Genomic DNA, 112,869 nt, shown 5'->3' with positions numbered 1-112,869 from the left:
TGCGCGCCTTGTCGCGATCGATCGCCAGGAAGAATTGCGGGCTCGACGCGGAGAACGTGGTGAACACGCCCGTCAGCCCCGGCGTCTTGTTGGCCTTGCCGGCGATTTCGTTGGCAAGCGCCAGGATCTGCCGCATGTCGGCGCTGTTGCGCTCCTGGATCTGCAGCTTGAAGCCGCCGGCATTGCCGACGCCGCGGATCGGCGGCGGCGGCAGTGCGATAATGAAGGCTTCCTTGATGCTTTGCAGACTGCCGAACAGATTGCCGATGACCTGGGTCGCCGACTGGCCGGCTTTCAGTCGCTCGTCAAAGGGCTTGAACCTGGCGAAGATCACGCCCGCGTTGCTGGCGTTGGTGAAGGTCGCGCCGGAGAAGCCGGCGAAGGCGACTGCATAGTCGACGCCTGGCATTTTCTGGATGATCTGCGACGCCTGCTGGATGACCCCATCGGTCCTCGACAGCGAGGCGCCGTCCGGCAACTGGACGACGACGATCGCATAGCCCTGGTCGAGCGACGGAATGAAACCGCGCGGCACCGCCTGCACCATGTAGACCGTGGCGTAGATGAGGGCCGCGAAAACGGCCAGCATGGCGGCGATCGTTATCCACGAGCCGACCAGCACGCGGACGATGCTCGAATACCAGTCGGCGACCCTGTCGAAGCCGCGATTGAAGCCGTCGGCGAGCGCCCGTCCGAACCGCGCCAGGAAAAAGCGCGGCGGCGCCGCCGCGGCGTGGTGCGGCTTGAACAGCAGTGCGGCCAGCGCCGGCGAAAGCGTCAGCGAATTGAATGCCGAGATCGCCGTCGACACCGCGATAGTGATCGCAAACTGCAGGTAGAACTGCCCAGAAATGCCGGGGATGAAGGCTGTCGGTACGAACACGGCTATCAGCACCAGCGAGATCGCGATGACCGCCGTTCCGACTTCGTCCATGGTCAGGTGCGACGCCGGATTGGGCGCCAGCCCTCTGGCGATATTGCGCTCGACGTTCTCGACCACGACGATCGCATCGTCGACGACGATGCCGATCGCCAGAACGAGGCCGAACAGCGTCAGCATGTTGAGCGAGAAGCCGGCGGCGTAAAGCACCGCCAGCGTGCCGATCAGCGACACGGGGATCGCCACGATCGGCACGATCGCCATGCGCCACGATTGCAGGAAGACGATGATGACGATGATGACCAGCAGCATCGCCTCGAGGATCGTCTTGTAGACCTCCTGGATCGACTCGGCGACGAACTCGGTCGGATTGTAGACGATGTCGTAGCTCAACCCCTTCGGGAAGTCGCGGGAAAGCTCCTTCATCTTGTCCTGGATCTCCGCGGCTGCGGCGAGCGCATTGGTGCCCGGCCGCTGGAAGATGGCGAGCGCCACGGCCGGTTTGCCGTTGAGATAGGAGTTGGTGACGTAATCCTTGGCGCCGAGCTCGATGCGCGCCACGTCCTGCAACGAGATCAGGCGACCGTCGTCGGCCGATTTGACGATCACGTATCGGAAGTCGCGTGCGTCGTTGAAGCGGCCTTGCGTGGTGACCGTGTACTGGAACGCCGTGCCGGTGCTGGTCGGCGGCGCGCCGATCGAGCCACCCGACACCTGGACGTTCTGGTCGCGCAGCGCCTGCACCACATCGCCCGAGGTCATCCCCAGGGCGGACAGTTTTTCCGGATCGAGCCAGATGCGCAGCGAATATTCGCGTTCGCCGAAGATGATGAGGTCGCCGACGCCGTCTAACCTGAGCAGTATGTCGCGCACCCGCGAGCGGGCGTAGTTCGAGACGTAGAGCTGGTCGTAGGTATTGTCGGGCGACAGCATGTGCACGACCATCATCAGGTCGGGCGAGGTCTTGGTGGTGGTGATGCCGAGGCGGCGGACTTCTTCGGGCAGGCGCGGCTCGGCGACCGACACGCGGTTCTGTACCAGCACCTGCGCCTGGTCGAGATCGGTGCCCAGCTTGAAGGTGATGGTCAGCGCCATCGCCCCGTCGCCCGACGAATAGGACGACATGTAGAGCATGCCCTCGACGCCGTTGATCTCCTGCTCGATCGGCGTTGCCACCGTCGCTGCGACCGTCTCGGCGTCGGCGCCCGGATACTGCGCGCGAACGACGATGGTCGGCGGCGCGATCTCGGGATATTGCGCGACCGGCAGCTGGGTATAAGCAATCCCGCCGAGGATTAGCAGGACGATCGAAACGACCGATGCGAAGATCGGACGGTCGACGAAGAAATGTGCGAACCTCATTGCTGCAACCCGGCGGTCTCGGCCCTGGGCGGCAACGTCACCATCTCGACCTTCACCTTGGTGCCGGGCCTGGCGTGCATCAGCCCGTTGACGATGATCGTCTCGTCGCCGGTCAGGCCCCCGCGGATCACCCGGTAGCCGTCGAGAAGCGGGCCGGTGCGCACGGGCTTTGCCGACACCGTCCCGGCCTCATCCACCAGGAAGACGATGCGGCGATCCTGATCGGCGCCGATCGCCTCGTCGGGCACCAGCACGCCGCTATGCGGCAGCGACCCCGGCACGTTGATGCGCCCGAACATGCCTGGCTGGAGAATGCCGTCGGCGTTGGGAAACCTTGCACGCACCCGCATGGTGCCGGTCGCGTTGTCGATCCGGTTCTCGGCAAAATCGAGCTTGCCTTTGAATACCGCCTCCGCGCGGTCGGCGACGCGAACCACCACATCGAGCCCGCCGGCGCCTTCCTGCATGCTGCCGCCACGCTCCTTCGCGTCGCGGGCGTAGCTGAAATACAGGCGCTCATCGACGTCGAAATAGAAGTCGATCGGATCGCGCGTAACGATGGTCGTCAGCAAGGTGGAATCCGGCTGCACGAGGTTGCCGACCGACACCAGCCGGCGGTCGATGCGGCCGGACAAGGGCGCCTTGATCTCGGTGAATTCCATGTTCAGGCTGGCCGTCGTCAGCGCAGCCGTCGCGCCCTGCATCTGCGCCTGCGCCGAAAGGTATTCCCGCCGGCGGTCGTCGACCGTCGCGGTTGAGATATTGCCGGTCTTGGCGAGTTCGTCGGCGCGATCCAGCTGCATCTTGGAGAATTCGAGCAGACTCTTGGCGACGTCCACTTGCGATTTGGCGGCATCATAAGCCGCCTGGTACGGACGCTGGTCGATGGTGAAGAGCAGGTCGCCCTTGTTGACCAGTGCGCCGTCCTGGAAGCTGATTTTGTCCAGATAGCCGCTGACGCGCGAACGGATGGCGACCTGGTCGACGGCTTCGAAGCGCCCGACGAACTCGTCGTCTTCGACGATTTCACGGACCACCGGCTTGGCCACCGTCACCACGGGAAGCTGCTGGTCCTGCGCAAACGCAGTGCTGCTGAAAGCCATGCCGAGCAGGAATGCCGCCGACATGGCAGCGCGGGCAAGCCAGCCGGCCGATCGACGGGGTCGCCCGCCCGCGTCGCGATGCAATTGGCCATTATCTGGGGTGTCCATTTGCGTCCTCGCTCGCTGGACCGGAGGTCGGTTGATCCGCTTCTACGCTCAGGCTTCTCGTCGAGATCAGAGCACTGCAGTGTTGTGCATGGCAACATGATCATTTTCCATGTGGGCTGAAATGTCCACCCTTTGGCTGCCCCGCCATTGGGCTAAAGTCAGTCGCGAATTAAGGGATTCAGGATTCCTTTGATGGACGGCTTATGATTCATATTGGTCGAAGGAGATCGATATGGGCATTACCACGCCGGCCGGATTCAAATGGACTGCAACACTGCGGCATCGAGCAGCCGTTGACATATCCCTCCCGCTGCAGCCGTTGTTCCGTCTCGCTCATTGAAGACGATACATCGACATAAAGAACCAAGTTCGAGATCCACCGGCAGGGAGCGTCCTTGTAAGGGCACCTGCTTTTTGCCTGGTTACGGTCGCGAGTTTGGCTTATTCGAAGTGGCCATCGGCGGGCATGGCCATCCATCGATAGGCGCACGTGATTATTCGCGCACCAGGCGTCCGGTCGCCCACCAGATCACCGACACAACAACGATCGATGCGTAGCCGTCCACGGCATAGTGCCAGCCAGTGAACACCGATCCGTACAGGATCAGGGCTGCAAAGGTCCAACCCAGAACGCCAAGCCAGCGATTGATCGATGACAGCAAATAGGCGTTCAATGCGGCAAAGGCGACATGCATGCTTGGCATGGCCGAGATGCCGCCGCCAAGACTTGGCCGGCCGCTCTGGTAAGCCATCAGGAGGTATGCCGCGGGGTCCCGCACCATGTAACTATGGTCCAGTCTGTCCAAGGCCGCATTCAATCCGTGGAAGCGATCCACGCCAACAAAGTGGTGGTAGTAAACCGGTCCGACCGATGCCAGCGCCAGGGCCAAGACCGTTCCGAGGACGCACAACGTCAGCGCTGCTGCGCAGAGATAGCGGATGCGGGCAATCTCGTCCGACCAGAGCGACACGAAAAGGATGGTGCCGAACCACTGGTAAAACCAAATGACTTCATAGCTGTTGAAGACGACGAACGACCAATTGTTGCTGTCGAGCTTATGGACGATCTCCCATGGCGGCATCCCGTGCAGCCATTCATCAGCGTCGGCCAACCAGTTGTCGGCATAGTATGGGACGACGGACGGGATGGCGATCTTGTAGGTAGAGAACGCGGTCAAGCTGGCAAAGAAGAACAGCAGCACCAGCAGACAGCCGCGCCAGCGCCCTTGAACCAAATCCAGTGCGTAGCGAACCGGTTGCCGCCGGCCATGGATTAGCGCGGCACAACAGACGCCACCGATAAACAACACCGGAATGCCAACAAGAAACTTGTGAGAATAGATTAAGGCTGACGTATAGAATACTTCTGGATATAGTGCAGATGCGCCTAATACGTATGTCGCCATGAACAGGGAGAGGCGCAATTGCCATATGGCGGAGGGCCTGTAGCGAGAGGCGTCCGTGGTGAGGGCCAAACCAATTTACCCGTTCTTAAAGTTTCGCCGGAGAGACACATACACCGATAAGGTAAAAACCTTGCCGCCAGGTTTACCTTTTCCCCGGTGGTCGACATTTGCCGGCTCGAGACATGGTCCGGCCGTTCAGAGTAAGGTAGTTGCGGGTCGACCGTCGCCTGGCAAAGGAGTTCAAGGCGATGTCGGCGGAAGCACTCGGCTTACCGCTCGGTAGCGTTCCGCCATTTTCCGACATTTCATTTCTTGTTTCTCCACGGCATGTCCTTTTCCCAATCGCCTGCCATGATCGAGCCGTAGGGATCGACAAAGTCCTGGATGGTCGCCAGGCCATGCTTCTCGATTTGGCCAATGACCTGTTTGGCGCTCTTGTAGGCCGCCGGCAATTCGGACAGGTCTGGTCTTCCCATCCAAAACCGGATGTCCAACCCGCGCGTTTCAGCCTTGAGAACGTCGTCGAGTTCCCGCGAGCCGATCACGTCGCGCAAGTAGCGGGTTCTGCTCATGTTTCGGCCGGCACCATGAGGGGAGAAGCCAAGCGACGCCTTTTTGTCGGTGTGGCCGGTGATCAAGATCGGCTCGCTCATATTCATCGGGATCAGCGTACGGCCAACGTCGTCCGCCGAGAAGCGAGAGAACGAAGGCGTTGCGCCTTTGGCATGATAGAAGAGCCCGTCGTCCCGGCGAAAGACGAAGTTGTGCTCGTTCCAGAACCGATCGACAATATGGTTGCCAAGCACACCCTGAACGCGGTCATGGATGCGGAAATGGTTTTGCTTGGTCCACTCGCGAATGGTTTGCAGTGCTTCCCAGTATGCGCGGCCTTCGTCGGTTTCAGCCTCGATCCATGCCGCCCCAGAAGGCGTTCTTGGCGACACTATTGCCGTATGCTTTTTGGCCAATGCCATGCCGCGTTTGTACAGCATCGCTCCCGGACCGCGTGATCCGTGATGGGTTACTATAGCCGGCTGTCCGGTCGACCTGAGATGACCGACATAGAGGAAATGATTGCCGTCGCCCTGCGTGCCCATGTTGCTGTCGCCGATAGGCACAATGTCGGAAAGGAAGCGGTTCGACTTAAATCGCACGGCAAGTTCCCGCGACATGTCCCAACCACGCCGATCCTTACGCCCGCCGGGCCCGAAATGCGTTGCGTCGAACGCCGCGTCGAGTATCTTCTTCGGATCGTCGTTCCTCTTGAACACCGTGATCGCCATCGAGCAGCAAATATCGGCCGAATGGAAACCAGGGTGGATGGCGTTTCTAGCCGCCACGACACCGCCGACGGGGATGGTTCCTGCCGGACATGCGTCGGGCATGACGACCCCGGCCACGACTGTTGGTGTGCGCAGGAGGGCATCCATGGCCTCGACCACCAGGCCAAGGTTTTCGCGCTCGACATCGTTTTCCGGCTCCAGGAAAACGCTAAACGCCAGCGCATTGGTCCTGGGCATCATCTCGACCGGCATCAGTGTTTGCAGATAGGCGAAGATGTCGTCCTGCGAGCGTCCTTCGCTTTCCATGCGTTGCGCGTCGGCGATAGCAGCCGGAAACCACTTGCCCGGCTTAAAACCCCACTGGATGAGTTCCTTGCCGGTGATCACGGCCGTCTCCTGTCGTCAAAAAGATCAGGCTGATTATCACGCTGCCCGAACGCGCGCACCACCCGAGCCTCGGGGGCCGAACCGGCCGGGTGTTTAAACACCGGTCCACCGCTCCGTCAGTTGACCTATCATAAGTTTTAGCTTATCATAAGTCATGATTTATGATTATGCAGGAATGGTGGCCTTGGCCGACCCGACGCGCCGCAAGGTGTTCGAGCTCATCGCCGATCGGCCACGCTCGGTCATCGATCTGACGCGAGTGCTTCCGGTCTCGCAGCCGGCCGTATCGCAGCACCTCAAGGTCTTGAAGGAGGCCCGGCTGGTCCGCGCAGAGCCCAAGGGTGCCAGCAACATCTATCATCTCGACCCGCATGGGCTCGGCGAGATGCGCGCCTGGCTCGACCGCATGTGGGGCGATGCGCTCGACGCCTTCAAACGGGAAGTCGACAACAGTAAGGAAAAGAGGAAATGACGACCATGATCAAGCCCGCGCCGGTCAGGAAGTCGGTTACGGTGGAGGTGCCGCTCGACAGGGCATTCGATGTGTTCACCACAGGATTCGGACGGTGGTGGCCGGCTTCGCACTCGATCGGCAAAGCCGCCCTGACGACCGCGGTGATCGAACCGAAAGCCGGCGGCCGCTGGTACGAGATCGGCGAGGATGGATCCCAATGCGATTGGGGCGAGGTTCTCGCCTGGGATCCGCCGTCCAGGCTGACGCTCGCCTGGCGCATTGGAGCCGGCTGGCGCTACGATCCGGCATTGCTGACCGAAGTCGAGATTCGCTTTGTCGCGCTCGGCGAGAACGCGACGCGTGTGGAACTCGAGCACAGGCTTCTGGAGAACATGGGCGAAACCGCAGAGGCGATGCGCGAGGCCTTCGAATCGGAGGGTGGCTGGAGCGGTCTCCTGGACCGCTATGCGGCTGAGGCCAAGCGCCACGCCGCCTGATCGGGAATACCAGCGAGGCCGTCGCACTGTCGGCCTCGCCTCATTCCCGGTGCAGCATGTGCCGCTCTGCCCGGCCACTGGGACCAATATTGTTGGGTGAACGATGCCCCAACCGGAACGGCGGGCACACCCACACCAAGCGTTGTCGCAGACCACCCGGCGGTTGGTCCGCGGCGGTACCAGAGCTGGATTACCGGTGCTTCTCGACGAAGGCCTTGCAGGCGGGTGACAACTGCTCGATCATGCTCTGAAGGTCGCATTTGCCGATCGGTGTCATTGGGCAAAGCCGTTTGTAGTCAGGCTTGCATTCCTTGCCCTGAAAAGATTTGAAGGCCTTTGCCTCGGCCGTAATCGGGCTCAAAAGTATTCCCGAACAAACCAACGCGAATCCGTCCATACCCACGCAGGCAGACGCCTATGCGGCGATGGCTCTGTTCTTCTCAATCTCTGGCTCGAACTTGACGACGTTAGAGTATCTGCTCGGCAATGAAGCTTCTGGCGCTGCCGGTGCATTTCGGTATTCAGCCCGGATCCAACCCAAAGCGGCTGTCCAGCCTCGGGCGGCAAGCGTCAGATTTTCACGATCGGCTAGGCGGCTGTGTCTAGATTCGTTTCGGGCGTCGACGTAGCCCGGCCGGCCCGATCTTGCTCGGTATGTTCCCACCAGTCGCCGAGGGCGTCGACAAGCGGCACAAGCTTGAGGCCGGGCTCCGTGAGGTCGTAATCCACGCGTAGCGGATAGCCGGTATGCGCCGTTCGCCGCACGATCCCGGCTTCCTCCAGCTTGCGCAGTTCGAGCGCCAGGATGCGGTGCGACACGGTTGGATTGTCGCGCCTCAGGTCGCTGAAGCGCTTGGTCCCGTCCTTGAGATAGTAGAGAAGCAAGGTGGGCCAGCGACCGCTGAGCACACGCATGGTCTCCTCGATCGGGCAGCGTGAGACGACGTCTTTCATGGCGGGGACCTGGTTACAGAATAGTGCGTAATTTACATGGGGCGACCAGCGTTTAGGGTCAAGTTTCGCTGCGCAGCGTAATCCCTAAATCATGGAAGAGACAAAGAAATGGAACCTATTCTCCTTTACGGCTTCCCGCTGGGAAGTTCGATGGGGCTTGTCGCTGCTTTTGAACGCCTCGGACAGCCCTATCGCCTGTGTCGCGTCGACATGCTCACTGAAATGAAGAACGACGCCTATGCCAGCATCAACGGCCGTCAGGAAACGCCGGTGTTGATCACCGACGAGGGCAGGGTGCTCACCGAGACCATCGCGATTGCCGCCTGGCTCGAAGCCCGCGACACGCAACGCCGTATCAGCTTCGAGCCTCGCTCGCCGGAGGCCGACCGAATGCACCAGCTGATGGCTTTCGTGAACACCGGTTTCACCGCCGCTTTCACCCCACTCTGGGCTGCATATGAAATGGAATCGGCCGAACCGGTGTTGTTGGCAACCTTGCGTGACTTTGGCCGCAAGATCGTTACCAACCGCCATGACCAGCTCGAGGCGATGATCGCCGACACGGACTTTCTGGTCGGCGATCGGCTGACGCTTGCCGATACCACGCTGATTGGCGTGGCGCGCTGGGCGGAGTTCCACAAGGCGGTCGACGGCGCGAGCTACCCCAAGCTGGCCGTGTTGCGCGGCAGGATCGAAGCCGATCCGGCCGCGCGTTACGCACAGGCCATCGAGGATGGCGAAAAGCCGGCGGGTTCGGGTGCCTGTCTTGGCCATGTCCCGCTGGCCGAAGTGATCGATCGTTTCGCTGCCTAGCTTTTGTCACGCAGCTCAGCCGCGCGGCGCCAAAGTGTGGCGCCGCGTGGTGACCGCCCGTGGCTTTGGCCGGGCAGGGCAAACAATCCGTCCACAATCAGTCAGGTGATCAGGTGGGATGCGTTGACACGCATCCAGTCGGCCAGCGAATCCAGCGTGCCACGCAAGGTTCTGCCCAGCGGCGTTATCTCATACTCCACGCGCGGCGGCATCTCGGCATAGACCCTCCGATAGACCAGACCGCGATGTTCGAACAGGCGCAGCTGCCGCGTGAGCTCCTTTTGCGTAATCGGTGCGACGGCCCTCTGGAGCTCGCCGAAGCGGATCGGACAACCGGTGACGATCAGGCGATAAAGAATGGGAATGGCCCATTTTCCCGAAACTAGATTGACGAAATCGATCATCGGGCAACGATCGGTCGCGCCATTTCCGCCTTCGACTGGCGTTACCTCGATGGCTTTTGCCTGCGCCATGAAATTATTTCCTTTAGTACCCATTCGGTGCCTACTATACAAAGCATACTATCATGTCGACAATGCCGTTCTCATCGTCTTTGGGAAGGCAAATAATGGGTCGCCAAATCATGGGTCGCTTGAAAGGCAGATATGCCCTCATTACCGGGGCAACCAGCGGCATCGGCCTCGAAACCGCGCGCCAGTTCCTGGCCGAGGGCGCTACAGTGGCAATCACCGGCAGGAGCCCATCCGGGCTGGAGGCTGCGCAGCGCGAACTGGGCGGATCGGCGCAGGTGATCAGGAATGATGCCGGCAATCTTGCCGATCAGCGCGCGCTTGCCGCCGAACTCGCGCAGTGCTGGCCTCGGCTCGATATACTGAACATCAACGCCGGCGATGTGATGCATCAGCCGCTGCAGGATTGGGACGAGGTGGTCTATGACCGTCTGATGCAGACCAATCTCAAGGGGCCGTTCTTTTTGATCCAAGCCCTGTTGCCGATGTTCTCCAACCCGTCGTCGATCATCCTGTGCGGTTCGGTCAGTGCCCATATCGGCCTGCCCCAGAGCAGCGCCTACGCCGCCAGCAAGGCTGGCCTCCTGTCGTTGGCGCGCACCCTCTCGGGTGAGATGATCGAGCGCGGTATTCGCGTCAATGGCCTCAGCCCCGGGCCGACCGAGACGCCGGCCCTGGGCAAGCTGGGTTTGCCAGAAGCAGAAGAGAAGGCGCTGGGCGATCAGATACGCGCGCTAGTGCCGATCGGCCGGATGGGCAAACCCTGGGAACTCGCCAAGGCGGCGGTGTTTCTAGCATCGGATGAGTCGAGCTTCGTCGTTGGCACGGAACTGCTCGTCGATGGCGGCGTCGGAAACCTCTAGAGCATTTTGCAGCCAAGTGGTTACACTTGGCGTCGCACAAATGCGGCTGAAACAAACAGATAGAGCGGGATGCCCCGTGCAATCCAATGCATCCCGCTCTATCCGGATTTACCATCGCGACCATCGACTTGGCGACAATCACCCCTAAATCGACTACCATAGTGCCTGTTTCTTGAAGTGGCAGCTGCGGGCGGCCATCCTGGCGGTGACCGTCCCGACACACGGGAGAAAGGTTATGGCCGGCTTTCATGTCATGGCGGACGCACGTGGAATGCATGTACAGCCCACGGTGCGCCGCATCAGCACCGAGGATCTGCTCGATGCGCTCCGTCTCGGCGTAGAGGATTTCTGGGCCAAGCCGTCGCATTACGTGTTCCTGTGTCTGATCTATCCGGTGGTCGGCCTTATCCTGACGCAGTGGACATCGGGCTCGAACGCCATCCAACTCATCTATCCGCTGATGTCCGGCTTCGCTTTGGTCGGTCCGTTTGCCGCTATCGGCCTTTACGAAATCAGCCGCCGGCGCGAGTTCGGCATGGATACATCCTGGTGGCATGCGCTCGACGTGCGCCACTCGCCGGCGCTGCCCGCGATTGCAGTCATCGGCATCATGCTGGTGGTACTGTTCCTGCTCTGGCTGTTCACCGCGCAATCGATCTACACCAGCCTGTACGGCAATCAGCCTCCGACCTCTATTGTCGGCTTTATTCGCGAGGTGCTGACGACCAGCAAAGGCTGGACGCTGATCCTGCTCGGCAACCTGGCCGGGTTCGCCTTCGCCGCGGTCGTGCTGGCGACGACCGTCGTCGCCTTTCCGCTGCTGCTCGACCGCGATGTCGGCGCGGTCTCGGCAGTCGAGACGTCGGCGCGCGCGGTCTTGACAAACCCGCTGCAGATGGCGCTGTGGGGCCTGATGGTTGCCGTGCTCCTGGTCATCGGCTCGATCCCGCTATTTGCCGGGCTTGCCGTCGTCATGCCCATCCTTGGCCATGCGACTTGGCATCTCTACCGCAGGGTGGTCGAACCGGAGCGGACAGAGCAGGTCAGGGGGCCGATGTAGGACCGATCAGCGTTGCGCGTCGGTTGCCATCTTGACGGCCAGCGCGGTCAGCACCGTGCCCATCAGCCAGCGCTGGATCACCAGCCATAGCGGCCGCCCGGCTAGGAAGATGGCAATTGAGCCGGCCGTCACCGCGATGATGGCGTTGACGGTCAGGCTGATCGCGACCTGCGTGGCACCGAGCACCAGAAGCTGCGACAGCACATGCCCCTTGCCGGGGCTGATGAATTGCGGCAGCAGCGACAGATAGAGCACTGCCACCTTTGGGTTGAGCAGGTTGGTCATCAGCCCCATGGCGAACAGCTTGCGCGGCCTGTCTTTCGGTAGTTCGCGGATCTGGAACGGCGAGCGCCCGCCGGGCTTCACCGCTTGCCAGGCGAGCCACAGCAAATAGAGCGCGCCGGCAAGGCGCAGCACATCATAGGCAAAGGGCACGGCGAGCAGCAGCGCGGTGATGCCGAACGCCGCCGACAGCACGTAGAACAAGAACCCGAGCGCCACGCCGCCCAGCGAGATCAGCCCGGCCTTCGGCCCTTGCGACAGCGAGCGCGAGATCAGATAGATCATGTTCGGGCCGGGCGTCAGCACCATGCCGAGGCAGACCAGCGCAAAGGCAAGGTGGTTGGCGGGTTCAGGCAAGAGCGCATCTCCGGATGAGGACACTCACCACATGCTTCCATCACCCGCAAGGGCATGAGGGCAGGAGCCTTTGCGCCAGCGCGCCGGGCCCCTGCCTTAGTCGCCAATCCGATCGCCTTCAGCCGACGATGCGCAGGTTCGACAATTCGTTGGCGATTTCCTTGAAATTGTCGGACAGCGTCGCGCCGGTTGCATTCCAGAACAGCTTGGCAGGCTTGCTCGGGTCGGCCGAATCCTTGCGGAAGCGCGAATCCGAGGAACATGCCTTCAGCGCATCGATTGCCTTCTTGTCGCTGGCATCTGTGGGCGACAGGTCGAGCGCCACCGTCATCACCAGAATGTTCGAATTCTTTGCATTGGCGCAGAGCGTTTTCATCTGCTCGTCGAGTGCTGCCGTGTAGTTGGCACCGGTATAGGTGGTCTTGCCGATATCGGTGCTGGTATTCATGAACAGGCGGGTCACGCTTCCAGATCCCGGATAGGTCAGGCCAGTGTAGCCGTAGGCGGCGTAGGTCGACCTGTTGTTGGCGTAGCTGCCGTCGCTGACGGCGCTATAGGTATTAGCTCCGTCGGTCAGCACCACGACCACCTTGTCGTTGCCCCTCTCGCTGTTCGGCCGGCCATCGGTGAACGGTGGGTTGCTCGATACCGTTCGCCAGCCCCAGGCAAGTCCCTCCGGTACGTTGGTGTTGCCGTTCGGCGCCATGGCGTCGATGGCGTCCTTGATCTCCTGCTTCTCGGCGTCCTGGCTGACGTCTTTCAACGGCGTGATCGGGTTTGTGGTGCAGGAGGAGTTCGGGCCATCGCCCGCGGCTGCGGATTGCGAACCGTATGGTTTTAACAGGAAATATTTGCGCATGTCAGACTGGCGCTGGGAAGCGGTAGGACCGGCGACATAGGGCCAATCGGCCCACCAGTTGTTGCCGTAATTGTAGGACGTGCTGATGACGTCGTTGATGCCGTCACGGTTGAAATCGAGCCACAGAGTGCCAGCCTCGTCCGGGGCGAACATCGGCACGAAAAGCGTGGCCGGCGCGGCTGTGTCGGGCGTGGTGTCGTCGACGTTGTAGGGATATGGCCGTGCCTCGACGCAACCTTGCCAGCTCGCATAGCGACTAGTGGTGTAGATATATTCCGGTGCGCTCCAATGGCCGTACTGGCAGGTGCCGTTCTTCTTGTATGTGTCGCAGACATATTGCTTCGAATTGGGTACCTCTTCGCGGCCCGATTCGACCGTCATGTCTGCGTAGAGGCTGAAACGGGTCAGCGGCTGGTCCTTGGTCTCGCCCCAGCCGGCGCCGCGCTTGTACCAGATGCCATTGAGCTTCTCGGCGTATTTGTCCGGATTGTTGGCAGCGCTCATCGTCGTCCAGTCGAAATCCTCGTGCTGGATCGGGGAGATGCCGTCCTGATCCATCCAGCCGTCCTGGTCGTGGGTAGGGCCGACATTGACCGAGGCCGCAAACGGCACGAGAGAAAACTGCACCGGTTTGGTGATCTGCTTCATCTGCTGCGCTTGAAGCGCCAGCGTATCGACAAGCTGCTTTGCGGCCAACTTCAGCAAGTCTATTCGCTTCTCGCCGGTGCCGGAGCCGAGATCGCTCATCGAGCCTGAATTATCCAGCACCAGCGCGACTTCGAGGGTGTTCTTAAGACGGAGTTCCGAACATTCGGTGAAGGTCGTGTCACCTGCCGTGCCGCCGATCAGCAGGCTGGCGGCCGGTAGAAAATAGGGGTGGAAGGTGAGGCCGGCGCAGAGCTTCAAGGTGCCGCCGCCGGCATTGTTGTTGGGCAGCGTGACGGTCAGCGCTGTGTTCGCCGGGTCGATGCGTGCGAGATTGGTTTCGAAAAATGTCTTGGCGTAGGCCTTGACGTCATCGTCGCTGGCGCCGGCGACGATCTGCTGGGCGGCGGCGAGGCCGGCCGCATCAAGTGCGTTCACCGTTTCGTGCTTTTGGCGCAGCAACTCCCCGTAATCGACACTGAGCGCCAGACCGGCCATCAGCGGCACAATGGTGATTGCAGTCATTAAGGAGTAGTTGCCACGTCTGTCGTATCGGAATTTTCCGATTATTGCCTTCAGCATTCCCGCCCGCCCCATTTTTCCGGACGATGCCACGCATGTTTAAATTTCCGATTGCTGAAATGCGTTCAAGGCCGGTACGGTTTTTCAATCCCCGTTAACCACACGTCCGCAATCGGCAATGCTGCTCCGGGCTTCCCGCGGCAAAACCTCTAAAAAAGGGGATAAGGCGCTGGAAAAGAAAAACTTTCACCATCATTTCCTCGTCGGCGTCGCCGGACGACAATCTTGCGGACACAACGAAAGCTGGTGACATGGCGAAGCGCTTCGGTTAATCCGGGCCGGCCGCTACGGACCGTCGGTCGCGGCGCTTGCAAGCATCATGGTACAGGGACAACGGCATGGCGGATTCGCCCGACATCATCGGTTCGCTCGCAGACCTGTCGGGAGCCTATTCAGCCATCCTGTGCGACGTCTGGGGCGTGGTGCACAATGGTGAATGGCATTTCCCCGCGGCGGCTGCCGCGCTGATCACTGCTCGCGCGGCGAAAATACCTGTCGTGCTGATCACCAATTCGCCGCGCCGCAGCGCCGACGTGGTGGCGCAGATGAACGCCATCGGCGTCCCTCCCGCCGCCTACGACCGTGTCGTGACGTCCGGCGACGTTACCCGCGACCTAATCGCCGAAGGGCCGCGAAAGATCTTTCATATTGGCGCCGATCGGGATTTCACGCTCTATGACGGCCTCGACGTCGAACTCGTCGAGGAGTTCGAAGCATCCGGTGTGGTCTGCACCGGCCTGTTCGACGACGAGGTGGAGAAGCCGGAAGATTATGCCGATCTTCTGCAGAGGCTGCGTGCTAGGAACCTGCCCTTCATTTGCGCCAATCCCGACATCGTCGTCGAGCGCGGCGAACGCATGATCTGGTGCGCAGGCGCTTTGGCCCGCGAATACGCACAGCTTGGCGGACGCACGCTGATCGCCGGCAAACCCTACGCGCCGGTCTATGACGTCGCCATGAAGGAGATCGCCGTCATTCTCGGCCGCCCGGTCGAGCGTTCGCAAGTTCTGGCCATCGGCGACGGTATGATGACCGACATCAAGGGCGCGGCCGACAATGGCTTCGACGTGCTCTACGTATCGGGCGGCATCCATGCCCGCGATTACGGTGAAGCGCTGCAGCCGGATCCGGCAAGGCTCGCGGCCTTCCTGGAAAAATACGGCTATAGGCCGGTCGCGGTGATTCCCAGACTGCAATAGGTTCAAGCCATGACGGCAATGTTCGAACGCATTTCCGCAACCGCGCCGCTGCCGGCTCATCTGCGCGGCGGCGTGGTGGCTATCGGCAATTTCGACGGCGTCCACCGCGGCCACCAGGCGGTGCTCGAACGCGCGCGCGCCGAGGCGGAGCGTCGCGGCGTACCCGCCCTGGTGCTGACCTTCGTACCGCATCCGCGAAAGGTGTTCAGGCCGGACATGCCGCTGTTCGTGCTGACGCCGCCGCCGATGAAGGCGCGGCTATTGTCGCACCTGGGCTTTGCGGCGCTGGTCGAGCAGCCGTTCACACGCGAGTTCGCCTCCTTGTCGGCGGAAGCTTTCGTCACCGGCGTGCTCGAGCGCAACCTCGGCATAAGCCACGCCGTCACCGGCTTCGATTTCCATTTCGGCAAGGACCGCCAGGGCGGCCCGGCCTATCTGATGGCTGCCGGCGAGCGCCACGGCTTCGGCGTCACGCTGGTCGATGCGTTTCGCGACGAAAGCGCCGAGGTGGTGTCGTCGAGCCGCATACGCACGCTGCTGTGCGAGGGCAATGTGGCCGAGGCCGCCGGCTTGCTCGGCTATCGTTTCACCGTCGAGGCGGAGGTGATCGGCGGCCAGCAGCTCGGCCGGACGCTTGGCTTTCCGACCGCAAACATGAGGCTTTCGCCGGAAGCCACCCTCAAAGAAGGGATTTATGCCGTCCGCTTCCGCCGCGCCGACGGTTCGCTGCATGATGGCGTCGCCAGCTTCGGCCGCCGGCCGACGGTCGACGACAATGGCGCGCCGCTGCTGGAGACCTTCGTCTTCGACTTTTCCGGCGACCTCTATGGCGAGATTTGTGCCGTGTCCTTCTTCGGCTACCTGCGCTCGGAGGTGAAGTTCGACGGGCTTGACGCGCTAGTCGGCCAGATGAAGCGCGACGAGGCCGAGGCGAAGGCACTGCTCGCCGGCGTCAGGCCGCTTTCCGGGCTGGACGCGGCCATAGCTTTTTAGAGCATGGTCCCGAACTGAAGGTCAGCGAAGCAAAAAGTGGGAACCGGTTTTCCGATTAAGCTCAACCAGAATTTATCTCTTCAGTGCCAGCCCAAGGGCGATGAAGGTCCAGCCCTGGAAGATCAGGTCGACGGCCAGGAACAGGCCGAGCACCCACACGCTGTTGACCGGCCAGCCCATGGCGATGACCAGTCCCGCCAGTGCGCTGATGATGCCGGCCGCGACCACCCAGCCCCAGCCCGGCTGCGGCCGGTGGCTGTAGCCTACCCAGGCCCTGAGCGCGCCTGAGGCAAGCAGTGCGACCGCCAGGAGGAAGGTCAGCACCGTCGAGGCGAGGACCGGATTGTCGAAGGCGAAGAAGCCGGCGACGGCGTAGAGGAGGCCGCTGAGCAGCCAATAGAAGAAGCGGCCCCATGTCTTCACGCCGAAGGCATGGATGATCTCGACAATGCCGGCCATCAGCATCAGCCAGCCCACGACAAAGACGGAGGCGACGGTTGCGATGAACAGATTGCCGAAGGCGATGCCGCCGAAGACAAGCAGCAGCACCCCGAGCGCGACGAACCATCCCCATTTCGACCGCGTCTGGCTGATCGCATCTATCATGGCATCGCTGTGCACGGTCATTGCCCTTCTCCCTCAAGGTCGCCTGGCTTCTTTGTTCCGGAAGGTAGCGCCGATCGCCTTGCCCGTCCAGCGAGCAGGCTGTGAGCGCCACACTCCGGAGCGGTCCGCTAAACCTCCGTTTTTGACCCGAAGCGGCCAAATACCAGATGGAATATTCGATCATGTGCGGGGGTGGGCCGGTGCTAAAGATGACAAGCGGGTTTACGGCGGCGACCCGTCGTCCCGTTGTTGCTGCTGCTGTACGCTGTTTTTCTACGCTTGATGAGGCTAGGGGAGCAAAATGGGCGATGTGGACGAACACCTCGATCTGACAGAGATCAACGCCGTCCGCAGGCTGTTGACCTCAAAGCCTCGAACGGTCCGCTGGGACGAACGCCGGGCACGGCTCGACGAAGTCGGTTCGGTGTGGCCGGTTGCGGAGGACATCCGATGCGAAGATGTGGTTTTCGATGGCCTCGCGGGAGAGTGGTCGCTGGCGCCCGGGAGCGACAGGGACAAGGTTCTGCTGTTTTTCCACGGTGGTGGCTACTGCTCCGGCTCTCTTAAAAGTCATCGTCGAATGGTGACCGAGGCAGGTCGGGCAATGAGAATGCGCACCCTCGCGATCGACTATCGCCGCGCACCGGAACATCCTTTCCCTGCGCAACATGAAGACGCACTTGCCGCATGGCGCTTTCTGAGCCGGCAAGGCATCGCGTCGGATCGTATCGTGGTTGGCGGAGACAGTGCGGGCGGCAACCTCACTCTGTGCCTGGTCAGTATATTGCGCACGGCAGGCGAGCCGTTGCCGCGATGTCTTTGGCTGGTTTCGCCCTGGACGGACCTATCGATGTCCGGCGTGACACTCTCAACCAAGGACGCAATCGACCCTATCATCCACCGGGCGTATTTGGAGGAACTGGCAGCCGCCTATGTTCCCAATGGCGTTGGTCGGCGCGATCCGCTGATCTCGCCTTTGTTCGCCGATCTGAGCGGATTTCCCCCAATGCTGATACAAGCCGGTTCGGCCGAGACGCTGTTGTCGGACGCAACTCGACTCGCCGAAGCCGCTGGCGCGGCTGACGTCAAAGTACGTCTCGAAATTTGGCCGCATATGATTCACGCTTGGCCGGTTTGGAATGCAGGGTTGAGCGCCGGTCGCCGCGCGCTTCACAGCGCAGGCATGTTTGTCCGCGAATGTTTGTAACCCCTGCCGAGGCAACTGCGAGCGTATCCCAGCCATCTTGATCTGGGGCCTTGGTGCGCCAAACAATCGACTGCAATGCAGAACAGGCCGGCCAACGCCGCCGATGTTACGGACATTAAGTCAAATTTTACCGAAACGGCGCCATGGCTTCAGTCAAGGCTGGTTGTATCGGCCAATGCGTTCGACGTATGGAGTAGCGATGCGGTCTGTCCCGACGATCCCGACGGTCTTGGCCGCATTCATGCTCGGCACCTGCGGCCTTGCCAAGGCCGGCGAGGGCACCTTCGGCTGGCTGTCCGGAGACTGGTACCTGACGGTCGGCGCCACCGGCATGGTTGCCCCGAATTTCGAGGGCGGCAAGAAGTACCTGCTCAGCGCCTCGCCGATCATCTCGCTCGGCAAGGCTGGTCCCGCGGCGCGCTTCACCTCGCGCAACGACAATATCTCATTGGCATTGATCGACGATGGCGGCGTCCGCGCCGGCCTGACAGGCAAGTTCCTGTTTTCCCGCGACGGTGGTGACGCCGACGAATTGAAAGGCCTCGACCCGGTGCGCTGGGGCGGCGAGGCCGGCGGCTTCTTCGAGTTCTATCCTTTGGATTGGCTGCGTGCCCGCGCCGAGTTGCGGCACGGCATTCGCGCCCATAATGGCTTTGTCGCCGACATCGCCGCCGACGCCTTTTACGATGTGACGCCCGATGTCAGGATTTCGGGCGGACCGCGCGTTTCGTTCGCCTCATCGGACTATTTCGACGCCTACTACGGCGTTGATGCCAAGGAGTCCCTGGCCTCGGGGCTCAGCGAATATCATCCCGGCGGCGGGGTGAGGTCGGCGGGCCGGGGCGGCGCAGTGACCTGGAAGGTGACCGAGCCGATGACGGCCAGCCTGTTCGGCGAATATTCCCGCCTGATGGGCCCGGCCGCCGATTCCAGCCTGGTCAAGGAGCGCGGCTCCAGGGATCAGTTCATGATCGGCGTGTCGACGACCTATCGCTTCGATTTCTCGATGTGATGTCTACCCCAGCAATCGCGTATCGATGGGATGCGTTGTGACCTCAACGATGTGGATGCCGTCGCGCGTCAGCAAATCTGGGTTGAAGAGATAGTTCCTTGTAAACGGGACGATCACACAAGGGACTTCCATAACCGCGTGCTTGGCTGTGGCGATAAAGTCCGTGCCGAGCCGCTGCGTCGTGGCCGTATCGTCCTTCCAGTCATCAGATAATTCCGGAGATGCAACGGTAACGCTGTCCGGCACTTCGATTTCCAGAAGCTGATAGGTCTGGGGCAGGTCTTCCGCGTCCACATGCACCAGAATTTCGAGAAGCGCTGTAGCTGGATGATCGGCGCAGTAGACGATCGGCGTCCCCATCACGTGCCAACGGCCGGCGCTGACCATGCCACCAGCGCCGGAGAGATCGGCGTAGCTGGAAATGCGCCACAACCGCATATGTTAGGCGAAAATGCCGTAATCGATGCGATGGAGCTCTTCTTCCACCAGGACGGCACCCGTCTCGGACCGCAAGAGGTTGATCGGTATCTCGTTGAGCACTCTGCTGCGCTTGCGTAACCAACGCTGCGCCTTTTCATGACTGCCGAAAACCCGGTCCGCCATCGCTGAAACCCGCTCAAGTCGCTGGACGCGGTCGGATTCGGCGATCGTCAGAGTCTCGTTTCGCTCTTTACGACGCGCCAAGGTCCGTCGCGGGCCAACGATCTTGTAGATTTCATCACTACTGAAGCCCCGTTGACGGAGCCCTTCGACCCTGGTGACATGAACAAGAAACCGTTCTGTCGCGGTATCGGGGATCGCGGTGTCGGCTTCTGGGCGAACCTTGATATGCAGACTAGACATGGGCTGGCTCCGCTGCCACTTGCCCCTAGACATAGGCGCAAGTGGCACATCATGCAAGGAAAACCACGACAACAAACTAGCGACCATGATGCCCCCGACAGGAAACCGCCGAGAGTTCGGGCTTTTCAATATCGCCTGTGTCGGTTAAAAGCCCAGCCATGACGAGCTTTTCGCGCCTTCTCGCGACTGCGATACGAATTACAGGCCCGGTGTTCCGGGCGGCCTGACCGCCGCCGGAGCCGCCGGGAATCTTGCGCGCGGCCTCTCGCGCTTTTTCCAGATCATGATAGTTCAACGCCCGGGCTCTTTCGCCGCCGGGCAACGCATATGGCAGACGAATGACTGATACCGAGACCGCCGAGACGATCGACTATTCCAAAACGCTCTACCTGCCGCAGACGGATTTTCCGATGCGCGCCGGTTTGCCGGAAAAGGAACCGCTGCTGGTCAAGCGCTGGCAGGATATGGACCTTTACCGCAAGCTGCGCGAAGACGCAGCCGGCCGCGAAAAATACGTGCTGCACGACGGCCCGCCCTATGCCAATGGCAACATCCATATCGGCCATGCGCTGAACAAGATCCTCAAGGACGTCATCACCCGCTCATTCCAGATGCGCGGCTATGACTCGAACTATGTACCCGGTTGGGATTGCCACGGCCTGCCGATCGAATGGAAGATCGAGGAGCAGTACCGCGCCAAGGGCAAGAACAAGGACGAGGTGCCGGTCAACGAGTTCCGGCAGGAATGCCGCGAGTTTGCGGCGCACTGGATCAAGGTGCAGGGTTCCGAATTCCAGCGCCTTGGCGTCGTCGGCGACTTCGACAATCCCTATACGACGATGGCTTTCCACGCCGAGGCGCGCATCGCCGGCGAGTTGCTGAAATTCGCCATGTCCGGCCAGCTCTATCGCGGCTCCAAGCCGGTGATGTGGAGCGTCGTCGAGCGCACCGCGCTGGCCGAGGCGGAGGTCGAATACCAGGACTATGAGTCGGACACGATCTGGGCGAAGTTTCCGGTCGTCAGCCTCGCTCGCCAGGTCATCAACATCGAGGAGGGGCAGCCAGCCCTGGATCCCAAGCTGACGCAGACCTCGCTCGATCTGCTTGATGCCAACGTCGTCATCTGGACCACGACGCCGTGGACAATCCCCGGCAATCGCGCCGTCAACTACTCGCCGCGTATCAACTATGGTCTCTACGAGGTTGCGGCGGCCGAGAACGCCTTTGGTCCTCAGCCCGGCGAAAAGCTGATCCTTGCCGAGAAGCTTGCCGACGACGCTGCCGCGAAGGCCAAGGTCACTCTGAATCGGCTTCGCAACGTTGGCGCCGAAGAACTTGAAAACCTTACGCTTTCGCATCCCCTCAAAGGTATGGGCGGCGGCTACGATTTTCCCGTGCCGATGCTCGCCGGCGATCATGTCACCGACGATGCCGGCACCGGTTTCGTCCACACCGCGCCGGGACACGGCCGGGAAGACTTCGACGCCTGGATGGATGCCGCCTCTGATCTTCGCCAGCGTGGCATCGACACCACGATCCCCTTCACCGTCGACGATGCCGGCTTCTTCACCAAGGACGCGCCGGGCTTCGGCCCGGGCCGCGAGGGTGGAGCGGCGCGCGTCATCGACGACAATGGCAAGAAGGGCAACGCCAACCAGGCCGTCATCGACGAGCTGATCAAGCGCAACGCGCTGTTCGCGCGCGGCCGGCTGAAGCACTCCTATCCGCATTCCTGGCGCTCGAAGAAGCCGATCATCTTCCGCAACACGCCGCAATGGTTCGTCTATATGGACAAGGAGCTTGGCGACGGCACGACGCTGCGCAGCCGCGCCCTGAAAGCCATCGACGATACCCGCTTCGTGCCCGCCGCCGGCCAGAACCGCATCCGCGCCATGATCGAGGAGCGCCCGGACTGGGTGCTGTCGCGCCAGCGCGCCTGGGGCGTGCCGATCGCCGTCTTTGCCGATGCCGACGGCAACGTGCTGCGCGACGAGGCAGTCAACCAGCGCATCATGGACGCTTTCGAGAAAGAAGGCGCCGACGCCTGGTTCGCCGCCGGCGCCAAGGAGCGTTTCCTCGGCAATCACGATGCCTCGAAATGGCAGCAGGTCATGGACATCCTCGATGTCTGGTTCGATTCAGGCTCGACGCATGCCTTCACGCTTGAGGACCGGCCCGATCTGAAATGGCCGGCCGACGTCTATCTTGAAGGCTCCGATCAGCATCGCGGCTGGTTCCACTCCTCGCTGCTCGAAAGCTGCGGCACCAGGGGCAGGGCGCCCTACGACACCGTCGTCACCCATGGCTTCACCATGGATGAGGAGGGGCGGAAAATGTCGAAGTCGCTCGGCAACACCGTCGTGCCGCAGGACGTCATCAAACAGTCCGGCGCCGACATCTTGCGGCTGTGGGTGGTGACGACCGATTATTGGGAAGACCAGCGGCTCGGCAAGAACGTGCTGCAGACCAATATCGACGCCTACCGCAAGCTGCGCAACACCATCCGCTGGATGCTGGGCACGCTCGCCCATGACGATGGCGAGGAGGTGCCGCTGGACAAGATGCCGGAGCTGGAGCGGCTGATGCTGCATCGGCTCGCTGAGCTCGATGAAGTCGTACGCTCGGGCTACGACGCCTTCGAATTCAAGCGCATCACCCGCGCGCTGCTCGACTTCATGGTGGTCGAACTGTCGGCCTTCTATTTCGACATCCGCAAGGACGCGCTTTACTGCGAAGCGCCTTCCAGCGTGAAGCGCAAGGCTTCCGTCCAGGTGGTGCGCCATCTCTTCGACTGCCTGGTGAAATGGCTGGCGCCGATGCTGCCCTTCACCATGGAAGAGGCTTGGCTCGACCGTCATCCGGATGCGGTCTCTCTCCATCTCGACCAGTTCCCGGAGATCCCGGCGGACTGGAAGAACGAGGCGCTGTCGGAGAAGTGGCGCAAGGTGCGGCAGGTCCGCCGTGTCGTCACCGGCGCGCTGGAAATCGCCCGTGCGCAGAAGGTCATCGGCTCTTCGCTGGAAGCGGTGCCGGTCGTCACCCTCGACGATACTGCGCTCGAAGCGGCGATCGCCGATGTCGACATGGCCGAGATGGCGATCACCAGCGATCTGGTTATCGTGCACGGCAAGGCGCCGGCGGGCAGCTTTACCCTCGACGATGTCAAGGGCGTCGCCGTGGTCGTCGAGAAGGCGGAGGACCGCGGCCTGGTGAAGTGCGCGCGCTCCTGGCGCTACACCGCCGATGTCGGCTCAGATCCGGAATTCCCGGATGTTTCGGCCCGTGACGCCGCTGTCCTGCATGAGCTGAAGGCTTTGAGCCGCCTTTAAGGCGGTGCACAAATGCCACGGCGGGCGGCCGATCGGCCCCCGCGCGTTGCCCTTAACGAGTGGTTGAGGTAAACACGCGAAACTCCGGACGACAAATTGTCGCCGGAATTCCGTCGGAAGAGCATAGGCGATGGGGACCGGACCTTTCTTTGGCCGGCGGCAATCGAGAGGCTGTCTACAGTGGGACTTTTTGGCATGACCGAGAGAACTTACGCGCGCGTTGCGCTGCTGGCGCCGCTTGTCATATCGGGCCTCGCTTTGTCCGGCTGCATGGGCTCGCCCACTTACGGAACCGACAAGACCGCGGGCGCGCAGCTTGCCGGCGACCTCACCGGGGCTTTTTCGTTCGCACCCAAGCGCAAGGATAGTATCGACTACAAGCCGCGCCCCACGCTGGTGAAGCCGGGGCCGGGGCAGAAGGAAGTCTTGCCGCCGCCGCAGGAAAGCATCGAGACGGCGAGTGCCGAATGGCCCGAATCGCCGGAGCAGCGCCGTGCCCGCCTGCGCGCCGATGCCACCCTGCATCAGGACGACCCGGCCTACCAGGCGCAGGTCATCGATGACGTGCAGACGGATCCGGCGTCGGTCAAGGCCGCGCTGAAGCAGTCGGGCTCGAGCCACCCGCCAGCCTGGACTCCGGCCGATTCGGACAAGGCCCGCTCCGCGGAAGTCATGCGCCGCCGGGCTGAAGGCAAACAGGGCGACCCGACCACCCGTAGATATCTGAGCGAGCCGCCGGTGCAATACCGCGCTGCCGCCGCCACCGCGCCGCAGGGCGACCTCGGCGAGGACGAGTACAAGAAGGAACGACGCCTCAAGAAGGAGGCGGCCGCGAAGAGCAAAAGCAGCGGCATGTTCGACTGGCTGCCCTGGTAGGCTGACGGCGCCAGAGACTTTCTTGCCTGGATTGGCTGACCTGGATCAGCTGACTTGGATTTGGACCGTCTGCCGGACCAGAAAATCAGGATCCGCGTCGCTCGCGAAAAAAGTCCTTCAGCAGCGCTGCTGCAGCGTTCTCGGCGATGCCCGGATAGATGTCGGGCACATGGTGGCAGGTCGGTGACGTGAAGAAGCGAACGCCGTTGACCACTGCGCCGCCCTTCTCGTCGGCAGCGCCGAAATAGAGCCGGCGCAGCCTGGCGAAGGAGATGGCGCCGGCGCACATGGCGCACGGCTCCAGCGTCACATAGAGATCGTGGCCGCTGAGCCGCTCGCTGGAAAGCTTGCGGCAGGCCTCGCGGATCGCCAGCATCTCGGCATGGGCGGTGGGATCGGCGAACTCGCGGGTGCGGTTGCCGGCACTCGCAACGACCGTATCGCCGCCGACGACGACCGCGCCAACCGGCACCTCGCCACGCTGGGCGGCGGCTTCGGCTTCCTTAAGCGCCAGCGCCATGAAATCCTGCCGCTTCACGCGGTTTCCATTCCGATTATCTCCTCGCCACTAGAGCGCGATCCTGTTACTACCCGCGCAAACGAGCAAAGGCCACATGGACGACAAAAACAAGAAATTCCCGCGCAAGGCCGGCCCGAAGCCGGCAGGGCCGCGCGGTCGCGATCGCGCTCCCGGCAAGGGCGGCAAGCCGTCCTTCGGCGCCAAAAAACCCTACACTCCGCGCGGCGATCGGCCGGCGGCGGCCGAAGGCGAACGGCCGAAGCGCGACTTCAAAGGTGGCGACCGGCCGTTCAGCAAAGGGCCGCGTCCGGAAGACAAGCCTTATGAAAAGCGCGAGGGTCCACGCAAGCCTTATGCACCGCGCGGCGACCAGCCAGCAACTGCCGAAGGCGAGCGGCCGAAGCGCGACTTCAAGGGCGGCGACAGGCCGTTCAGCAAAGGGGCGCGTCCGGAGGGCACGCCCTATGAAAAGCGCGAAGGTCCACGCAAGCCTTACGCACCGCGCGGCGACCGGCCAGCAGCTGCCGAAGGCGAGCGCGGCGAGAGGCGCTTCGACCGTCCCAAGCGTGACTTCGGCGGTCGTCCCAAACGTGATTTTGGCGATCGGCCCCATGGGGCACAAAGGGCACCGGCGGCATCGGAAGGCGGCTTCAAGCCGCGCCCGCGTCGCGTCGAGGCAACGGAAGAAGCCGGCGAACGCATTGCCAAGCGGCTGGCGCGTGCCGGCCTGGCCTCGCGCCGCGACGCCGAGGAACTGATTGCGGCCGGCCGCGTCAAGGTCAATGGCAAGGTGCTGTCCTCGCCGGCCTTCAACGTCATGCCCGGCGACATCATCCATCTCGACGGCATGGAGATCCCACCGATCGAGCGCACCAGGCTGTTCCTGTTCCACAAGCCGGCCGGCGTGGTCACGACAAACCGCGATCCCGAAGGCCGCAAGACCGTCTTCGACGTGCTGCCGCCCGGGCTGCCGCGGCTGATGACCATCGGCCGGCTCGACATCAACACCGAAGGCCTGCTGCTGCTCACCAATGATGGCGGCCTGTCGCGCGTGCTCGAACTGCCGGCGACCGGCTGGCTCAGGCGCTACCGCGTGCGCGTCCACGGCAAGGTCGAGGAAAGCGCGCTTGCCGGCCTGCGCGAAGGCATTGCCGTCGACGGCGTCTTTTACGGCGCCATCGAAGCAACGCTCGACCGCGAGCAGGGCTCGAACGCCTGGCTGACACTCGGCCTGCGCGAAGGCAAGAACCGCGAGGTCAGGAACATCCTGGGCGCGCTCGGTCTCGACGTGACGCGGCTGATCCGCATTTCCTACGGGCCGTTCCAGCTCGACGATTTGCCGGAGGGGCATGTGCTGGAGATCAAGGGCCGCGTGCTGCGCGACCAGCTCGGCGAGCGCCTGGTCGAAGAGTCCGGCACCAATTTCGATGCCGATATCGCCAAGCCGTTTTCCAACAAGCCGGTCAGGCGTGAGCGCGAGGAGGAGCCCGAGCGGCCGAAATTCACCCGCGACGGGGAACGCCGGCCGATCGGCGAGGGCGGCCTGATCAAGAACCGCAAGCGGCGCGAGGGCAGCCGCGACGAAGCGCTCGGCAAGCTGTCGACAAGCCCTGACAGGAGCTTTGGGCCGAAAAAGAGCTTTGGCGAGCGTGGCCCCAGACCTGAACGCAGCGACTTCGGGGACAAACACCATGGCGACAAGCCTCGTAGCGGCTTCGGTGGGAAAAAATCCGAACGCGAGCAGCGGCCGATCGAGCCGCCGGGCCAGCGCAAGGCCAATGTCTGGATGGCGCCGGGCGCACGGCCGATCGGCAAGGGCAGGGCGGAGGCAGACGCCGTCAAGGCGGCAGAAAACAAGGCGCGCAAGGCATCGTTCAAGCCGTCTTACGGCAAGCCCGGCGGCAAGCCGCAAGGCGGCGGTGCAAAGCCGTTCGGCAAACCGCGTGGCGAGCGCCCGGATAGTGGTGGCGACCGGCCGCGTGGCGGCCCGAAGGGAAGCAATGCGGATCGTCGGCGGTGAGTTTCGTGGGCGTCCGCTGGCGACGCCCCGCACCTTTGCCATCCGCCCGACCACCGACCGCACGCGTGAGGCGGTGTTCAACGTGCTGGCGCATCGTTTTCCCGAAAGACTGGACGGCGCGCGCGTGCTCGACCTGTTCGCCGGCACCGGCGCGCTCGGCCTCGAAGCGCTGTCGCGCGGCGCCTCCTACGCTGTCTTCATCGAGGAATCCGCCGAAGGGCGTGGCCTGATCCGCACCAATGTCGAGGCTTTCGGCCTCACCGGCCGCACCAAGATATTCCGCCGCGACGCAACGGCCTTGGGCGAGGCAGGCACCATCGCCGCATTCGGCCTGATCTTTGCCGATCCGCCCTATGGCAGGGGCCTTGGCGAACGCGCCTTGCGCTCGGCCAAGGCAGGCGGCTGGCTCGCCCCCAGCGCGCTCTGCGTTGTCGAGGAAGCGGCGGCGGCGCCGTTCGAGACAGGGCCGGGCTTTTCGGTTGTCGACGAGCGCAACTATGGCGAGACGGTTATCCGGTTTATCGAAGCGGCCTGAGTTCGGCTTCCACGATGGCGCCTTCAAAATGACGAACAATTCGCTTTGCCTCGACCAGCAACCCCGCCTATCGTCCCACCACAAACCGGAGCCATCTATGACATTTCAGGCTGAATGGCTGCGCGGAACGCTCCTGGGACTGGCTCTGGTGATGGCCGCGCCGGCTCTGGCGGACAACAATCCTGACGACGGCGTGGTCACCGATTTCCTGCTCGACAACGGCATGGAGGTCGTCGTCATCCCCGATCACCGCGCCCCCATCGTCACCCATATGGTCTGGTACAAGATCGGCAGCGCCGACGAGCCGCCGGGCAAGTCCGGCATTGCCCATTTCTTCGAGCATCTGATGTTCAAGGCGACCAGCAATCATGCGGCGGGCGAGCTCGACCGCGCCGTCGCTGCCATCGGCGGTTCGGACAACGCCTTCACCTCCTACGACTACACCGCCTTTCATGAGACGGTGGTGCCGCAGGCGCTCGGTGAGATGATGGGCTTCGAGGCCGACCGCATGCGCAATCTCATCCTCAACGACGATGTCATCAAGACCGAGCGCGATGTCATCCTCGAGGAGCGCCGGTCGCGCATCGATTCGAATCCGCAGGCGGTGCTCGACGAAGAGATCGACGCCACGCTGTGGCAGAACCAGCCCTACCGCATTCCGGTCATCGGCTGGATGCAGGAGATGGAGAAGCTGAACCGCACCGACGCGATGGCTTTCTACAATAAATATTATACACCCAATAACGCCGTGCTGGTGGTGACCGGCGATGTCGAGCCGGAAACGGTCAAGGCGCTGGCCGAAAAGACCTATGGCAAGATCGCGCGCGGCCCGGATCTGCCGCCGCGCATCCGCCCGATCGAGCCCGAGCAGAACACCAGGCGCACGGTGACGCTGACCGATGGGCGCGTCAGCGTGCCGAGTTTTACCACGCAATGGGTGGTTCCGTCCTATCACACGGCAAAGCCCGGCGAAGCCGAAGCGCTCGACGTGCTGTCCGAAATCCTCGGCGGCGGCAACCGCAGCCGGCTCTACCAGGAGCTTGTCGTCAGGCAAGGCATCGCCGCCGAGGCTGGCGCCTTCTTCCAGGGCACCATGCTCGACGACACTAATTTCACCGTCTATGGCGCGCCGCGCGGCGATGCCAAGCTTGCCGACATCGAAGCCGCGGTCGACGCCGAGATCGCCCGCATCGCGAAAGACGGCGTTACCAGCGACGAGCTGGAAAAATCCAAGGACCGTTTCGTACGCTCGATGATCTTTGCCCGCGACAAGCAGGAGGACATGGCCAACATCTACGGCTCGACGCTCGCCACAGGCGGCAACGTCCAGGACGTTCAGCAATGGCCGGACCGCATCCGCAAGGTCACCGCCGACCAGGTCAAGGAAGTCGCTGCCCGCTATCTCAATCTCGACCACGCAACGACCGGCTATCTTCTGCCGCAAACCCAGGCTGGGAATTGATGTGATGATGAGCCAGCATGGTCCCGCTCTGCCTTCTCCCCTCGTGGGCTCCTTCCCTTCTCCCACAAGGGGAGAAGGGAAGCGCGCGCTCACCGGTCCTCTTCTAGCAACCCTGCTCCTCTCCCTCGTCTTTCTCATCCTGCCGGCGCTTTCCGCTCGTGCGGCCGTGAACATCCAGGAGGTGACCTCGTCGAAGGGCATCACCGCCTGGCTGGTGGAGGATTATTCGGTGCCGATCGTCGCCATCCGCTTCGTTTTCGATGGCGGCGCGACGCAGGATCCGCCCGGCAAGGAAGGGCTTGCCAACCTGATGAGCGGGCTGTTCGACGAAGGCGCCGGCGACCTCGACAGCGAGGCCTTCCAGATCAAGCTCGACGATGTCGGCGCCGAGATGAGCTTCGATGCGCAGCGCGACGGCATCTACGGCTCGATGCGCATGCTGGCCGAGCAGCGCGACGGCGCCTTCGACCTGTTGCGGGTGGCGGTCAACCAGCCGCGCTTCGACCAGGTGCCGATCGACCGCATCCGCGCGCAGATCCTGTCCGGCATCATCGCCAACGAGCGCGATCCCGATACGCTCGCCCAACGCAAATGGCTGGACGCGATCTACGGCCGGCATCCCTATTCGCGGCCCGACCAGGGCACCAGGCAAAGCATCGCGACGATCACGCCGGCCGATCTCAGCGCCTTCCACAAGGCGAATTTCGCCCGCGACGGCCTGCATGTCGCGGTGGTCGGCGCCATCGACGCCGAGACGCTGAGGCAGAAGCTCGATCTGGTGTTCGGCAGCCTGCCGGAAAAGCAGGCGCTTACGCCCGTTCCCGACATTGACCTGAAGCTCGGCCAGCAGCTCGAGGTCGTCTACGACCAGCCGCAGGCCTCGCTGCAACTCGCCTATCCCGGCGTGAAGCGGAATGCGCCGGACTTTTTCGCCGCGGTGCTGATGAACGAGATTCTCGGCGGCGGCACCTTCACCTCGCGGCTGTTCGACGAGGTGCGCGAGAAGCGCGGCCTGGCCTACAGCGTCAGCTCCGACCTCGTCGACCACGAGCACTCCGAGGCGCTGTCCATCACCACCTCGACCCGCGCCGACAGGGCGGCCGAGACGCTGGCCGTGGTGCGCGACGTGGTCAAGCGCATGGCCGAGGAGGGGCCGACCGAAGCCGAGCTGGCGGCGACCAAGAAATACATGATCGGCGCCTATGCCATCAACAATCTGAATTCCTCCGGCGCGATCGCCTCAACGCTGGTCGAGATCCAGCTCGGCAAGCTCGGCATCGACTACATGCAGCGCCGCGCCGCCCTGATAAACGCGGTGACACTGGACCAGGTCAAGGCAGCCGCGAAAAAGCTGCTCTCCGCCGAGCCGGCCGTCATGGTGGTCGGGCCGAAGCTGGGAAGCAAGGGATGAACCGTTGCCCGCGTTTTCCAGGCGCTGGCGCCGCCCCTCACCTGCCTGCCGGCATCCTCTCCCCGTATAGTGACGGGGAGAGGGGCGCTGTCGTCGCCGGTTTCGCTAATTACTGGCGCTGCAATAGAAGCGCCGAGGCTGCGGACAGCTCCCTTCTCCCCGTCACTATACGGGGAGAAGTGCCCGGCAGGGCGATGAGGGGCAGCGCCGACGTCGACGATTGCTGGTTTACCCTGTGGCCAGATGGCACCCAAAATGGCGCCTAGCTTCGGCATCGCCTTTGGCGGCGGCGGCGCGCGTGGGCTGGCGCATATCCATGTCATCGAGGTGCTGGACGAGCTCGGCATAAGGCCAGCGGCAATCGCCGGTTCGTCGATCGGCGCCATCATGGGCGCCGGCATGGCCTCGGGCATGACCGGCAAGGACATCCACGACTATACGCGCTCGATCCTCGGCCGCCGCGCCGAAGTGGCGACGCGCATGTGGCGGGCGAGGCCCGGCACTTTTGCCGAGGCGTTGCAGGGCGGTCTGCGGGTCAGCCAGTTCAATGTCGAGCGCATCCTCAAGGCGTTCCTGCCGGACGCCATTCCCGAGACCTTCGCCGAATTGAAGATACCGCTGAAGGTGACGGCAACGGACTTTTATGGCCACAAGCTCGCGGTGCTCGACGAAGGCGAGCTGCATTCGGCGCTGGCCGCCTCGGCGGCGATCCCGGCGGTGTTCCGCCCGGTGATGCGCGACGGCAGGCTGCTGATCGACGGCGGCATCTACAATCCCGTGCCGTTCGACCTGATCGAGCTCGACGCCGACATCATCATCGCCGTCGACGTGGTCGGCGCGCCGGCCGAGGCGGGCCGCAAATTCCCGACCTCCGTAGACCTGATGTTCGGCGCCACGCAGCTGATGATGCAGTCGATCATCGCCAGCAAGCTAAACCAGAGCCGGCCTGACATATTGATCAGGCCGGCAGTGTCGAAATACCGCGTGCTCGATTTCATGAAGGTCGAGGCGCTGATGGCCGAGACGGTGGCGATCAAGGACGAGCTGAAGCGCGAGATCGAGAAGGCGGTCGAGGCCCGCGCCAAGGCCGAAGCCAGCAAGCGCACCAACCGTCTCGGCGGATGACACCCGTCAGGCGTCCGGCGTTAGCGCCCGCTGGACCATGAGCGTATCCTTCGTAAGTGGCGCGGATCAGCTCGCGATTGGCGCCCTTCTCAGCCCCACTTCATCTCGCCGGTGGCAACCTTGGAGCCGATGTCGAGCGCGACGCCCATGCCGAGGCCGGGGAAGCGGGCTTCCATGGCGCCCTTCAGCGCGGCAGCGTCCTTGGCCTTGGCCAGCTCTTCCTCGAAAGCAATGAGATAGGCCTTGGTGTGCTCCACGCCCGAGAGGTCGGTAGCTGCCTCAGGCGTCATGTGCCCGGGCACGACGATCGCCGGCTTGCGCGCTGCGATCTTTTCGAGATTGGCCAGCCAGGCGGCGCGCAGTTCCCTGGTCGGCGTGTCGGCGGTCCAGACATGCACGCCGGCAAAGATCATCACCCCGCCGAACACCGCATTCAGCGACGGCACGAAGAGATAGCGCCGGTTGGCGAGGCCTTCCGCGGCGACGATCTCGATGCTCTCGCCGTCGACGCTGAGCGTCTTGCCGTCGAAGGCTTCGGGGATGACGACATCGGCCAGCGCCTGCGGGCCATTCTCCTTCAGCTGCGGCCCCCAGACGGCGAGCTTCTTGTCAATATTGCCGTTGATGGCGGCCACCGTCTCGGCGGCGGCGATCACCCGTGCCTGCGGGAACGCCTGCTTGATCGGCTTGAGGCCGAAATAATAGTCCGGGTCGGACTGGCTGACATAGATGGTGGTGAGCGTCTTGCCGGTCGCCTTGATCGCCTCGGCCACGGCCCGGCCATCGGGGTAGGTGAAACCGCCGTCGATCAGCACGGCTTCGGTGGCGCCGGAGACCAGCACCGGCGCGCGGAAGAAGCCGTTTTGCCCGGCGGGAAAATGCTTCCAGGAAAGCCCGCCTGCCGCATGGCCAAGTCCGGCGGGAGCAAAGACGGCGGCGGCGCCGGCGGCGAGGGTGGTTTTCATGATGGCTCTCCGTGTGAACATGGATGTCTCCTGGGAATGGTGGATTCGGTGGCGCGCAGCCTCGATGCCCGCAAGATGGCAAAAGCGGAATGCGTATTGAAGGCCGACAAAATAGACGTAATGTATGCTATTGCCTGACAATGAGACTGCCATGAGCGAAGCATGAACCTGAACCGGCTGGCCTATTTCGCGGCGGTGGTCGACGCCGGCTCGTTCACACGGGCCGCCGAGCGGCTGGGCATCACCAAGGCGGTGGTCAGCCAGCAGGTGGCGCGGCTGGAGCGCGATGTCGGAACGACGCTGCTGATCCGCACGACGCGGCGCGTCCATCCGACCGAGGCCGGCCGGACATTCCATGCCCGCTGCCTGCAAGTCCTGCAGCAGGCCGAGGACGCTTTCGACGAGCTCGCGCAGGCCGCCGCCGAGCCGACCGGCACGCTGCGCATCGCCGCCTCCAACGACTACGGCACGTCGGCGGTGGTGCCGGTGGTCGCCGCCTTCAGCGCGCGCTATCCCGCCTGCCGGGTGGAGCTGACGCTGGGCGACGAGACGATCGACCTGGTTTCCGGCCACATCGACGTGGCGATCCGCATCGGCTGGCTGGCCGATTCCAGCCTGCAGGCGCGGCGCATCGGCACTTTCCGGCAGTTCATGGTGTGCGGCGCCGGCTTTGCAGGCCGGTTCACCGCCGGCGAACCGCAAGACCTTGCCGGGCTGCCCTTCGTCGCCAACATGGCGCTGCGCGAACCGCTGCTATGGCAATTTTCGCGCGGCGACAACGAGCAGCAGGCCGTGCGCATGCAGGCAACGATTGCGATCGACGCGACGCCGGCAGTGCTGGCGGCCGTCCGCGCCGGCGCCGGCCTGTCGGTGCTGCCGGACTTTTTGGTGCGGGACGAGCTGGCCGCCGGGCGGCTGGTGCAAATCCTGCCCGGGTGGCGGCTGCCCGCGGGCGGCATCTACACAGTCTACCCCGCCGCCCGCTTCCGCCCGCCCAAGGTGACGAGGTTTGTCGAGATGCTGATTGCGGCCGTGCAGAAGCTGGAATCAGGCGGGCAGGGGCGCTGATGGCCGAAGCTGCCAATCTCCCCCCTTGAGGGGGAGATGTCGCCGAAGGCGACAGAGGGGGTCGTCTCGCGTGATGCGCCAACCCCCACTGTTGCAAAAGAGGAGCCGCGCCCGGTCAAACCGACCCCCTCTGCCCTGCCGGGCATCTCCCCCTCGAGGGGGGAGATTGGCTGTCACGACCCCATCCCAGCCGCATACTCCAGCGCCACCACGCCGTTGCTGAATTGCGTGGCGGAAATCAGCTCGAGCGGCAATTGCGCGCCGGGCGGGAACAGGAGCTTGCCCTGGCCGACGGCACCGGGGTAGCTGAGCAGCCTGATGCGGTCGACCAGGCCATGGCGCAGCAATTCCTGCGCGACGCTGAGGCTGCCATGCAGATAGATGTTGCCGCCGCTGCCTTGCTTCAGCCCTCTGACCGCGTCCGGCAAGGCGCCCTGCAGCAGCTCGGCCGGCTGCCAGTCGAGCGCCGTCAAGCTCGTCGAAGCGACATATTTCGGCAGCGCATTGAACCGGTCGGCAAAATCTCCGGTTTCATTGGGCCACGAGCCGGCAAATATCTCATAGGTCGTGCGCCCCAAAAGCATGGCGCCGCTGTCGGCCAGCTCGTCGTCCTTGAATTTTTGCATCTCATCGTTCCAGGCGACGCTCGGCAGCTTCTCGACCTCGGCGATCCCGTCGACGCTGATGAATTCGGTGACGATGAGTTTTCGCATGGTGGGGTCCTTTCTGCCGAGCGCGGGTCTTGTGCGAACTGCACCGTCAACTAGCGCGGCGCTTTTTCAGGGGAGACCCTGAGCCGCCCGTCGTTCGGTCATGCCACAACATCCGCGTCGGGTGGGGGGCGGTCTTTTTGCCTGTCCCGATTGGATCTGGTTCGTAATCACGGGCTGCCTACAGCTTGGCAATACCGGCTTTCAGCAGTCCTTCGCGGACGTGCTGCACATCGGACTCCTGGGCATAGTGCAGGGTGGCGATAAATGAATCGAGGTCGAATTGGGGATCGAGCGTTCTGATCTTGCCTAGATGCGCCGCAGCCGCGATTTCGTCGCCGAGCCAGCCGTAGCAGGCAGCGGCGAAAGCGTGCTGAGCCGAGTCCATGGTCGACAGATGCATGAAAGCCTCGATCGCCTCGCCATACTGGCGCGCGGCGAAATGCGCCTTTCCCAGATGGCTCCAGAACCTCTCCGGGTGGTGCGGGTTCAACTGCATTGCCTTGCGGATCCATTCGATTCCCTCTTCCGGCCTCCCCAGCCACGTCAACAACTCGCCTTGCTGCACCACAACGAGATCGTAATTGGGATTGAGGGCCAGCGCCCGCTCTTGATGGTAGCGCGCCGTGGTCAGCTCATTGTTGTTCACGTTCACTGCCGCGAGGATGCGATGGACATCGGCATCGTTGTTGTCCAGCGCCAGCGCCCTGTCCAGCGCTGCCGAAATGTTGTTCCAGATTGCATCCCTGTCTTCGCACCAGTTATGGACCCAGGCCTGGCCAAGAATGCAGGCCCGCCAGGCATGGGCATGGGCATAATCGGGGTCGAGCGTGACGGCCCTTTCTATCAAGGTTTGCGCGCGTTCATTATCCGCACTCGTGCTTCGGTGATGCAGCACCTTGGCGGCAAGCACACATTCATAGGCGGCCATGTTTGCAGGTTTCGCGCGCGCGAGCTGGTCCCGCTGAGCCGCCTCGACACGACCGGGCAGCGTGGCCGCGATCGCCGCGGTCACCTCATCCTGGATCGCGAATATGTCGTCCAGCTTCCGGTCATATTTGTCTGCCCAGATATGAGCGTCATTCGCCGTGTCGATGAGCTGAACCGTCACGCGCACCCTGTCGCCGATCTTGCGGACGCTTCCCTCCACCAGGTATTGGACGGCGAGTTTTTCGGCCACCTCGCGCACATTCACGGCGCGGTTCTTGTAGACGAAGGCGGAATTGCGCGAGATGACGAACAACTCATGGTGGCGAGACAATTCGGTGATGATGTCCTCGGTCAGTCCGTCCGCGAAAAATTCCTGCTCGGGGTCGCCGCTCATGTTGCTGAATGGCAGCACCACTATCGAAGGTTTCGAGATGGATCGCTTTGCCTCGACTTCTGGCAGGGCAGGACTGTCAAACCCAACGCGATAGAGACGAACCGGGCGGCTGATGTTTTTTAACGTCTTCTCGCCCAGGTCCTCCATGGCAATTTCGAGACGGTCGGCAATTTGGGTCGCCACCGCTGCGGTCACGCAGATACCGCCGACGTCGGCGAGTTGCTCGATGCGCGAGGCAATATTGACGCCGTCGCCGAAAATGTCCTCATCGTCGAAAATGATGTCGCCGAGATTTATGCCGATCCTGAATTCGATACGCCGTTCCTGCGGCACATCCGAATTGCGGCGTTTCATGCGCTGTTGGATTTCCACGGCGCATTTCACGGCATCGGTCACGCTCTGGAACTCGACGAGCATGCCGTCTCCGGTGGTCTTGATGATCCGGCCCTTGTTCTTCGCGATGGCGGGATCGACCAGTTCTATGCGATGGGTCCGAAGGCGTGCGAGCGTGCCGGATTCATCGGCCTCCATCAGCCGACTGTAGCCCGCCATATCGGCAGCCAGAATTGCGGCTAGTCTCTGTTCCATCGCTGAACCAAAAACCAAGCCTACGCTTCCTGGGCCGCCAAATCCAGCAATTTGGGCTTGTGGCTGAAACAAGAGGTCCGCAGCAGCAAGATAGGGCGGATCAGAGGAGCTTTTCCCTATTCGCTTCCAAAGACCGATACTGCGGGGAAAAGCTTCTCCGGCCTGGACTAAGCTCCCGAGATCGGATTGGTATGACGTCTGAGGCAGATATCTCCAAAGAACGAATTGTAAAAAAGATCATGGGATTCGGAGTCTTCATTCACCGGTCAGATTCGATCTACGACGACAGTCCTGCTGAGCAATACCAGTTTCCCAGCCAGTATCTGCGCCGCGTTGAAGCATGCGTAGGCGACTGGATCATCTATTATGAGCCCAGCAAGGTAGAAGAGAGCCGCGGCTATTTCGCCGTCGCCAAGGTCCAACAGGTCATCCCCGATCCTGCGAAACCTGACATGTACCTCGCTCTGATTGAGCCCGGGACCTATCTCGACTTCGTCAATCCTGTTCCGTTTAACGGGGCGAATGGCATCGTGGAGAAGAGTGTACTCAACGACGAAGGGCGGATTTCCGGCCGCGCCCAATCTGCCGTCCGCCCAATCGGTCCAAGTGATTTCAATCGCATTATCGATCTTGGCCTGGACAGCAGTGGGGCATTGCTCCCGCGCATTGATGAGATCGGCACATCTGCCGGTTTCCAGGAAGAGCAGGCGCCATTCGAATTCGAGCGGAGCCGTGATCGCGTAAACTACTTCGGGTCACGGATCGTGCGGGACCGAATTTTCCGTCGCATCGTCTTGCGAGCGTATGACGAACGCTGCGCGATTACGGGACTGAAATTGATAAATGGTGGCGGGCGAGCAGAGGTTTCTGCCGCGCATATTCGACCGGTTGAAGCCAACGGACCCGATATCATCAACAATGGAATCGCACTGTCTGGTACAGCGCATTGGATGTTCGATCGCGGATTGATCAGCCTGTCCGACGATCTGGAAATCATGATCTCCCGGCAGGTTAACGACCTCGAGAGCGTGCAGGGGTTCATAAACAAGACCGGTCGAGCACTTGCGCCCCATCGACAATTTGAACGCCCGCATCGTCATTTCTTGCAATGGCACCGCGAGCACTGCTTTAAGCAGTGACGCGGCGAAAGTACCCTCCTTCGCGGCGACAGCCGATTCAGGCGCACGGGCCCGACTTATGCGGTTACTAGTGGTGAAAGTCTAACGCTTGATGCCCAACACGAAAGACCAATTCCGACCCTATCGGACCTTCCTATAGCGACGTCATACGGCAGCCTTGACCCTAAGCGGGCTCTTGTTCGTCGATAGGTGAGTGGCAGCTTTTGTGAAGCCGGCGTCCCCAATGCGCTATTGCCAAGGGTGTGCTACTAATTACTCGCGCAGTGTGATGCTACCCACTGGGGGCGGTCATGGACCGAAAGCTTGCAGCCATTCTTGCCGCGGACGTGGTTGGCTACTCCAAACTGATGGAGCAGGACGAACAGGGCACGTTCGAGCGTGTCAGGGCCGGCCGCAGGGAACTATTCGAACCCGAAATTGCCCGCCACCATGGCCATATCTTCAAGCTCATGGGCGACGGCCTTCTGGCAGAGTTCTCCAGTGTCATGGACGCCGTCGAATGCGCCGTGGCGCTGCAAAAAGGCCTCGCAGAGCGCAATGCGGCCGTTCCCGAGGATCAGCGCTTTCAGGTGCGGATCGGCGTCAATCTCGGCGAGGTGATCGTCGAGGGCGACGACCGCTTTGGCGAAGGGGTCAACATAGCCGCGCGCCTGGAGCAGATCGCGGAGCCTGGCGGCATCTATGTGTCCGGCAAGGTGGCCAACGAGGTAGAGAAGAAGCTTGCCTTCGCTTTCGAGCCCATGGGCGAGCAGCGTGTTAAGAACATCGCAGAGCCCGTGGCGGTCTACCGGGTGAATCTGCATGGGCAGCCACGCCGCCGCCTACTCAAAGCTCGTCGTTTGCGCCGTGGATGGCTTATGCCGGCAGGATTGATGGTTCTCGTGATGGTAGCTGCCGGTGCCGCACTCGGCATCCAAGGCTGGTGGAAATCATCGGGCGCGGCTGTCGATCAGGCCTCGATTGCCGTCCTGCCGTTCGAGAACCTTGGAGATGATCCGAAATGGGAGCGGATCGCTGACGGGATTACCGAGGACATCATCACCGACTTGTCCAAAGCGGACCAGGTTCTCGTGATCGCACGCCACTCGACCAACGTTTACAAGGGCAAGGCTGTCGACGTCCGCCAAGTCGGCGCCGATCTGGGCGTGAGGTATGTTCTTACGGGCAGCCTGCAGGCGAACGGCGGTCGCGTTAGCATCAGGACACAGCTTGTCGACACGGCCACAGGCGCCGACGTCTGGTCCGACCGCTACGATCGATCCGACGAAGACATCTTCGCGGTGGAGAGCGACGTCACCGCAAAGATCGCAAATAGCTTGGCGTCGACCAGCGGTGCGTTTCGTAGATCGCAATTGAAACTCGCCCAGCACAAGCCACCCAACAGTCTGACGGCATATGACACCTATTTGATGGCCGACGCGGTGGCCCTCACTCCAGTCGGCGGTGTCACCAAAGATGGGTTGATTGAAGGGGAGAAGCTATTCCAAAAAGCCATAGAGCTCGATCCGCACATGTCGCGGGCCTATGTTGGCTTGGCCTACGTTTATTACCTGATGGGTGGCAAAGGCTTTGCTGATTTTCATGAGGCAAATTCAAAGATGATGGAGGCCGCCCAAAAAGCGGTGGAGTTCGATCCGAACAACAATCTGGCCCATGCAGCTCTCGGCCAAGCCCTCAACACGCGTGGTGAGGGAGCGAAAGCCCTTGCCGAGTTTAACAAGGCGGAAACCCTTGGGCCAAACGACGCCGATACTCTCATGACGATTGCCACGAGCATTCCTGGACTCGCCGAGGGAGAATCTGCACGAGCAGTGCGACTCGCAGAACGAGCTATTTTGCTGAATCCTTATTATCCAGACTGGTATAATTATAGTCTTTACGTTGCATACTTCTATGGAGAGCAGTTCGATAAGGCACTTAAATATGTAAAACTTATGAAGGGCGCTGGACCAATTGAGAGAGTCTATCTTGCCATGATATATGGTTACCTCAACCAGCCGGACGAGGCGAAGAAAGCTGCTGCGGAGGTGCTCAAAGATGACCCCGGATGGACCGCGGAGAAGTTTCTCACCTTTCTTGGCGGGTTCGCCATGGAGCGCGAGACCGAGCTGCTCGCAGAAGGTGCACGAAAGGCGGGACTTGCGGCCTGCGCAACCGCCGCGGAGCTCAAAGACAACCCCAATCTGATCCACATCAAATCGTGCGATGCAGAACGCGCCAAGGCGGCGTCGGGCTGAAATTGTCTCGTAGTCGGAATGAAGCCGCTCAGCCCAAAGCGCGAGCGGCGCCGCCGGTCCCGGTTCGAGGCAGGTCGGCGAAGGGGCAGAACTGGCGCAAAGCAGTCCGGGCTATGTTATACGCGAGGTGCTTTCTAGCCCCCTCGTCCCGAAAGCCGCCCTTCGGCTTTCGGCCCCCAACCGCGACGATCACGGCCTCCGCGCCAAGCGTCGGCATGTGTGCGCAACACGTCCGTCTCGATAGCCACATTGAGCGGCGGGTTCCGCCTCAAGGGCAGAATTCCGCGTCCGGCACCAAGCGTTAGATTTGCACCACTAGCGATACCTCGTCCTCGGTGCCACTAGTCTCGTCATTTTGTCGGTTGGGCCTAAATAGGCGGCCCATGCTTCGGCGTGCCGGCTGGAGGGAATCGTAGAAGTCATCCGCCGCAAGGCTCAAACATTCTGGTGCCAACGCGTGCTTGACGGCGTCAGCGTCCCATTCCTTATTCAACTGCTTTGCAAGGGCGAACACAACAGCCCTGCCGACTCGAAGGATCATGCTTTTCTCAGCTTGCTGCAACGCAGCCTCCCGCATGGCGTCGACCTCGGCAACCGTGGCGTACGAAGCCTCAAGGGTCTCGCGCATCTCATCAATCGACGGGTACAACATGTTGAGAAACAATTGTCCATTCTCGTAGTAGCGGCCAGCTCGGCTGCGAAGTTGTTTCTCGTCAATCTCCTCCGCCGTTCGCAAGAGTACAAGCTCGGGCGCCCGCTCTCGGTCTTTCCAGAGGTCCGCCGCTTTTGCACCTTGCGGTGCTAGATTGAGGTCGACGTGCTTGGTCTTCGGCTTCGCTCCGCTGGCCAAGCCTTCGCCTTCCCGCGTCGCTTGGGTGCCAGCACCAGAGGAAGAGTCCACCAGCCGGACCCCGGTTGGTGTCGCGCGTGGCAGAACACGACGTACGCGCAGATCGTTGAGTAGCTTCTGAAGTTCGTCGCGAATTTCGTCGTTGGAGGTGCTTTCCGGTGCAGATGAGCGGATGAGGTCGACAACCCACTGCGGACGATGCTGCGCGACTACATCACCGAAGTGTGTAGCCTGGACCGTCTCCTGCTCAACGCCACCAAAGCGGAACAATCCGGCGGCCGGCGGGTTTGTAGGATGAAGGGCGATCTGTTTCGGAGGAAGATTGCGATGAAACGCGTCCTTGCCCACCATGCGGTACGACTGATGCTCGGCGGCGCCTGTCTGCTTACGGTCGTCCAAATTCCCAACCCGATCATGCCGTTGTCGCTTGTGTCCGAGGCAAGGGCTGCCACCGAGATTTCGATCAGCACATTCTACGACGACCTGTCTTCCTATGGTGATTGGGTCTCGTATCACGGAGCGACCGTTTTCGTGCCGGCTGATGTACCTGACGGTTGGCGTCCGTATACCGTTGGACACTGGGCCTATACCGAGCAGTATGGCTGGCTGTGGGTATCCGACGAGCCATTCGGCTGGGCGACGTACCATTACGGCCGGTGGGGCTATGCCGACGATATCGGCTGGTACTGGGTTCCGGGCACTCGTTGGGCGCCGGCTTGGGTGAGTTGGCGTCGTGACAGGCAGCACATGATTTGGGCTCCGCTGCCGCCGCGCCGCGATCCGGATCTGATTTCAATCGAGGTGACCATCGACACGACGCCGGATTATTACTGGGTTGTGGTCCCCACCCGCGAATTCCTTGCTGAGGACGTTTCTACCGTCGTTATCCGTGATGAGCCCGAGTATGTACGCATTGTCGAGGCGGCCGAGCCGGCCGGCGACGTGACGATCCAGAACAATGTGGTGATCAACAAGGTCATTGATGTTGATGTGATCGAGAAGGAGACGAACCAGAAGGTGACTGCCGTAAAGGTCAGCAAGACCGACGCGCCCGAGCAGTCCGGCAAATTGGAGAAGGATACGGTCAAGGTCTTTCAAGGTGAGGTGAAAGCCGATCCCAACGCCAAACCAGCTAAGCTTAAAGACATCGAGGAGGTGAAGCAGGTTCAGGCTGGCCGTAAATCGAAGCCGACCGAAGGCGCTGCAACGACCGAACAGGCCGAGCCGGAAAAGACCGCCAAACCTGAGAAGCCGACGACCAAGGAGCAGCCCGCCGCCGAGCAGCAGCAGGCCGAGCCCGGCAAGGCAGCCAAACCTGAGAAGCCGAAGACCAAGGAGCAGCCGGCCGCCGGGCAGCAGCAGACCGAGCCCGAACAGACGGCCAAGCCTGAGAAGCCGAAGACCAAGAAGCTGCCCGCCGCCGAACAGCAGCAGGCCGAGCCCGAACAGACGGCCAAGCCGGAGAAGCCGAAGTCCAAGAAGCAGCCCACCGCCGAGCAGCAGCAGGCCGAGCCCGAGCAGGCGGCCAAGCCTGGCAAGCCGAAGACCAAGAAGCAGCCCGCCGCCGAGCAACAGCAGGCCGAGCCGGAACAGGCGGCCAAGCCTGAGAAGCCGAAGACCAGGAAGCAGCCCGCCGCCGAACAGCAGCAGGCCGAGCCCGAGCAGGCGGCCAAGCCTGAGAAGCCGAAGGCCAAGGAACAGCCCGCCGAGCAGCAGCAAGCCGAGCCCGAGCAGGCGGCCAAACCCAAGCCGGAGAAGCAGAAAAACAAGCCGTGCGATCCGCAGACTGAGAGCTGCTAGCCGTACGGGTAGACTGCGGCACCGCGATTATTCGATCGCGGTGCCCGCTGAACGGCAATGCGCTGCCAACCCCGCCTCTTTCCGTCGAGGCCGCCCATGGCAGGTCGGGGACCCAGGGCAGACATTCGCAGTTGCCTGCCCGAACATGCCTGTAACCAGGCCATTCCCTCTTGCCATCCCCAAACCCTTCCCCTAATCTCCCCCTTGAGAAAACCTTTTCCCAATCGCCCCGCCCTCGCTGACCTCACCGTTCAGCACCGCGCAGGCCCCTAAGAGAAAAGCTTTTCTCAACCGGGAGGATCGATACAAAAAATCATGGCGTCCGACGTCCAGCCAACGCCTGCCAAGCAGCCCGTCACTCTGCGTGAAGTGGCGGCCATTGCCGGCGTCAGCGTTGCCACGGCGTCGAAGGCGCTGAACGGGCAGGGGCGGATGACGGCCGAGACGCGGACCCGGATTCGCGAGACCGCGCAGCGGCTTGGCTTTCGCCCGAACAGCCTGGCGCAGAGCCTGCTCAGGCGGCGCTCCTTTACCGTCGGGCTGTTGACCAACGACACCTATGGCCGCTTTTCGCTGCCGCTGATGGCCGGCGTTTCCGATGCGCTGGTCGATGCCGGTGTCTCGGTGTTCCTGTGCAATGTCGAGGACGACCCGCGCCTTGCCCAGCTGCATGTAGATGCCATGCTCGACAAGCGCGTCGACGGCATCATCGCCACCGGTAAGCGCATCGACCGCCATTTGCCGGTCGACCTCGCCAATCTCGGCATTCCGGCGATTTACGCTTTTACGGAGCCTGATCCCAACGCCATCGCGTTTGTATCCGATGATGCCGGCGGGGCGCGGCTGGCGGTCGAGCATTTTTGCCGGCTCGGGCGCCGGCGCATCGCCCATGTCAGCGGTCCGGCGAGCTTTGCCGTGGTGCATGCGCGGGCGCAGGCCTATCGCGCGGTGCTGGCCGAGAACGGCCTGCCGGCGATGGAGCCGCTGCTCGGCCCGTGGTCGGAAGCCTGGGGCCACGAGGCGGTAAGAAAGCTGTTCGACGGCGAACATGGCACGCGCGAAAAGCCCGATGCCGTCTTCTGCGGCAACGACCAGATCGCGCGCGGCGTCATCGACGCTTTGCGCGAGCGCGGTATCGGCGTGCCGGACGAGGTCGGCGTCATCGGCTTCGACAATTGGGAGATCGTCGCCGAGGCGACCCGGCCGCCGCTGACCTCGGTCGACATGAATCTCGCAGCACTTGGCCGCGAGGCCGGGCTTGCCTTGCTTTCGCTCGTCGGCGGCGAACCCGCTCTGCCGGGCATCAGAAAACTGCCGTGCCGGCTGGTGGTGCGTCAGTCATGCGGCCGTCCGCCGGACGGCTGAAACGAAACGGGCCGTGTCGATAGCACCCGCCTGGGAGCGCGGCCGAGTTAAAACCATGTGGAGGAGAAGCATGAGAACCACCATTACCGGGCTCGCCATCGCCGCGAGCATTTTGGGCACGCTGGCAACGGTCGGCGCGGCCGCCGCCGACACCGCCAACATCTGGGTTCGCGCCGACGGCTCGAACTTCATGCCGCGCATCGTCGATGCCTTCAACAAAGGGCATCAGAACCAGATCAAGCTCGACATCATCCCCAATGCCGAAATCATCCCGAAATACGGTGCCGCCGCGGCCGGCGGCACGGCACCCGATGCGCTGTCGCTCGACCTGATCTACACGCCGTCCTTCGCCGCCGCCGGCCAGCTGGAGGACATCACCGACTGGGCGAAATCGCTGCCCTATTTCGCCAGCCTGTCGCCGGCGCATGTCAAGACCGGCACCTATAAGGGCCGCATCTACGGGCTGCCGTTCTCGGCCGATAGTTCGGTGCTGATCTGGAACAAGAAGCTGTTCAAGCAGGCCGGCCTCGACCCGGAAAAGGGCCCGACCAACTGGGCGGAGATCGAAGCCGATGCCGAAAAGGTCAACGCGCTCGGCGGCGACATCAAGGGCTTCTACTTCTCCGGCAATTGCGGCGGCTGCAACATCTTCACCTTCACGCCGCTGATCTGGGCCTCGGGCGGCGATATCCTCACCGAGGACGGCTCCAAGGCGACGCTGGACACGCCGCAGATGCGCGGCGCCATCGACCTCTACCGATCGATGGTCAAGAAGGACCTGGTGCCATCAGGCGCGCAGACCGACACCGGCTCCAACTTCTTTGCCGCCTTCGCCACCGGCAATATCGGCATCTCGCCGTCCGGCGCCTTCGCCATCGGCGCGCTCAACACGCAATATCCCGATATCGACTACGGCATCACCTTCCTGCCGGGCAAGGATGGCGGCTGGTCGTCGTTTGCCGGCGGCGACAATTTCGTCGTCACCAAGGGCACCACCAAGGTCGCGGTGGTGAAGGAGTTCCTCGATTTCGCCTATTCGCTCGAAGGCCAGACCATTTTAGCGAAATACGGCAGCCTGCCGGTGCGCGGCGACATCGCCAATGAGGCGCTGAAAGACCTCGACCCGCGCTACAAGGTCGCCGCCGAGGCCATGGCCAAGGGCCGCACGCCCTATTCGGTGGTGTTCAACGACCTGATCAACTCGGCCAACGGTCCGTGGAACCAGATGATGAACGAGGTCTTCTTCGGCGAAGACGTCGACGGCGCCATATCAAACGCACAAGAGACCATGCAGTCGATCATCGATTCGGCGCCGCAGAAGTAAAGCGCCGACGCCCCGGCCGCCCGCCTGTCTCCCTGGGCGGGCGGCCGGGCATCCGTCAATGCAGGGCCGCCTTACATGGAAGCATTAAGACATCGTTCTCTCACCCCTTCCCGCAAGCGGGAGGGTAATTCCAGCTTGGGTTCCTCGCCCCCACGAAGTGGGGGAGAGGTGGCTCGGCGAAGCCGAGACGGAGAGGGGGACTGCGCCCTACGAAAGCCCCCTCTCCGGCCGCTTCGCGGCCACCTCTCCCCCGCCTTCGGCGGAGGCGAGGAACCTAAGTCTTGTGAGGACGCAAGCTCCCCCTTCTCCCCTTGTGGGGTCCGAAGGACGGGGCGAGACCAGTGGCTCGCCCCTGGGCGGTGTCGCCGAAGGCGACGGATGAGGGGTGCTCCAGCTTGGCGCGGACGGCATTCCTTCCAACACCCCTCATCCGTCTCGGCGCTTCGCGCCGATCCACCTTCTCCCACAAGGGGAGAAGGGGAAGGCAAGCCATGACCACCATCACAGCAATCTCTGCCCCGACGCGTCCCCGCAAACTCGTCGGCGCCGGGCGCCGGCAGTGGATCGGCCTGGTCTATGTCGCGCCGGCCGTTGCCCTTGTCGTCGTCTTCTTCATCGTGCCGCTTTGCATGACTGCCTGGATGTCGCTGCACAACTGGCCGCTGATGGGTGCGCATAGCTTTATCGGGCTCGACAATTACTGGGCGATCCTGCGCGACACCCGCTTCTGGAACGCGCTGAAGTTCACCGGCTACTACACGGTGGTGGTGACGATCGCGATCTTCGCCGTCGCCTTTCCGCTGGCGCTGTTCATCGAGCGGCCGCGGCAGCTGACCGGCTTTTACCGCACGTCCTTCTTCATGCCAGCGGTCATCGGTTTTGCCTCGGCCAGCCTTTTGTGGTCGTGGCTGCTCAATGTCGATTCCGGCCTGTTCAGCCCGGCCGCCTTCGAGCTTGGCCTGACCGAGAAGAAATTCAACCTGCTGGCGACCTTCCAGCCGGCCTTCTGGTCGATCATCGCCATGGTGGTGTGGAAGGTGGCGGGCTTCACCATGATCATCCTGATGACCGGCCTGCAATCGATCCCGCCGGATCTGCAGGAAGCGGCGATGATCGACGGGGCAGGGCCATTCGCGCGGTTCCGCGCCATCACCTTGCCGCTGATGCGCCGCACGCTGGCGCTGGCGCTGATCCTGTCGGTCGCCGGCTCGATCCTCGCCTTCGACCAGTTCTACATCATCCTGCGCGGCGGGCCGCGCAACCAGACGCTGACCGCCGTCTACTGGATCTTCAACCAGTCCTTCGTGTCGTTCAAGCTCGGCTATGGCGCGGCCCTTTCGATGGTCCTGCTGGTCATCCTGGTAGCGCTCAGCCTCATCCAGCTGCGGCTGCTGCGCCAGCACGAGGGGGTCGACTGATGGCGCAGGCCCGCAGCCGCAAACGCCGGATCGGCATCCAGATTGCCGAGCACTCGACCGGCATCGTCGCGTCGATCTTGTTCCTGGCGCCGATCGCCTGGACGGTGCTTTCGGCCTTCAAGCCGGCGCAGGAGGCGCGTCAGCCGCCGCTGCCGCCATGGCCGACCAGCGGCATCTCGCTCGAGAACTACGCCACGCTCAACACCTTCGGCGACGGCCTCTGGCTGCCGGCGCAAAACAGCATCTATGTCTCGGTCATGACCGTGGTGCTGTCGGTAATCGTCAGCGTGCTCGCCGGCTACGGTTTCTCGCGCTTCCGCTTTCCGCTGAAGAACCTGCTCTTCGTCGTCATCCTGTCGACGATCATGATCCCGTTCCAGTCGATCCTGACGCCGATCTTCCTGGTGCTGACAAAAATCGGCCTGCACAACACGCTGACCGGGCTGGTCTGCGTCTACGTCACGCTGCAGCTGCCGTTCTCGATCTTCATGATGCGCAACGCCTTCGACGCGGTGCCGCGCGAGATCGAGGAGGCCGCGCGCATGGACGGCGCCAACAACGTCACCATGCTGCTCAGGGTCATGCTGCCACTGGTCTGGCCGGGCATCGTCACCATCGCGCTGTTCGCCTTCCTCGGCGCCTGGAACGAGTTTCTGGCGGCCCTGGTGCTGATGACCGACCAGTCGAAATTCACGCTGCCGATCATGATGACCGCACTGCAGTCCGGCCGCTTCGGCGCCATCGACTGGGGCGCCGTGCAGGCCGGCGTCACCGTGATGATGGTGCCGTGCCTGGTGCTCTTCCTTTTGCTGCAGCGCTTCTACATCCGCGGCCTGATGGCAGGGGCCGTCAAGTGACCAATCGAACCGAACCGGAGTAAATTGATGACCGCATCGCAATCCGCCAGTCAGGGCGCCAAGCCGAAACTCGCCTTCCGGCCGCTTCCGGTGCCGCAGGTCGATGTGCGCGGCTTCTGGGGCGACCGCGTCGATGCCGTCGCCTCAAAAACCGCCGGCATCCTCTACGGCCGCTGCGTCGAGGCGCGCATGCTCGAGCAGATCGATCCGGACCGGCCGTCGCCCGGTGTCGTCATTCCGTTCCACTCACCCTCGCCGGACGAGGCGGCCACCGCCGGCAACGAGTTCACCGGCTCGACGGTGACGACGCAGATGTTCTGGGACTCCGACTGGGGCAAAACCATCGAGACCGCCGCCTATTCGCTCTACCGCCGCCGCAACGACGAGCTCGAAAAGAAGATCGACGCCGTCATCGACATGTACGGCAAGCTGCAGCAGCCCGACGGCTATCTGTCGAGCTGGTACCAGCGCATCCAGCCCGGCCTGCGCTGGACCAATCTGCGCGATTGCCACGAGCTCTATTGCGCCGGCCATTTGATGGAAGGCGCGGTCGCCTATTACCAGGCCACGGGCAAGCGCAAACTGCTCGACATCATGTGCCGCTACGCCGATCATATCGCCGAGACGTTCGGTCCCGAGCCCGGCAAGAGGAAGGGCTATTGCGGCCATGAGGAGATCGAGCTGGCGCTGGTCAAGCTGGCGCGGGTGACCGGCGAGCGCAAATACATGGAGCTAGCCAGATACTTCATCGACCAGCGGGGACTTGAGCCGCATTATTTCGACGAGGAGGCGCGCGCCCGCGGCGCCGACCCGAAGGCCTATCATTTCAAGACTTACGAATACAACCAGTCGCACAAGCCGGTGCGCGAACAGGACAAGGTCGTCGGCCATGCGGTGCGGGCGATGTACCTCTATGCGGGCATGGCCGACATGGCCACCGAATATGGCGACGACACGCTGCGCGTGGCGCTCGACCGGCTGTGGGACGATCTCATGACCAAGAACCTTTACGTCACCGGCGGCCTCGGGCCGTCGTCGCACAATGAGGGTTTCACCGCCGATTACGACCTGCCCAACGACACCGCCTATGCCGAGACCTGCGCTTCGGTCGGCCTGGTGTTCTGGGCAAGCCGCATGCTCGGCATGGGTCCCAACACGCGCTACGCCGACATCATGGAGCGGGCGCTCTACAACGGCTCGATCTCCGGCCTGTCGCTCGACGGTTCGCTGTTCTTCTACGAAAATCCGCTCGAAAGCCGCGGCGCCCACCACCGCTGGAAATGGCACCGCTGCCCGTGCTGCCCGCCCAATGTCGGGCGCATGGTCGCCTCGATCGGCAGCTATTTCTACGGCCTGTCGGACGACGCACTCGCAGTCCATCTCTATGGAAACGGCACGGCTCGTTTCGATATAGCCGGGACGCAAATTGAGCTGACCCAGACCAGCAATTATCCGTGGGACGGCGCGGTCTCGATCTCCGTCGAACCGGAAGCTCCGACCGAGTTCACCTTGCACCTGCGCCTGCCGGGCTGGTGCCGCAAGGCAGCGCTCAAGGTCAACGGCGCCGATGTCGATCTGGCTGCTGTCACCAGCGACGGCTATGCCGCGATCTGCCGCGAATGGCGCAAGGGCGACCGCGCCGAGCTCGACCTCGAAATGGCCGTCGATCGCCTCTACGCCAATCCGCAGGTGCGGCAGGATATCGGCCGCGTCGCACTGGCCCGCGGGCCGCTGATCTATTGCGTCGAGGAGACCGACAATTCCAGCCAGCTGCACCGCATCGCTTTGCCGCGGACGGCCGACATCGAGGCGCATCAGCAGCCGAACCTTCTGGGCGGCGTCGTGACACTTTCGGCGATTGCCAAGAAGGAGGCTTTCGAAAACTGGGAAGAGGGGCTCTACCGCACCGAACCGCCGGCGATCGAGGAAGCAAAAGTCACCGCCGTGCCGTATTTCGCCTGGGACAACCGCGACCCCGGCGAGATGCTGGTCTGGCTCAGGGACGAATAAAGCCCGACGGCGGCGCCCGACCGATCTCCTCGGCCACAAGCTCCTGCAGCTGCCAGAGATTGCGGTCGCGGATGCCGCAGGCGTCGAGATGGCGAATGGTCTCGAATAGATATTCGGCGCCCGAACCCCAATGGCCGACGGCCGTGGCCAGGGTCGCCGCTATCGCTCGCTTTTCGAGCTTGCCGGCATAGCGCGGATTGGCGGGATCGACAACGAAACCAAGCGCTTGGCCCATGCCGTCGCCCGTCCTGACCTGCAGCCAGCGCGGCACGTTGACGGCCGGCAGGATGGTCATCTCGCGGCGCAGCAGCGCCTCGAGATTGGCCGCCACGGGCTCGGCGATCTCGAACACCATGCCCTGGCATTGGCCGCCGCGGTCGAGCGCCATCATCAGGCCGGGCTGCTCGACCGTGCCCCTGAAGCGTTGCACCGTAAAACAAAACGAACGGTGCCAGCCCGTCGCCGCGGCCCGTTCGCCACCGCTGACCTCGCCGGCCGGCTTCCACAGCAGCGAGCCATAGGCGAACAGCTTCACCGGCCCGGCCGGCGCGCCGGCCAGCACCTCGTCGCGAATGCGCGCGTGATCGGCATCGGTCATGTAGACCATGCCCGGCGTCGGCCCGGCGTCCTCGACCGCACGCAAGGTGCGGGCGACCAGCGCCTCGGTCAGCGCCATCGGTGACTTGCGCGGCGCCGACCGACGCCGCGATGCGGCGGAAATGATCTTGCTCATCCTCGTGCTCTCAGCCTTGCCGCCATGTTGCCGAAGGCTGAAGGATTCTCAAGGGCCGAATACACCGGCGCCAAAATACCTGGATCAGAAGCGCGCGATAGCCTGAAAGGCAGCCCGGCCTGGCTCATTGGACGCCTATCGGCGGTCGTCCCTGGAAACTATAGAAAGGTCTCAGTCTGCTGACAGGCGCAGGCACGGCAGCGTCAGAGTACCTCGACCGCGGTCGCCAACACGTAACCGGCGCCACGCTCCGTAACGATGAGCTTGGGCTCGCTCGGGTTGACCTCGAGCTTGCGGCGCAGCCGCAATATCTGCACGTCGATGCTGCGGTCGAACACCTCCTCGTCGTGCACGCGGCTGGCAGCGAGTAGCTGCTCGCGGCTCAGGATCTGCTGTGGCGATTTCAGGAAGGCTGCCAGCAGGTTGAACTCGCCGGCGGTCAGCGGCGTCGCCTCGCCCGCCGGCGACCTCAGGCGCCGCATCCGCATGTCGAGCTCCCAGCCGGCAAAACGATAGCGTATGTGCTTCTTGCCGCGCGGCTGCGGCTGCGCCGACGCCGATCGCCGCAGCACGGCGCGAACACGCGCCAGCAGCTCCCTGAGGCTGAAGGGCTTGGTGATGTAGTCGTCGGCGCCGAGTTCCAGGCCGACGACGCGATCCACCTCGTCGCGCCTGTGGCCGGTGATGATGATGATGGGCGCTTCCGGCGGACTGCCGAGTTGCCGCATGACGTCGAACCCGTCCTCGTCCGCAAGCCTCATATCGAGGATCATCAGGTCCACGGGCTTTTCGTTGAGGACGCGCGACATGGCCCGGCTGTCGGCGACCGCGCTGACCCTAAAGTTTTCGCTCTCCAGGTAATTGGTGAGCATCTCGCGAATTTCGGCGTCGTCGTCGACGACAAGAATATGCCTCGGCGCCGCTGCCTGCTCGATACTGCCTTTCGACTGCTGTTCGTGGCGAATGTTTTGTTCGGCTGACATCTCGCACCGTCCGCAAGCGTGGAACTCATGACCGAGCCGTTGCTTTTATTAAACATCGATTTTCGGCGATTTATTGGTGAGCGCGATGATCTTCGTGATCGCACACCCTGCCACAGGCTCGCTCGATGGCACATCAGCAGATTGGTAAGGTTCGGGCGGGGCTTTTTGTTCCGCTTTGCCTGGCAATGGCGGCACCTTTCGCGTTGGCCCAGAGCAATCAGCCGGCTCCGCCGATGGGCGAGCCGATTGCGCCGATCACGGCCAGCGGTGCTTCCGACCGGGCGAAGATCGCGCTCGGCGAGAGCCTGTTCAACGATGCCCGCCTGTCGCATGGCGATGTCGTGGCCTGCAGTTCCTGTCACAGGCTGGATCTCAGCGGCGACGACGGTCAGGCCCGTTCCGTGGCGGCGGACGGCAAGCCGCTCGAATTCAACACGCCGACCGTCTTCAACGCGGCGCTCGATTTCCGGCTGAACTGGCGCGGCAATTTTCGCACTTTCGAGCAGCAGAACGAGGCAGCCCTGCTCGATGACAGGCTAATGAATACGAGCTGGGAGGAATTGCTGACCAGGCTGCGCTCCGATGCAGACTATTCGCAGCGGTTCGCGAGGGTCTACGGCTCCATTCCCGACCGGACAAACGTGCTCGACGCCTTGGGGATGTTTCAACAGTCGCTGATCACGCCCGATGCCCGTTTCGACCGCTATCTCAAGGGCGAACGCGACGCCATCACGACCGACGAAGAGCACGGCTATCAACTGTTCAAAGCGTATGGCTGCGTCGCCTGCCACCAGGGCGCCAATGTGGGCGGCAATCTGTTTCAGAAATTCGGCATCTTCCAGGATCCCTTCGCACGCCAGAAGACCCTGACCAAGGCGGATCTCGGCCGCTTTGCCATTACCGGCGCCGAGAGTGACCGCCATGTGTTCCGTGTTCCCAGCCTGCGCAACGTCGCGGTGACGGCGCCGTATTTTCACGATGGCCGCACCGCATCGCTCGCAGACGCGGTGAAGATCATGGCGCAGAACCAGCTCGGCCGGGAGCTCGACCAGCGCGATGCCGATCTCATCGTCGAATTCCTCGGGACCTTGACGGGCGAGTATCGCGGCCGGCCGTTGACCAGCGCAGCCGATCGTCTGCAGCAATGAAGTCGCTACGCATCCTGGCGCCGATCGTTGCCTGCCTGCTCATCGTCCTGACCTACCTCCTGGTGCAGGGCACGGCTCCCTATGCGGCGCGCCACGAACGCACGCTCGATGCGCTCAGGACCGTCATCCTCTATAACGCCGCCCTGCAGCGCGATGTGTTGCGGGCACGCGCGGGACTGCTGCGCAGTTACGATCCGCTTGTGCGGTCGATCGAGAACCTGGATGAGGCGACGCAGACGCTGCCGGCTGCCCGCGACGTCGCAAGCGGCGAAACACGGGTGGATATCGACAAGCGGATCGCCGGGGTCATCGCCGCGGTCCGCGACGAGGAAGCGCTTGTCGAGAGGTTCAAGTCCGACAACGCGCTGCTGCAGAATTCGCTGAACTTTTTCAACTATATGAGCGGTCGCCTCACGAGCGAGGGTGACGGCCTTCGAGCGGTCGAGATAGGAGCCCTGATGGTCGCGATGTCGCGGTTTATCAGCGATCCCCAGCCGGACGCGGCAAAGGCAGTAACCGCCGCACTCGACCGGCTGGCCAGGCCCTCGGTCGATGCCGTGCCTGCAAGCGATGTGCTCTCGCTCGTCTCCCACGGCCGGCTTATCGTCGCCAGGCTTCCGGCGGTCGACGGTCTCGTCGCCCGCCTGCAGACCGCGCCGACGAGCGAGCCGGCTCGCGCGCTGCAGGACGTCTATCTCGGTGCGCATGGGCGGGCCGCGGCCAGGGCCGAACTGTTCCAGACGCTGCTTTATGTCGCCGCGCTGGGACTCGTCGGCTATGTCGCCTACCTGTTCGCCCGCCTGCGCCGCAATGCGCGGATCCTGCGCGAGCGGCTGGAATTCGAGGGCCTGATCGCCTCGATCTCCACGCAGTTCATCAATCTGCCGCGCGACCACATCCGCGCCGGCATCAGCAAGGGCCTCGCGCGCCTGGTCGACCATGCCGGGCTCGACGGCGCCCAGATTTTCGTCAGCCACATCGCCGGTCCTTCCGGCGGCTACTTCTATCGCCGTCTGGGCGCGAGCAGGCCGGCCCCCCTGCCGAATGACGTGATCGAGCTTGCTTCACGCTGGACGCTTGCCGACCACGAGCGGCAAGGCTGCATCGACGTTCCCAGCGTCGACGAGCTTCCCGAGGGGCGGGAGAAGGCATCCCTTCAGGCGCACCAGTTTCGATCGTGGCTGTGCATACCGATGTGGCATGCCGGCGAACGATTGGGTTTTCTGACTCTCGATACCGTCACGCACGAAAAGCATTGGACCGACGACGACATTGCGCTGCTGCGCACCGCCGCCGAGATTTTTGCCAATGCCATCGCGCGCGAGCATAGCGAACGCGAGCGTGAGGCGCTGCAGGCGCGGCTCAATCAGTCGCAACGGCTGGAAGCGATCGGGACGCTCGCCGGCGGCATAGCGCACGAGTTCAACAACATCCTCGGTGCCGTCCTCGGCTACAGCGAGATGGCGCTGGCGGTGCTGCTGAAGGAGTCGCGCGCGCGGCGCTACGTCCAGCAGATCATGCAGGCCGGCAGGCGGGCGCAGGACGTTACCGAGCAGATCCTCGCCTTCGGCCGTCGCCACGAGCGGCAGCATCACGCGCTGCGGGCGGAAGCCGTGGTTGCCGAAGCGGTCGACCTGCTGCGCGCCTCGTTCCCCGCCACGCTTTCGGTGCAGACGCATCTTGCAGCCGCGGATGCGGCGATGATGGGCGATCCGACCGAACTACAGCAGGTGGTGATGAACCTCGGCACCAACGCGGCGCAGGCGATGAACAACCGCGGCGCATTGGAAATCGGCCTCGACACGACGGAATTCGTTGAGGCGCGGATGCTGTCGCACGGCAACCTGCCTGCCGGCCGCTATCTCCGCCTTGCCGTCAGGGACACCGGCAGCGGCATGGACCAGGCGACGCTCGAGCGCATCTTCGAGCCGTTCTTCACGACCAAGCCGGCAGGGCAAGGCACCGGGCTCGGCCTGTCGACGGTGCACGGCATCGTCATGACGCACAGAGGCGCCGTCGACGTGAAGAGCAAGCCCGGCGAAGGCACGACCTTCGAGATCTATTTTCCGCAGATCGAGGCCGCCGCAGCAACCCAGGACGAGGACGAGAGCGACGCCGCCGAGGTGCCGGTCCAGCATGGCAACGGCGAGACGATCCTCGTCGTCGACGACGACACGCCGCTGATGCAGCTTGCGGAGGAGATGCTCGCCGCGCTCGGCTACGAGCCGGTCGGGTTCGACCGCAGCCCCACGGCTCTCAGCGCATTCCGCACCGATCCGGAACGCTTCGACCTGGTGCTGACGGACGAGGTCATGCCCGACATGACAGGGATCGAATTCTCGGGCCAGTTGCACAAGATCCGGCCCGACCTTCCGATCGTGCTGATGACCGGTTACGGCCGCCCGCTGCGGTCGTGTCAACTGACGGCGGCCGGCATAACCGAAGTCATCAAGAAGCCGCTGCTGTCGGCCGCCGTCGCACAATGCCTTGCCCGCCATCTGCATTCAGGCTGATCACGGCCGGCCGGATTTCTTCGTTACAACTGTAACCAAAATCCCACCTGGCTGAAATCGACCCGTAGCCGCGCTGGTCGATGGTCCTCCCGCGCTCAGACCGTGATCCAGAAAACCGGAACCGATTTTCGGAAAGGTCACGGTCTCTTGAGCAAGGAGGAATCTTATGGACGCAAACATCACCGAGGTAACGAAACAGGCGAAGGACGTCGCGGAACTGTCGCCCGAAAACCTTATGCAACTCGGCCTCGGCTTCTGGGCATCGAAGACGTTGCTGAGCGCCGTCGAACTTGACCTTTTCACGGAGTTGGCGGCTGGACCTCTCGAAGGTGAAACACTGCGAAACCGGCTCGGACTGCATGAGCGGGGAGCGCAGGATTTCTTCGACGCGCTGGTTGCGCTGAACATGCTTGAGCGCGAGGGCAACGTCTACTGCAACACGCCCGTGACTGACCGCTACCTTGACCGCAACAAGTCGACCTATGTCGGCGGGATGCTCGCCAGGGCCGGTCAGCTGCTTTACGCGAACTGGGGCTCGCTCACCGACGCGCTCAGGACGGGCAAACCGCAAAACGGCACCGAGGACGGCGAAGATCTGTTCGACATGCTGTTTTCGGACCCGGACAAGATGGCGATGTTCGCGCAGGCGATGACCGGCGGCAGCCTCCAGGTGGCGGAGGCGCTCGCCCGGCATTTTCCCTGGGCGGACTATCGCACCTTCATCGATATCGGCACAGCCGAAGGCAGGCTTCCGGTCGAGATAGGACGCGCCCATCCGCATCTCACCGGCGGCGGTTTCGACCTGCCGCCGATGCGGCCGGTATTCGAGGCCTATGTGGAGCGGTACGCGCTTGCAGACCGGCTTCGGTTTTATCCCGGCGACTTCCTCGCCGAGCCGCTGCCGTCCGCCGACGTGCTGGTGATGGGTCATGTCCTGCACGACTGGAACCTGGAGGTGAAGCTCGCGCTGCTGGCAAAGGCCCATTCCGCACTGCCGAAGCAAGGCGTGCTCATCGTCTACGACCAGATCATCGATGACGAGCGACGGGAGAACGCCGCGGGTCTGCTGATGAGCCTCAACATGCTGGTCAACACCAATGGCGGGTTCGACTACACACGCGCCGACGGCATTGGCTGGATGCGGAAGGCGGGCTTTGCGGAGGTCCGCTGCGAGCATCTCACCGGGCCTCACTCGATGATCGTCGGCGTCAAATAGCAGCGGAGAAGCTAGAGGAGCTGATGACACGAAGAGCTCTCATCGCAATTGCCGCCCTTGGCCTGGCCGCAGTATTCACCGCCGCAACGCTCAACCAGGTTGAGGTGGGCGCGGCGTCCGCGGCCGCTTCGATCGAGCACGGTCGATATCTTGTGAAAATCGGCGGCTGCAACGACTGCCACACGCCAGGGTACCTGGAGAAGGCCGGCAACGTCCCGCAGGATCGATGGCTGATCGGTGACTCGCTCGGCTTCAACGGGCCGTGGGGTACGACTTACCCAACCAATCTTCGCCGGTTTTTGCGAACCATGGACGAGGACGACTGGGTACAGTTCGCGCGCACGATCGAGACGCGCCCGCCCATGCCATGGTTCAACCTGCGTGCCATGAGCGAGGCCGACCTGCGCGCCATCCACCGATATGTGCTTTCGCTCCCGGCAGACGATACGCCGGTTCCGGACTATGTGCCGCCCGGTCGTCCGCCGAAGACGCCGCATATCGTGTTCGTTCCGCGGGCGCCGAAATCATAGTGGCGTCCGAACGGTCCGGCCGTGGGCGGTCATCAGGCTGCCCAGCGGTCAAATCGAGACAAATCGATCCGCGATAAATCGATCATGGAGTCAAACATGTACAATCTGCTTGCCGAACATGCGCCGAAGACCGACCGTGATCAGAGCACCATGGATCCGCGTCCCTATGCGTTGGGTTACACGCAAAGCGAATTCAAGCGCCTGGAGCTGCAGGGAGCGCTCATTCACGACCTTACTGAGCATGTCCTGCGCAGTGCGGGCATAGGACCCGGCATGCGCGTGCTCGACATTGGCTGCGGCGTAGGCGATGTCTCGTTGCTGGCCGGAAGGCTGGTCGGACCGGCGGGAAGGGTGCTTGGTGTCGATCGCTCGGCAGAGGCTGTGGACATCGCCGAGCGGCGCGCCACTGAATCCGGCCAGTGTTACTGGACACGTTTCACGACGGCCGAGCTTGATACATTCTCGCCCGACGGGGACTTCGATGCGGTGATCGGCAGGCTTGTCCTGATGTATCTGCCCGACCCGGCCGCAACCCTGCGCAGGCTTGCCGGTTTCCTGCGGCCTGGCGGCATCGTCGCCGTCCAGGAACTGGCGATGCCGCTCACCCGCAGTTTTCCAGAGGCGCCGCTGTTCGGCAAATGCCGCGGCTGGATCATCGACACGATCGAGCGGGCGGGTTTCGAGGTCGACATGGGTGGCAGGCTGCCCATGGTGTTCGCCGGCGCAGGGCTGCCGGCGCCGCGGATGAACTCCGCCGGCCTCGCCGGCAGCGGACCCGAATCGCCGATCTACGACTACATTGCCGGCACGTTGCGCAGCCTGTTGCCGATGGCCGAGGCAGTCGGTACCGCGACCGCCGCCGAGGTGGACGTCGATACCCTCGCCGAGCGGCTGCGCAACGAGGCTGTCGAGCAGCAGACGTGCATCATGCTGCCGCCCTTCGTCGGCGCATGGGTGAATACGCCGGGATAACGAACCGAAGGGAGGACACACGATGCTCGATACTGCCATCGGCGAGCGCGCGGGACATCTCGTCGACCTGCACAACGTCGATTTCGCCTAGGACAACCGCGACCCGGCGAGATGCTGGTCTGGCTCAGAAGCGCCGGATAGCGGTATCGCCATTTGAGCCGCGTTGCATACCTTGAATTCGCCGGGGCGCGCGTCATCTAGCTTTGAGTGGCGCCTGCCACTTGAACGGGTGGAGGCAGATTTTGGCGCTCGAAGCTGTCGCGCGTCCGAACGCCGGTCGCCGCTTTATCGCGGTAGCCGTCGTGGCGGTGCCGTTGGCGTTCGTCGTCAGTGGACTGGCCATCCGCTATGCCGCATTTGCTTCGGTTTCGGCAGAACCCGGCTTCGCGGCCTATACCCAGGCGCTCTGCCGCTGGGATTGCGCGTGGTATGTCGGCATTTCCGAACACGGCTATGAAAGCTTTCCCATTCCAGGCCAGAGCAATGTCGGACGCTGGGGCTTCTTCCCGCTCTATCCGATGCTGGTGGCGGCCATCCGGTCTGTTTTCCCTTTCCCGACCATTCTGGTCGCATCGATCACATCGATTGCGTGCAGCTATGCCGCCTGCCTGGTGGCGTGGCCGCTGCTCGAGAAGAACATGCGCGCCTATGTGCTGTATTGCGCCTTTCTGCTCAGCGGCCCGTTCTCCTATCACTTCACGACTTTCCTGACCGAACCTCTTTTCGTGCTGCTGACGTCGTGCGTTTTTCTGGCGCTCAAACGCTCCAGCTACCTGGCCGCGGGGCTGTCGTCGGCTCTCCTGTCGGCAACCAGGCTCGTCGGGGTGCTTGTTGTATTCGCGACCGTCATTCAGATGTTCAAGGATTACCGCGCCAAGGGCGGGTCGGCGCTGTCGTTCCCGCGTTGGCTGCTTGGCCGACCGGACCTGCTCGTCGCAATTCTCATCTCGCCGGCCGGTCTGTTCGCCTACATCCTGTTCCTCTATCTGACGGTTGGCGACGGCTTTGCCTTCCTGCACGTGCAGCGCGCGTTTGGACGGGTGCCCGGCAATCCGCTCGCCTTCATATGGGACGGACTCTCGGCCGTTCCGGCGGCTGGATGGCTGCCTACGGCGCCGCAATGGAGCGCGCTCACCGCACTCATAGGACTGGCACTATCCGCGGTTCTGGCGGTTCGCAGGCAATATGGCGCTGCATTGTTCTGCGCCTGCTGCATCATCCTGCCGCTGGTCACGAACCTGGCCTCGATGGTCAGATACGTCGTTGGGCTTGCACCTCTGACAATGTTGCTGGCCATGCTGTTGTCGGCGTCGAAGCTGACTTTTCTTGCGGCTCTGGTTCTCTTCCTGGGCGCCTGTTATTTCATGACTGTGGCATGGATCGGGGGCTATCTTGCCCTGGTCTGACATTGCGAGCCCATATCGGCGCTCCGCCTCGTTCGGCGGTTACGCGCTCGCGGCGGTTCTGGCCGGGTCCGAGATCGTCATCCTTACGCTTGCTCTCAATCCGAACGTCAACGCCGATTACCGCGCCTACTACATTGATCGGACAACGACCTGTCTCAATCGCGATGCGGTCGGCAGCTACACACTTGGCGAGACGGTATCGTTCCGGTCCGACGGAGCCAAAAAGACAGCCGGCATGATGGTCTGCGGCTGGTCGGGGCCGGTTGCCGACGGCACCCATTCGCTGGGCGAGACCTCGCGGCTTCGCCTGAAGATACCGTCGCTGCGCGACAGCCTGACGGCCACGCTGCAAATGGCCGCCGTCATTCGCCCGCCGCAGGTCACGCAGCGGGTTATGATTTCGGTGAATGGCGTTCGGGCGCATGCGGTGACGCTGTCCGGTAAAGAGCCGCGAACGGTGTCGTTCGTCATCCCACCAGCGGCTCTCGCCGATGCCAAGACACTCGACATCGCTTTCGACTACCTCGACGGCATTCCGCAGACTCCGGCCGCCAGCAACATCTACAAACGCTCCATCAAATTGCTGTCGTTACGGCTCGATCCCAGTGAGGCGGGTTAGGGCGGGCGATCACGCTGCTGGCTGCGTCTTCGCTGCTGAAAAACCCAGCGGTCGAGCATGAGAAGATTGACCGCTGGGACAAGCAAGCATGTAACCAAAACGGCGATGATCGGCGGCAGGCCGAGTTTGGCCGTCAGAAGCGCCGGCGCCGCGTAGGCGACGGCGAAGCCTGTCGCCGTCAGCAAGAAAAAACGCGGAGCTTCCGTTCGATGCGATCCGCTCGACGCGAAGGTTACGAACTTATGCGCGAGGTAAGAAAACAGGGCGGCTACCGTGTAAGCCGCGAGCGAGGCACCGACCGGCGAGAAGCCGAACTGCTTCCATTCTGCCAAAGCGGTGGCCATCATGGCATAGAGGATCGTTGCAGCAATGCCGACCGACCCGAAACGCGCCAGTAGCCTCAGCCCGGCGTTGCTGGTCGAACGGCGCTCAGACATGCGCACTGCACGCATACTGCGCTCCAAGCGGCAGCGACGCGAGCGCGCGCTCGATTCTTCTGGCAAAGGGCCTTGCCGACGGCAGCAGCAGGAAATGTTCGGATCGGATGTCCCTGAAGCCGGTCTGCTGAAAGAGATACGCAGCTTTGGCGGCGCCGAGCAGGACCGCGTCCTGGTCGAACGGGCACCGGAACACCGCTAGACGCGTCATCGGATTGTAGGGGTTGTGCTCGATGACACAGGCGACGCCGCCTGGCCGCACGACGCGTCGCATTTCCACAAAGAAATCGAGCCAGGAGGAGGGCGGAACGTGATGGACGACGCAACTGGCGAAAGCCAGATCGAACGCGCCATCCTCGTAGGGCAGGTTCGGCGTGGTGCAGGCCCTGTAGGTCACACCTGGATTGTCCTGGCCGGCGCGCGAAATCGATTCTTGCGAGACGTCGCAGCCATCGAGGCTGTCGAAAGCGCCGTCGAGGTAGGGGTGGAGCGAACCGACGCCGCAGCCGACATCCAGCGCCCTGACAGCCGAACCACCCTGCCGGAGCTTTCGCTCGACCACCAGACGCCGCAGCAGGTCCGCCTTGGCGACAAGGAAGAAGTCGTGCCCGAGCCCGGAAAACCGGATGGACCCTTCGACCGCCTCGCCATAGTTGGATTTATAGCTGTCGAAGAGTTCGGCCATTGGCGGGGACTCCACTCCTCGGCTTGTGAAACGATCGGCGGCGCTCACCGGAGCCGGCACGCATCGCCTCGTCGAAGCCGGTGAGCCGATCGATCACATAAAGCGGGCGGCGTTTCACCTCGGCGTGGATGCTGCCGACATAGAGCCCGACCACGCCGGTCATGAAAAGATTGATGCCGCACAGGAGCGACACGATCACTACGGTTGATGTCCAGCCGGCAATGATGCCGGCTTCAAAAAACCAGGCAAAGATGGCGTAAGCGCCAAAGACCACCGCAAGCGCCGAAATGGCCAATCCGCCCCAGAGCGCCAGGCGCAACGGCTTCTCGGAAAAACTGACGATGCCGTGAACCGCAAGGTGCATCATTTTCCAGAACGGGTATTTGGTCTGGCCCAGGGTTCGCGCGTGGCGCTCAAACGGCACTGCCGTCTGCTTGAAGCCCATCCAGCCGAACATGCCCCTGACGAAGCGGTCATGTTCGGGCATACGCTTGAACGTTTCCAGTGCCTTGCGGCCGACCAGGCGGAAGTCACCGACGTCGCGCGGAATATCGACCGACGTCATTTTCTCCAGCAGGCGATAGAAAAGACTTGCCGTGAAACGCTTGAACCAGGATTCGCCGTCGCGCTTGACCCGGCGGGCATAGACGATCTCGAAGCCTTCCTTCCACTTAGCCACCAGATCGAGAACGACTTCCGGCGGGTCCTGCAGGTCGGCATCCATGACGATGACGGCATCGCCCGCAGCGGCGTCCATGCCGGCGGTAATCGCTACCTGGTGGCCGAAATTGCGAGAAAATTCGATCAGTCGAAAGCGCGGCTCGGCAGCGACCACCTTTTGAAGGTATTCGACGCTTCCATCGAGGCTGCCGTCATCGACGAAGATGGCCTCGGCTTCGCCGTCCAACCGGCCGAACAGCGAACTGATCCGCTCGATCAGCCGAGGCAGCACCTGTTCTTCATTGTATATGGGCAGGACCAGCGAGTAGCGCGGCGGTGACCTGTTCACCGTCATTCCCGGGCCTTGGACCACAGACTCTCGCATGCGGTTGAAAATGGAACGCAAGCTACAAAGTTCCAAAGGCAGTTAAGAAACTGCTGATTTAGCTAGTTCTGAAGGGGGTACCGATCATCGAGGAGGTCTGAAGGGTGTCGTCCGTGACGTCGGACGTCTGCATCGAAGCGTGGAATTATCGGTAGGCTGCCGGCGCGATCGGCCTGAAGAGAAGCAGCCGCTGAGGCATAACCCTTTGACCGCATTGCCTGCTTGCTGCATGTCAGACATGGCTCATGTAACATGGTCGCCGAGCCCGGCCGAGTATCGCGCTTGCAAGGCCGGCGAGCGTCCGGACCGGCAACCTATCGTCCCGGCCGAGCCTTAGCTGGGCCGGCCGGTACGATACAAAACTTGCCAGCCTGACGAGGACCGCCGTCAAGCAGCCGGCCGGATGTTCTGGTTCACCCGGAAGAGGTTGTTCGGGTCGTATTTCTTCTTCAGCGAGGCCAGGCGCTCGTAGTTATCGCCATAAGCGGCCTTGATTCTTGCATCGCCCTCGTCATCCATCATGAAGTTCAGGTAGGCGCCACCCAGATCGAATGGATGCACGGCCTCCCAGTAGGCCTTCGTCCAGCGCGTCACCGGGCCCGCTTTCTGTGGGTCCGGGTCGATCCCGGCGATGACCATCGACCAGGTCGCATCACGGTAATTCCAGGGTGTCTCGTCTTTGCCGACGCGATGGACCGCACCGTCGATCGGATAGAGATGCATGAGCGATAGCTCGCTCGGTGTTTTCGCTGCCTGCTCGAGATGAGCGTCGATCGCCTCGTCGGACAGCGTCTTGACGAAATCGCCCCGCCAGTACCATTGCATCCCTTTCGGGTAGAGCCCATCGAACATGCTCTGCACGGCGGGATAGGGCATCGTTCCCATCCAGTTGAACCAGGGCGCGGGCAACGCATCGAGCAGCGGGGCCAGCGCCTCTCTGCCTTTTTCCTCCGGGCCGTTATAGCAGCACATCAGCAGACACATCCGCTTTCCCCAAAACTCTTCCGGGAACGGTGCGCTCGAGAGGATGGTCTTGAGCCCGAGAAAGATCCCGAGTTCTTCGGGCGCGTTCGGCAGGAACTCGCGATAATGCTGCATGATGGTGCGGGCGTGGCGCTGATCCCATGCGATCGGCCCCGCAAAGACCATGCTGACCCGGTGAAGCTGGAACACAAAGCTGGTGACGATGCCGAAATTGCCGCCGCCGCCGCGAAGCGCCCAGAACAGGTTGGGGTTCCGCTCCTTGCTGGCGGTGACGAAGCTTCCGTCGGCAAGCACGACATCGGCCTCGACGAGATTGTCGATGGTCAGGCCATATTTGCGCGTCAGATAGCCATGGCCGCCGCTCAGCGTCAGTCCGGCGACCCCGGTGGTCGAGATGATGCCCGCCGGTACGGCCAGGCCAAAGGCATGGGTGGCGTGGTCGAGGTCGCCCTGAGTGCAGCCCGGACCCACCCGCGCCGTACGGGCGTCCGGATCGACGCGCACGCCCTTCATCGCCGACAGGTCGATCACCAGACCGTCGTCGCAGCTCCCCAATCCTGGTCCGTTATGGCCGCCGCCCCGTACCGCAACCAGCAAATTGTTGTCGCGGCCGAAATTCACCGCTGTAATCACGTCGGCGACATCCATACAGCGGGCGATGATCAGCGGCCGCTTGTCGATCATGCCGTTGTAGAGCTTGCGGGCCTCGTCATAGCTGGCGTCGCCGGCGCGGATGACTTCGCCCCGCAGGCTTGCTGCGAATTTGGTGATGTCTTCATCGTGCATGACATTCCTCCCTGTTATTGGACCTGTCGGCCGGTCGATCAAACGCTAGTCCCGTCCGTTGTTCGCGCAAATGTCACTTCGTCCATTTCTGTTGCCCGATCGTTCAGGGGAGGATCAGCCATATGTGCGCTTGCTCATATGGCCATATTGCGCTCTTCAACCGCCGTCCCGGACGATTGCGAGCGCAATGTTCCCGCCAAGTTTCATGAAACCGCTGCGGTGTCGCAAGGCGGTCTCATGCAACTTCCTGACGCTCAGTCGGCAATGCCCGACGCAACTGCCGCACTTGGCCCAAATCCTTAGTCGACGCGTACGCGGCGCGTCACTTGGCCATTGCTTTCCCAATATGTGTGTTTCTTGGCGATCCACGGATCGCTCATCGCCGGCTGGATGTTGCCGCCCATGTCGATCGCGCGCGAGGTCACGGTGTGCTCCCCGGGCGAAGGTTTAGGCCAGTCGAGAGACCACATCTTCCAGGCGAATTCCGCCTCGTCGCTGCCGTCGATGGTCGCCGGCATCCACGGCCCATCGTCGATCTTCACCTCGACCCGGTCGATCGGCGCGCCCCAGGCGGCTCCGACGATCCGGTAATCGTTGCCGATATGGGTGACCCGGGCCGGCGCCGATTTGAGGCGCGCCCGTCCGACGGACGTTTCTACCCACACGGTCTCGCCGTTATGGTCTTCCTCGCGGAGCGTGACGTAGTCGCGTCCCATGAACCGGTTCTCGAAGCGCTGGTCGCGCACGTCGATGCGCTTGAGCCATTTCACGTTGGCGACCCCGTACCAGCCCGGCGCTATCAGCCGCAGCGGGAAGCCGTTATCGGCCGGTAGGGCAGCCCCGTTCATCTCGTAGCAAAGGATATTCTTTGGGTTCATGGCGTCGGCGAGCGACATGCTGCGCGCGAAATTCTGCTTGAACTTGACGTCGTCGGTCCGCTTGATCTCGCCTTCGTCGGCGGCCCAGAAGACCACTTCGATGCCGCTGTCGAGGACGCCGGCCTCCTTTAGGATCGGGGCGAGCGGCGTACCCGCCCAGTGCGCATTGCCGATGCCGCCATTGAAAAACGGAAGGCCGGTATTGCCCGAACATTCGATCGTGAACGTGACTTCCTGGCGCGGCCGTGCCTTGATATCGGCAAGCGTCAGGGTCGTCGGCTTTTTGACCAGGCCGCCGATTTCGAGCTTCCACGTGCTCGCGTCGATGACTGGCCGGTTGAAATGCGCGATTGAAAAGAACTTGTCATTGGGCGTTACCCAGGAATCGAGATCCTCCCAAACGAGCTGATTCTTGATGACCTCCGGAACCGGGTTCGGTGGCAGTTGGTCGAGCCATTTGACGACTTTCTCGCCGGGCCGGCTTGGAAAGGCATAGGCGTGTTGGCTCGCGAAGAATGCCGCTAGGCCCGCCAGCGCCGCGCTGCCCTTTGTGATGAATTCTCGACGCGGAATCCGCAGGCTTGCTGCGGATTTGGTGATGTCTTGATCGTGCATGGTATTCCTCCCCGTTATTGGACCTGTCGGCCGGTCGATGAAACGCTAGTCCCGTCCGTTGTTCCCGCAAATGTCACATCGTCCATTTCTGTTGCCCGATCGTTCAGGGGAGGATTAGACCGGATGGGTAGTTGCTCGGGCGGCTGTATTGCCGGATAGTTCGAGATGCCTGGCCGAAAAAGCGTTGTCAAAGGGAGCAGCCGATCGTTTCCGGAGGTGTAGTGCATGGATGTCCTTTCCGATGTGCTCCGAGCCGTTCGCCTCACCGGTGCGATCTATTTCGACGTCGACGCCAGCTCTCCCTGGGTTGGCGAGTCGCCGGGCACGGCCGACATTGCCGCCGCCGTCATGCCGGAGGCAGAGCACATCATTTCTTTTCATGCCGTGATGTCGGGCTCGTGCTGGGCCGCGCTGGCAGACGATTCCGTCCCCCCGGTGCTCGTAAACGCCGGTGATGTCGTTGTCTTCCCCGGTGGTGTTCCGAACGTCTTGAGCTCCTCGCCCGGGGCGCGAGGCGAACCCAATATGGCGATGTATTATCGGCCGATAGACGAGAGCCTGCCGTTCGCGGTGATCCATGGTGGCGGCGGAGACGAGCGGACCCGGTTCATTTGCGGGTATCTTGGCTGCGATGCACGCCCCTTCAATCCTCTGCTGGCCGCATTGCCGGCCATCCTGTGTGCCCGCAAGCCCGCCGATGGAAGCAGCTGGGTTATCGACCTTTTTCGGCTGGCGCTGGCCGAAGGTGGCAGTGGGCGGGCGGGCTGTGAAACGATCCTCGCCAAGCTGAGCGAGCTGATGTTTGTCGAGATCATCCGCCGGCATCTCGAGACCCTGCCCGACGATTCGCGCGGCTGGCTGTCAGGCCTGCGGGATCCACATGTCGGCGAGGCCCTCCGGCTCATCCACGCTCGCCCCAGGGAGGAATGGACATTGGACCGGCTCGCCCGCGAAGTAGGGCTCTCGCGCACGGCGTTTGCGAGCCGCTTTACCCACTATGTCGAGGTCTCGCCCATGCACTATCTTGCTCGCTGGCGTCTGCAACTGGCAGGACGCTTGCTTGAACGGCCTGAAATGAGCATCGCGCAAGCGGGTGCCGAGGTCGGCTACGAGTCGGAAGCCGCCTTCAATCGCGCCTTCAAAAAGTTCGTCGGGATTCCACCTGGCACCTGGCGAAAGGGACGGTCGGCGTTGCTCGAGGCTCAGAGATTGCCCGCTGGCGTCGTGCAATAGGAAAGAACTGGCAGGGCGTTGACGCTTCGGTCTGCGTGCAGCGTCCCAATGCTCGAAAGCCCCTGGCACAAAGCGGTAGACGATGACCGGCAGCCTCGACGTTTTCGGCGAGGCGTGTCAGGCTTCGCGCCTCAATCCTTCGCGCGCTCGACATAGGCGCCATCGGCGGTCATCACCACCACGCGGGTGCCGGCGCTGATGTGTGGCGGCACCAGGGTACGCACGCCGTTGGACAGCGTTGCCGGCTTGTAGGACGACGATGCCGTCTGGCCCTTGGTCACCGGCTCGGTCTCGACCACCTCGAAGGTGGCGCGCTGCGGCAGCACCAGCGAGATGGCGATGTTGTTGTACTGCGAGATCTGCACCGGCATGCCTTCCACCAGATAAGGCGCCATGTCGCCGACCACGCTTTCCGGCACCGCGACCTGGTCGTAGGTCTCGGGGTTCATGAAGTGAAAGCCTTCGCCGTCGCGGTAGAGGAACGTGTGCTCGCGCTCCTCGACATAGGCGCGCTCGACCTGCTCGGTGGTGCGGTAACGCTCCGAAACCTTTACCCCGTCGGAGATACGCCGCATGTCGAGCTGGGTGACCGGCGTACCCTTGCCAGGATGAATGTTTTCGGCAAAGAGGATCACATAAAGCTTGCCGTCCTTTTCGACGACGTTGCCCTTGCGTAAGGAGCTGGCGATGACCTTCACGGGTTTCCATCCTGATAAAATTTGTTGGCGCAAATCGGCTGGAGAGGCCGTTGCGTGCGGCCTAGCGCATCTTGGCCGCAATCGCCAGCCCTCTGTGCAATTCCCCTGAAGCCGATGACCGCCGCCTCGCCGTGGTGGACGCCGCATGTCCATGCCGACCGCCGGCCGCGGCTGATCCTGCGCAATGCCATTGCCGCCGGCATGCGCGATTGGTTCGCCCGCCGCGACTTCGTCGAGGTGGAGACATCGGCGCTGCAGGTCTCGCCCGGCAATGAAGCGCACCTGTCGGCCTTTGCCACCGAGGCGATCGGGCCGGATGGCACCCGCCAGCCGCTCTACCTCCACACGTCGCCGGAATTCGCCTGCAAGAAGCTGCTTGCCGCCGGCGAGGAGCGCATCTTCAGCCTCGGGGCCGTCTGGCGCAACCGCGAGCGCGGCCCCTTGCACCATCCGGAGTTCACCATGCTCGAATGGTACCGCGTCGGCGAGACCTATGAGAGCCTGATGCGCGATTGCGCCGAGCTCGTCGCGCTGGCGGCCGAACGGGCCGGAGCGAAGCGTTTTAGCTTCCGCGGCCGCGAGGCCGACCCGTTTGCCGCGCTGGAACGGTTGAGCGTCGCCGACGCTTTCATGCGCCATGCCGGCATCGATTTGCTGGCGACTGTTGCAGCCGACGGCAGCACCGACCGCGCGGGGTTGCATGCCGCCCTGGCCCAGGCCGGATTGCGGACCGCGCCCGACGACAATTGGGCCGACCTGTTCAGCCGGGTGATGGTCGAAAAAATCGAGCCGGCGCTGGGGCAGGGGCGCGCCACAATTCTCTTCGGGTATCCAATCTCGGAGGCGGCATTGGCCCGGCCGAGCGCCGACGATCCGCGCACCGCCGAGCGCTTCGAGCTCTACTGCTGCGGCGTCGAACTCGCCAACGCCTTTGGCGAGTTGACCGACCCGGCCGAGCAGCGCCGGCGTTTTGCCGCCGAAATGGACGAAAAGCAGCGTGTCTATGGCGAACGCTACCCGATCGACGAGGATTTCCTCGCCGCGCTCGCCATCATGCCGCAGGCGAGCGGCGCGGCGCTCGGCTTTGACCGGCTGGTGATGCTCGCCACCGGCGCGCTCAGGATCGACGACGTGATCTGGACGCCGGTGGCCGCTCCCTGAGGGATTGTCGATCTCGGCTCGCCGCTCATTCGCCCAGCGCCTGCGGCCCTGTTTGGGCGCTTGATGCACCCGGGTTGCGCCTTCTCCCATTGCAGAAGCTGCACCGGGACAATAGATGGTGCAGCAGCGGCTGCCCTTCAGCCAGCCGCAAATAGCAGGATTATGCGCATGACCGATACGCTCGACGCAGCGAAACTGACCGACCGCGTCGCGGCCCTGGTCGAGGCTGCCAAACGGGCCGGCGCCGATGCCGCCGATGCGGTTGCGGTGCGCGGCCGTTCGACCGGCGTCTCGGTGCGGCTCGGCAAGGTCGAAGGCACAGAAGCGTCCGAGAGCGAAGACGTCTCGCTGCGTGTCTTCGTCGGCAAGCGGGTAGCGAGCGTTTCGGCAACGGCGGCATCCGACCCCAAGATGCTGGCCGAGCGCGCCGTCGCCATGGCCAAGGTGTCGCCCGAAGATCCCTATCAGGGCCTCGCTGACCCGGCCTTGCTGGTCAAGAAGCCGCGCGACCTCGATCTGTTCGACGCTACTCAGGTGTCGGCGGACCAGCTGAAGGAGGCAGCGCTTGCCGCCGAAGCGGCGGCGCTTGCCGTCAAGGGCGTCACCAATTCGGCCGGCAGCGGCGCCAGTGCCGGGCTCGGCGGCCTGGTGCTCGCCACCTCGCACGGCTTCGTCGGCCATTACGTCGCCTCGCGTTTTTCGCGCTCGACCAGCGTGATCGCCGGCGAGGGCACCGGCATGGAGCGCGACTACGAATTCTCCTCGCGCCAGCATTTTTCCGATCTCGACGCGCCGGAAGACATCGGCCGCAAGGCCGGTGAGCGCGCTGTCCGCCGCATTGGCGCGCGCAAGGCTGCGACCGGGCCGGTCGACGTGGTGTTCGATCCGCGCGTCGCGCGCGGCATTGCCGGCCATCTCGCCGGTGCCATCAATGGCGCCGCGGTGGCCCGCAAGACCAGCTTTCTGCGTGACATGATGGGCAAGAAGGTGGCTTCGGCCGCAATCACCGTCACCGACGAGCCGCTCCGGCGCCGCGGACAGGCCTCGCGCCCGTTCGACGGCGAAGGCGTCGAGGGCGAGAAACTGTTCATGGTCGACAGGGGCGTGCTCAACCACTGGTTCCTGTCGACCTCGGCGGCTCGGGAACTCGGACTCGTCACCAATGGGCGCGGCTCGCGCAGCGGCTCGTCGGTCTCGCCATCGTCGACAAATCTCGCGATCGAGCCCGGGGAAAATACGCCGGAAGAGCTGATCAAGTCGCTCAAGACCGGCTTCTACGTCACCGAAGTGTTCGGCCAGGGCGTCGACATGGTGACGGGCGAATATAGCCGCGGCGCGTCCGGCTTCTGGATCGAAAACGGCGAGCTGGCCTATCCCGTCGCCGAGGTGACCATCGCCTCCAATTTGAAGACGATGTTCCTCAACATGGTTCCGGCGAGTGATCTCGACCGCAATTTCGGCACCGCCGCGCCCACGCTTTTGATCGAAGGAATGACCCTTGCCGGAGCTTGACCCGGCCGTCTCGGCCGGCGCTACTGAAGACCTGCAGCTGTTGCGCGACGCCGCCCGCGAGGCGGGGCTCATTGCCATGCAGTATTTCAACAATAATCCGCAAGTGTGGATGAAGGGCGGCACCTCGCCGGTCAGCGAAGCCGATCACGCCGCCGACAAATATCTGCGCGAGACCTTGCTGGCGGCCCGGCCTGACTATGGCTGGCTATCGGAGGAAACCGTAGACGACCCGGTAAGGCTTGTCGCGCGCCGCACCTTCGTCGTCGATCCGATCGACGGCACGCGCGGCTTCCTCGAGGGCCTGCCCACATGGTGCGTCAGCGTCGCTGTGGTCGAGAACGGCCGCACGCTTGCCGGCGTGCTCGACTGCCCGGCGAAGGGCGAAATCTATTGGGCGCTGCCGGGCGAGGGCGCATTCCTGAACGGCAAGCGCATCAGCGTGCGTCCGCCGTCGGAAACGGCCGAAATCGCCGGACCGAAGCCGATGATCGACCTGCTGCCGGCGAAATGGCACAAGCGGCTGAAGCGCGTGCCCTATATTCCTTCGCTCGCCTACCGGTTGGCGATGATCGCCGGCGGCCAGCTCGATGCCACCTTCGTCAAGGCCAATGCGCATGACTGGGACATCGCCGCGGCCGATCTCATCCTGCGCGAGGCAGGCGGCGCCTTGCTCGATCGGCACGGCCGCGCGCCGCTCTATGCCGGCGAAGTGATCCGTCACGGACCGCTCGCCGCCGGCAGCGGCGAACTCCTCGCCGTGCTCGCCGGCGTCATCGCCGGGCTGGACAATTGACCACTATCAATAGTTCCAAAGTCGGCGGCTTTGGTCTAGACCTGTCCCAAACTCACGATATGTGAAGGATCGACATGGCCGCTGAAGACGGAAAGAAACAGCTTTTGCACTTGGTGTTCGGCGGCGAACTCAAGAAGCTGGGCGGCACCGAATTCCGCGATCTCGACGCGCTGGACATCGTCGGCATCTATCCGGACTACCAATCGGCACACGCCGTCTGGAAGGCCAAGGCACAAGCCAGCGTCGACAATGCCCATATGCGCTATTTCGTCGTTCACCTGCACCGTCTGCTCGACCCCGAAAACAAGGCTGTCGGTTGACATCGATGAACCATGAAGCGGTCAAGCGATCAGCCCCGCGGCCGGCGGTCAGACGTCGCAAGCCGAAGACGTTCTGGCGCAAGATCCGCGAACCGCTGGCGCAGTCGCGATTCGTCAAGAACGCGCTTGCCGCGCTGTTTGCGTATTTCGTCCGCCTTGTCCGCGTGACCAACCGCCTGGTCGAAGGATCGGCGAAGTTTTCCGGCGGCGCCTATGCGCAGCTCGAGCCTGGCATCATCGCGCTCTGGCACGGCCAGCACCTGCTGACCCCGGCCTACTATCCCAAGGGACGGCCGCTGGTCGCCATGGTGTCGCGCAGCGCCGATGCCGAGCTCAACGCGCTGATGGTCGAGAAATTCGGCATCGAGGCGGTGCGCGGCTCTGGCGGGCGCGAAAGCGCAAGGCATCTCGACAAGGGCGGGGCCAAGGCGCTCATCGCCCTCAAAAAGTCGCTCGCCACCGGCAAGAATGTCGCCATGATTGCTGATATTCCCCACGGCACGCCGCGCGATGCGGGGCTCGGTGTCGTCCTCCTGGCGCGGCTGTCCGGCCGGCCGATCCTGCCTGCCGCGATAGCCACCAGCCGCCGCAAGGTGATCGAGGGCAGCTGGGACAAGACGACGATCAACTTGCCCTTCGGCCGCTCCTCGATCGTCGTCGGCACGCCCGTCTTCGTGCCGGCCAACGCCGACGCCGCGGAAATGGAACGCAAGCGCCAGGAGGTCACGGCCTCGCTCAATGCCGCGACCGCCGAGGCCTATCGCCTTGTGGACGGTTCGAAATGAGTATGCGCTGGGCGCGCGCCTTCCTGACGGCATACCGCTTCGCCGGGGCCGCTGCCTACCCGCTGGTCGGAACTTACGTCGCCTGGCGCACGTCCAGAGGCAAGGAGGACCGCATTCGCCGGCGCGAGCGCTACGGCGTCGCCGGACGCGAGCGGCCCGAGGGCCCGGTGATCTGGATCCATGCAGCCAGCGTCGGCGAGACCATCGCCGTCGTGCCGCTGGTCGAGAGCATTCTCGATTACGGCGTCAACATCGTGCTGACGACAGGCACCGTCACCTCGGCGCAGGTCGCCGAAGAACGGCTGGGCGACCGCATCATCCACCAATATGTGCCGCTCGACCTCAAGCCGGCGGTCAGCCGCTTCCTCGACCATTGGCAACCGGACCTGGCGATCATCGCCGAATCGGAGATCTGGCCGATGACCATCCTGGAACTCGGCGCCCGCCGCGTGCCGCAGGTTCTGGTCAACGGCAGGCTGTCCGACCGCTCCTTCAAGTCCTGGAAGAAGCGCGCCAACATTGCCGAAGCATTGTTCGAAAATCTCGCCCATGTCGTCGCCCAGTCCGATCTCGATGGCGAGCGCTTCCTTTCGCTCGGCGCCCGGCCGGTCACCGTATCCGGCAATCTCAAGGTCGACACCGCGCCGCCGCCGGCCGACGAGCGGGCACTGGCGGCGCTGAAACGCCAGATCGGCGGTCGCCCGACCTGGGCGGCGACCTCGACCCATGACGGCGAAGAGGCGGTTGCCGCCGAAGTTCACGCCATGCTGCACAAGCGCCACCACGGGCTTCTGACCATCATCGTGCCGCGCCATCCCGATCGCGCCGGGCAGCTGGCCGCCCAGATTTCCGGCATGGGCCTGAAGCTGGCGCAGCGCAGCAAGGGCGACAGGATCACCGCCGATACCGATATTCTCCTCGGCGACACGATCGGCGAGATGGGGCTTTATCTGAGGCTGACGGAAATCGCCTTTGTCGGCCGTTCGCTGACTTCCGAGGGCGGCCAGAACCCGCTGGAACCGGCCATGCTGGAGACGGCGGTGCTTGCCGGCCGCAACGTCCAGAATTTTCGCGAGGCTTATCAGCGCCTGCTCGACAGTGGCGGCGCCAAGCTGGTGCGCGACCGCGATATGCTGGCCGGCGCCGTCAATTTCCTTTTGACCAACGAGGCGGCCCGCCATGAGATGATGGCGGCGGGTGCGGCGACCGTCGACGAGATGCGCGGTGCGCTGGCACATACGCTCAGGTCGCTCGAGCCCTATATCCAGCCGCTGGTCGTCAAGTCGCGCCTGAAGGGCGCGAATGGGCGCTGACGTGACCTCGGAAGCGCCACCCTTCTGGTGGGAAGAGCCGGACTGGCGGGTCACGGCGCTGTCGCCGCTTTCCGCCGTCTACGCGCTTGTCGCCGGTCGCCGCATGCGGCACGCGCCGCGCGAAAAAGTCGAGGCGCCGGTGCTCTGCGTCGGCAACTTCACCGTCGGCGGTACCGGCAAGACGCCGGTGGCGATCGCGCTGGCCGAGCAGGCCCGGCGTATGCAGCTCAATCCGGGTTTCCTGTCGCGCGGCCATGGTGGCTCCTTCGCGCAGCCGCATATCGTCGATCCGCACCACGATGCCGCCAAGCACGTCGGCGACGAGCCGCTGCTTCTGGCCGAGCACGCGCCGGTCGCGGTGACGCCGAACCGGGCCGCCGGCGCCAGGCTTCTGCTGGAGAAGCTCGGCTGCGATTTCCTGATCATGGATGACGGTTTTCAGAGCGCGCGCATCCACATCGACTATGCGCTGGTCGTCGTCGACGCGCGCCATGGCATCGGCAATGGCCGCGTCATCCCCGGCGGGCCGCTGCGGGCAAAGATCGTCGACCAACTGGTCTTCACCAGCGCCTTGCTGAAGATGGGCGAGGGCACCGCAGCCGACACGGTCGTGCGCCAGGCAGCGCGCGCCGGCAGGCCGATCTTCGAGGCGCACACTGCCCCGAGCAGCAAGGTGACGCTGGCTGGCAGGCGGTTCCTGGCGTTCGCCGGCATCGGCCATCCCGACAAGTTTTTCGACACCGTGAGCGAGGCCGGAGGCGAGCTTGCGCTGACCAGACCGTTCCCTGACCATCATTTCTACAGTGCGGACGAGCTTGCCGAATTGGCGGCGACAGCACGTAAAGCCGGGCTTGGCCTCATTACCACCGCCAAGGACGCTGCTCGCCTGCGTCACGGCGCAGCACCGCCGGAATTCCTCAACGGGCTCGATGTGCTGGAGATCGACACCGTCTTCGAGCTCGACCATGTGCCGCAACGCATCATCGACGAGACGCTGGATGCCTGGCGGCAGCGCCGGCTTAAAGGCTGACCAGCAGCTTGAGACCGAGGCGATGGGGAATTTGCAGCTTTCCGCCGGTTGAGCGTTATTTTGTTCTTGCTTTGTGCCGGCAGCTATGCTACTAATTTGCGTATGGTGATGATTCACCGGTGACCCGCCCTCGAGGCGGGTTTTTATTTCCGGATAACCTAAGGTTTTGGTGTTGCCGGCCTGACGCCGAGGCAGGGGCGGGAGCGAAGCGTCGCAACGGGGCGGCTTCCATTTGCGCTGGACTAGCGTCGGCGGCGCAGTTCCGGATGCGCTTCGATTTCGCGGCGCAGCGAGGCGGCGGCATTCACATAGGGTTCCTGCCTGGCGACACTCCAGTATTTGAGCTCGTCGAGCGGGATGCTCTCGCCGGTCACCGCGCAGCGCACGAAGGCGCCGGGGCTGGTCACCTGGAAGTCGCCGTCGAGATAGCGGATGCGGGCTTCCTTGCCGCCGGGGCCTTCGAAACGGTTCATCATGGGGTGGTGCCGAAATTCATGACGATGTCATCGCCACAAATTGCGGCGAGGTCAAGCTGGAACGAGATGAAGCAGGGCAGCGAACTCGGGTTGACGCCTTTTCCCGGCGACGGATTGGCCGATCTGTTGCGAGCGCACGGATTGGATGGCACCTGGACAGAGGGCCGTGATACATGAGCCCGGGGTAATCACTTTAGGCTTGCGCTGCCCCTCATTGTCCTGCCGGACATTTCTCCCCGTGTAGTGACGGGGAGAAAGGACACCTGCACTGAAGCTTTCGCCAATCGCGAACGCTGCAGAAAAGGCGCCGAGGGTCGCGGCCAGCCCCTTCTCCCCGTCACTATACGGGGAGAAGGTGCCGGCAGGCGGATGAGGGGCAGCACCGACATCGGCAATAGGTCATTACAACACGGTCGGGCAGTTAAACCGCATCTTTGTTTTTGCTTGTGCCGACTAGGCGGGCTTTTAATTCTCAGCCTCGCTGCCATCCTTCAAGCCGGCAAAGTGGACGCCCGGCATCTCATTCCTCGGCGATGATAAACTCTTCGATCTTCTCCGCTGGCAGCCCGGCCTGGACGGCGATGCGCCGGGCGAGTTCGGCGGCGGCTGCGCGCGGGCGCCCCAGCGGCCGGTCGAGCCAGTATGATATCGGGCTCAGCGCACGGCGTTCGTCTACGGCGACGATGCGGCCCGATTTCAATTGGTCCACCGTCAACGGCGGACGCGCCAGCGCAATGCCGAGCCCATGCGCGGCGGCGTCGAGCACGAGGTTGTAATCTTCGAAACGCCGGTCGTGCGGCCGCGGCCGATAGTCCATCTCCTGCGCCGCAAACCAGGCGCGCCAGGCCGAAGCGTCGGAATCATTGATCACCGGATAGTTGAGCAGCCGGGCGGGGTCTCCGCGGCCGATCTCCCTGGCCAATTCCGGCGAGGCGACCGGGAACACATATTCTTCGAAAAGCTGCACCGAGATCCGGCCCGGAATGTGGCCGCGCCCGCAGCGGATCGACAGGTCGATGCCTTCGTCGGCAAGATCGCCCTGGCGGATGTCGACGTCGAGCACGATGCGCAGCTTGGACGGGTGGTTCTCCAGCGCCGCCATGCGCGGCATCAGCCACAGCCCGCTGACCGAGGGGATCGAGGTCAGCCGCACCACCGCCGTACCGCGCGGCTCGACCCAGCGGTCCGCATTGCTGGCGATCAGGGCAAAGGCTTCCGTGGTGCGCAGATGCAGGCGGTTGCCTTCGACGGTCAGCGAGACGCCGCGCGCGCCGCGATCGAAGACTTTGAGGCCGAGCCAGTTCTCGAGCTTGGCGATCTGCCGGCTGACGGCGCCATGGGTGATGTTGAGCTTCTCGGCCGCCGCCGAAAAGCTGCCGGTGCGTGCCGCGGCGTCGAAGGCGCGCAGCGTTTCAAGCGGCAGCATCGGGTCTAAGCTGTGATCCATAGTCACAGGTGATCCTCGATTTGTTCGTTTGTCAACCGGCCCGCAATAGCGTTTCTCTACTTCATGGCATTGGATCGCGAGGACACCCAGATGAGCGCTTACACCGGCACGTTGAATACGACACAGCGCATGGATGCCACGGCGGCCGTCGCGGTGGCGCTGACGGTGGTCGGCTGGGCCTCGGCCTTTCCGGCGATCCGCGCCGGCCTTGCCGCCTTCGGGCCGCTGGAACTTGGCGCGCTGCGCTTTGCCATAGCCGCGGTTCCGGCGGCGATCTTCCTCGCGGTCAAGCGGCCGGCTCTGCCCAGGCTCGATGAACTCTGGCGCTTTGCCTTCGGTGGTGCCGTTTTCGTCGCGCTCTACACGGTGATGCTCAATTTCGGCGAGCTGACCGTTTCGGCCGGTGCGGCCGGCTTCATCATCAATGTCAGCCCGATCTTCACCGCCATCATGGCCATGGCGCTGCTCGGCGAACGCTTCTCGGGCCTGGCCTGGGCCGGCACGTTCCTGTCCTTCGCCGGCATCGGCATCATCGCCATAGGCGAGGGGCAAGGGCTGCATTTCAACAATGGTGCGCTGCTTGTCCTCGGCTCGGCGCTGTGCTCGGCCGTCAACACCATTGTCCAGAAGCCGCTGTTTGCCCGCCACCACCCGCTGACCATCTCGGCCTCCAACATGGTGCTTGGCGCGCTCTGCCTGTCGCCGTTCCTGCCGAGCGGCCTAGCGCAGGCGGCGGTTGCCGATACCGCCGGGCTCGGCGCCGTCATCTTTCTCGGCATTGTGCCCAGCCTGATCGCCTATGCCGCCTGGGCAACAGCACTTTCCCGGCTGCCCGCCGCGCGTGCTTCCAATTTCCTCTATTTGGTTTCGCCGGTGGCGACGCTGATCGGCTTCTTCTGGCTGGGCGAAGTGCCGACGCTGCTCGGCATAATCGGCGGCGCACTGGCGCTGGGCGGCGTCATCGTGGTGAATTTGAAGAGATGAATCAGAGGGTTGGGGCTGTCTCTTGACTCGAAAAGAGCCGCTATTAAGCGGCTCTTTTCGTACCGCCACCCCGCTGCTTCGCAGCGACCCTCCCCACAAGGGGGAGGGTAAGCTCCTCGCGAGGCGTCGGCGGCTAGGCTCCCTACCTCCCCCTGTGGGGAGGTTGGACCGAAGGTCCGGGTCGGGGCTGCGCCCTGCGAGTTGCTTATCGCCGCCCAAACAGCCGCTCGATATCGGCAAGCTTCAGCTCGATGTAGGTCGGGCGGCCGTGGTTGCAGGTGCCGGAGCCCGGCGTCGCCTCCATCTGCCGCAGCAGCGCGTTCATCTCTTCCGGTTTGAGCAGCCGGCCGGAGCGCACCGAGCCGTGGCAGGCCATGGTCGCGGCTATTCTGTCCAGCCGCTCCTTCAGCGTGTCGATCGTGTCATTGTCGGCGATCTCGTCGGCGAGGTCGCGAACCAGCTGCTGGACGTTGGTCTCGCCGAGCATCGACGGCGTCTCGCGCACCGCGACGGCACCGGGGCCGAAGCGCTCGATGCCGAGGCCGAAGCGGGCCAGCGTCTCGGAGTGCATGGCAAGCCGTTCGGCGTCTTCCTCCGGCAGATCGACAATCTCGGGCAGCAGCAACATCTGCGACGGCACCGCGCGTGAGTGGAGGGCGTTCTTCAAGGCCTCGTAGACCAGCCGCTCATGCGCCGCGTGCTGGTCGACGATGACAAGCGAATCCCTGGTCTGGGCAACGATGTAGTTCTCATGCACTTGCGCGCGCGCGGCGCCCAGCGCCGTGCCGAGCAGCGTCTCCGCCGCTTCGTTTTGCCCGGCGCGCGCGTCGGCGCTGTGCAGCGGCCCGGCGTCGAAGGCCGCCTGCTCGTCCTCGCCGAAGCCGCCGCCCATATCGAGCGGCCGCTGTGGCGAGCGGCCAGGATCGAACCCGGCAAAGCCTGAGGCCCGGTAAGCGGCCTCGTAGCTGCGGTGACCGTTGGCCGGGCCGCCATGCGCATAGGATGCCGCGCCTGGCCGGAACGCCGCCATCATGCCGGCGGCCCCGGTGGTGGCGGGGCGGATGCCAGCATTGGCCAGCGCTTCGCGGATGGCGCCGACGATCAGCCCGCGCACCAGCCCCGGATCGCGGAAGCGCACGTCTGCCTTGGCCGGGTGGACGTTGACGTCGACGATCGCCGGGTCGAGCGTCAAGAACAGCACGGTGACGGCATGGCGGTCGCGCGGCAGCACGTCAGCGAAGGCGCCGCGGATGGCGCCGGCGATCAATTTGTCACGCACCGGGCGACCGTTGACATAGGCGTATTGCTGCAGCGCGTTGGCGCGGGTGAAGGAGGGGACCGAGACATGGCCGGCGAGATGCACGCCGTCCCGCACCGCGTCGATGGCGATCGCATTGTCGGGAAAGTCGGCGCCCATCACCTGCGCCACCCGGCGCAGCCGGCCTTCCGGGCTGTCGTCGGTCGCCGGCAGTTCCAGCGTCGAGCGGTCCGGGCCGGCCAGGGTGAAGCGCACGGCGGGGAAGGCGATGGCGATGCGCTTGACCACGTCGCCGATGGCCGAGCTTTCGGCGCGCTCGCCCTTCATGAATTTGAGCCTGGCGGGTGTGGCGAAGAACAGGTCGCGCACCTCGACCGTGGTGCCGCGATTGGCCGCCGCCGGCCTGACGGGGGAGACGCGGCCGCCGTCGATACCGATCTCGGCGGCGTTTTCACTGGACGCGGTGCGCGAGCGGATCGACAACCGCGCCACCGAGCCGATCGACGGCAAAGCTTCGCCGCGAAAGCCGAGTGAGCGGATGTCGTGGATGTCGTCGGCTAGCTTGGAGGTGCAATGGCGTGCAATCGCCAGCGCCAGTTCCTTTTCCGGAATGCCCGAGCCGTCGTCGCTGACGCGGATCAGGTTCAGCCCGCCGCCGGCGGTGACGATCTCGACACGGCTTGCGCCGGCGTCAAGCGCGTTCTCGACCAGTTCCTTGACCACGCTTGCCGGACGCTCGATGACTTCGCCGGCGGCGATCTGGTTGATCATCGTTTCGGAAAGCTGGCGGATGGGCATGGCAGCACTATAGGCGGATTCGTGGACGATGCGGGAGGGCGCAATTGAGGAAATCCACGCAGCCGACCGCGACCGTGCCTTCAACTCATGAGCTTGGGCAGCGCTGCCGCCAGTGCATCGACGGCAAGGCGGACTTTCATCGGCAGATGAGGCGTCTGCAACCAAAGGGCATGAACGTCGTAGAGAAACCGGGATTGTTCCGGCAACAGCGGAACAAGTGCGCCCGCCTGAATGCGCTGGCGAACAAGCCAATATGGCAGCCAGGCGAGCCCCATGCCGGCCGCCGCCGCATCGGCGATGGCATCGAGGTCGTCGAGCCGCAATCTGCTGACGGGCCTGACCTCAATCGCGGGGTGGCCATCGCGCGGAAACAGCCATGGCTGAACGGCACGCCCTGAACGGCGGTAGATGATCGCATGATGCCTGCCGAGGTCATCTATCGCCTGCGGCTGGCCGTGCCGGTCGAGATAGGACGGCGACGCGCAGACGACCATGTGCTGGCGCGCGATGCGGCGCGCGATCACCCCGGTCTGGTCCTCCAGATCGCCGGTTCGGATGGCAAGGTCGCAGCCGTCCTCTGCGAGGTCGGCGAGGGCATCGCTGAACGACAGGTCCAGTTCCAGCGCCGGATAGTGCTGCGCAAGCCCGAACAGGACTGGGGCAACGCAGCGCCGGCCGAAATGCACCGGCATGAGCACGCGCAGCTTTCCGCGCGGTTCGGCAAGCTGGTCGGCGGCGAGTGCATCCGCGGCCTCCGCTTCGGCAAGCACCAGCCGGCAGCGTTCATAATAGGCGCGCCCGAAATCGGTCAGGCTTTGGCGGCGCGTAGTCCGGTTGATGAGGCGCACGCCCAGGCGCTCCTCGAGAAACCGGACATGCTTGCCGACCATCGGCCCGGACAGATCGAGAGCCGCGGCCGCGGCCGCGAACGAGCCCAGGTCGACGGCTTTGACGAACACGGCCATGCTCGTAAGGCGATCCATATTCAAAACCTACAGTTTCTACTGCTCTACTCGAGCAGCTATTTATCCGCCTGACCGCGGCTGGCATAGCACATTCAATTCAAATCTTTTGGAGTTGTGACCGATGGCACGTGTTGTTCGCTTTCATGAGCTCGGTGGTCCCGAGGTTCTGCGCATCGAGAATGTCGATATTCCTGCGCCCGCGCGGGGCGAGGTCCAGATCCTCGTCAAGGCGTTGGGTCTCAACCGGGCCGAGGCGCTGCTGCGTTCGGGGACCTACATCCAGACCGCGCCGTTGCCTTCCGGTCTTGGGCTCGAGGCGGCGGGTATCGTCGAGATGGTCGGCGAAGGCGTGGACGGGTTTGCGCCGGGCGATGCCGTCAGCATCGTGCCGCCATTGTCGATGGTCCGCTGGCCTGCCTATGGTGAGATTGCCACATATCCCGCCGAGCTCGTCGTCAGGCATCCACCATCACTGAGCTGGGAAGAGGCCGCCGCAGCATGGATGCAATATCTCACGGCCTACGGTGCGCTGATCGACATTGCCCAACTTGGCAGGCAGGACTTTGTCGTCATCACTGCGGCATCGAGCAGCGTCGGACTTGCGGCGATCCAGATCGCCAACATGATTGGCGCGACCCCGATCGCGGTCACACGGACATCTGCCAAGAAGCGGGCTCTGCTTGAGTTCGGCGCGACCCACGTCATCGCCTCGGCAGAGGAGGATCTGGAAGCCAGGCTGAAGGAAATCGCCGGCCCGGACGGCGTGCGCGTGGTGTTCGATGCCGTCGGCGGGCCGATCTTCGAGCCTCTGACCGCAGCGATGGCACCGGGTGGCATTCTCATCGAATATGGCGGCTTGAGCCCTGACCCGACACCCTTTCCGCTATCTGCAGTGCTGGCCAAGACGCTGACGCTGCGCGGTTATCTCGTCCATGAGATCGTGCGCGATCCGGTCCGGCTGCAGGCCGCCAAGGCGTTCATCCTTGACGGACTGAGCTCGGGCTCGCTGAAGCCGGCAATCGCCAGAACCTTTCCGTTCGACCGGATCGTCGAGGCGCACCGCTATCTCGAATCGAACGAACAGTTCGGCAAGATCGTCGTGACGGTTTGACCGGGCATTTATCGGCCTCACGCCTGCGCCGCCAGCCAGTCCCGCACCTTGCGGGCGTTGTCGCTGAGCTCGCGGTTCCTCGACCAGATGACATGAAAGCCCTTGCCGGTCGTCATCGTGTGGCCGGTGACGCGCACCAGCAGCCCTGATGCCAGCAGCCGCTCGGCGAGGTGACCCCAGCCGAGCGCGATGCCTTGCCCTTCCATGACCGCCTGGATCACCAGCGCATAGTCGTTGATACGCAAGCCACGTCCGGCATCGGCGATGTCGACCCCGGCCGAGGCGAACCACTCGTCCCAGCTCGCGGCCTCGCGAAACGGCTCTTCGAGATGGATGAGGCGGTGCGATTGAAGGTCCGCGACATGCTCCGGCAGCCCGAACCGTGCCACGTAGCTAACGCCGGCGACGGGGAATATCACTTCGTCTGCCAGCGGCAGCGAATGATAATCAGGCCATTCCCTGGGCTCGCCGCCGCGGACGCCGAGCGGGATGTCCTCGGCGATGATGTCGAGATCGCGGTCGGCGGTCTGGATGCGCAGGTCGATGCCCGGCAATTCGTCGCGAAACTGCTGCAGGCGCGGCATCATCCAGAACGAGGCGAAGGCCGTCGAGGCGGCGAGCGTCACATGAGCGCCGACGGCGATCTGGCGCAGATCCTCCGCCGACTTGCGGATGTGCGACAGGCCGAGCGAGACGTCAGCATGAAAGCGGTCGCCGGCTTCGGTCAGGCTGACTTGCCGGTGGCGGCGCTGGAAGAGTTTCGCGCCGAGCTGCTCTTCGAGCCCACGGATCGCATAGGAGACGGCAGCCTGCGTCATGCCGAGCTCGCGCCCGGCGGCGGTAAAGCTCGACAGCCGCCCGGCGGCCTCGAAGACGATCAGGCTGCCGGCCGACGGCAGCAGGTGGCGTAAGTTTCGCATAAGCTGAGCTTATACAAGAGATCAGGATTTTCCAGCGTCACAGCTGCATTTTGTCTGGCTAGATTGGTCACCAACAGGAATATGGAGCCTCTATGAACGCACCGGCCGTTGAAGTGAGCGAACACACCAACCGCCGCAGCGGCGGCCGCCTGGGGCGCAAGGCGCTGCGGGGCGCTCCCGTGGCGTCATTTCCGACCCTGGTTCGCAAGATTCCGGTGTATCAGATGGTCCCGGACGAGGCGGTGGAGCTGATCCACCAGGAGTCGCTCTCCATCCTCGAAGAGGTGGGATGCGAGTTCCGCGACGACGAGGCTATCGCAATGTGGAAGGCGGCGGGCGCCGATGTCTCGGAGACAAGGGTCCGCATAGACCGCGCCCTGCTGATGGACCTCGTATCGAAGGTCCCGTCAGAGTTCACGCTCAATGCGAGGAATCCCCAGCGTTCCGTACGTGTGGGTGGAAACAACTCCATCTTCGTGCCGATGTACGGGGCGCCTTACGTGCGCGACCTCGACAACAACAGGCGCTACGGCACACTCGCCGACCTCAACAATTTCCACAAGCTCGCCTACATGGCGCCGGCGCTGCATTCGTCGAGCTCGATCATTTGCGAGCCGATGGAAATCGCGGTGCCGAAGCGTCACCTCCACATCATCCATTCGGCGCTGAAGCACTCCGACAAGCCGTTCATGGGCATCGTCACTTCCAAGGATCGGGCCGAAGACACGATGGCGATGGCAGGTATCGTGTTCGGCGAGGACTATGTCCGCGACAACCCGGTCCTGGTGGCGATCACCAACTGCAATTCGCCGCTGGTCTGGGATGCCACCATGCTGGACGCGATGAAAGTTTATGCGCGCCATAACCAGCCGCTGATTCTCGCCCCCTTCGCGTTGTGCGGCGCCTCGACTTCGGCCTCTGCTGTCGGAGCGGTCGCACAGGTCAATGCCGAAGCACTGGCGGGTGTCGCGTTCACACAGCTCCTGCGTCCGGGTTCGCCGCAGATCTACGGACAGTTCATGGTGACGGTCGACATGAAGACCGGCGCTCCCATGGGCGGCACGCCGGAGGCGGCCCAGATGATGTATCTCATGGGCGCGCTGGCGCGGAAGTATCGGCTGCCGTGGCGCACATCCGGTTTCCATGTCGGCTCGAAGCTGAACGACGCCCAGGCGGGCTACGAGGCGAACATGCTGATGCATGCCGCCATCCTTGCCGGCGCCAACTACATCTGGCACTCCGCGGGTTGGCTCGAGGCCGGCCTGACCTGCGGCTATTCGAAATTTGCGACCGACTGCGAGCAGCTTGTCGGCTGGTACAAATATGCTGGCGGGCTGCCGTTCGACGATTTCAAGGAGGCTATGGCGGCTATCCGCGAGGTCGGACCACAGGGCCATTTCCTCGGCACCCAGCACACGCTCGAACATTTCGAGTCCGCCTTCTTCATACCGAGCATCATGGACTTCAATTCGTTCGAACAGTGGAAGGCGGAAGGAGCAAAGGACCACGACACCCGCGGCCGCGAGAAAGCGCGCAACATGCTCGCCGACTATGAGGAGCCGAAGCTCGATGAGGGCGTCGCCGATGGTCTCATAGATTTGATTGCGCGGCGCGAGGAGAAACTGCCGGACAGCGTTAGTTGATAACGGGCGAAGACCCGATGCGAACCATAAGGGAGGAAAAAATGACACTCTTCAGAAGCAACGGCGATCGCATACCGAGCGCCATCGAAGCGATGGCCAGCGAGGCGCGTGCAGGTCGTGTCGACCGGCGCGAGTTTCTGGCGCTGGCAAGCGCTTTCGGCGCATCGACGGCCCTTGCCTACGGCATGATCGGCCTTGCCGTGCCGCAGCGGGCTTTGGCTGAAGAGCCGAAGAAAGGCGGAACGCTGCACGTTTCGATGTCGGTGAAGGCGCAAAAGGACCCGCGCACCTACGACTGGGTGGAACTGGCGAACATTTCGCGCTGCTGGCTGGAGCCGCTTGTCCGCTATACGCGCCAGTTCACTTTCGAGCCGGTTCTGCTCGAAAGCTGGGAGGTCAATGACGACGCCACCGAATACGTTCTGCATGTGCGCAAGGGCATAACCTGGAACAACGGCGATGCTTTCGGCGCCGATGACGTGGTCTACAACCTGACGCGCTGGTGCGAGAAGGCTGCCGCCGGCAACTCCATGGCCGCGCGCGTCGGTGCGCTGATCGATGCAAAGACCGGCAAGGCCAGGGAAGGGGCGATCACCAAGGTCGACGACAACACGGTGAAGCTGAAGCTGAACGAGCCGGACATCTCGCTGATCCCGAACTTCACCGACTATCCGGCGCTCGTGGTCCATCGCAACTTCGACGCCGACGGCGCCAATCCGATCGAGAAGCCGATTGGCACCGGGCCGTTCGAACTGGTGTCTTATGCTGTTGGCCAGAAAGCGGTCGTCAAGCGTCGTGAGACTGGCAAGTGGTGGGGCGGTGAAGCGCTTCTCGACGGCGTCGAATTCATCGACTACGGAACCGATTTCAACGCCTCGATAAATGCATTCGACTCCGGCGAAATCGATCTCAACTTCGAGACGCCGGCCGACTTTATAGACATTCTCGACAAGATGGGGCTGGTCAAATCTGAGGTCGCGACAGCGACCACGCTCGTCGCCCGGACCAACATCACGAACAAGCCCTATGACGACAAGCGGGTTCGCAACGCCCTCCAGATGGCCGTCGACAACAAAGCGGTGCTCGAACTTGGCTACGCCGGGCGAGGCACTGTTGGTGAAAACCACCACGTCAGCCCGATTCATCCGGAATACTACGCGCTGCCCAAGAAGACACGCGACGCCGCGGGGGCCAGGAAGCTTATGGCCGAGGCCGGGCAGGCCGACTTCGAGCATGAACTGATCACCGTCGAGGACGATTGGCAAAAGAACACCGGCGACGCTATTGCCGGCCAGTTGCGCGATGCCGGGATCAAGGTGAAGCGCACCGTGCTGCCGGGTTCGACCTTCTGGAACGACTGGACGAAATACCCCTATTCGATGACCATCTGGTACATGCGCCCGCTTGGCGTCCAGGTGCTGGCGCTCGGCTATCGCACCGGCGAGGCCTGGAACGAAACCGGCTACTCGAACCCTGATTTCGATGCCAAGCTCAAGCAGGCTCTCTCGCTGATCGACGTCGAGAAGCGCCGCGAGGTCATGAAGGATATCGAGCAGATCCTGCAGGATTCGGGCGTCATCATTCAGCCGTTTTGGCAGAAGCTGTTCAGCCACATGAACGAGAAGGTGAAGAACTACGGTGTCCACCAAACCTTCGAGATGGATCTCCAGAACGTCTGGCTGAACGCCTGAGTTGCCAGCAGAGGAGGCGTTGCAGGATTTCATGGACCGCAAGAAAGCCGACGGGCAAGATGCGTGGTACTGATAGCTTCCGTCAGTGAACAATCGGGGACACGCATGAAACTGCCACTTTTTGTTGCCGCGCTTTCGATGGCCTTGCCGGCGGCCGCGTTTGCCGGCCCGGCTGCCAACGCCGTGAAGTTCTTTTATGTCCCGTCGGTCAAATTCGAGGCCGATGCGCAATATCGCGACCGCTTCACCGCGCCGGTGACGAAACTGTTCGAACTGAACGACAACGCGGCAAAGAACCATCCGGATGAAGTTCCCTGCATCGACTTCGCCCCTGGTCTCGATGCGCAGGACTATGACGAGAAGACCGTGGCCAAGACGCTGACCTTGGGTGAAACGCTCAATGGCGACAGCGCCGAGGTGACGGCGACGTTCAACCTTTTCCCGGAAGGCGATGATTCCAAACGCGAAATGGTCTGGTCGTTGAAGAAGATCGACGGCCAGTGGAAGGTCGCCGACATTACCTCGAAGACCAGCGGCTGGACGCTGAGTGCGCTCGAATGCCTGGCCGGGCAGCCGCCGGAGTGATGCCGTGGCTTGCTGCCGTCCCTGGGTTCTGGCCACTGCGTGCATGCTGGCCGGATTGAGCAGCGCCGCCGCTCAGGGCCTGTTGGGCGCGCCGCCCGCAAACGCGCCGGCCGACAGTGCGGCACCTCCGCCGGCAATTTTGCCGCCGGCAGAAATCGCGCCGGCCGCACCCGTGCAGCCGGGCTCGCCGACGGCGGTGGTGAAGCCGTTCTACGAGCATGCCGGGCTCGAGGTCGATCCGGCTCAGCGGGGCCATTTCACCGACCCGGCAAAGTCGGTGCTGGACAAGAGCGACGCGCTGCGGAAGTCGGGGCAGGGCGAGTGCCTCGATCCCAACATGGCGCTCGACAATTCCGAATACGATAAGGCGGAGATCGACAAGAGCCTGAAGACCATTGAAGCGGTCAACGGCGACGAGGCCAAAGTCGTCGTCGCTTTTGTCGTCTCCGGTAACCCGCATCGGCTGGAATGGAAGTTCAAAAAGGTCGACGGCGACTGGAAAATATCGGACCTGCTCTCGGTGACCGGCGAATGGGCGCTAAGCCAATACCAGTGTGAATGATCAGCCGATGAGGTCGCTTCGAGGTGATCGTCAATGAGAGTTCGCCTTTTTCTCGCGATAGGCTTGGCTGGACTTTGCGTCTTAACCTGCCTGGTCATCTGGCACACCGGGACGATGCTGATTGCCCGCCAACCCCGGCAGAACTTGGCGGCGGTTGGCGACCTGCCCGTCGAGCGTGTCGTGCTCATTCAGGCCGACGCCCCCGAACTTGTCGGCTGGGTGGCCAACCGGCCTGGCAGTTGCGGCGCAATCGTGCTGTTGCACGGGCGCGGGGCCAACAGGCTCGCAATGGTTGGAAGGGCGAGACTGCTGTTCGAGGCGGGTTATTCTGTTGCCCTGTTCGATCTCTCGGGAAACGGCGAGAGCGGCGGCACCGTTCGAGGGTTTGGCTATACCGAAGGACAGGATGCTGCTCGCATTCTGGCCTTTGCAAGGCAACGCTTCCCCGGGAGGAAACTCGGCGCTCTCGGCTCATCGTTGGGCGCCGCATCCCTCGTCTTTGCTGCGCCGCAGGCGCCTGCCGATGCCTATGTGTTGGAGCAGCTCTACGCAACCTTGCGGGAGACCACGGCTGGGCGCATGCCCTTCCACGTCTTGCGCGACCTTCAAGCGGATATCTTGTTGGCGCAAATGCCGCTTCGTCTCGGGTTCAGCGCCGACGATGTCAGGCCGGTCGATCGCCTCGGCAAGATCGGCAAGCCATTGATGCTGCTTGCCGGCAGCATCGATCCTTTCATCGATCGCGGACAGGTACTGGCCTTGCAAAACGCCGCCGCTGGCTCGGAGCTGGTCTGGTTCGAGGGTGCCCGCCATGTCGATCTGCTGCGATACGACCGGCCGCGCTATCGTGATGCGGTCCTTCCGTTCTTTACAACAAACCTCTGCCGGACCGGTGCCGACCATGTCTGACGGCCATTCAGCCCGTTTAACCGCGCCCGCGATAGGGGGCGACGCCGGTGTCGGGCAGCCACACACCTTCCGGCGGTGCGCCGGTTTGCCAGAACACGTCGATCGGAATGCCGCCGCGCGGATACCAGTAGCCGCCAATGCGCAACCACAATGGCTTGGTCGCGGCGATGATGCGGCGGCCGATCATGACGGTGCATTCTTCGTGGAAGGCGCCATGGTTGCGAAACGAGGTCATAAACAGCTTGAGCGACTTCGATTCCACCAGCAGCGTATCGGGTGCGTAGTCGATGACGATATGGGCGAAGTCCGGCTGGCCGGTGACCGGGCAGAGCGAAGTGAATTCCGGGCAGGTGAAGCGAACGATGGCGGGCGGGCCATCGCCGCGCGAAAACGGCACGGTTTCCAGGACTGCCGCTTCGGGGCTCTGTGGCGCCTCGACGTTGGTGCCGAGCTGGGTGAGGTTTTTCGTATCGGTCATGAGCAGGTTCCTTGCTGCATGCCACCCAAAACTGCGCAGCGATTTTGGGATAGCGACATGCGTAAAAACAAAAATTTGCCGCTTATTAGCACAATTTGAAACAGCAGGAAGACGATGACTAGCAACGACCCGCTCCTCCAGCCCTATCAGCTCAAGCATCTGACGCTGAAGAATCGGGTGATGTCGACCAGCCATGAGCCAGCCTATTCCGAGGACGGCATGCCAAAGGAGCGGTACCGGCTCTACCATGCCGAAAAGGCCAAGGGCGGCATGGCGCTGACCATGACCGCCGGTTCGGCGATCGTCTCGCGCGACAGCCCGGCCGCTTTTGGCAATCTGCATGTCTATGACGACCGCATCGTGCCATGGCTCGCCGAGCTTACGGATGCCTGCCACGAGCACGATTGCAAGGTGATGATACAGATCACCCATCTCGGCCGCCGCACCGGTTGGAACAAGGCCGACTGGCTGCCGGTGCTGTCGGCTTCGCCGGTGCGCGAACCGGCCCATCGCGCCTTTCCCAAGACTATCGAGGACTGGGATATCGAGCGCATCGTCGCCGACTATGCGGCGGCCGCGCAGCGCTGCCAGGCTGCCGGCCTCGACGGCATCGAATTCGAGGCCTACGGCCATCTGATGGACGGTTTCTGGTCGCCGGCCACCAACCAGCGCGACGACGATTTCGGCGGCTCGCTCGACAACCGGCTGCGCTTCACCGGAATGGTGCTCGACGCAGTGCGTGCCGCGGTCGGCGAAAAGTTCGTCGTCGGCATTCGCATGGTCGCCGACGAGGATTTCGAGAAAGGCCTGTCGAAACAGGAGGGCGTCGAAATCGCCAGGCGGCTGGCCGGCTCCGGCAAGGTCGATTTCCTCAACATCATCCGTGGCTCGATCGAGACCGACGCCGCTCTGACAAAAGTCATCCCGGTGACCGGCATGCGGTCGTCGCCGCATCTCGACTTCGCCGGGGAGGTGAGGGCGGCGACGAAATTCCCGACCTTCCATGCGGCGCGGATTTCCGACGTCGCCACCGCGCGTCACGCAATCGCCGCCGGCAAGCTCGACATGGTTGGCATGACGCGTGCCCACATTGCCGACCCGCACATCGTCAGGAAGGTGATGGAGGGCCGCGAGCACGAGATCCGCCCTTGCGTCGGCGCCACCTATTGCCTCGACCGCATCTATGAGGGCGGCGAGGCGCTGTGCATCCACAATGCGGCGACGGGCCGCGAGGCTGATATCCCGCATATCATCCCGAGAACCGAGGGTCCGAAGCGGAAGGTGGTGGTCGTCGGCGCCGGCGCCGGCGGGCTGGAGGCAGCGCGCGTCGCCGCCGAACGCGGGCACCAGGTGACGGTGCTGGAAGCATCGAGCCAGGCCGGCGGCCAGGTGCGGCTGGCAACGCAGAACCCGCGCCGCAAGGAATTGATCGGCATCATCGACTGGCGCCTGGCCGAACTCGACCGGCTTGGTGTCGAGATCCGCTACGATACCTGGGCGGAGAAGGACGACGTGCTGGCGCTGTCGCCGGACGTGGTGGTGATCGCCACCGGCGGCCTGCCGCAGAACCCGCCTCTGACGGCCGGCGACGATCTCGTCACCTCGAGCTGGGACATCATGGCCGGCAGCGTCAAGCCGGCCGAGAATGTACTGCTCTATGACGACAATGGCGGCCATCAGGGCATGGGTGCTGCCGAACTGATCGCCAACAGCGGCGCCAGGCTGGAGCTGGTTTCACCAGAGCGCTTCTTCGCCCCGGAAATGGGCGGCATGAACCATGTGCCCTACATGCGCGCCTTCCAGGAAAAGGGTGTCACGGTGACCATCAACACACGGCTGCGTTCGGTGCGGCGCGAGGGCAATCAGCTGATCGCCGAGCTCGCTTCCGACTTCGCCGATGGCTGGCGCGGCGAGCGGCGGGTCGACCAGGTGGTGGTCGAGCACGGCACGCTGCCGCTCGACGATCTCTATCTGGCGCTGAAGCCGCTGTCGAAGAACGCCGGCGCGGTCGACTACGAAAAGCTGGTCAATGGCGGCGACATCTTTCCGGTGCGCAATCCGCAGAGTGGCTTCGTGCTCTTCCGCATCGGCGATGCAGTCGCCTCGCGCAACATCCACGCCGCCATCTATGACGGCATCAGGTTCGGCTTGCGGATCTGAGAAATATTTTGGATTGATTGGTGGCGCGCAGCCGAACCTCCGTACGGAGAGCCACCATGGTACTTTGGTCCGGTCTGCGCGCCGCGCACGCCGCCGGCCATCGCCGGGCACCGTACGATCTTGCGATTGCGGCAGGACGCTCAAAACATCCTGGCGGTGGCCATGCAGAACACGGTGATGACCAGCAGTCCGCCGGCGATGCGCTCGCCTTTTGTCATCTTCGCGCGCAACTGGGTTTGCTTCGCGGCATCAGCGCCAGCCAGCTGCCTGCTGGCGGAACCCACCAGCGCGCCCTGAACCCCGGCGGCGATCAACGCCGTCAAGATGCCCAGCGCCAGGACTTTCTCCATGGAACCGAAAGAGCCGTTGTGGAAGAAATACCACAGCAGCAAACCCGTGAGGAAAACCACGCCGGCCGCGCCCATTTGCGGCCGGAAGAAACGTTCCGCCCTGATCTCCGGTTCGCGGGCAACCGCGATGGTGGTGCCGGCCCAGAACACACCCGCCATGACGTGAAGGCCGAGGACGATGATGTAGACATATTGCATGACCGCATTTCCTCTCTTGCCCACCGCTAACCATATTGATAGATATCAAATGATTAGATGTCAATGCATAAGCTCGAGCCGTTCCATAGGCTTTGCCCTTGTTCTAGTGTTGGACCATGACGCCGTTTGACCGCCCGCCGATCGGGATGAATCTCGCCCGCACCGCCAAGCTGGTCGCGCAGGCTTTCGACGCTACCTTGGTCGAGGCCGGCGGCACGCTGCCGGTCTGGGTCACTTTGCTGTCAGTCAAGTCGCGGGAGCTGGCCAACCAACGCGAGCTCGCCGGCATGATCGGCATCCGGGGCGCAACGCTGACCCACCACCTCAACGCCATGGAGACGCAAGGCCTGCTGATGCGGCGCCGCGATCCCGAGAACCGCCGGGTTCACCAGGTGGAGCTGACCCAAGCCGGAGAAGCGCTGTTCCTGAAATTGCGCACCGCCGCGTTAGCCTTCGACAAACGGCTGCGGAAGGGATTGTCCGACGACAGGTTGGCGGAATTTGCAGCGGTGCTGGCCGCGCTGCGGGCCAATGTCGAGAGCTAGAAATTTACGCTAGGAAAACGCCATGCGCGAAATTTCACTGAAGGATGCCAGGGCCACACTCTCGGCGCTGCTCGATCAGGTCATCACGGGAGAACCGGCCCTCATTACCCGGCGTGGCCGCAAGCAGGCGGTCATTCTGTCGTTCCAAGACTACGAAAAACTGGCGCGTATGCCCAGCTTTGGACAATTGCTGGCAGCATTTCCCGGCGATGAGGATGACCTTCCGCCTCGGCTCATCAGGTCGGTTCGCAAGGCCGGACCATGACGGATCTACGCCCGGCTGCCCTGCAGCACCGTCAGCCTGGCCTTCTTCGGTGTCCGCGCCGCCAACCATTCGCGCACGCTGTCCGGCGGCATCGGGAAAGCGATGGAATAGCCTTGCACCTGGTCGCAGCCGATCGCCATCAGCGAGTCGAGCTCGGCTTCGGTTTCAGCGCCCTCGGCAACGATCGAGATGCCGAGACCGCGGGCGAGTTCTGTGAGGGCACGCACGATCTTGGTGTTGCCGCTGTTCTCGTTGATGTTCTGGACGAAGCGGCGATCGATCTTCAGCCGGTCGATCTCGTTTGGATTGACATGGCTGAGCGATGCATAGCCGGTGCCAAAATCATCGAGCTCAAGATGGATGCCGGCGGCGCGGATGTGCCGCAGCTTTGCCGCGATACCGGTCTTCTCGTCGTCGAGAATGACGGATTCGACGATCTCCAGCGATAGTTTGTGCGCTGGCAGGCCAGCCCTTTCCACCGTATCGAACAGGAAGACTTCAAAATCTGCCTCGCGCAGCTCCGAACCGGACACGTTGACGGCGATCCGTCCGAAGGCGATGCCCGCGCGGTTCCATTCGGCTGCTTCGTCGATCGCCTTGGCAATGACGATCCGGCCAATCTCGGACATCAAGCCGCATTTTTCTGCGATTGGAATGAACTCGCCCGGCGCGATCATGCCGCGCTCGGCATGCCTCCAGCCAACCAAAGCCTCGATGCCACTGATGGCGCCGTCCGACAGCGAGACCTGCGGCTGAAAGTAGACTTCGAACGCCTTCTCCGAGATAGCGACCCTGACGTCGAGCTCGAGTTGCTTGCGATAATCGAGTTCGCGCCTCAGCTCATCGGAGAAGAACGACAAGCTGTCGCCGCCCTGCTTCTTGGCGGAATAGAGCGCCAGATCGGCATGGACGAGCAGGTCCTGCGCATTGTCGGCGTCGACGGGGTAGACCGCAATCCCGGCACTTACGCCCGGATGGATCGTCGTGCCTCGGAATATGACCGGCTCATTGAGTTTGGCCAGCATGCGCCTGGCGACGATATCGATGTTCTCGGTGCTGCCGGCGTCGTTGAGGACGACGACGAATTCATCGCCGCCGAGACGCACGTTGAGGTCCGACGTCCGGCAGGAATCGCGCACACGCTGCGCGGTCACCACCAGCACATAATCGCCGGCGGCATGGCCGAGCGCGTCGTTGATCTGCTTGAACCGGTCGAGATCGAACTGCACCACGGCAACCCGTTCACGCCTTCGCTGCGCGCCACTGATGAACGTATCGAAATGGTCGGTCAGGAAGGTACGGTTGTGCAGGCCGGTCAGCCCGTCATGCACGGCAATAAAGGCCATGGAATTGCGCGCATCGACCAGCTCGCGCGTCCGGCGCAGGATGGCGTTCGACATCGGCCGGAAAATGAAAAGTGCCACCAGCAGGATGACGCCGATGGTCGAGTAAAACAATGTGCGATGAAGATCGAGGAGCCTTTCGGAGCGCTGGTCCGCGTAGGCGCTGATCCGCTGGCCGAGTGCTGCGTAGCCCGACAATGTTGCGTTGGCAACGGAAGCGTCCAGGTTGACGCGCTCCTCTCCGCCCTTGTAGCCGCCGCTGCCGGTCGTGTTGAGCCGCGATTCGAATGAAGAGATCAGGCGCTCGCCGTTGGCGATGAGCCCGACCGAGAAATAGTCGAGATGGTACGGCTTGGCGAAAAGCACGCTCTCGATCGATTTCGGGTCGAACCTTGCCGGCGACACCGGATCGGCGGCGGTCCGCTCGAGCAGCAGATCGTAATTCTTCTCGAACTCCACCGTCGCTTGCTTGAGCGCGGTAACCAGGGCGCGCTGTTGATCGCGCTGAGCGCTGCCTGTCGCGCCGGCAAGGAAGACGATGCGCTGCGACAGGGCTTTTTGTGTGCTGACGATACCGAGCAGCGCCTGATTGTGCCGTTGGGTCGCCATCACCTGTTGCAGCAGGATGAAAGAGGCCATGACCATGGCGGCTATGATCAGCAGAGCCAGCCAGTAGCCGGATTTGATCAGGAGTATGAGCCTGCCCGAAACGGCGTGCACCGGCTGCTGCGACATTTTCTGAGGCGGCCTCTCGCCAACGAATTCTTGTGCGACAACCTTTGGCTTCAAAGTGTTAACAGGTTTGGGACGGCAGCAGGCCGGCGGCGGGGACCGTGGCGGGAAACCCGCAAAGTGGTTATTGCAATCTTTCGCGGTACCTCCGCATTTGAACATCGTGGCCTCTGCCGTGCCATTGCCGCCACCGAAGCGGTCGCTTTTGCGATGGATTTTTCGTCCGCGCGGCGCGACAGTCCTCATCGATCTCAACAGGGCCTGATCATGACCGAAGCATTCCTTTCCCACATCGACAGCGAGCTTGAAGGACTGAAATCGGCAGGCCTCTATAAATCCGAGCGGGTGATAACCTCGACCCAATCGGCCGAGATCGAGGTGGGCGGCGAGAAGGTGCTGAATTTCTGCGCCAATAATTATCTCGGCCTCGCCGACAGCGCCGAACTGCGGGAAGCGGCCAGGCAGGCGCTCGACCGCTACGGCTACGGCATGGCGTCGGTGCGCTTCATCTGCGGCACGCAGGAGGAACACAAGCAGCTCGAGGCGACCATTTCTGATTTCCTCGGCATGGAGGACACCATCCTCTACGGCTCCTGCTTCGACGCCAATGGCGGCCTGTTCGAGACGCTGCTCGGCGAGGAGGATGCGGTCATTTCCGATGCGCTGAACCACGCCTCGATCATCGATGGCGTGCGGCTGTCGAAGGCAAAGCGCTTCCGCTACGCCAACAACGACATGGCCGATCTCGAAGCGCGGTTGAAAGAGGCGCGCGACTGCCGGTTCCGGCTGATCGCCACCGATGGCGTGTTCTCGATGGATGGCATCATCGCCAATCTGAAGGGGGTCTGCGACCTCGCCGACAAATACGATGCGATGGTCATGGTCGACGACAGCCATGCAGTTGGTTTCGTCGGCAGGAATGGCCGTGGCTCGGCCGAACATTGCGGCGTCGAGGGCAGGGTGGACATCATCACCGGCACGCTCGGCAAGGCATTGGGTGGCGCGTCCGGCGGCTACACGTCGGGCAGGAAGCAGGTGGTCGACTGGCTGCGCCAGCGCTCGCGCCCCTATCTGTTCTCCAACACGCTGATGCCGGCGATCGCCGGCGCCTCGATCCGGGTGTTCGAACTGGTCCGCAATGGCGATGCGTTGCGTCAGCGCCTATATGCCAACGCAGCGCGGTTTCGCTCCGAGATGGGCAGGCTCGGCTTTACACTGGCCGGCGCCGACCATCCAATCATCCCGGTGATGCTGGGCGACGCGACGCTGGCGCAGGAGATGGCGGCGCGGATGCTGAGGCGCGGTATCTATGTCATCGGCTTCTCCTTCCCGGTGGTGCCGAAGGGCCAGGCGCGCATTCGCACGCAGATGTCGGCCGCCCATTCCAACGCCGACATCGATCGTGCGGTTGAGGCGTTCGCCGCAGTCGGTCGCGAACTCGGCGTGATTTCCTGAACGGCCGGGACCGAAAAGCGATTCCGGATCAAGAAATTCAAGCGACAAAGGTTCTGGGGACAAAAGAATGTCGAACATGATGAAGGCGCTGGTCAAGGCCAAGGCCGAGCCGGGCATCTGGATGGAAGAGGTGCCGGTGCCGGAGATCGGCCCCAACGACGTGCTCATCAAGGTCAGGAAGACCGCGATCTGCGGCACCGACGTGCACATCTACAATTGGGACCAGTGGGCGCAAAAGACCGTGCCGGTGCCGATGGTGACCGGCCACGAATTCGTCGGCACCGTCGCCGATTTCGGCGCGGCCGTCACCGAGTACAAGGTCGGCCAGCGTGTTTCGGGCGAAGGCCATATCGTCTGCGGCCATTGCCGCAACTGCCGGGCGGGCCGGGGGCATCTGTGCCGCAACACGCTTGGCGTCGGCGTCAACCGGCCGGGCGCCTTTGGCGAATACCTGGCGATCCCGCAGCACAATGTCGTGCCGATCCCCGACGACGTGCCGGACGAGATCGCGGCGATCTTCGATCCCCTGGGCAATGCGGTTCACACCGCATTGTCCTTTGATCTCGTCGGCGAGGATGTGCTGGTCACCGGCGCCGGACCGATCGGCATCATGGGCGCGCTCGTCGCGCAGTGCGTCGGGGCGCGAAAAGTTGTTATCACCGATATCAACCCGGTGCGCCTGGCACTGGCGAAAAAGCTCGGCGTCCAGCATGTCGTCGATGCCTCGAAGGAGAAGTTGCGCGATGTCATGCCGGCGCTCGGCATGACCGAGGGTTTCGACGTCGGCCTCGAAATGTCGGGCGCTGCGCCTGCCTTCCGCGACATGATCGACACCATGAATAATGGCGGCAAGATCGCCATTCTCGGCATCGCGCCGACCGGCTTCGAGATCGACTGGAACAAAGTGATCTTCAAGATGCTGCATCTGAAGGGCATCTACGGCCGCGAGATGTTCGAGACCTGGTACAAGATGATCGCGCTGGTGCAGGGTCCTCTCGATGTCAGTGGCCTGATCACCCACCGCATCGGCATCGACGACTACATCTCCGGCTTCGAGGCAATGAAGAGCGGCAATTCCGGCAAGGTGGTTATGGACTGGTGACGTCTTTATCTTTCCGACACCTGAACCCGGATTGGAATGCGGAGCCCAACGCTCCCGATACAGAGCTGACCGTTGAAGGTAAAACGATTCAGCTTACCTTTCTGCTGAACTCATGGGCCTATGACGCCCGCAAGGGAGAGACAGGAACCATTCGTTTCATCGGTTGCAGTCGTTGGCGATGGGACTCCACAAATGATCACGCCTGGTTTTCAGGTAAAGGCCTTTACAGCAGGCAGGCTCCCAAATGGGGCGAGTTCTACGAGGTGATCGGCGATAGCCGGCCAATCGGCGAAAACGATTGGGAAATTCTATCGCAAGATGGACCTAACTCGCGGCAGTTCCTGTTTTATTTTCGCGACGACACGATCGAAGTTGTTGCTGAAGACTGGTCGCTTACTCGACAAATGCCAAGCGCTGGCTAGCCCCTTCGTTCAAGACGATTGGCTTCGGCCCCAACCTCGGCTCGTCCCAAACGACCCTCCAGGGCGGCTAACGCTGCCTCAATTCCCGCGCGGTCACTATTCCTCAGTTTCGCCAGCAACTCCCGCTCGAACGCTTTCGCCAGCGGCACCATCTCGCGATAGGCGGCAACGCCAGCCTTGGTCAGTGTCAGATGCTCGATACGGCGGTCCTTTTCGTCCGGAGTCCGGACGAGCCAGCGGCGCCGTTCGAGCTCGGCTACCGCGCGCGAAACCTTGGTCTTGTGCATGGCCGATTGGTCGCCGAGCGCCGTCGCCGTCATCGTGCCGTGCTGTCCAAGTCCCGCAAGCGTGCGCCATTCGGGCCGGGTCAGGCCGTGGCGGTCCTTGTAGACCCTTGCGAATTCGCGACTTACGGCATCGGCAAGACGGTAGAGCCGATAAGGCAGGAAGGATTCGAGTTCGAGGATTTCCGGTTCCATTTTGGCCTTGACTGAGCAGGCTGGCGCCCCATGCCGAAATCACCATTGATGGTTACATTTTCAATGGTTACAAATGAAACCAGTTTGGTCAACTCGGAGCGTCCTTCAGACGCTCCGAGACTATGAATTCGGGAGGATTCCATGGCCTATTCCTACATGCCGGGTTTCGGCAACGACTTCGAGACCGAGACTTTGCCGGGCGCGCTGCCGCAAGGGCGAAACTCGCCGCAGCGGCCGGCCTACGGCCTCTACGCCGAGCAGCTTTCGGGCTCTCCTTTCACCGCGCCGCGCGGCACCAATGAGCGCTCCTGGCTTTATCGGATAAGGCCGAGCGTCAGGCACACCGGCCGCTTCAAAGCGGCGAATTATCCGCTTTGGAAAAGCGCGCCGAACGTCGGCGACCACCAGCTCGCGCTCGGCCAGTATCGCTGGAGCCCCGTGCCCATGCCGAAGGAACCGACGGACTTCATCGCCGGCATGCGCTCGATCACCACCGCCGGCGACGTGCTCGGCCAGACCGGCATGGCGGCACATGTCTATGTCGCCAACCGTTCGATGGCCGACGACCATTTCTTCAACGCCGACGGCGAGTTGCTGGTCGTGCCCCAGGTTGGAGCCTTGCGCTTCGTCACCGAGATGGGTGTTATCGAACTCAGGCCGGGCGAGATTGCCGTGCTGCCGCGTGGTCTGGTGTTCAAGGTCGAACTGGTGGATCCGCAAGTGCGCGGCTATGTCTGCGAGAATTACGGCGCCAAGCTGACGCTGCCGGATCGCGGCCCGATCGGCGCCAATTGCCTGGCCAATCCGCGCGATTTCAAGACGCCCTGCGCCTGGTTCGAGGACAAGGAGACACCGTGCCGGCTGATCGCGAAATGGTGTGGTCAGTTCCATGTCACCGAGATCGACCATTCGCCGCTGGATGTGGTGGCGTGGCACGGCAATTATTCGCCCTACAAATATGATCTTGCGACCTTTTCGCCGGTCGGCGCGATCCTGTTCGACCACCCCGATCCGTCGATCTTCACCGTGCTGACCGCGCCGAGCGGCGAGGAAGGCACCGCCAATATCGACTTCGTCATCTTCCCGCCGCGCTGGCTTGTGGCGGAAAACACCTTCCGGCCGCCCTGGTACCACCGCAACATCATGAGCGAGTTCATGGGCCTGATCCACGGCCAGTACGACGCCAAGGAAGAGGGCTTCGTGCCCGGCGGCATCAGCCTGCACAACATGATGCTGGCGCATGGGCCTGATGCGTCTGGCTTCGAAAAAGCCTCGCGCGCGGAGCTGAAACCGGTCAAGCTCGACAACACCATGGCCTTCATGTTCGAGACCCGCTTTCCGCAGATGGTGACCCGCTATGGCGCCGAGCTCGAAACCCGGCAGGACAATTACATCGACTGCTGGGCCGATCTGAAGAAACGCTTCAACGGCACGCCCGAGGGCGACTGGTCTTGAGCGCCGTCACATGACGGATCGTCTGGTGCTTCTCGGCTCGAAGGGTGGCCCGGCGCTCCGGCCGGGCGGACCGTGGCCGAGTTCGTCGCTGCTGGAGATTGGCGGCCGCACCCTCGTCGTCGATTGCGGGCTGGGCGTAACGCGCGGGTTGACCGACGCCGGCGTCAGTCTGAAGGCGCTCGACCTGATCTTCATCACGCATTTGCACTCCGACCATGTGCTGGAACTCGGACCTCTCATCCACACCGCCTGGACGGCCGGCCTGGCGGCGCCCGTCACTTTGTTCGGCCCGCCCGGCATCGGCCATTATTGGCAGCGCTTTTGCCAGGCAATGGAATTCGACATCGAGATCCGCATCGCCGATGAAGGCAGGCCGGATCTCCGCGACCTGGTGTCGATCGTCGAGTTTGCTGAAGGCCAAGTGGCCGAAGAGCGCGGTCTCAAAATATCGGCCTTGCGCGTCGACCACCCGCCGGTGACCGACTGCTTTGCGCTGCGCTTCGAGCAAGCCGGGAAAGGCGTCGTCTTTTCGTCGGATACGGCGTTCTTTCCGCCATTGGCGGGTTTCGCCGAGGGCGCCGACGTTCTGGTCCACGAGGCCGTGCTGGAAGTGGGTATCGAGCGGCTGGTTGCTAAGACCGGCAACGGTGCAAGACTGAGAGAACACCTGCTTGCCAGCCATAGTTTTGCCGAAGAGGCAGGCCGCATCGCCAGCGATGCCAAGGTGAAGCGACTCGTCCTCAACCACCTCATTCCCGCCGACGATCCCGAGATCGGCGAGGCCGACTGGATTGCCGCCGTCAGGAAAACATGGGCCGGCGACTTGACGATCGCCCGCGACGGCCTTGTTGTGGGGCTTGGGAGTGAGACGTGACCAACGACAAGCTTTGGGAAGAGGTGCAGAAATCCGAGGAGACATCCTGGGCGCAGCTCTCCTTGTTTCTCGATAGGGTGGAAGACTTGCCGTCTTTCGTCCGGTTCCTCGATGCGCTGCGAAACGACCGTGAGGACGCCGACCGCAAGGAGGCATTGCGGTCGGCAGGACCTGACATCAGCTGGAATGGCTGGGAAAACAATTCGTTAGCCACTTTTCTTGAATCGGCTGTCGCTTGGGCCGTCACCTGGACCGATGGTAGTCGGCGCGGCGACCTGGCATTGCTGGCAAATGAAAATCCCTGGAGAGCCGCAGCCAGAATTATCTATGCGGGCAAATATTACGAATAAACGCCTTGGGAGGACGCATGAAGCTTGCCACATTGAAGGACGGGACGCGCGACGGAAAGCTCGTCGTTGTGTCGCGCGACCTGACGCGGTTTACCGACGCTTCGTTCCTGGTGCGGACGCTGCAGGCCGCGCTCGACGACTGGCATCGGATCGCGCCGCATCTCGCTGCGATGGCCGAATCTCTGGAGAATAATGCAGTGCCGTCGGCCCGCTTTCACGAGCATGACGCCCATTCGCCGCTGCCGCGCGCCTACCAATGGGCCGACGGCTCGGCCTATGTGAACCACGTCGAGCTGGTGCGGAAGGCGCGCGGCGCCGAGATGCCGGCAAGCTTCTGGACCGATCCGCTGATCTACCAGGGCGGCTCGGACGCTTTCCTCGCACCGCGCGACCCAATCCGCACGATCGACGAGACCCTTGGCATTGACATGGAAGGCGAGGTTGCCGTTGTTGTCGACGACGTGCCGATGGGTGCAGGCCTCGATGAGGCGCGGGCAGCGATCCGGCTGGTCATGCTGGTCAACGACGTGACGCTGCGCGGCCTGACCGGACCCGAACTCGCCAAGGGGTTCGGCTTCTACCAGTCGAAACCGTCATCAGCCTTTTCGCCGGTGGCGGTAACGCCGGACGAACTCGGCGATGCCTGGGACGGCGGCAAGGTCAGCCTGCCGCTGTTGGTCGATGTCAACGGCAAACCGTTCGGCCGGGCGAACGCCGGCATCGACATGACCTTCGACTTTCCGGCGTTGATTGTTCATGCCGCAAAAGCGCGGCCGCTGGCTGCCGGCACCATTGTCGGTTCGGGCACCGTCTCCAACAAGCTCGATGGCGGGCCGGGCAAGCCTGTCTCGGCAGGCGGCGCCGGCTATTCCTGTATCGCCGAGTTGCGTATGATCGAGACCATCGAAGCCGGCGAACCGAAAACGCCGTTCTTGCGTTTTGGTGATACCGTGCGCATCGAGATGAAGGACAGGGGCGGGCATTCGATCTTCGGCGCCATCGAGCAGAAGGTCGAGAAATACGAGGGGGCAAGAGAGTGACGGGCGAGACATTCTATCTGCTGTGCGGTGTCTGGGCACTTGCCATGCTGGCGATCTTCATCCTGGCGATCCGGCTGAGCTATCGCATCGAGGCGCGCTCGCCCGGCCTGACCAACCGCAGCGGCTTTCCGCGCAAGGCGATGATGTTCCACACCGTCACCAACACGAACGTCGCAGGCGACGAGGAAACGCAAGCCATGCGGCGGCGCATGATCGGGCTGCTGCTGATTGTTCTCGCTGGATTTGCTCTCATGTGGGCAGGTGTGTCTTTGGTCCAGTTACCGGCGTGAAGTCATGGACCTGCTCGGTCATTTCCGCCGCATGGCGCGCAACAATCTGTGGTCCAACGACCGGCTCTATCGTGCCGTGCTGCAGCTTGAGCCCGGCGAATTCGAGGCTGAAAGGATAAGCTTCTTCCCATCGATCAAGGCAACGCTCAATCACATCCTGGCGGTCGATTATCTCTATCTCGATTTTCTCGAAGAGGGCGGCGTCGGCGCCGCGGCCTATGATGAGTTCTTGCTCTTCGACGAAGCGGACGCGCTCTTTGGCAAGCGGACGGAGGCCGACCGGCGGCTGATTGCCTTTTGTGATTGCTTGTCGGAGGAGGATCTCGAGCGCCGCGTCGTCACCGACCGGCGCGAGAACGGCATGATACCGGAACGGATCGGCGATTTGCTCGCCCATCTCTTCATCCACGACATCCATCATCGCGGCCAGGTGCACGCGATGCTGTCCGGCACCTCGGTCGCGCCGCCGCAACTCGACGAGTTCTTCCTCGATTACGATGTGAAGCTGAGGAAAGCCGAAGTCGAGCGGCTGGAGCTGGATGATCAGACCAACGCGACGTCGTAGGCTGAGAAATGTCGATCCGCAGTGACCACCGTCAGACCTTCAATTTGAGCCTGTGCGATGAGCAGACGGTCGAAGGGATCGCGATGATGGAACGGCAGATGCTCAAGCCTCGCTGCGTGTAGTTCATTCACACTGAGGATCGGAATGCCGTTCGATCGCAAGATTTCCACGATGTTGCCTGTGAGCGTGACTTTGCCGAGCGATTTCTTAATGGCGATCTCTGCTACCGAGACGACGCTGACGACCACATCCTCGCCCGCAAGAAAGATGTCGCGATGGTGATCCGAAAGGCGTGAATCCGCGTTGAGCACCCAAAGCAGAATATGAGTATCCACCAGATATTGGCGGCTCATTTGATGTACTCGTCCCATTCGGGACCGAGTTCATCAAAATCATTCGATATCCGAATTTGGCCTTTCAGGGCTCCAAAAAGGCCTTTGCTCCCGCCGGCCCGGGTGGGCGCGCTTAAGGTCGCCACCACCTCTCCATGCCGCGTCAGATGGATCTCTTCGCCGGCTTGGGCACGTTTCACCAACTCGGAGAGTTGAGCCTTCGCTTTTGCCATCGGAACATTCATGGTCAGACCTCTTATGACCAGAATTTAGGTCATAACTGATCAAACCACAAGCCATCTCGGCCGAGCTGGCTACGCTGCCTTGCCGTCCACCTTCAGCACGCCGCGCTTGATCTGGTCCTGCTCGATCGATTCGAACAGAGCGCGGAAATTGCCCTCGCCAAAACCTTCGTCGCCCTTCCTCTGGATGAACTCGAAGAAGATCGGGCCGATCACGGTTCTCGAAAAAATCTGCAGCAGGATCTTGGTCGTGCCGCCGTCGACGACGCCTTCGCCGTCGATCAGGATGCCGTGCTTTTTCATGCGCTCGATCGGCTCTTCATGGCCGTTCACGCGGGCAAAGGACATGTCATAGTAGGTCTCGGGCGGGCCAGGCATGAACTTCAAGCCGTTGGCGGCCAGCCTATCGGTGGCGCCGTAAATATCGTCGGTGCCGACGGCGATGTGCTGGATGCCCTCGCCATTGTACTTTTTCAGATATTCGGCGATCTGGCTGGTCTCGTCCTTGGACTCGTTCAGCGGGATGCGGATTTTGCCGCAGGGCGAGGTGATGGCGCGGCTGACCAGACCGGTGATCTTGCCGTCGATGTCGAAGAAATGGATCTGCTTGAAGCCGAACAGGTCGCGGTAGAAATCCCACCACTTGTCCATCTGGCCGCGATAGACATTGTGGGTGAGGTGGTCGAGATAGTAGAAGCCGACGCCTTCAGGCTTGGGATCGCGCTCGCCCAGCCAGTCGAACTCGGCGTCGTAAGCCGAGCCCTTCTCGCCGTAGGTTTCGATGAAATAGAGCACCGAGCCGCCGATGCCGACGATCGCCGGCACATCGAGCGTCTTGTCGGCGCCTTCATAGGGCGTCGCGCCCTTGGCTACCGCGTGATCGAAGGCATGCCTGGCATCGACCACACGCCAGGCCATCGAGGCCGCGCAAGGGCCGTGCTTATCGACGAATTTCATCGCATGCGAGCCCGGCTCGGCATTGACGACATAGTTGATGTCGCCCTGCCGCCAGACGGTGATGTCCTTGCTGCGGTGCTTGGCCACCGGCACATAGCCCATGCGGGTGAACAGCTCGGCGAGCTTTTCCGGCTCGGCATGCGCGAATTCGACGAATTCGAAGCCGTCGGTACCGGCGGGATTGGTTTTGCTGATCTTGGCGGGCGGTGCGTCGTGCGGGAAGGGACCCATGGCATTGCTCCGAAATCTGGCCCGAAATCTGGCATTGGCCGCATTCGGCCATATCTGAGCCCAATCATAGCGCGGAGCGGATGCAAATTGCTTGCATTCAAACGCTTGAAATGGTCTGATCATGCGCGAGTTGTGCACTGTGGAGCCGAAATTCATGGATGAGGCGCGCATCGACCAGTTTGACCGCAAGATAATGGCTCTGCTGCAGGGCGATGCACGGCTGACCAACAACGATTTGTCGGAACGGGTGAACCTGTCAGCGTCGCAATGCTCGCGCCGTCGCCAGCGGCTCGAGGAGGACGGTTATATCAAGGGCTACCGGGCGGTGCTCGACCGCGACAAGCTCGGCTTTTCCCTGGTCAACGTCATTTCGGTGACGCTCGCCACCCATAACCGCGACAATGCGCGGCGTTTCGGCGAATTGGTCGCGCGGCTGCCGCAGGTGCAGGAAGCGCACGCGCTGACCGGCGAGATGGATTATATATTGAAAGTGGTGACGCCGGACCTGAAGTCGCTGTCGGAATTCGTCAACAGCGTGCTGCTGCCGCACGAATCGGTGCAGCACGTGAAGACGGCGATCGTGCTGGAGACGCTAAAGGAAACCGGCGCGCTGCCGATTTAGTGTGAACCATGTCGAACTTTCAGCTCGCCGGCTTCATCGTCTTCTGTGTTGGGCTGGTGCCGTTCACAATCGGCGGGCTCATCTTTCTGCGTTCCAGCTATGATAGCTGGAACGCAGAGCTTTTGCGCGATCCAAGCTGGTCATGGTGGGATCGAAAGATTGGTTTCGGGGGCATCCTGTCTCAACCGAAATCGCGCTGGTGGTGCGGCATCGGTTTTGCGATCTGCCTCGCGGGCTTCCTCCTGCTATTGGTCAGCACGGTCTCGCTCAGTGGTCTCGCCCTATACACCGCTTTGTTTGGAGCCTTCTTCGGCCTGCATGCACTCATGGCAAGGCGACGTCGCTAGCCAGCTGACGGACGGATTCCAGGACCGGAGTTACGTCACCCCTTCTGCTGCTGGATCAGCCCATAGAGATTGGTGCAGCGGGCGCCGGACCGGCAATAGGCGAAGACCGGGCCTTCGAGTTCGTCGAGCGCCTCGGCCTGGTCCTCGACATTCTCGGCCGTGATCTGGCCGCTGATGACGGGGATGTAGCGGAAGGCGAGCCCGGCGCCCTCGACCGCCGCCTTGACGGTGTCGGCGGATGGCTGGCCCGGTTGCTCGTTGTCCGGCCGGTTGCAAATCACGCTCTTGAAGCCGGCATCCTTGATGGCGGCGACATCCTCGGGCTGGATCTGGCCCGAGACCGAATAGTCCTCGCTGATCTGACGGTATTCCATGGCTGGGGTCCTCGCAATCTGGTTAGCGGCAGTCTTGCCACTCCCTGACCCGGTCGGCAATCCGCGCGAAAAGAAATCCATCCGCGCAGATAGAGATTTCGACGGCAGAAATCCAGCCGGGCTAACGCCGCATGTCGCCAGGACGCATCATGCGCCAGCCCGGCTGGATGAACCGGATCGGTCGGCTCAGCTGCCGAGGATCGCGCCTTTGATCTGGGCGATGTTGTTGTGCATCAGGTCGATATAGGTCGCCGCCGGGCCGTCGGGCTGCGACAGCGCATCGGAATAGAGCGTGCCGCCCACCTTGATGCCGGTCTCGCTGGCGATCTGCTCGATCAGCCGCGGGTTGGTGATGTTCTCGACGAAGATCGCCGCCGCCTTGTCCTGTTTCACCTGGCTGACCAGCTTGGCGACGTCGGCGGCGGAGGGCTCCGACTCGGTCGACACGCCTTCCGGGGCCAGGAACGTCAAGCCGTAGGCCTTTTCGAAATAGCCGAAGGCGTCGTGTGAGGTGATGACGACGCGCTTCTCTTGCGGGATCGACTGGATCGCCGCCTGCACTTCGCCCTCAAGTGCATCGAGCTTTTGCGTATAGGCGGCTGCATTGGCCTTATAGCTGTCGCAACCCGCAGCGTCGGCCGTGCAAAAGGCGTCGGCGATGTTCTTCACATAGATCCTGGCATTGGCGATCGACTGGAAGGCATGCGGATCGGTCGCCGTTTTGCCGTCGGTATTCGCGCCTTCGGCATCGGCCTCGGCGAATTCGGGTTTGAAATTGATCGGCGTTACCCCCTTGGTCAGCACGGCAATCGAAGCCTTGGTGGCGCTCGCGTCGACCAGGCGCTGCAGAAAACCTTCGAAATGCAGGCCGTTGACCAGCACGATGTCGGCCTTGGCCATCGCCACCGCATCGGCCGGGCTCGGCTCGTAGACATGGGCGTCGCCGTCCGGCCCGACGATGGTGGTCAGATCGATCCTGTCGCCGCCGACATTTTTGGCGAAATCGGCGATGATGGTGAAACTGGCGACCACCTTCAACGGCTCCGCGAACGCCGACGACGCGCCAAGGGCGGTTAATGTTATAACGCTCACGGCCAAAGCGGCGCGGATCGATTTCAGCATGGACAGGTCTCCTGGTTGGGGATCGGGTGGGATCAGGCGGTTCTGTGGCGGTGATGGACGATGCGGGCGCGCAGGATGCCGCGCGTGCCGAACAGGATCGAGGCGAAATAGACGACGCCGGCGGACAGGATGATGGCCGGGCCGGAGGGCAGCGATGCATGGTAGGATAACAGCAGTCCGGCAATGCAGGAGGCAAAGCCGATCACTGTGGCCAGCACGCACATAGGCTCGACGCGCGAGGTCCAGAAGCGGGCCGCCGCTGCCGGCAGCATCATCAGCCCGACCGACAGCAAGGTGCCGAGCGCCTGGAAGCCGCCGACGAGGTTGAGCACGACGAGGCCGAGAAAGATGAAATGCACCGGGCTGCCCATCCGGCTGACCGAGCGTAGGAACAAAGGGTCGAGGCATTCGGCGACCAGCGCCCGCCAGAAGATGGCGAGGCTGACCAGCGTCACCACGACGATGCCGCCGATCAGCGTCAGCGCCTCGTTGTTGAGCGCCAGCACGGTGCCGAACAGCACATGCATGAGATCGACGCTGGAGCCGCGGACCGACACCATGAGCACGCCGATAGCCAGCGAAATCAGATAGAAGGCCGCCATCGAGGCGTCCTCGCGCTGGATGGTGAAGCGCGAGACGGCGCCGGCGCCGAGCGCCACGATGATGCCGGCGATCAGTCCGCCGATCGTCATCGGCAGGATTTCCAGGCCATAGAACAGGAAGCCCGCGGCAGCTCCGGGCAGGATGGCATGCGCCATGGCGTCGCCTGACAGGCTCATGCGCCGCAGCATCAGGAACACGCCGACCGGGCAAGCGCCGAGCGATAACATCATCGAACCAGCGAGCGCCCGCTGCATGAAGGCGTAGTCGGCGAAAGGAGCGACGAAAAGACCATAAAGCACGTCCATCATGCCGCCCTCGGGCCGGAGCCGTGATGATGGTCGTGGCTGTGCTCGTGGCTGCCGTGCTCGTGATCATGCTCGCCGGGCTCACACCAAGGCGCGTTGTCTTCCCAGGCTTCGTGGAAGCGGCGCGCGCGCAACAGATTCTCCGGCCGCAGCGTCTCTTTGGTCTCGCCCCAGGCGACCGGCTGGCGCGCCAGGAGCAGCGTTTCGGGGAAATTCTGCCGCACCAGATCGAGATCGTGAACGACGACCATGATCGTGCGCTCCTCGCCATGCCAGCGCTTGATCAGCGCGATCAGGTCGCCGACGGTCTTGCTGTCGACGGCATTGAACGGCTCGTCGAGCAGGATGAGCTCGGCATCCTGCAACAGCACGCGGGCGAAAAGCGTGCGCTGCAGCTGGCCGCCCGACAGTGTGTCGATCGGGCGCTTCTCGAAACCGCCGAGCCCGACGGCCATCAGCGCCTTGCTGACCGAGTCGCGATCTTCCTTTGTATAGCGGCCGAGCATGCCGCGCCGCGGCCACAGGCCAAGCGAAACCAGGTCGACGACCCGGGCCGGAAAGGAGCGGTCGAGCTCCGATTGCTGCGGCAGATAGGCGGCACGTACGCCGGGCGCCCGGATCACTGCGCCGGCCATCGGCTTCAGGACGCCCACAATGCCCTTCATCAGCGTCGACTTGCCGGAGCCGTTGGCGCCGACGAGCGCCGTCAACGATCCCTTGCGGATCGTACCATCGAGGTGGTGGATCGCCGGGTGGCTGTTATAGCCCAGCGTCAGGTCGCGGAAGGTCAGGCAGGTTTGGCTCATGTGACGATCCATGGGGCGACGATCGGTGCTGCAGGGGTGGATTCGATATGTGATGTTATTACATTAGTCAACAAGCCAATCGGGCGGAATTGCGGCCGGGCCGTCATGTTGTGTGCGTTGGCTTGGCTCAAGAGGTTCCGCTCGAGCGGCCTTGCCCCCGGCGAACCCGGCCCCTAAACAGGCGCAGCTGACAAGAGGAGAAGGAATATCCAATGAGCATTCGTCGCGTCGATGTGGGCCCGCGCATGAGCCAGATCGTCATCCACGGCAACACCGTCTATCTGGCCGGTCAGGTCGGCAAGCCGGGCGGAAACGTCGGCGCCCAGACAAGGGACATTCTGGCGGCGATCGACGAATTGCTGGCGAAGGCCGGCACCGACAAGACCAAGATCCTGCAGGCGATCATCTGGCTGGCCGACATGAGCACCTTTGCCGAGATGAACGCCGAATGGGACAAATGGGTACCACAGGGCAACACGCCGGCCCGCGCCACCGGCGAAGCGAAACTTGCCGGACCGGAATATCTGGTCGAGATTATTGTTACTGCGGCGATTTGAGATTGCGGCTCTAACCCTCCCCCTCGAGGGGAGGGTCGGCGAGTAGTCGAAGCGAAGCGGAGACTGCGAGACGGGGTGGGGTCGGCGAGGTTGCTCCGACCCCACCCCGCGTCACAAAATGCCGCCGTGCTGCAATTTGCTCCGCGACCCTCCCCTCAAGGGGGAGGGTTAGGAGCTCACCCCTGCGACGGCGTGAACCGCGCCACCAGCGTGTGGTTCTCTGCCGCATAGGTGAACCGGACATGGGTGACGGGGTGCTCGGCGCTCCATGTCCGTCGCTCGATCACCAGGCACGGCGCGCCGGTCTCGATGTCGAGTGCCGCCGCGATGTGCTTTTCGGCGGCAACCGCGCGAATGCGATGCTCGGCGGCACTCCACGGGACGCGCCCGATCAGCCACGGACCGGGCGCGGTGTCGAAAAACGCCTCTTCGGCGGCCTCCGGCACGGCAGCCAGGTTGATCAGCCGCTGCTCGTGGGCAAATGGCCGCTTGCCGGCGAAATGCTGGCACTCCAGGGCCAGCACCGGCCCGGCGACGTCGAGTTCCAGCAGGGCGCGGTCGTCGGCGCTGCTGCGCCTTCTGTTTCGCGCCATACGCTCATAGCGGTAGGGCAGGCCAAGCGCCTCGACCTCGATCCGGATGTCGTGGATTTCGAGAACGGCTGCCTGCGATTGCGGCCGGCGGACAAAACTGCCGGAGCGACGCCGGCGCTCGATCAGCCCGGCCTTGGCCAGTTGCGACAGCGCCTTGTTCACTGTCATGCGCGAACAATTGTATTCGGCCGTCAGTTCATGCTCGAACGGAATGCGGTGGCCGGGCGCCCAGGCACCCGACAGGATACGTTCGCTGATGTCGGACAGGATGCGCTGGTGCAGCGAAAGAACCTCGCCGCCGTCCGCGCTTCCAGAATCCGCGCTTATTGTCCCGATCATGCTCATGCCGAAAGCGCCGTCATGACCTTGCGGAACCGCTCGGCGATAGCATCGCGCTTCGCATACCTGCCGTCGCTGACCAGTTTCCTGCCATGCACCCAGACGCAATCGACCTTGGTGCCGCTGGCAAAAATCCAGGCGTCAAGGATTGCATCGCCCGTCTTGCCGGCCAGCGATGGATGCTTGCCGTCGAGCGAGACGAAATCGGCCGAGGCACCTGCGGCGATCTGCGAGGGGCCGGCGCCCAGCGCGGCACTGCCGCCATCGAGCGCCGCATCGAACAGCGCGCGACCGGTCGAGCCGCCGGCCACCGCCAGAACGTTGCGGGCGCGGTGGGCGAGGCGTTGCGAATATTCGAGTTGCCGCAACTCGTCCGGCAGGCCGATCAGTACGTTTGAATCCGAGCCGATGCCGAAGCGGCCGCCATGCTGCATGAACAGCGACGCGGCAAAGGTGCCGTCGCCGAGATTGGCCTCGGTGATCGGGCAGAGACCGGCAACGGCGCCGCTTTTGGCCATTTGCACCGTCTCGGTGTCGGTCATGTGGGTGGCGTGGATCAGGCACCAGCGCTGGTCGACCTTGGCGTTGGCAAGCAGCCATTCGACCGGCCGCGCCCCTGACCAGGCAAGGCAGTCCTCCACCTCCTTTATCTGCTCGGCGACGTGGATGTGGATCGGCCCCTCCGGCGCCATCGCTGTGATGTTTTCCAGTTCCTCCGGTGTCACGGCACGCAGGCTGTGCGGGGCGACGCCGACGACGCCTTGATTCAAAGTGCGAACCGATTCGCGGCATGTCTCAACAAGCCGCGAGAACTGGTTCACATCGTTGATGAACCGCCGCTGGCCTTCATTTGCCGCAGCGCCGCCGAAAGAGGAATGCGCGTAGAACACCGGCAGCAAAGTCAGCCCGATGCCTGTCTCGGACGCTGCAGCAACGATCCGCTCCGCCATCTCGGCTATGTTGGCATAGAGCCGGCCGTCGCGGTCGTGGTGGAGATAATGAAACTCGCCGACGCGGGAAAAGCCCGCCTCCAGCATCTCGACATAGAGCTGGGCCGCGACCGCCTCGACCTGGTCCGGCGTCATCGACAGCGCGAAACGGTACATCACCTCGCGCCAGCTCCAGAAACTGTCGGCGGAAGGGCCGCGCAATTCGGCAAGGCCGGCCATGCCGCGCTGGAAGGCGTGGCTGTGCAGGTTCGGCATGCCGGACAAAAGGATGGCATGGCGCTCGTCGCCAGGCAGGGGCGAGATATTCGCCTCGACCGCGGCGATCTTGCCGTCGGAGATGACAGTCCGCACATTGCTGTGCCAGCCGTCGGGCAGAAGCGCCTGTTCCGCAAAGATTGCCGTCACGTTTTTCTCCAAATCCCGGTTGGCCGTGCGATGATAGCGCTTGCAGTGCTTTTGATATGTATATACATAATCGTCACCGATTGAAACGGAAAAGATGATGGCTGCACAGAGCAAAAGCCGGGCAGGGGAGGTTCGCCTCTGGCGCAATGCGCGCCTCGCGACCATGGCCGAAAGCAGCGCCGGGTCAGGCATCATCGAGCACGGTGCAATCGCCGCGCGCAACGGCCGGATCGTCTATGCCGGGCCGGAAGCCGACATGCCGGCAGCACTCCGCCCCAGAGCACTTGGCAAAGACGCCGAGGCGACCGACTGCGAAGGCCGGTGGATCACGCCCGGCCTGATCGACTGCCACACCCATCTGGTCCACGCCGGCAACCGTGCCAATGAATTCGAGATGCGGCTGGCTGGCGCCAGCTATGAGGAGGTTGCCAAGGCCGGCGGCGGCATCGTTTCCTCGGTCAAGGCACTGCGCGCAGCGAGCGAGGATGAACTGGTCGCCCAGTCGCTGCCGCGCCTCGATGCGCTGATCGCCGAGGGCGTCACCACCGTCGAGATCAAATCCGGCTACGGTCTCGACCTCGAAAACGAGAAGAAGTCGCTGCGCGCCGCGCGACGACTTGGCGGTGAGCGGCCGGTGACGGTCAGGACCACTTTCCTCGGCGCTCATGCACTGCCACCCGAAGCAAAAGGTGACAAGGACGCCTTTGTCGATCTTGTCGCCAACGAGATTTTGCCAGCCGTCGCTGCCGAGGGCCTGGCCGATGCCGTCGACGGCTTTTGCGAAGGCATTGCCTTTTGGCCCGAGCAGATCGCCCACGTGTTCGATGCGGCCAAGGCGGCGGGCCTGCCGGTCAAGCTTCATGCGGACCAGCTGTCCAATCTGCACGGCGCCGAACTTGCGGCACGCTATGGTGCGCTATCGGCCGACCACCTCGAATATACCGACGAGGCAGGTGCGGCGGCGATGGCGAAGGCCGGAACCGTGGCGACCATCCTGCCCGGCGCCTACTACTTCATCCGCGAGACCAAGAAGCCGCCGATCGCCTTGTTTCGCCAGCATGGTGTCAGGATGGCCGTTGCCACCGACAACAATCCCGGCACGTCGCCGCTGACCTCGCTGCTGCTGACCATGAACATGGCCGCGACGTTGTTTGGGCTGACCGTCGATGAATGCCTTGCCGGCGTCACCCGCGAGGCTGCCCGCGCGCTCGGCCTGCTTGGACAGACCGGCACGCTGGAGGCCGGAAAATCCGCCGATCTGGCGATCTGGGACGTCGAACGCCCGGCCGAACTCGTCTACCGCATGGGCTTCAACCCGCTGCATGCCCGCATCTGGAGGGGACAATGACCGAACTCAAGCTAAGGCCAGGCAATGCCACGCTGGCCGATTGGCGCGCTATCTATCGTGGCGCCGCACTGAGGCTCGACGATGCCTGCCGGCCGAAGATCAAGGCCAGCGCCGAGGCCGTCGCCAGGATCGTTGCCAAGGGCGAGCCGGTCTATGGCATCAATACCGGCTTCGGCAAGCTGGCCAGCGTCCGCATCCCCGCCGCCGATCTGGAAACGTTGCAGCGAAACATCGTGCTGTCGCATGCCGCCGGCGTCGGCGAGCCGATGCCCGTCGCAATTTGCCGGCTGATGATGGCGCTGAAGCTGGCCAGCCTGGCACAGGGCGCCTCCGGCGTGCTGCCGCGGACGATCGAACTGCTCGAAGCGATGCTGGCCAACGACGTTATCCCCGTGGTGCCGGCGCAAGGCTCGGTCGGCGCTTCCGGCGACCTTGCGCCGCTGTCGCACATGACCGCCGTGATGATCGGCGTCGGCGAGTGCTTTACCCCGCATGGCCGCTTTCCCGCCAAGGTCGCCTTCGTTTCGCACGGCCTGGAGCCGGTGACACTGGGCGCCAAGGAAGGCCTGGCGCTGCTCAACGGCACACAGTTTTCGACCGCCTATGCGCTTGCGGCTTTGTTCGAAGCAGAAGTGCTCTACCAGTCGGCACTGGTCGCCGGCGCGCTGTCGACCGATGCCGCCAAGGGCTCTGACGCGCCGTTCGATCCCCGCATCCATCTGCTCCGGAAGCATCGCGGCCAGATCGAGACGGCCGAGGCGTTGCGCAATTTGATGGCTGGCAGCGCCATCCGTGAATCGCACCGCGTCGGCGACGAGCGCGTGCAGGATCCCTACTGCCTGCGCTGCCAGCCGCAAGTGATGGGCGCAGCGCTCGACGTGCTCCGCAAGGCCGCCGACACGCTCGGCACCGAGGCCAACGGCGTCACCGACAATCCGCTGATCTTTGCCGAGGACGACTCAGCGCTTTCGGGCGGCAATTTCCACGCTGAGCCGGTCGCCTTCGCCGCCGACATGATCGCGCTTGCCGTCTGCGAGATCGGCTCGTTGTCGGAAAGGCGTATCGCCATGCTGGTCGACCCGGCGCTGTCCGGCATGCCGGCCTTTCTGACACCCAAGCCGGGTCTGAATTCCGGTTTCATGATCCCTCAGGTGACGGCCGCGGCACTGGTTTCTGAAAACAAGCAAAAAGCCTATCCGGCCAGCGTCGATTCGATCCCGACCTCGGCCAACCAGGAAGACCACGTCTCGATGGCGGCGCATGGCGCGCGTCGGCTCATCGGCATGGTCGAGAATGCGACGGCCGTCATCGGCATCGAATTGCTGGCCGCCGCACAAGGCTGCGATTTCCACGCACCGCTGGCCTCGAGCGCGGCACTGGAGGCGGTGCGCCGGCTTGTCAGGGCAGAGGTGCCGCATCTCGACAACGACCGGCACTTCCACCCCGACATGGAGAAGGCCATCGCCATGGTACGCAGCGGCGCGGCGGTGGAAGCGGCAAGCGCGGTAAAGCTGCCGGGGGTGACGTCGTGAAGCCGTCGTCGCTGCGTTACGCCGGCATGGGGCGTGTTCCGTCGCGCCCCCCTCTGTCCTGCCGGACATCTCCCCCACGAGGGGGGAGATTGGCTGCCACACTGGCTTTCGCCAATCTCCAACGTTGCAGGATTGAACGAGGCGCCGCAGCTGCCGATCTCCCCCCTTGTGGGGGAGATGTCCGGCAGGACAGAGGGGG

At 63.0% G+C, this 112,869-nt stretch carries 108 protein-coding genes (1 of these 108 only partly in view); 64 read left to right on the top strand and 44 right to left on the bottom strand.

Features of this window, described 5'->3' with window-relative positions; all coding sequences use genetic code 11:
• The 5 genes from NKI19_RS22265 to NKI19_RS22245 all read right to left on the bottom strand — a co-directional run.
• Positions 1–2,242, bottom strand: the 5' portion of a protein-coding gene (locus NKI19_RS22265) for an efflux RND transporter permease subunit (RefSeq protein ID WP_352566390.1). It extends 962 nt beyond the left edge of the window; the window shows 2,242 of its 3,204 coding nt (coding positions 1–2,242); it begins with the start codon at positions 2,240–2,242; its stop codon lies off the left edge, out of view.
• Positions 2,239–3,345, bottom strand: coding sequence for an efflux RND transporter periplasmic adaptor subunit (locus tag NKI19_RS22260; protein WP_473560248.1), 1,107 nt, complete (start codon positions 3,343–3,345; stop codon positions 2,239–2,241). The genes NKI19_RS22265 and NKI19_RS22260 overlap by 4 nt, the downstream gene beginning before the upstream one ends.
• A 316-nt stretch (positions 3,346–3,661) precedes the next feature.
• Entirely contained in the window at positions 3,662–3,931 is a 270-nt protein-coding gene (locus NKI19_RS22255) for a DUF1194 domain-containing protein (protein ID WP_352490230.1), read from the bottom strand.
• 16 nt (positions 3,932–3,947) lie between these two features.
• Entirely contained in the window at positions 3,948–4,928 is a 981-nt protein-coding gene (locus NKI19_RS22250; protein WP_352490229.1) for a phosphatase PAP2 family protein, read from the bottom strand.
• A 236-nt stretch (positions 4,929–5,164) separates the two neighbouring features.
• Complete coding sequence (locus tag NKI19_RS22245; RefSeq protein ID WP_352490228.1) at positions 5,165–6,529, bottom strand: RtcB family protein; 1,365 nt, start codon at positions 6,527–6,529, stop codon at positions 5,165–5,167.
• A gap of 154 nt (positions 6,530–6,683) precedes the next feature.
• Between NKI19_RS22245 and NKI19_RS22240 the strand changes: the two genes are divergently transcribed.
• Together NKI19_RS22240 and NKI19_RS22235 are read left to right on the top strand one after the other, a co-directional pair.
• On the top strand, positions 6,684–7,001 hold the full coding sequence (locus tag NKI19_RS22240) for an ArsR/SmtB family transcription factor (protein ID WP_023676569.1): 318 nt from the start codon (positions 6,684–6,686) through the stop codon (positions 6,999–7,001).
• Positions 6,998–7,480 (top strand): SRPBCC family protein, encoded by a 483-nt coding sequence (locus NKI19_RS22235; RefSeq protein ID WP_352490227.1) that lies wholly within the window; start codon positions 6,998–7,000, stop codon positions 7,478–7,480. The genes NKI19_RS22240 and NKI19_RS22235 overlap by 4 nt, the downstream gene beginning before the upstream one ends.
• A gap of 588 nt (positions 7,481–8,068) precedes the next feature.
• Here the strand turns inward: NKI19_RS22235 and NKI19_RS22230 are convergent.
• Positions 8,069–8,434 carry a winged helix-turn-helix transcriptional regulator gene (locus NKI19_RS22230; RefSeq protein ID WP_352490226.1) on the bottom strand — a complete coding sequence of 122 codons (366 nt, stop codon included), beginning with the start codon at positions 8,432–8,434 and terminating at the stop codon, positions 8,069–8,071.
• Positions 8,435–8,542: 108 nt separating this feature from the next.
• Here NKI19_RS22230 and NKI19_RS22225 point away from each other — a divergent pair, with 108 nt between their 5' ends.
• Positions 8,543–9,247, top strand: coding sequence for a glutathione S-transferase family protein (locus NKI19_RS22225; RefSeq protein WP_352490225.1), 705 nt, complete (start codon positions 8,543–8,545; stop codon positions 9,245–9,247).
• 101 nt (positions 9,248–9,348) lie between these two features.
• Here NKI19_RS22225 and NKI19_RS22220 read toward each other — a convergent pair whose 3' ends face one another.
• Positions 9,349–9,720: a winged helix-turn-helix transcriptional regulator gene (locus NKI19_RS22220; RefSeq protein ID WP_352490224.1), complete on the bottom strand. Its 372-nt coding sequence runs from the start codon at positions 9,718–9,720 to the stop codon at positions 9,349–9,351.
• Between the two features lie 110 nt (positions 9,721–9,830).
• Here NKI19_RS22220 and NKI19_RS22215 point away from each other — a divergent pair, with 110 nt between their 5' ends.
• Together NKI19_RS22215 and NKI19_RS22210 are read left to right on the top strand one after the other, a co-directional pair.
• Positions 9,831–10,580 carry an SDR family oxidoreductase gene (locus tag NKI19_RS22215; protein ID WP_352490358.1) on the top strand — a complete coding sequence of 250 codons (750 nt, stop codon included), beginning with the start codon at positions 9,831–9,833 and terminating at the stop codon, positions 10,578–10,580.
• Positions 10,581–10,815: 235 nt separating this feature from the next.
• Entirely contained in the window at positions 10,816–11,640 is an 825-nt protein-coding gene (locus NKI19_RS22210; protein ID WP_352566391.1) for a DUF2189 domain-containing protein, read from the top strand.
• Positions 11,641–11,646: 6 nt separating this feature from the next.
• Here NKI19_RS22210 and NKI19_RS22205 read toward each other — a convergent pair whose 3' ends face one another.
• Both NKI19_RS22205 and NKI19_RS22200 read right to left on the bottom strand, forming a co-directional pair.
• Positions 11,647–12,279 carry a LysE family translocator gene (locus tag NKI19_RS22205; RefSeq protein WP_352490222.1) on the bottom strand — a complete coding sequence of 211 codons (633 nt, stop codon included), beginning with the start codon at positions 12,277–12,279 and terminating at the stop codon, positions 11,647–11,649.
• 118 nt (positions 12,280–12,397) lie between these two features.
• Positions 12,398–14,365: a pilus assembly protein TadG-related protein gene (locus tag NKI19_RS22200; protein ID WP_502899324.1), complete on the bottom strand. Its 1,968-nt coding sequence runs from the start codon at positions 14,363–14,365 to the stop codon at positions 12,398–12,400.
• 338 nt (positions 14,366–14,703) lie between these two features.
• Between NKI19_RS22200 and NKI19_RS22195 the strand changes: the two genes are divergently transcribed.
• A complete protein-coding gene (locus NKI19_RS22195; RefSeq protein ID WP_352490221.1) occupies positions 14,704–15,564 on the top strand; it encodes a TIGR01459 family HAD-type hydrolase in 861 nt (286 codons plus the stop codon).
• A 9-nt stretch (positions 15,565–15,573) separates the two neighbouring features.
• Positions 15,574–16,557: a bifunctional riboflavin kinase/FAD synthetase gene (locus tag NKI19_RS22190; protein ID WP_352490220.1), complete on the top strand. Its 984-nt coding sequence runs from the start codon at positions 15,574–15,576 to the stop codon at positions 16,555–16,557.
• Between the two features lie 72 nt (positions 16,558–16,629).
• On the opposite strand, the gene NKI19_RS22185 is transcribed toward NKI19_RS22190, so the two are convergent.
• Positions 16,630–17,184, bottom strand: coding sequence for an HdeD family acid-resistance protein (locus tag NKI19_RS22185; protein WP_352490219.1), 555 nt, complete (start codon positions 17,182–17,184; stop codon positions 16,630–16,632).
• A 280-nt stretch (positions 17,185–17,464) separates the two neighbouring features.
• On the opposite strand from NKI19_RS22185, the gene NKI19_RS22180 reads away from it, so the two are divergent.
• A complete protein-coding gene (locus NKI19_RS22180) occupies positions 17,465–18,370 on the top strand; it encodes an alpha/beta hydrolase (RefSeq protein ID WP_352490218.1) in 906 nt (301 codons plus the stop codon).
• A gap of 199 nt (positions 18,371–18,569) precedes the next feature.
• Positions 18,570–19,382, top strand: a complete 813-nt coding sequence (locus tag NKI19_RS22175) for a MipA/OmpV family protein (RefSeq protein ID WP_352566393.1) — start codon at positions 18,570–18,572, stop codon at positions 19,380–19,382.
• Between the two features lie 3 nt (positions 19,383–19,385).
• Here the strand turns inward: NKI19_RS22175 and NKI19_RS22170 are convergent, their stop codons facing one another.
• From NKI19_RS22170 to NKI19_RS22160, 3 genes are all read right to left on the bottom strand, one after another.
• Complete coding sequence (locus NKI19_RS22170; protein WP_352490216.1) at positions 19,386–19,820, bottom strand: RES family NAD+ phosphorylase; 435 nt, start codon at positions 19,818–19,820, stop codon at positions 19,386–19,388.
• Between the two features lie 3 nt (positions 19,821–19,823).
• The gene (locus NKI19_RS22165; protein WP_352490215.1) at positions 19,824–20,225 is read right to left on the bottom strand and encodes an Xre family toxin-antitoxin system antitoxin; all 402 of its coding nucleotides are present in this window, start codon (positions 20,223–20,225) and stop codon (positions 19,824–19,826) included.
• Between the two features lie 76 nt (positions 20,226–20,301).
• Positions 20,302–20,520: a hypothetical protein gene (locus NKI19_RS22160; RefSeq protein ID WP_352490214.1), complete on the bottom strand. Its 219-nt coding sequence runs from the start codon at positions 20,518–20,520 to the stop codon at positions 20,302–20,304.
• Between the two features lie 43 nt (positions 20,521–20,563).
• Between NKI19_RS22160 and ileS the strand changes: the two genes are divergently transcribed.
• Both ileS and NKI19_RS22150 read left to right on the top strand, forming a co-directional pair.
• Entirely contained in the window at positions 20,564–23,554 is a 2,991-nt protein-coding gene (gene ileS, locus NKI19_RS22155; protein WP_352490213.1) for an isoleucine--tRNA ligase, read from the top strand.
• Positions 23,555–23,749: 195 nt separating this feature from the next.
• The gene (locus tag NKI19_RS22150; RefSeq protein ID WP_352566395.1) at positions 23,750–24,430 is read left to right on the top strand and encodes a hypothetical protein; all 681 of its coding nucleotides are present in this window, start codon (positions 23,750–23,752) and stop codon (positions 24,428–24,430) included.
• Between the two features lie 85 nt (positions 24,431–24,515).
• Here NKI19_RS22150 and NKI19_RS22145 read toward each other — a convergent pair whose 3' ends face one another.
• Positions 24,516–24,968, bottom strand: coding sequence for a nucleoside deaminase (locus NKI19_RS22145; protein ID WP_352490211.1), 453 nt, complete (start codon positions 24,966–24,968; stop codon positions 24,516–24,518).
• Between the two features lie 76 nt (positions 24,969–25,044).
• Between NKI19_RS22145 and NKI19_RS22140 the strand changes: the two genes are divergently transcribed.
• The 5 genes from NKI19_RS22140 (at position 25,045) to NKI19_RS22120 (ending at position 31,503) form a co-directional block, all read left to right on the top strand.
• Positions 25,045–26,970, top strand: coding sequence for a pseudouridine synthase (locus NKI19_RS22140; protein WP_352566397.1), 1,926 nt, complete (start codon positions 25,045–25,047; stop codon positions 26,968–26,970).
• Positions 26,951–27,505 carry a 16S rRNA (guanine(966)-N(2))-methyltransferase RsmD gene (gene rsmD / locus NKI19_RS22135; RefSeq protein ID WP_352490209.1) on the top strand — a complete coding sequence of 185 codons (555 nt, stop codon included), beginning with the start codon at positions 26,951–26,953 and terminating at the stop codon, positions 27,503–27,505. The genes NKI19_RS22140 and rsmD overlap by 20 nt, the downstream gene beginning before the upstream one ends.
• Positions 27,506–27,602: 97 nt before the next feature.
• A complete protein-coding gene (locus NKI19_RS22130; protein WP_352490208.1) occupies positions 27,603–28,967 on the top strand; it encodes a M16 family metallopeptidase in 1,365 nt (454 codons plus the stop codon).
• A 166-nt stretch (positions 28,968–29,133) separates the two neighbouring features.
• Positions 29,134–30,378, top strand: a complete 1,245-nt coding sequence (locus NKI19_RS22125) for a M16 family metallopeptidase (RefSeq protein ID WP_502899322.1) — start codon at positions 29,134–29,136, stop codon at positions 30,376–30,378.
• A gap of 255 nt (positions 30,379–30,633) precedes the next feature.
• Entirely contained in the window at positions 30,634–31,503 is an 870-nt protein-coding gene (locus NKI19_RS22120) for a patatin-like phospholipase family protein (protein ID WP_352490206.1), read from the top strand.
• Between the two features lie 89 nt (positions 31,504–31,592).
• Here NKI19_RS22120 and NKI19_RS22115 read toward each other — a convergent pair whose 3' ends face one another.
• The gene (locus NKI19_RS22115; RefSeq protein WP_352566399.1) at positions 31,593–32,489 is read right to left on the bottom strand and encodes an MBL fold metallo-hydrolase; all 897 of its coding nucleotides are present in this window, start codon (positions 32,487–32,489) and stop codon (positions 31,593–31,595) included.
• A 141-nt stretch (positions 32,490–32,630) separates the two neighbouring features.
• On the opposite strand from NKI19_RS22115, the gene NKI19_RS22110 reads away from it, so the two are divergent.
• The gene (locus NKI19_RS22110) at positions 32,631–33,536 is read left to right on the top strand and encodes a LysR family transcriptional regulator (protein WP_352490204.1); all 906 of its coding nucleotides are present in this window, start codon (positions 32,631–32,633) and stop codon (positions 33,534–33,536) included.
• A 173-nt stretch (positions 33,537–33,709) separates the two neighbouring features.
• Here NKI19_RS22110 and NKI19_RS22105 read toward each other — a convergent pair whose 3' ends face one another.
• Complete coding sequence (locus tag NKI19_RS22105) at positions 33,710–34,249, bottom strand: dihydrofolate reductase family protein (protein WP_352490203.1); 540 nt, start codon at positions 34,247–34,249, stop codon at positions 33,710–33,712.
• 178 nt (positions 34,250–34,427) lie between these two features.
• Positions 34,428–36,158: an adenylate/guanylate cyclase domain-containing protein gene (locus tag NKI19_RS22100; RefSeq protein ID WP_352490356.1), complete on the bottom strand. Its 1,731-nt coding sequence runs from the start codon at positions 36,156–36,158 to the stop codon at positions 34,428–34,430.
• Between the two features lie 239 nt (positions 36,159–36,397).
• On the opposite strand from NKI19_RS22100, the gene NKI19_RS22095 reads away from it, so the two are divergent.
• Positions 36,398–37,297 (top strand): HNH endonuclease, encoded by a 900-nt coding sequence (locus NKI19_RS22095; protein WP_352490355.1) that lies wholly within the window; start codon positions 36,398–36,400, stop codon positions 37,295–37,297.
• A gap of 290 nt (positions 37,298–37,587) precedes the next feature.
• Positions 37,588–39,534, top strand: coding sequence for an adenylate/guanylate cyclase domain-containing protein (locus NKI19_RS22090; protein ID WP_352566401.1), 1,947 nt, complete (start codon positions 37,588–37,590; stop codon positions 39,532–39,534).
• Positions 39,535–39,835: 301 nt separating this feature from the next.
• Here NKI19_RS22090 and NKI19_RS22085 read toward each other — a convergent pair whose 3' ends face one another.
• Positions 39,836–40,783, bottom strand: coding sequence for a hypothetical protein (locus NKI19_RS22085; protein ID WP_352490201.1), 948 nt, complete (start codon positions 40,781–40,783; stop codon positions 39,836–39,838).
• Here NKI19_RS22085 and NKI19_RS22080 point away from each other — a divergent pair.
• The 6 genes from NKI19_RS22080 to NKI19_RS22055 all read left to right on the top strand — a co-directional run bounded on the left by NKI19_RS22080 (position 40,748) and on the right by NKI19_RS22055 (position 49,158).
• Positions 40,748–42,184, top strand: a complete 1,437-nt coding sequence (locus tag NKI19_RS22080; protein WP_352490200.1) for a DUF6600 domain-containing protein — start codon at positions 40,748–40,750, stop codon at positions 42,182–42,184. The two genes, NKI19_RS22085 and NKI19_RS22080, sit on opposite strands and share 36 nt — an antisense overlap.
• Before the next feature lie 315 nt (positions 42,185–42,499).
• Positions 42,500–43,549: a LacI family DNA-binding transcriptional regulator gene (locus NKI19_RS22075; RefSeq protein WP_352490199.1), complete on the top strand. Its 1,050-nt coding sequence runs from the start codon at positions 42,500–42,502 to the stop codon at positions 43,547–43,549.
• Positions 43,550–43,619: 70 nt separating this feature from the next.
• Complete coding sequence (locus tag NKI19_RS22070; protein ID WP_352490198.1) at positions 43,620–44,873, top strand: ABC transporter substrate-binding protein; 1,254 nt, start codon at positions 43,620–43,622, stop codon at positions 44,871–44,873.
• Positions 44,874–45,364: 491 nt separating this feature from the next.
• Complete coding sequence (locus NKI19_RS22065; protein ID WP_352490197.1) at positions 45,365–46,291, top strand: carbohydrate ABC transporter permease; 927 nt, start codon at positions 45,365–45,367, stop codon at positions 46,289–46,291.
• Positions 46,291–47,148, top strand: a complete 858-nt coding sequence (locus tag NKI19_RS22060; RefSeq protein WP_352490196.1) for a carbohydrate ABC transporter permease — start codon at positions 46,291–46,293, stop codon at positions 47,146–47,148. Before NKI19_RS22065 ends, NKI19_RS22060 begins: the two co-directional genes overlap by 1 nt.
• A gap of 27 nt (positions 47,149–47,175) precedes the next feature.
• Positions 47,176–49,158: a glycoside hydrolase family 127 protein gene (locus NKI19_RS22055; protein ID WP_352566267.1), complete on the top strand. Its 1,983-nt coding sequence runs from the start codon at positions 47,176–47,178 to the stop codon at positions 49,156–49,158.
• Here NKI19_RS22055 and NKI19_RS22050 read toward each other — a convergent pair.
• Positions 49,145–49,891, bottom strand: coding sequence for a gamma-glutamylcyclotransferase (locus NKI19_RS22050; protein WP_352566269.1), 747 nt, complete (start codon positions 49,889–49,891; stop codon positions 49,145–49,147). The two genes, NKI19_RS22055 and NKI19_RS22050, sit on opposite strands and share 14 nt — an antisense overlap.
• 203 nt (positions 49,892–50,094) lie before the next feature.
• Positions 50,095–50,874, bottom strand: a complete 780-nt coding sequence (locus NKI19_RS22045; protein WP_352490193.1) for a response regulator — start codon at positions 50,872–50,874, stop codon at positions 50,095–50,097.
• A 233-nt stretch (positions 50,875–51,107) separates the two neighbouring features.
• Here NKI19_RS22045 and NKI19_RS22040 point away from each other — a divergent pair, with 233 nt between their 5' ends.
• The 7 genes from NKI19_RS22040 (at position 51,108) to NKI19_RS22010 (ending at position 59,278) form a co-directional block, all read left to right on the top strand.
• The gene (locus tag NKI19_RS22040; RefSeq protein ID WP_352490192.1) at positions 51,108–52,022 is read left to right on the top strand and encodes a cytochrome-c peroxidase; all 915 of its coding nucleotides are present in this window, start codon (positions 51,108–51,110) and stop codon (positions 52,020–52,022) included.
• Entirely contained in the window at positions 52,019–54,535 is a 2,517-nt protein-coding gene (locus tag NKI19_RS22035) for a two-component system VirA-like sensor kinase (protein WP_352566271.1), read from the top strand. Before NKI19_RS22040 ends, NKI19_RS22035 begins: the two co-directional genes overlap by 4 nt.
• Before the next feature lie 166 nt (positions 54,536–54,701).
• On the top strand, positions 54,702–55,751 hold the full coding sequence (locus NKI19_RS22030; protein WP_352566273.1) for a methyltransferase: 1,050 nt from the start codon (positions 54,702–54,704) through the stop codon (positions 55,749–55,751).
• 23 nt (positions 55,752–55,774) lie between these two features.
• Positions 55,775–56,281 (top strand): cytochrome c, encoded by a 507-nt coding sequence (locus NKI19_RS22025; RefSeq protein ID WP_352490189.1) that lies wholly within the window; start codon positions 55,775–55,777, stop codon positions 56,279–56,281.
• A 96-nt stretch (positions 56,282–56,377) separates the two neighbouring features.
• Positions 56,378–57,253: a class I SAM-dependent methyltransferase gene (locus NKI19_RS22020; protein WP_352490188.1), complete on the top strand. Its 876-nt coding sequence runs from the start codon at positions 56,378–56,380 to the stop codon at positions 57,251–57,253.
• A gap of 242 nt (positions 57,254–57,495) precedes the next feature.
• On the top strand, positions 57,496–58,659 hold the full coding sequence (locus tag NKI19_RS22015) for a putative hexosyltransferase (protein ID WP_352490187.1): 1,164 nt from the start codon (positions 57,496–57,498) through the stop codon (positions 58,657–58,659).
• On the top strand, positions 58,646–59,278 hold the full coding sequence (locus tag NKI19_RS22010) for a hypothetical protein (protein ID WP_352490186.1): 633 nt from the start codon (positions 58,646–58,648) through the stop codon (positions 59,276–59,278). Before NKI19_RS22015 ends, NKI19_RS22010 begins: the two co-directional genes overlap by 14 nt.
• On the opposite strand, the gene NKI19_RS22005 is transcribed toward NKI19_RS22010, so the two are convergent.
• From NKI19_RS22005 to NKI19_RS21985, 5 genes are all read right to left on the bottom strand, one after another.
• Entirely contained in the window at positions 59,275–59,730 is a 456-nt protein-coding gene (locus NKI19_RS22005) for a GtrA family protein (RefSeq protein ID WP_352490185.1), read from the bottom strand. The two genes, NKI19_RS22010 and NKI19_RS22005, sit on opposite strands and share 4 nt — an antisense overlap.
• Positions 59,708–60,400, bottom strand: coding sequence for a class I SAM-dependent methyltransferase (locus NKI19_RS22000; protein WP_352490184.1), 693 nt, complete (start codon positions 60,398–60,400; stop codon positions 59,708–59,710). Before NKI19_RS22000 ends, NKI19_RS22005 begins: the two co-directional genes overlap by 23 nt.
• On the bottom strand, positions 60,375–61,415 hold the full coding sequence (locus NKI19_RS21995) for a glycosyltransferase family 2 protein (RefSeq protein ID WP_352490182.1): 1,041 nt from the start codon (positions 61,413–61,415) through the stop codon (positions 60,375–60,377). The genes NKI19_RS22000 and NKI19_RS21995 overlap by 26 nt, the downstream gene beginning before the upstream one ends.
• 417 nt (positions 61,416–61,832) lie before the next feature.
• Entirely contained in the window at positions 61,833–63,215 is a 1,383-nt protein-coding gene (locus tag NKI19_RS21990; protein WP_352490180.1) for an FAD-binding oxidoreductase, read from the bottom strand.
• A gap of 299 nt (positions 63,216–63,514) precedes the next feature.
• A complete protein-coding gene (locus NKI19_RS21985) occupies positions 63,515–64,708 on the bottom strand; it encodes a sulfite oxidase (protein WP_352490178.1) in 1,194 nt (397 codons plus the stop codon).
• 225 nt (positions 64,709–64,933) lie between these two features.
• Here NKI19_RS21985 and NKI19_RS21980 point away from each other — a divergent pair, with 225 nt between their 5' ends.
• Positions 64,934–65,941 (top strand): AraC family transcriptional regulator, encoded by a 1,008-nt coding sequence (locus NKI19_RS21980; protein WP_352490177.1) that lies wholly within the window; start codon positions 64,934–64,936, stop codon positions 65,939–65,941.
• Between the two features lie 131 nt (positions 65,942–66,072).
• Here NKI19_RS21980 and efp read toward each other — a convergent pair whose 3' ends face one another.
• Positions 66,073–66,639: an elongation factor P gene (efp, locus tag NKI19_RS21975; RefSeq protein WP_023674374.1), complete on the bottom strand. Its 567-nt coding sequence runs from the start codon at positions 66,637–66,639 to the stop codon at positions 66,073–66,075.
• A 114-nt stretch (positions 66,640–66,753) separates the two neighbouring features.
• Between efp and epmA the strand changes: the two genes are divergently transcribed.
• The 7 genes from epmA to lpxK all read left to right on the top strand — a co-directional run bounded on the left by epmA (position 66,754) and on the right by lpxK (position 73,553).
• The gene (epmA, locus tag NKI19_RS21970) at positions 66,754–67,800 is read left to right on the top strand and encodes an EF-P lysine aminoacylase EpmA (RefSeq protein WP_352490176.1); all 1,047 of its coding nucleotides are present in this window, start codon (positions 66,754–66,756) and stop codon (positions 67,798–67,800) included.
• Positions 67,801–67,968: 168 nt separating this feature from the next.
• The gene (locus NKI19_RS21965) at positions 67,969–69,312 is read left to right on the top strand and encodes a TldD/PmbA family protein (protein ID WP_352490174.1); all 1,344 of its coding nucleotides are present in this window, start codon (positions 67,969–67,971) and stop codon (positions 69,310–69,312) included.
• Positions 69,299–70,105, top strand: a complete 807-nt coding sequence (locus NKI19_RS21960) for a 3'(2'),5'-bisphosphate nucleotidase CysQ (RefSeq protein WP_352490172.1) — start codon at positions 69,299–69,301, stop codon at positions 70,103–70,105. Before NKI19_RS21965 ends, NKI19_RS21960 begins: the two co-directional genes overlap by 14 nt.
• 74 nt (positions 70,106–70,179) lie before the next feature.
• Entirely contained in the window at positions 70,180–70,425 is a 246-nt protein-coding gene (locus NKI19_RS21955; protein ID WP_023674378.1) for a DUF4170 domain-containing protein, read from the top strand.
• A gap of 5 nt (positions 70,426–70,430) precedes the next feature.
• Positions 70,431–71,210, top strand: coding sequence for a lysophospholipid acyltransferase family protein (locus NKI19_RS21950; RefSeq protein WP_352490171.1), 780 nt, complete (start codon positions 70,431–70,433; stop codon positions 71,208–71,210).
• The gene (waaA, locus tag NKI19_RS21945; protein WP_352490169.1) at positions 71,207–72,523 is read left to right on the top strand and encodes a lipid IV(A) 3-deoxy-D-manno-octulosonic acid transferase; all 1,317 of its coding nucleotides are present in this window, start codon (positions 71,207–71,209) and stop codon (positions 72,521–72,523) included. The genes NKI19_RS21950 and waaA overlap by 4 nt, the downstream gene beginning before the upstream one ends.
• A gap of 1 nt (position 72,524) precedes the next feature.
• Positions 72,525–73,553, top strand: coding sequence for a tetraacyldisaccharide 4'-kinase (lpxK, locus tag NKI19_RS21940; RefSeq protein WP_352490354.1), 1,029 nt, complete (start codon positions 72,525–72,527; stop codon positions 73,551–73,553).
• 242 nt (positions 73,554–73,795) lie between these two features.
• On the opposite strand, the gene NKI19_RS21935 is transcribed toward lpxK, so the two are convergent.
• Both NKI19_RS21935 and NKI19_RS21930 read right to left on the bottom strand, forming a co-directional pair.
• Positions 73,796–74,029: a DUF2093 domain-containing protein gene (locus NKI19_RS21935; RefSeq protein ID WP_031211156.1), complete on the bottom strand. Its 234-nt coding sequence runs from the start codon at positions 74,027–74,029 to the stop codon at positions 73,796–73,798.
• A 520-nt stretch (positions 74,030–74,549) separates the two neighbouring features.
• Positions 74,550–75,476 carry a LysR family transcriptional regulator gene (locus tag NKI19_RS21930; protein ID WP_352490168.1) on the bottom strand — a complete coding sequence of 309 codons (927 nt, stop codon included), beginning with the start codon at positions 75,474–75,476 and terminating at the stop codon, positions 74,550–74,552.
• 90 nt (positions 75,477–75,566) lie between these two features.
• Here NKI19_RS21930 and NKI19_RS21925 point away from each other — a divergent pair, with 90 nt between their 5' ends.
• Positions 75,567–76,460 carry a DMT family transporter gene (locus NKI19_RS21925; RefSeq protein ID WP_352490167.1) on the top strand — a complete coding sequence of 298 codons (894 nt, stop codon included), beginning with the start codon at positions 75,567–75,569 and terminating at the stop codon, positions 76,458–76,460.
• Between the two features lie 205 nt (positions 76,461–76,665).
• Here the strand turns inward: NKI19_RS21925 and mutL are convergent, their stop codons facing one another.
• Together mutL and NKI19_RS21915 are read right to left on the bottom strand one after the other, a co-directional pair.
• Positions 76,666–78,516: a DNA mismatch repair endonuclease MutL gene (gene mutL, locus NKI19_RS21920; protein ID WP_352490166.1), complete on the bottom strand. Its 1,851-nt coding sequence runs from the start codon at positions 78,514–78,516 to the stop codon at positions 76,666–76,668.
• 80 nt (positions 78,517–78,596) lie between these two features.
• On the bottom strand, positions 78,597–79,499 hold the full coding sequence (locus tag NKI19_RS21915) for a LysR family transcriptional regulator (RefSeq protein ID WP_352490165.1): 903 nt from the start codon (positions 79,497–79,499) through the stop codon (positions 78,597–78,599).
• 103 nt (positions 79,500–79,602) lie between these two features.
• Between NKI19_RS21915 and NKI19_RS21910 the strand changes: the two genes are divergently transcribed.
• Positions 79,603–80,592 carry a zinc-dependent alcohol dehydrogenase family protein gene (locus NKI19_RS21910; protein ID WP_352490164.1) on the top strand — a complete coding sequence of 330 codons (990 nt, stop codon included), beginning with the start codon at positions 79,603–79,605 and terminating at the stop codon, positions 80,590–80,592.
• Positions 80,593–80,609: 17 nt separating this feature from the next.
• On the opposite strand, the gene NKI19_RS21905 is transcribed toward NKI19_RS21910, so the two are convergent.
• Positions 80,610–81,512, bottom strand: coding sequence for a LysR substrate-binding domain-containing protein (locus NKI19_RS21905; RefSeq protein WP_352490163.1), 903 nt, complete (start codon positions 81,510–81,512; stop codon positions 80,610–80,612).
• A gap of 92 nt (positions 81,513–81,604) precedes the next feature.
• Between NKI19_RS21905 and NKI19_RS21900 the strand changes: the two genes are divergently transcribed.
• The 5 genes from NKI19_RS21900 to NKI19_RS21880 all read left to right on the top strand — a co-directional run bounded on the left by NKI19_RS21900 (position 81,605) and on the right by NKI19_RS21880 (position 86,902).
• Positions 81,605–83,155 carry a trimethylamine methyltransferase family protein gene (locus NKI19_RS21900; protein WP_352490162.1) on the top strand — a complete coding sequence of 517 codons (1,551 nt, stop codon included), beginning with the start codon at positions 81,605–81,607 and terminating at the stop codon, positions 83,153–83,155.
• Positions 83,156–83,196: 41 nt separating this feature from the next.
• On the top strand, positions 83,197–84,846 hold the full coding sequence (locus tag NKI19_RS21895) for an ABC transporter substrate-binding protein (protein WP_352490161.1): 1,650 nt from the start codon (positions 83,197–83,199) through the stop codon (positions 84,844–84,846).
• Positions 84,847–84,951: 105 nt separating this feature from the next.
• Complete coding sequence (locus NKI19_RS21890) at positions 84,952–85,431, top strand: DUF3828 domain-containing protein (RefSeq protein WP_352490160.1); 480 nt, start codon at positions 84,952–84,954, stop codon at positions 85,429–85,431.
• Positions 85,432–85,474: 43 nt separating this feature from the next.
• Positions 85,475–85,993 carry a hypothetical protein gene (locus NKI19_RS21885; RefSeq protein WP_352490159.1) on the top strand — a complete coding sequence of 173 codons (519 nt, stop codon included), beginning with the start codon at positions 85,475–85,477 and terminating at the stop codon, positions 85,991–85,993.
• 33 nt (positions 85,994–86,026) lie between these two features.
• A complete protein-coding gene (locus tag NKI19_RS21880) occupies positions 86,027–86,902 on the top strand; it encodes an alpha/beta hydrolase (RefSeq protein WP_352490158.1) in 876 nt (291 codons plus the stop codon).
• A gap of 16 nt (positions 86,903–86,918) precedes the next feature.
• Here the strand turns inward: NKI19_RS21880 and queF are convergent, their stop codons facing one another.
• On the bottom strand, positions 86,919–87,380 hold the full coding sequence (gene queF / locus NKI19_RS21875; RefSeq protein ID WP_352490157.1) for a preQ(1) synthase: 462 nt from the start codon (positions 87,378–87,380) through the stop codon (positions 86,919–86,921).
• A gap of 114 nt (positions 87,381–87,494) precedes the next feature.
• On the opposite strand from queF, the gene NKI19_RS21870 reads away from it, so the two are divergent.
• On the top strand, positions 87,495–89,540 hold the full coding sequence (locus NKI19_RS21870; RefSeq protein ID WP_352490156.1) for an oxidoreductase: 2,046 nt from the start codon (positions 87,495–87,497) through the stop codon (positions 89,538–89,540).
• 140 nt (positions 89,541–89,680) lie between these two features.
• Here NKI19_RS21870 and NKI19_RS21865 read toward each other — a convergent pair whose 3' ends face one another.
• Complete coding sequence (locus NKI19_RS21865) at positions 89,681–90,088, bottom strand: hypothetical protein (RefSeq protein WP_023674396.1); 408 nt, start codon at positions 90,086–90,088, stop codon at positions 89,681–89,683.
• Between the two features lie 116 nt (positions 90,089–90,204).
• On the opposite strand from NKI19_RS21865, the gene NKI19_RS21860 reads away from it, so the two are divergent.
• Positions 90,205–90,633, top strand: coding sequence for a MarR family winged helix-turn-helix transcriptional regulator (locus NKI19_RS21860; RefSeq protein ID WP_352490155.1), 429 nt, complete (start codon positions 90,205–90,207; stop codon positions 90,631–90,633).
• A gap of 22 nt (positions 90,634–90,655) precedes the next feature.
• Positions 90,656–90,898: a type II toxin-antitoxin system Phd/YefM family antitoxin gene (locus tag NKI19_RS21855; protein ID WP_352490154.1), complete on the top strand. Its 243-nt coding sequence runs from the start codon at positions 90,656–90,658 to the stop codon at positions 90,896–90,898.
• 5 nt (positions 90,899–90,903) lie between these two features.
• Here NKI19_RS21855 and NKI19_RS21850 read toward each other — a convergent pair whose 3' ends face one another.
• Positions 90,904–92,976 (bottom strand): putative bifunctional diguanylate cyclase/phosphodiesterase, encoded by a 2,073-nt coding sequence (locus NKI19_RS21850; protein WP_352566275.1) that lies wholly within the window; start codon positions 92,974–92,976, stop codon positions 90,904–90,906.
• Between the two features lie 264 nt (positions 92,977–93,240).
• Here NKI19_RS21850 and NKI19_RS21845 point away from each other — a divergent pair, with 264 nt between their 5' ends.
• From NKI19_RS21845 to NKI19_RS21835, 3 genes are all read left to right on the top strand, one after another.
• Positions 93,241–94,428, top strand: coding sequence for a glycine C-acetyltransferase (locus tag NKI19_RS21845; protein ID WP_352490152.1), 1,188 nt, complete (start codon positions 93,241–93,243; stop codon positions 94,426–94,428).
• 67 nt (positions 94,429–94,495) lie between these two features.
• Entirely contained in the window at positions 94,496–95,530 is a 1,035-nt protein-coding gene (tdh, locus tag NKI19_RS21840; protein WP_263785148.1) for an L-threonine 3-dehydrogenase, read from the top strand.
• Positions 95,527–95,952, top strand: coding sequence for a hypothetical protein (locus NKI19_RS21835; RefSeq protein ID WP_352490151.1), 426 nt, complete (start codon positions 95,527–95,529; stop codon positions 95,950–95,952). The genes tdh and NKI19_RS21835 overlap by 4 nt, the downstream gene beginning before the upstream one ends.
• On the opposite strand, the gene NKI19_RS21830 is transcribed toward NKI19_RS21835, so the two are convergent.
• Entirely contained in the window at positions 95,949–96,431 is a 483-nt protein-coding gene (locus NKI19_RS21830; RefSeq protein WP_352490150.1) for a MarR family winged helix-turn-helix transcriptional regulator, read from the bottom strand. The genes NKI19_RS21835 and NKI19_RS21830 overlap by 4 nt on opposite strands.
• Before the next feature lie 141 nt (positions 96,432–96,572).
• On the opposite strand from NKI19_RS21830, the gene hmgA reads away from it, so the two are divergent.
• The 6 genes from hmgA to NKI19_RS21800 are packed head-to-tail and all read left to right on the top strand — an operon-like array spanning position 96,573 to position 101,005.
• Positions 96,573–97,886, top strand: a complete 1,314-nt coding sequence (gene hmgA / locus NKI19_RS21825) for a homogentisate 1,2-dioxygenase (protein WP_352490148.1) — start codon at positions 96,573–96,575, stop codon at positions 97,884–97,886.
• 10 nt (positions 97,887–97,896) lie between these two features.
• Positions 97,897–98,760 carry an MBL fold metallo-hydrolase gene (locus NKI19_RS21820; RefSeq protein ID WP_352490147.1) on the top strand — a complete coding sequence of 288 codons (864 nt, stop codon included), beginning with the start codon at positions 97,897–97,899 and terminating at the stop codon, positions 98,758–98,760.
• The gene (locus tag NKI19_RS21815) at positions 98,757–99,110 is read left to right on the top strand and encodes a DUF7660 family protein (protein ID WP_352490146.1); all 354 of its coding nucleotides are present in this window, start codon (positions 98,757–98,759) and stop codon (positions 99,108–99,110) included. The genes NKI19_RS21820 and NKI19_RS21815 overlap by 4 nt, the downstream gene beginning before the upstream one ends.
• A gap of 17 nt (positions 99,111–99,127) precedes the next feature.
• Positions 99,128–100,150, top strand: coding sequence for a fumarylacetoacetate hydrolase family protein (locus NKI19_RS21810; protein ID WP_352490145.1), 1,023 nt, complete (start codon positions 99,128–99,130; stop codon positions 100,148–100,150).
• Positions 100,147–100,440 (top strand): hypothetical protein, encoded by a 294-nt coding sequence (locus tag NKI19_RS21805; protein ID WP_352490144.1) that lies wholly within the window; start codon positions 100,147–100,149, stop codon positions 100,438–100,440. Before NKI19_RS21810 ends, NKI19_RS21805 begins: the two co-directional genes overlap by 4 nt.
• 4 nt (positions 100,441–100,444) lie before the next feature.
• Positions 100,445–101,005 carry a DinB family protein gene (locus tag NKI19_RS21800; RefSeq protein ID WP_352490143.1) on the top strand — a complete coding sequence of 187 codons (561 nt, stop codon included), beginning with the start codon at positions 100,445–100,447 and terminating at the stop codon, positions 101,003–101,005.
• Here NKI19_RS21800 and NKI19_RS21795 read toward each other — a convergent pair.
• The 3 genes from NKI19_RS21795 to hppD form a co-directional block, all read right to left on the bottom strand.
• On the bottom strand, positions 100,984–101,358 hold the full coding sequence (locus tag NKI19_RS21795) for a type II toxin-antitoxin system VapC family toxin (RefSeq protein WP_352490142.1): 375 nt from the start codon (positions 101,356–101,358) through the stop codon (positions 100,984–100,986). The two genes, NKI19_RS21800 and NKI19_RS21795, sit on opposite strands and share 22 nt — an antisense overlap.
• Complete coding sequence (locus NKI19_RS21790; protein WP_352490141.1) at positions 101,355–101,582, bottom strand: type II toxin-antitoxin system Phd/YefM family antitoxin; 228 nt, start codon at positions 101,580–101,582, stop codon at positions 101,355–101,357. Before NKI19_RS21790 ends, NKI19_RS21795 begins: the two co-directional genes overlap by 4 nt.
• A gap of 69 nt (positions 101,583–101,651) precedes the next feature.
• Entirely contained in the window at positions 101,652–102,767 is a 1,116-nt protein-coding gene (hppD, locus tag NKI19_RS21785; RefSeq protein WP_352490139.1) for a 4-hydroxyphenylpyruvate dioxygenase, read from the bottom strand.
• Positions 102,768–102,921: 154 nt separating this feature from the next.
• On the opposite strand from hppD, the gene NKI19_RS21780 reads away from it, so the two are divergent.
• Positions 102,922–103,389, top strand: a complete 468-nt coding sequence (locus NKI19_RS21780; protein ID WP_254817488.1) for an Lrp/AsnC family transcriptional regulator — start codon at positions 102,922–102,924, stop codon at positions 103,387–103,389.
• 8 nt (positions 103,390–103,397) lie between these two features.
• Positions 103,398–103,736: a hypothetical protein gene (locus NKI19_RS21775; protein WP_352490138.1), complete on the top strand. Its 339-nt coding sequence runs from the start codon at positions 103,398–103,400 to the stop codon at positions 103,734–103,736.
• Between the two features lie 35 nt (positions 103,737–103,771).
• Here the strand turns inward: NKI19_RS21775 and NKI19_RS21770 are convergent, their stop codons facing one another.
• The 4 genes from NKI19_RS21770 to aztA all read right to left on the bottom strand — a co-directional run bounded on the left by NKI19_RS21770 (position 103,772) and on the right by aztA (position 106,946).
• Positions 103,772–104,110 carry a protein tyrosine phosphatase family protein gene (locus NKI19_RS21770; RefSeq protein WP_352490137.1) on the bottom strand — a complete coding sequence of 113 codons (339 nt, stop codon included), beginning with the start codon at positions 104,108–104,110 and terminating at the stop codon, positions 103,772–103,774.
• Between the two features lie 186 nt (positions 104,111–104,296).
• A complete protein-coding gene (gene aztC, locus NKI19_RS21765; RefSeq protein ID WP_352490136.1) occupies positions 104,297–105,232 on the bottom strand; it encodes a zinc ABC transporter substrate-binding protein AztC in 936 nt (311 codons plus the stop codon).
• Positions 105,233–105,264: 32 nt separating this feature from the next.
• Positions 105,265–106,140 carry a zinc ABC transporter permease AztB gene (gene aztB / locus NKI19_RS21760; RefSeq protein WP_352490353.1) on the bottom strand — a complete coding sequence of 292 codons (876 nt, stop codon included), beginning with the start codon at positions 106,138–106,140 and terminating at the stop codon, positions 105,265–105,267.
• On the bottom strand, positions 106,140–106,946 hold the full coding sequence (gene aztA, locus NKI19_RS21755) for a zinc ABC transporter ATP-binding protein AztA (protein WP_352490135.1): 807 nt from the start codon (positions 106,944–106,946) through the stop codon (positions 106,140–106,142). The genes aztB and aztA overlap by 1 nt, the downstream gene beginning before the upstream one ends.
• A 212-nt stretch (positions 106,947–107,158) precedes the next feature.
• Between aztA and NKI19_RS21750 the strand changes: the two genes are divergently transcribed.
• Positions 107,159–107,503 (top strand): RidA family protein, encoded by a 345-nt coding sequence (locus NKI19_RS21750; protein WP_352490134.1) that lies wholly within the window; start codon positions 107,159–107,161, stop codon positions 107,501–107,503.
• A gap of 176 nt (positions 107,504–107,679) precedes the next feature.
• Here NKI19_RS21750 and hutC read toward each other — a convergent pair whose 3' ends face one another.
• Positions 107,680–108,441 (bottom strand): histidine utilization transcriptional repressor HutC, encoded by a 762-nt coding sequence (gene hutC, locus NKI19_RS21745; protein WP_352490133.1) that lies wholly within the window; start codon positions 108,439–108,441, stop codon positions 107,680–107,682.
• Positions 108,438–109,790 carry a formimidoylglutamate deiminase gene (locus NKI19_RS21740; protein WP_352490132.1) on the bottom strand — a complete coding sequence of 451 codons (1,353 nt, stop codon included), beginning with the start codon at positions 109,788–109,790 and terminating at the stop codon, positions 108,438–108,440. Before NKI19_RS21740 ends, hutC begins: the two co-directional genes overlap by 4 nt.
• A 97-nt stretch (positions 109,791–109,887) precedes the next feature.
• On the opposite strand from NKI19_RS21740, the gene hutI reads away from it, so the two are divergent.
• Positions 109,888–111,138 carry an imidazolonepropionase gene (hutI, locus tag NKI19_RS21735; RefSeq protein ID WP_352490131.1) on the top strand — a complete coding sequence of 417 codons (1,251 nt, stop codon included), beginning with the start codon at positions 109,888–109,890 and terminating at the stop codon, positions 111,136–111,138.
• Entirely contained in the window at positions 111,135–112,670 is a 1,536-nt protein-coding gene (hutH, locus tag NKI19_RS21730) for a histidine ammonia-lyase (RefSeq protein ID WP_352490130.1), read from the top strand. Before hutI ends, hutH begins: the two co-directional genes overlap by 4 nt.
• Positions 112,671–112,869 lie beyond the last annotated feature (199 nt).

The organism is Mesorhizobium sp. M0751, from assembly GCF_040320265.1.
Taxonomy (GTDB): Bacteria; Pseudomonadota; Alphaproteobacteria; order Rhizobiales; family Rhizobiaceae; genus Mesorhizobium.
This window is presented reverse-complemented; position numbering and strand designations above follow the sequence as displayed.

What these genes read in the sequence shown, in the direction of transcription:
- NKI19_RS22260 (WP_473560248.1), bottom strand. Translation starts at nt 3,345, where the DNA reads ATGGCTTTCAGCAGCACTGCGTTTGCGCAGGACCAGCAGCTTCCCGTG.
- NKI19_RS22255 (WP_352490230.1), bottom strand. Translation starts at nt 3,931, where the DNA reads ATGGATGGCCATGCCCGCCGATGGCCACTTCGAATAAGCCAAACTCGC.
- NKI19_RS22240 (WP_023676569.1), top strand. Translation starts at nt 6,684, where the DNA reads ATGATTTATGATTATGCAGGAATGGTGGCCTTGGCCGACCCGACGCGC.
- NKI19_RS22235 (WP_352490227.1), top strand. Translation starts at nt 6,998, where the DNA reads ATGACGACCATGATCAAGCCCGCGCCGGTCAGGAAGTCGGTTACGGTG.
- NKI19_RS22230 (WP_352490226.1), bottom strand. Translation starts at nt 8,434, where the DNA reads ATGAAAGACGTCGTCTCACGCTGCCCGATCGAGGAGACCATGCGTGTG.
- NKI19_RS22225 (WP_352490225.1), top strand. Translation starts at nt 8,543, where the DNA reads ATGGAACCTATTCTCCTTTACGGCTTCCCGCTGGGAAGTTCGATGGGG.
- NKI19_RS22220 (WP_352490224.1), bottom strand. Translation starts at nt 9,720, where the DNA reads ATGGCGCAGGCAAAAGCCATCGAGGTAACGCCAGTCGAAGGCGGAAAT.
- NKI19_RS22215 (WP_352490358.1), top strand. Translation starts at nt 9,831, where the DNA reads ATGGGTCGCTTGAAAGGCAGATATGCCCTCATTACCGGGGCAACCAGC.
- NKI19_RS22210 (WP_352566391.1), top strand. Translation starts at nt 10,816, where the DNA reads ATGGCCGGCTTTCATGTCATGGCGGACGCACGTGGAATGCATGTACAG.
- NKI19_RS22200 (WP_502899324.1), bottom strand. Translation starts at nt 14,365, where the DNA reads ATGCTGAAGGCAATAATCGGAAAATTCCGATACGACAGACGTGGCAAC.
- NKI19_RS22195 (WP_352490221.1), top strand. Translation starts at nt 14,704, where the DNA reads ATGGCGGATTCGCCCGACATCATCGGTTCGCTCGCAGACCTGTCGGGA.
- NKI19_RS22190 (WP_352490220.1), top strand. Translation starts at nt 15,574, where the DNA reads ATGACGGCAATGTTCGAACGCATTTCCGCAACCGCGCCGCTGCCGGCT.
- NKI19_RS22185 (WP_352490219.1), bottom strand. Translation starts at nt 17,184, where the DNA reads ATGACCGTGCACAGCGATGCCATGATAGATGCGATCAGCCAGACGCGG.
- NKI19_RS22180 (WP_352490218.1), top strand. Translation starts at nt 17,465, where the DNA reads ATGGGCGATGTGGACGAACACCTCGATCTGACAGAGATCAACGCCGTC.
- NKI19_RS22175 (WP_352566393.1), top strand. Translation starts at nt 18,570, where the DNA reads ATGCGGTCTGTCCCGACGATCCCGACGGTCTTGGCCGCATTCATGCTC.
- NKI19_RS22170 (WP_352490216.1), bottom strand. Translation starts at nt 19,820, where the DNA reads ATGCGGTTGTGGCGCATTTCCAGCTACGCCGATCTCTCCGGCGCTGGT.
- NKI19_RS22165 (WP_352490215.1), bottom strand. Translation starts at nt 20,225, where the DNA reads ATGTCTAGTCTGCATATCAAGGTTCGCCCAGAAGCCGACACCGCGATC.
- ileS (WP_352490213.1), top strand. Translation starts at nt 20,564, where the DNA reads ATGACTGATACCGAGACCGCCGAGACGATCGACTATTCCAAAACGCTC.
- NKI19_RS22150 (WP_352566395.1), top strand. Translation starts at nt 23,750, where the DNA reads ATGACCGAGAGAACTTACGCGCGCGTTGCGCTGCTGGCGCCGCTTGTC.
- NKI19_RS22140 (WP_352566397.1), top strand. Translation starts at nt 25,045, where the DNA reads ATGGACGACAAAAACAAGAAATTCCCGCGCAAGGCCGGCCCGAAGCCG.
- rsmD (WP_352490209.1), top strand. Translation starts at nt 26,951, where the DNA reads ATGCGGATCGTCGGCGGTGAGTTTCGTGGGCGTCCGCTGGCGACGCCC.
- NKI19_RS22130 (WP_352490208.1), top strand. Translation starts at nt 27,603, where the DNA reads ATGACATTTCAGGCTGAATGGCTGCGCGGAACGCTCCTGGGACTGGCT.
- NKI19_RS22120 (WP_352490206.1), top strand. Translation starts at nt 30,634, where the DNA reads ATGGCGCCTAGCTTCGGCATCGCCTTTGGCGGCGGCGGCGCGCGTGGG.
- NKI19_RS22115 (WP_352566399.1), bottom strand. Translation starts at nt 32,489, where the DNA reads ATGTTCACACGGAGAGCCATCATGAAAACCACCCTCGCCGCCGGCGCC.
- NKI19_RS22110 (WP_352490204.1), top strand. Translation starts at nt 32,631, where the DNA reads ATGAACCTGAACCGGCTGGCCTATTTCGCGGCGGTGGTCGACGCCGGC.
- NKI19_RS22105 (WP_352490203.1), bottom strand. Translation starts at nt 34,249, where the DNA reads ATGCGAAAACTCATCGTCACCGAATTCATCAGCGTCGACGGGATCGCC.
- NKI19_RS22100 (WP_352490356.1), bottom strand. Translation starts at nt 36,158, where the DNA reads ATGGAACAGAGACTAGCCGCAATTCTGGCTGCCGATATGGCGGGCTAC.
- NKI19_RS22095 (WP_352490355.1), top strand. Translation starts at nt 36,398, where the DNA reads ATGGGATTCGGAGTCTTCATTCACCGGTCAGATTCGATCTACGACGAC.
- NKI19_RS22090 (WP_352566401.1), top strand. Translation starts at nt 37,588, where the DNA reads ATGGACCGAAAGCTTGCAGCCATTCTTGCCGCGGACGTGGTTGGCTAC.
- NKI19_RS22080 (WP_352490200.1), top strand. Translation starts at nt 40,748, where the DNA reads ATGCTCGGCGGCGCCTGTCTGCTTACGGTCGTCCAAATTCCCAACCCG.
- NKI19_RS22075 (WP_352490199.1), top strand. Translation starts at nt 42,500, where the DNA reads ATGGCGTCCGACGTCCAGCCAACGCCTGCCAAGCAGCCCGTCACTCTG.
- NKI19_RS22070 (WP_352490198.1), top strand. Translation starts at nt 43,620, where the DNA reads ATGAGAACCACCATTACCGGGCTCGCCATCGCCGCGAGCATTTTGGGC.
- NKI19_RS22065 (WP_352490197.1), top strand. Translation starts at nt 45,365, where the DNA reads ATGACCACCATCACAGCAATCTCTGCCCCGACGCGTCCCCGCAAACTC.
- NKI19_RS22060 (WP_352490196.1), top strand. Translation starts at nt 46,291, where the DNA reads ATGGCGCAGGCCCGCAGCCGCAAACGCCGGATCGGCATCCAGATTGCC.
- NKI19_RS22055 (WP_352566267.1), top strand. Translation starts at nt 47,176, where the DNA reads ATGACCGCATCGCAATCCGCCAGTCAGGGCGCCAAGCCGAAACTCGCC.
- NKI19_RS22050 (WP_352566269.1), bottom strand. Translation starts at nt 49,891, where the DNA reads ATGAGCAAGATCATTTCCGCCGCATCGCGGCGTCGGTCGGCGCCGCGC.
- NKI19_RS22045 (WP_352490193.1), bottom strand. Translation starts at nt 50,874, where the DNA reads ATGTCAGCCGAACAAAACATTCGCCACGAACAGCAGTCGAAAGGCAGT.
- NKI19_RS22040 (WP_352490192.1), top strand. Translation starts at nt 51,108, where the DNA reads ATGGGCGAGCCGATTGCGCCGATCACGGCCAGCGGTGCTTCCGACCGG.
- NKI19_RS22035 (WP_352566271.1), top strand. Translation starts at nt 52,019, where the DNA reads ATGAAGTCGCTACGCATCCTGGCGCCGATCGTTGCCTGCCTGCTCATC.
- NKI19_RS22030 (WP_352566273.1), top strand. Translation starts at nt 54,702, where the DNA reads ATGGACGCAAACATCACCGAGGTAACGAAACAGGCGAAGGACGTCGCG.
- NKI19_RS22025 (WP_352490189.1), top strand. Translation starts at nt 55,775, where the DNA reads ATGACACGAAGAGCTCTCATCGCAATTGCCGCCCTTGGCCTGGCCGCA.
- NKI19_RS22020 (WP_352490188.1), top strand. Translation starts at nt 56,378, where the DNA reads ATGTACAATCTGCTTGCCGAACATGCGCCGAAGACCGACCGTGATCAG.
- NKI19_RS22005 (WP_352490185.1), bottom strand. Translation starts at nt 59,730, where the DNA reads ATGCGTGCAGTGCGCATGTCTGAGCGCCGTTCGACCAGCAACGCCGGG.
- NKI19_RS22000 (WP_352490184.1), bottom strand. Translation starts at nt 60,400, where the DNA reads ATGGCCGAACTCTTCGACAGCTATAAATCCAACTATGGCGAGGCGGTC.
- NKI19_RS21995 (WP_352490182.1), bottom strand. Translation starts at nt 61,415, where the DNA reads ATGACGGTGAACAGGTCACCGCCGCGCTACTCGCTGGTCCTGCCCATA.
- NKI19_RS21990 (WP_352490180.1), bottom strand. Translation starts at nt 63,215, where the DNA reads ATGCACGATGAAGACATCACCAAATTCGCAGCAAGCCTGCGGGGCGAA.
- NKI19_RS21985 (WP_352490178.1), bottom strand. Translation starts at nt 64,708, where the DNA reads ATGCACGATCAAGACATCACCAAATCCGCAGCAAGCCTGCGGATTCCG.
- NKI19_RS21980 (WP_352490177.1), top strand. Translation starts at nt 64,934, where the DNA reads ATGGATGTCCTTTCCGATGTGCTCCGAGCCGTTCGCCTCACCGGTGCG.
- epmA (WP_352490176.1), top strand. Translation starts at nt 66,754, where the DNA reads ATGACCGCCGCCTCGCCGTGGTGGACGCCGCATGTCCATGCCGACCGC.
- NKI19_RS21965 (WP_352490174.1), top strand. Translation starts at nt 67,969, where the DNA reads ATGACCGATACGCTCGACGCAGCGAAACTGACCGACCGCGTCGCGGCC.
- NKI19_RS21955 (WP_023674378.1), top strand. Translation starts at nt 70,180, where the DNA reads ATGGCCGCTGAAGACGGAAAGAAACAGCTTTTGCACTTGGTGTTCGGC.
- NKI19_RS21950 (WP_352490171.1), top strand. Translation starts at nt 70,431, where the DNA reads ATGAACCATGAAGCGGTCAAGCGATCAGCCCCGCGGCCGGCGGTCAGA.
- waaA (WP_352490169.1), top strand. Translation starts at nt 71,207, where the DNA reads ATGAGTATGCGCTGGGCGCGCGCCTTCCTGACGGCATACCGCTTCGCC.
- NKI19_RS21935 (WP_031211156.1), bottom strand. Translation starts at nt 74,029, where the DNA reads ATGATGAACCGTTTCGAAGGCCCCGGCGGCAAGGAAGCCCGCATCCGC.
- NKI19_RS21930 (WP_352490168.1), bottom strand. Translation starts at nt 75,476, where the DNA reads ATGGATCACAGCTTAGACCCGATGCTGCCGCTTGAAACGCTGCGCGCC.
- NKI19_RS21925 (WP_352490167.1), top strand. Translation starts at nt 75,567, where the DNA reads ATGAGCGCTTACACCGGCACGTTGAATACGACACAGCGCATGGATGCC.
- mutL (WP_352490166.1), bottom strand. Translation starts at nt 78,516, where the DNA reads ATGCCCATCCGCCAGCTTTCCGAAACGATGATCAACCAGATCGCCGCC.
- NKI19_RS21915 (WP_352490165.1), bottom strand. Translation starts at nt 79,499, where the DNA reads ATGGATCGCCTTACGAGCATGGCCGTGTTCGTCAAAGCCGTCGACCTG.
- NKI19_RS21910 (WP_352490164.1), top strand. Translation starts at nt 79,603, where the DNA reads ATGGCACGTGTTGTTCGCTTTCATGAGCTCGGTGGTCCCGAGGTTCTG.
- NKI19_RS21905 (WP_352490163.1), bottom strand. Translation starts at nt 81,512, where the DNA reads ATGCGAAACTTACGCCACCTGCTGCCGTCGGCCGGCAGCCTGATCGTC.
- NKI19_RS21900 (WP_352490162.1), top strand. Translation starts at nt 81,605, where the DNA reads ATGAACGCACCGGCCGTTGAAGTGAGCGAACACACCAACCGCCGCAGC.
- NKI19_RS21895 (WP_352490161.1), top strand. Translation starts at nt 83,197, where the DNA reads ATGACACTCTTCAGAAGCAACGGCGATCGCATACCGAGCGCCATCGAA.
- NKI19_RS21890 (WP_352490160.1), top strand. Translation starts at nt 84,952, where the DNA reads ATGAAACTGCCACTTTTTGTTGCCGCGCTTTCGATGGCCTTGCCGGCG.
- NKI19_RS21885 (WP_352490159.1), top strand. Translation starts at nt 85,475, where the DNA reads ATGCTGGCCGGATTGAGCAGCGCCGCCGCTCAGGGCCTGTTGGGCGCG.
- NKI19_RS21880 (WP_352490158.1), top strand. Translation starts at nt 86,027, where the DNA reads ATGAGAGTTCGCCTTTTTCTCGCGATAGGCTTGGCTGGACTTTGCGTC.
- queF (WP_352490157.1), bottom strand. Translation starts at nt 87,380, where the DNA reads ATGACCGATACGAAAAACCTCACCCAGCTCGGCACCAACGTCGAGGCG.
- NKI19_RS21870 (WP_352490156.1), top strand. Translation starts at nt 87,495, where the DNA reads ATGACTAGCAACGACCCGCTCCTCCAGCCCTATCAGCTCAAGCATCTG.
- NKI19_RS21865 (WP_023674396.1), bottom strand. Translation starts at nt 90,088, where the DNA reads ATGCAATATGTCTACATCATCGTCCTCGGCCTTCACGTCATGGCGGGT.
- NKI19_RS21860 (WP_352490155.1), top strand. Translation starts at nt 90,205, where the DNA reads ATGACGCCGTTTGACCGCCCGCCGATCGGGATGAATCTCGCCCGCACC.
- NKI19_RS21855 (WP_352490154.1), top strand. Translation starts at nt 90,656, where the DNA reads ATGCGCGAAATTTCACTGAAGGATGCCAGGGCCACACTCTCGGCGCTG.
- NKI19_RS21850 (WP_352566275.1), bottom strand. Translation starts at nt 92,976, where the DNA reads ATGTCGCAGCAGCCGGTGCACGCCGTTTCGGGCAGGCTCATACTCCTG.
- NKI19_RS21845 (WP_352490152.1), top strand. Translation starts at nt 93,241, where the DNA reads ATGACCGAAGCATTCCTTTCCCACATCGACAGCGAGCTTGAAGGACTG.
- tdh (WP_263785148.1), top strand. Translation starts at nt 94,496, where the DNA reads ATGTCGAACATGATGAAGGCGCTGGTCAAGGCCAAGGCCGAGCCGGGC.
- NKI19_RS21830 (WP_352490150.1), bottom strand. Translation starts at nt 96,431, where the DNA reads ATGGAACCGGAAATCCTCGAACTCGAATCCTTCCTGCCTTATCGGCTC.
- hmgA (WP_352490148.1), top strand. Translation starts at nt 96,573, where the DNA reads ATGGCCTATTCCTACATGCCGGGTTTCGGCAACGACTTCGAGACCGAG.
- NKI19_RS21820 (WP_352490147.1), top strand. Translation starts at nt 97,897, where the DNA reads ATGACGGATCGTCTGGTGCTTCTCGGCTCGAAGGGTGGCCCGGCGCTC.
- NKI19_RS21810 (WP_352490145.1), top strand. Translation starts at nt 99,128, where the DNA reads ATGAAGCTTGCCACATTGAAGGACGGGACGCGCGACGGAAAGCTCGTC.
- NKI19_RS21800 (WP_352490143.1), top strand. Translation starts at nt 100,445, where the DNA reads ATGGACCTGCTCGGTCATTTCCGCCGCATGGCGCGCAACAATCTGTGG.
- NKI19_RS21795 (WP_352490142.1), bottom strand. Translation starts at nt 101,358, where the DNA reads ATGAGCCGCCAATATCTGGTGGATACTCATATTCTGCTTTGGGTGCTC.
- NKI19_RS21790 (WP_352490141.1), bottom strand. Translation starts at nt 101,582, where the DNA reads ATGAATGTTCCGATGGCAAAAGCGAAGGCTCAACTCTCCGAGTTGGTG.
- hppD (WP_352490139.1), bottom strand. Translation starts at nt 102,767, where the DNA reads ATGGGTCCCTTCCCGCACGACGCACCGCCCGCCAAGATCAGCAAAACC.
- NKI19_RS21780 (WP_254817488.1), top strand. Translation starts at nt 102,922, where the DNA reads ATGGATGAGGCGCGCATCGACCAGTTTGACCGCAAGATAATGGCTCTG.
- NKI19_RS21775 (WP_352490138.1), top strand. Translation starts at nt 103,398, where the DNA reads ATGTCGAACTTTCAGCTCGCCGGCTTCATCGTCTTCTGTGTTGGGCTG.
- NKI19_RS21770 (WP_352490137.1), bottom strand. Translation starts at nt 104,110, where the DNA reads ATGGAATACCGTCAGATCAGCGAGGACTATTCGGTCTCGGGCCAGATC.
- aztC (WP_352490136.1), bottom strand. Translation starts at nt 105,232, where the DNA reads ATGCTGAAATCGATCCGCGCCGCTTTGGCCGTGAGCGTTATAACATTA.
- aztB (WP_352490353.1), bottom strand. Translation starts at nt 106,140, where the DNA reads ATGGACGTGCTTTATGGTCTTTTCGTCGCTCCTTTCGCCGACTACGCC.
- aztA (WP_352490135.1), bottom strand. Translation starts at nt 106,946, where the DNA reads ATGAGCCAAACCTGCCTGACCTTCCGCGACCTGACGCTGGGCTATAAC.
- NKI19_RS21750 (WP_352490134.1), top strand. Translation starts at nt 107,159, where the DNA reads ATGAGCATTCGTCGCGTCGATGTGGGCCCGCGCATGAGCCAGATCGTC.
- hutC (WP_352490133.1), bottom strand. Translation starts at nt 108,441, where the DNA reads ATGAGCATGATCGGGACAATAAGCGCGGATTCTGGAAGCGCGGACGGC.
- hutI (WP_352490131.1), top strand. Translation starts at nt 109,888, where the DNA reads ATGGCTGCACAGAGCAAAAGCCGGGCAGGGGAGGTTCGCCTCTGGCGC.
- hutH (WP_352490130.1), top strand. Translation starts at nt 111,135, where the DNA reads ATGACCGAACTCAAGCTAAGGCCAGGCAATGCCACGCTGGCCGATTGG.